Genomic DNA, 111,334 nt, shown 5'->3' with positions numbered 1-111,334 from the left:
CGCTCTGGACGGAGACCGAGGCCGAGCGCCTGCTCTTTGAGGGGCGGCGCGTCACCGGCGCCGCGCTGCGCCGGGGCTCGGAGGCGGTCACGGTGCGCGCGCGGCGGATCGTCGTCAGCGCCGGGGCGCTGCATTCGCCGGCGCTGCTGATGCGCAGCGGCATCGGGCCGGGGCGCGCGCTGGCGGCGCTCGGCATCCCCGTGGTGGCGGCGCGCGAGGGGGTGGGGCGAAACCTGCTGGAGCACCCCTCCATCGGCGTTTCCGCCTTCATCCGCGCCGACGCGCGGCTGCCGCCGGGGGACCGCTACCACATCCAGTCCATCCTGCGCTGGTCCTCCGGGATGGAGGGCGCGCCGCCGGGCGACATGCACACCGCGGTCAACACCCGCTCCGGCTGGCACGCCGTCGGCCACCGCATCGCCACGCTGTTCTCCTGGGTCAACAAATCCTACTCGCATGGCACGGTGGCGCTGGCCTCGCCCGACCCGCACACGCCGCCGCAGGTGGATTTCCGCATGCTCTCCGACGCGCGCGACCTGGAGCGGCTGGCCCAGGCCTTCCGCCTGGCGGCCGGAGTGCTGCAGGCCCCCGCCCTGGCGGGCATGGTGCAGGCGGTCTTTCCCTCCACCTATTCGGCGCGGGTGAAATCGCTGCTGAAACTGTCCACGCGCAACCGGCTGCTGACCGCGCTGGCCGGGCCGGCGATGGACCGCAGCGCCGCCATCCGCGACCGCGTGCTGGCCCTGGCGCAGGACGGCGTCGCGCCGCTCGGCCTGCTCTGCCACGACGAGGATGCGCTGCACCGGCACCTGCGCGAGCATGTCGGCGGCGTCTGGCATCCCTGCGGCACCTGCCGCATGGGGTCGGAGGACGACCCGCGGGCGGTGTGCGACCCCGCGGGGCGGGTGATCGGCGTCGAGGGGCTGGTGGTCTGCGATGCCTCCCTCATGCCGACCATCCCCTGCGCCAACCTGAACCTGCCCGTCATCATGATGGCCGAGAAGGTGGCCGACGGGCTGCGCGCAGCGGGCTGAGCCGCATTCCGCCGGAAGGCGGGGATGACATGGCAGGGCATGCGGGCGTTCCATGCCACGCATGATCCGCGCCCTGTCCCTGGCCAGCCTGGTCGTGACCGCCCTCAGCCTCGGCCTGTCCTTCGCCCATGTGCTGGAGGCGCCGCCCCGCCTGCTCGACTGGCCGCCGGAGCTCTGGCGCGAGGCCACCGTGTTCCACGGCCAGTTCCGGCTCTTCGGCCTGCTCGGTGGCCCGCTGGATGGCGGCGCGGTGCTGGTGACGGCGGCGCTTGCCATCGCGTTGCGCGGGCGGCGGCCGGCTTTCGGTTATGGACTGACCGGCGCGGCGCTCTTCGCCGGCAGCCTCGTTGTCTGGTTCGCCTGGGTGGCGCCCGCCAACGGCATTCTCGCCACCTGGCGGCCTGGCCCCATCCCGGCCGATTTCGAGGCGGTGCGGAGCCGGTGGGAGAGCGGGCACATGGCCGTCGCCGGCCTCAAGCTGCTGGGCTTCGTCGCGGTTGCGCTTGCCGTCCTGCCAGGCCGCGCAGCAAGCCAGACCGGAACGGCGGACTGAATTCCCATGCCTCCTTCCGGACGATTGACACGCCTCCAAAGCTGCGGAACTCTGGTAAAGCGATTTACTAAACCGCTTTATTCTGAGGACGATGCTCCGCAAGCCCTCCAGCCGCCCTGCCCGGGTCAAGGACGTCGCCGCGCTGGCCGAGGTCTCGGTCACCACGGTGTCGCGCTACCTGAACGCGGGTCTCGTCCTGCCGCCGGCCACGGCAGAGCGGATCGACGCGGCCGTGCGCCAGCTCGCCTACCAGCCCAACCGCCTCGCCCGCAGCCTCAGCCTCGGCCGTTCCGACACCATCGGGCTGGTGGTGCCGGAAATCGCCAACCCCTTCTTCGCCCATCTCGCCGCCGCGGTGGAGGAAGCCGCCGAGGCCGCGGGGCTGGGCCTGCTGCTCTGCGCCACGCTGAACCGGCTGGACCGCGAGCTGGACTACCTGGAGCGCCTGCGCAGCCACCAGGTGGACGGCCTGATCTTCCTGACCAACCATCACGACGACGGCCGGCTGGCGGAAGGCATCCGCGCCTCCCGCAACCTCGTGCTGATCGACGAGGACGTGGCCGGCACCAGCGTGCCCAAGCTGTTCTGCGACAATCTCCAGGGGGGCCGGCTGGCCGGCGAGCGGCTGCTGGCCGCCGGGCACCGGCGCCTCGGCTTCGTCGGCGGCCCGGTCGGCCTGATGAGCACGGATGAGCGGCTGGACGGGCTGCGCGCCGCGGCCGGCGCCGTGGCGGGGGCGGCGGTTGCCTGGGCCTGCTCCGGCCCGCACACGCCGGAGCAGGGCCGCGCCGCCGCCGCCGCCTGGCTCGCCCTGCGCGACCGTCCGACCGGCCTGCTGCTCGGCAGCGGCGTGCTGCTGGACGGCTTCCTGGAAGCCGTGCGCGAGGCCGGGATCGCCGTGCCGGACGCGCTTTCCCTGGTGGCCTTCGACGATGTCGGGCCGCTGCACCTCTTCAACCCGCCCGTCACCGCCATCCGCCAGCCGGTCGCCGAGCTTGGCCGGCAGGGCGTCGCGCTGCTACGCGGCCGGCTGCGCGGCGAGCCGGCGGGCCCGCCCCTTCGCCTCCCGGTGGAGCTGGTGGAGCGGCACTCCGTCGCCTCCCCGCCCGCCCGCCCAACACGGAAAGCCATTCACCCATGACCAAGACGAAGGTTCTGCTCGTCGGCGAAAGCTGGGCGACCTCCGCCACCCACTACAAGGGCTTCGACCAGTTCGGCAGCGTCACCTTCCACCTGGGCGCCGAGCCGCTGGTGGCCGCGCTGCGCGACAGCCCCTTCGAGCTGACCTACATGCCCGCGCACGAGGCGGCGCAGGGCTTCCCCTTCGCGGCCGAGGGGCTGGCGCAGTACGACGTCATCCTGCTCTCCGACCTTGGCGCCAACACGCTGCTGCTGCCGCCCGAGGTCTGGCTGCACGGCCGCCCGGTGCCCAACCGGCTGAAGCTGATCCGCGACTGGACGGCGCAGGGCGGCGGGCTGGCCATGATCGGCGGCTATTTCTCCTTCCAGGGCATCGACGGCCGCGCGCGCTGGCGCCGCACCCCGGTGGAAGAGGCGCTGCCGGTCGAGTGCCTGCCCTACGACGACCGCATCGAGGTGCCGGACGGCTTCGTCGCCGAGCTGGCGCCGGAGGCCGCCGCGCACCCAATCTTCCAGGGCCTGCCGCAGCCGATGCCGATGCTGCTCGGCGCCAACGAGGTCGTGGTGAAGCCGGGCGCCGAGGTGCTGGCCCGCCTGCCCGCCAGCGAGGGCGGCCATCCGCTGCTGGTCACCGGCAAGCACGGCAAGGGTCGCACCCTGGCCTGGACCTCCGACATCGGCCCGCACTGGCTGCCGCAGCCCTTCGTGGACTGGGAAGGCTACGCCACGCTGTGGCGCAACACGTTGGGCTGGCTGGCGGGGCGCGACGCCTGATGCCCGCCAAGCCTGTCTTCCGCCCCCGCCCCAACGCCATCGAGACGCTGTTCGGCCGCCGCAAGGCCGTGATCGGCGTCATCCATTCGCTCGCCCTGCCCGGCTCCCCCGGCTATGACGGGCGGCCGATGGCGGAGATCGTCGATTTCGCCGTCGCCGAGGCCGAGCGCTACCGCGCCGGCGGCGTGGACGGGCTGATCGTCGAGAACCACGGCGACATTCCCTTCAGCAAGCCCGAGCATCTCGGCCCCGAGACCGCCGCCGGCATGGCGGTGATGACCGACGCGGTGCGCCGCGCCAGCGGCCTCACCGTCGGCGTCAACGTGCTGGCCAACGGCGCCATCCAGGCGCTGGCCGTCGCCAAGGCCGCCGGCGCCAGCTTCATCCGCGTCAATCAGTGGGCCAACGCCTATGTGGCGAACGAGGGCTTCGTCGAAGGCCCCGCCGCCGCCGCGACGCGCTACCGCGCCTGGCTGCAGGCGCGTGAGGTGAAGATCTTCGCCGACGTGCACGTCAAGCACGGCGCGCACGCCATCACCGGCGACCGCTCGATCCCCGAGCTGGCGCGCGACGTCGAGTTCTTCGACGCCGACGTGGCCATCGCCACCGGCCAGCGCACCGGCGATTCCGCGACAATGGAGGAGCTGTCCACCATCGCCGGGGGCACCGCCCTGCCGGTTGCGGTCGGCTCGGGCGTGACGCCGGACAACGTCGGCGACATCCTCACCGTGGCCGATGCCGTCATTGTCGCCAGCTACCTCAAGCAGGACGGCGTATGGTGGAACCCGGTGGACCCCGAGCGGCTCCGCACCTTCATGGCCGCGGTGGAGCGCGCGCGGGCATGAGCCGCCTCCTCGTCCTCGGCAATGCCGGCATCGACCTGCTCTGTCCGGTGCCGCACTTGCCGCGGCCGGGGGAAACGCTGGTCGCGATGGACCAGGTCCGCGCGCCCGGCGGCAAGGGGCTGAACCAGGCGGTGGTGGCGGCCCGCGCCGGCGCCGCCGTGCGCTTCGTGGCGCCGGTGGGCCAGGACGGCGCGGCGGCGGAACTGGTGGCCGCCCTCGGCGCCGAGCCGCTGGACGGGCTCGCCCTGCTGCCGCAGGACGCACCCACCGACCTTTCGCTGCTGATGGTGGCCGCGGATGCGGAGAACTGCATCCTCAGCCTCGGCGCCGCCGCCGACGCGCTGCCGGCCGCCGCGGCCGAGGCCGAGGCGGCCGCGCTCGGCCCGGACGACATGCTGCTGGTGCAGGGCAACCTCTCGCGGCAGGCCACCGCCGCCGCCATGCGGATGGCGGTGGGGCGCGGCGCCCGCGTGCTGCTGAACGCCGCGCCGCTGCGCTGGGACATGGCGGCGCTGCTGCCGCTCTGCACGCTGGTGGTCGCCAATGCCGGCGAGGCGGAGGCGCTGACCGGGCAGGCGGGCGCCGAGGCCGCCGAGGCGCTGCACCACGCCGGTGCCGGCCTGGCACTGGTGACGCTGGGAGCCGAAGGCTGCGTCGCCGCCGGGAGGGCGGGCACCACGCACCACGCCGCGACGCCGGCCCGCGCGGTGGACACCACCGGGGCCGGCGACACCTTCTGCGGCACCCTGGCCGCGTGCCTGCTGGCGGGCGACGCGCTCGCCCCCGCCATCGCGGCGGCGCAGCGCGCGGCGGCGCTCACCGTGGCGCGGCCCGGCGCCTTCGCCGCTCTGCCCTCCGCCGAGGAACTGCGCGCCCTGCTGGCGGAGCCCCGCGCATGAGCGCCGCCGTGCTGGAGATGGCGGGCTTCAGCGTCGATCTCGGCCCGGCTGGCCGGCGCGTGCGGGTGGTGGAGGACCTCTCCCTCACCCTGCATCCCGGCCGCATCACCTGCCTGGTCGGCGAGAGCGGCTCGGGCAAGAGCGTCACCGCCATGGCGCTGATGCGGCTGCTGGCCCCGGGGCAGTTCGCCATCCGCGCCGACCGGCTGCGCTTCGAGGGGAAGGACATCGCCGGGCTCGACGAGCGCGGCATGGCGCGGCTGCGCGGCAACCGCATGGCGATGATCTTCCAGGAGCCGATGACCTCGCTCAACCCGGTCTTCACGGTGGGCGACCAGGTCGGCGAGGCGCTGCGGGTGCATCGCGGCCTCTCCGCCGCCGCCGCGCGGGAGCGCGCGCTGGAGGCGCTGCGGCAGGTGCAGATCCCGGCGCCGGAGCGGCGGCTGGACGCCTATCCGCACGAGCTTTCCGGCGGCATGCGGCAGCGTGTGATGATCGCCATGGCGCTGGCCTGCGAGCCCGCCCTGCTGATCGCCGACGAGCCGACCACCGCGCTCGACGTCACCATCCAGGCGCAGATCCTGGCGCTGCTGGCGGCGCTGCGCGCGCAACACGGCACCGGCATCCTGTTCATCACGCACAATCTTGGCGTGGTCGCGGAGATCGCCGACGAGGTGGCGGTGATGTATGCCGGGCGCATCGTCGAGCGCGCGCCGGCCGCCGCGCTCTTCGAGGGCGCGCAGCACCCCTATACCCTGGCGCTGCTGGCCGCCATGCCCTCGCTCACCGGCACGCAGGAACGGCTGGAGCCGATTCCCGGCCGCATGCCCCCGGCCGGCGAGGCGCCGCCCGGCTGCCGCTTCGCACCGCGCTGCCCCTTCGCCGCCGCCCAATGCGCCGAGGCGCCGCCGCTCCGTGGTATGGCGCCGGGGCATGACGTCGCCTGCTGGCGCGCCCCTGTGGAGGCCCTGGCATGAATACGCCGCTGCTTCGCGCTGAAGGGTTGCACTGCATCTATCCGCTGCCCGGCGGGCGCACCCTGCGCGCGGTGGACGGCATCGACCTGACGCTGGCCCGCGGCGAGACGCTGGCGGTGGTCGGCGAGAGCGGCTGCGGCAAGAGCACGCTGGGCCGCCTGCTGCTGCGGCTGGAGGAGGCGCAGCAAGGGCGCATCCTGCTCGACGGCATCGACATGCGCGGCCTGCGCGGCGCCGCCCTGCGCGCCATGCGGCGGCGGGTGCAGGTGGTTTTCCAGGACCCCTATGGCTCGCTGAACCCGCGCGAGCGCATCCGCGACGTGCTGGTGCGGCCGATGCTGCTGCACCGCCTCTGCACCCGCGCCGAGGCGGAGCGCCGCGCCGCCGCGCTGATGGAGCGGGTCGGCCTTTCGCCGGCGCAGCTCGACCGGCTGCCGCACCNAGGCGGAGCGCCGCGCCGCCGCGCTGATGGAGCGGGTCGGCCTTTCGCCGGCGCAGCTCGACCGGCTGCCGCACCAGTTCAGCGGCGGGCAGCGGCAGCGCATCGCCATCGCCCGCGCGCTGTCCGTCGGGCCGGACCTGATCGTCTGCGACGAGCCGGTCTCGGCGCTCGACGTCTCCGTGCAGGCGCAGGTGGTGAACCTGTTGCAGGACCTGCAGCGCGAGCGCGGCGTGGCGCTGCTGTTCATCTCGCACGACCTGGCGGTGGTGCGTCACCTCGCCCACCAGGTGGCGGTGATGTATGCCGGGCGGGTGGTCGAGGCGGGACCGGCGGCGCGCATCTTCACCGACCCGCGCCATCCCTATACCCGCGCCCTGCTGGAGGCCGCGCCGCGCACCGAGACCGGCCCGCGCCACCACACGGCGCTGGCCGGCGAGCCGCCGAACCCCGCCGCGCCGCCGCCCGGCTGCCGCTTCGCCCCCCGCTGCCCCGCCGCGCGCGCGGTCTGCCGGCAGGATCCGCAGCCCGCCCTGCGCGAGATCGCGTTGGGCGAGATCGCGTTGGGCGAGATCGCGTTGGGCGAGATCGCCTTGAGCGAGGTCGCCTTGAGCGAGGTCGCCCTTGGGCAGCGCGCCGCCTGCCACTTCGCCGAAACGTTGCCGCCCTTCACCGCGCTCGCCGCCGGCGCCGACGCCCCGCCGGCCCTGGCCGCGCGCATCGCCGCCTACCGCGCCGCGCGCGACCGCGAAGCCGCCGCCGTTCCCGAAAGCCCCGCCCCATGCGCATGATCGCCGGACGGCTGCTCGCCCTCGTGCCCGTGCTGTTCGGGCTCTGCGTGCTGTCCTTCCTGCTGCTGGCCAGCGTGCCGGGCGACCCGGTGACGGCCATGCTCGGCCTGGAGGCCGACCCCGCCGCGATCGCCACGCTGCGCGCCAAGTATGCGCTGGACCAGCCGCTGCCGCTGCGCTTCATCGCCTGGTTCTGGCAGGTGCTGCACGCCGACCTCGGCCGCTCCATCCAGACCGGGCGGCCGGTTCTGGAGATGATCGGCGCGGCGCTGCTGCCGACCCTGCAGCTCGCCCTGGCGGCGCTGCTGGTCTCGCTGGTGATCGCCATCCCCGCCGGCGTGGTGGCGGCGACCCGGCGCAACGGTGCGGCCGACTTCGGCGCCACGCTGCTGGCGCTCTGCGGCCTGTCGCTGCCGAGCTTCTGGCTGGGCATCCTGCTGATCATGGGCTTCTCCATCGCCCTGCCGGTGCTGCCCTCCTCCGGCCATGTGCCCTTCGGGGAAAACCCCTGGGAGGCGCTGCGCCACCTCGCCTTGCCGGCGCTGACGCTGGGCGCCGCCATGGCCGCCGCCACCATGCGCATGACGCGCGCGGCGATGATCGAGATCCTTTCCGCCGACTTCATCCGCACCGCCCGCGCCAAGGGCGTGCCGGCGCGCCGCGTGGTCTGGCGCCACGCGCTGCGCAACGCGCTGATGCCGGTGGTGACGCTGGTCGGGCTGCAGCTCGGCCAGCTCATGGGCGGCGTGGTGGTGACGGAAAGCGTCTTTTCCTGGCCCGGCATCGGCAAGCTGACGGTGGACGCCATCTTCGCGCGCGACTTCCCCGTGGTGCAGGGCGCCATCCTGGTGACGGCGACGCTGTTCGTGCTGATCAACCTCGTCACCGACCTGCTCTACGCCGTGCTCGACCCCCGGCTGAGGAAGCGCGCATGAGCGCCCCCTCCGTGAGCGCCACCATGACCCGCGCGCCGCTGTGGCGCCGCCTGCTGCGCGACCCGCGCGCGGCGCTCGGCCTGCTGCTGGTCGGCCTCGCGGTGCTGGGCGCCGTGCTGGCGCCGCTGCTGCCGCTGCCGGGGCCGGAGACGCCGGACTTCCTGGCCACCCTCGCGCCGCCCGCCGGCGCCCATCCGCTCGGCACCGACGACCTGGGGCGGGACACGCTCGCCCGCATCCTGGCCGGGGCGCGCGTCTCGCTGCTGGTGGGGGTGGCGAGCGTCGGCGCGGCGCTGCTGCTGGGCGGCGCCATCGGGCTGGTCTCGGGTTTTCTGGGCGGCTGGGTGGACACGGTGCTGATGCGACTGATGGACGTGCTGCTGGCCTTTCCCGGCATCCTGCTGGCGCTCGGCATCACCGCCGCCCTCGGCGCCTCGCTGACCAACACCGTGATCGCCATCGCCGTGGTCAACCTGCCGGTGCTGGCGCGCGTGGCGCGCGGGCAGGCGCTGGCGCTGCGCGGGCTGGACTACGTGCGGGCGCAGCAGGCGCTCGGCTTCGGGCCGCTGACCATCCTGTGGCGCGCCGTGCTGCCCAACGCGCTCTCGCCCATCCTGGTGCAGGCCTCGGTGCTGCTGGCCGCCTCGATCATCACGGAATCCTACCTTTCCTTTCTCGGCCTCGGCGTGCAGCCGCCCACCCCGAGCTGGGGCAACATGCTGCGCGACGCCATCGGCTTCCTGGACCAGGCGCCCTGGCTCGCCTGGTTTCCCGGCCTCGCCATCTTTCTCACCGTGCTGGGCTTCAACCTGCTCGGCGACGGGGTGCGCGACCGGCTGGACCCGCGTGACTGATGCCTGCCCGCAATTCAAAAATCCGACGGAGGCTCCGCATGAACGTCCTGAACGACCGCCCCGCTCTCGGCCGCCGCGCCCTGCTGGCCGGCGCCGCCGCCCTGCCCGCCGCGCTGGCGCTGCCCGCCGCGCGCGCCCAGGAAGGGCCGCGCACCCTCGCCATCGGCGTCGTTTCCGACCCCGTGACGCTGGACCCGGCCTTCTCCGGCTCCTTCTTCGAGAACCAGGTGCTCTACAACCTGCACGAGACGCTGCTGGTGGCGGCGCCGGACGGCAGCATCTCCCCCGGCCTCGCCAGCTTCACCCAGCCGGACCCGCAGACCTACGCCTTCACCCTGCGCGAGGGCCTGACCTTCCATGACGGCACCCGGCTCGACGCGGCCGCGGCCAAGGCCAATATCGACCGCTACCTCGACCCCGCCGTGGGCTCGATCCGCCGCGCCGACTTCGGCCCGGTGCGCGAGGTGGCCGTCACCGGTCCGCTGACCTTCGAGCTGCGCCTCTCGGCGCCCTATGCGCCGCTGCCGCTGGTGCTGACCAACCGCGCCGGCATGATGGTCTCGCCAACCGCGGTGAAGGCGCTGGGCGCCGACTTCGCGGCCAAGGCCGTGGGCTGCGGACCGTGGAAGCTGGCGAGCTGGACCAAGAACGCCGAGCTGGTGCTGGAGAAGTTCGACGGCTACTGGCGCGGCCAGGAGCACGGCTTCGACCGCCTGCTCTTCCGCCCGCTGCCGGACGAGACGGTGCGGCTCGCCAACCTGCGCAGCAACACGCTACAGCTGATCGACAGCGTGCCGCCGCAGGCGGTCGCCACGCTGGGGCGGGAGGCGGCGCTGCGCGTCTCGCAGATGCCGAGCCTCGGCTTCAACGCCTTCGCCTTCAACTGCACCCGCGCGCCCTTCGACGACCCGCGCCTGCGGCAGGCCTTCACCGCGGCGGTGGACCCGGCGGTGATCCAGCGCGTGGTGTATTTCGGCACCGGGCGCCCGGCGGCCGGCCCGCTTTCCCCGGCGGTGCCCTGGGCCTTTGACGCCGAGCTGCCGCTGCGCGGCGGCAAGCCGGAGGAGGCCAAGGCGCTGCTGAAGCAGGCGGGCGCCAATGAGCCGGTGCCGGTGGCCATCACCGTCACCAACTCGCCGGCCATGGTGCGCATCGCGCAGATCCTGCAGGCGCAGGCGGGCGCCGCCGGCTTCAAGGTCGAGGTGCGGCAGATCGACCCAACGAGCCTGATCACCGTGCTGCGCCAGCGGGACTTCGACCTCTGCATGGCGCCCTGGTCGGGCCGCTACGACCCGGACGGCAACATGTTCAACTATTTCACCAAGGGCGGCCCGAACAACTTCGCCGGCTACGACAGCGAGGAGGTGACAGGCCTGCTGCAGAAGGCGCGCACGATCGCCGACCAGGCGGAGCGGGCGAAGCTCTACCAGCAGGCGCAGCGCCGGATCGCGGAGGACGCGCCGATGCTGTTCCTGCATTTCGACGCCATCATCCAGGCTTCCTCGGCGAAGCTGACCTGGACGCAGTACCCGGACGCGGTGTTCCGCCTCTACGGCGCGAAGCTGGGCTGAGGCGGCGCGGGCAGCGGCGCGGGATTCACTCCCGCGCCGCTGCCGGTCAGCCTTCGAAGCGGTCGGCCCAGGCCTTGTGCGCGGGCAGGCCGAGGATCTCGGACACCTCGGCGTAGCTCGCCATGGCGTCCTGCCGCGACCGCGTGGTGCCCTCCCGCCGCAACGCCTCCAGCGTGCCGCCGATTGCCCGCACGGCGGAGAACAGCGTGCTCACCGCGTAGAGCACCACGCTGAAGCCGAGCTGTTGAAGCTCCACCGTGGTGAGCGCGGCGGCCTCGTTGCCGTCCACGATGGAGACCACCTTGGGGCCCGGCACCGCCCGCGCCACCGCCTCGACCTCGGCGATTGTCCTGATGCCGTCCACGAAGACGAGGTCCACCCCGGCCTGCTGGTAAAGCCGGGCGCGGCGCACCGCCTCCTCGATGCCCATGGCGGGCAGGGCGTCGGTGCGGCCGATCACGAGCAGGTCGTCCTCCCCGCGCGCCGCCAGGGCGCAGCGCAGCCGCAGCGCGCTTTCCTCCGCCTCCATCAGCCGGATGCCGGCAAGCTGCCCGCAGCGCTTCGGCGCCACCTGGTCCTCCAGGTGGATCGCCGCCACGCCGGCCTGGACGTATTCCCGCACGGTGCGCTGGATGTTGGAGGGACCGCCATAGCCGGTGTCAGCATCGGCGATCACCGGGATCGTCACGGCGCGCGTCATGCTGCGGGCCTGCTCGGTCATCTCGGTCTGCGAGAGCAGGCCGATATCGGGCATGCCGAGCCGGCTGGCGGTGGCGCCGAAGCCGGTCATGTAGACGGCGGGGAAGCCGGCCTGCTCCGCCATCCTCGCCGTCAGGGCGTCGGGCGCGCCCGGCGCGACGATGATCTCCCCGCCCTTCAGCAGGCTTCTCAGCCGCGCCGCTGCGTGCATGTCGTCTCCTCCCGTCGTCGGCCGGAAAGACTGCCATCCCGCGGCTTCCGCCACCATGCCGTTGCCGGGGGCCGCACCTCCGGCCCTCCTCAGCCGCCGGAGCCCGCGGAAGGGCCATGCGTCGCCGGCCTTGCAATTGCTCGGGCCGGACGCCATCTGGCTGATCGGTCCGCAACAACTGAAAGGAGGTGATCCAGTGTCTCATTGTTTCGCGAAGGCGTCCGTCGCCACGGCCTGGATCTCCACGGTGAACACGGTCACCGCGGCCTGATCCAGGCCGAAGTCCGGCTGCGGTGACGCCCGCAGACAATGCGAAGGCCCTGGGGGCAGCCCCGGGGCCTTCTTCATGTCCGGCCCCCCCCGCCCTCAGCGCCCGGCTGTCTGGCCGCTGGCGGAACGCTCCAGATACCTGAGCGTGGTCGGGCGGAGATGCTCGTCGATCCAGCGCGCCATCGCCTCCTCCTCCTGCAGCGACTGCCGCAGCAGGCCCAGCCCATCCTGGTGGCCGACCGTTTCGGCGAGCACCAGCAGGCTCCTGTAGGAGGCGATCTCGAAATGCTCGAAGGCGAAGTTGGCGAAGGTGTTCTTCACCACCTCGTCCGGTGCCGGGGCGTGGGCCAGCGCGGCCATGTTGCCCATGAACTGCAGCCCCATGTCCTTCAGGGTGGAGTTGGTGGACCCAAAGGCCTCCAGCAGCTGCTCGATGCGCTTCGCCTGCTGCTCGGATTCCCCGATGTGCTCGCGCAGCCGCGCTTCCATCTCGGGGTAGTTCTCCAGGCGCCCGACCTGCCGCTCCAGAAGCTGAACGGCCTGCTTCTCGACGGCATGCTGGTTGCGCAGGCCGCTGACATAGATTTCCTGCGCATGTCGCGTGGTTTCGCTCACATTCCGGCTCCCTGGCTGCTGGCGGGCGGCCGCCCGCATGGACAGGAACCCAACCGCGCGCCTGCCGCCGGGTTCCAGCCGTGCCGGAGCCTCGGCAGAGGCGTTGCGAGCGCCTGTCGCTCGCCGCCAATACACTTGGCCGACCTGCGCCGCCTCGCCACGGAGGCGGAGCGGAGGGCGGCCCTGCCTTTCCAGAGGCGCAACCGCCGCCGCAGGGCCGGGTTGGAGCAGCACGTCCGGCGCCTTCGCCGGACTTGGCGACCCGGCGATCGGCCCCACCTCAGGGCTCAGGCCGGGTGGCGGGGAGGACGGCGCTTGCCATTGCTGACGAAGGAGGATCTGCGGCGCCATTCCCGGCTGGGCTGGGCCAGCCTGTTCGCGCTGGCCGCCGCGGCCCTCGCGCTCTGGCTGACGGGCCGCCACGGCGCGGCGCTGGGGACCGGGGGAGGCCTGCTCGGCTGCCTGGCGCTGGTGCTGCCGCCGCGCGAGCGTATGCCCATCCTGCCCTGGCGCCTGCGCGCCCTGCCCCGCCGGCTGGATGCCGCCCCGGTTCTTGGCACGCTGGTCTCCTGCCCGGGCTATGGCCTGGGCTGGTTCTATCTCCCCGGCCCCTATGACGAGATCGTGCACCTGGTGAACGGGATGCTGGCGGGCGCCGTTTTCGCTGCCCTGCTGCAAGCCGACCGGCGGCGGCGCGGCGTGCTGCAGCTTGCCGTCGCCGGCGCCGCCTGCGGCCTCGCGGTCGGCGCCGGCTGGGAAGTGTTCGAGGCGCTGACCGGGTTGATCGGCGACTGGACCGACACCTGGACGGATGTGCTGCTGACCACCCTCGGCGCCACCTTCGCCGCCGCTCTCGCCCGCGCCTTCGACGGGCGCCGGAAGCCGCCGCCACACCCGGCGGCAGCCATGCCTCGCGCCCGCTGGCACCAGCCCTGACCCCGCGTGCTTGTCGCCACCTACAATATCCATCGTGGCCGCCCGCCCGGCGGCCTGTTCCGGCCGGAGCGCATCGAGGGCGTGATCGCCGAGATCCGCCCCGGCCTCATCGCCTTGCAGGAGGCGCAGCACTATCTCCGGCGCGGCACCGGGATGCTGGACGCGCGGCGGCTGGAACGCGAGCTGGGCCTGCGGCTGCTGCACGTCACCAACCGCGCGGGCGAGCAGGGCTGGCGTAGCAACCTGCTGCTCGTGCGCCGCGAGGCCAGGGTGCTGCACGGGCCGGTGGGCCTTCGCCTCGGCGGATGGGAGCCGCGCGGCGCCATCCTCGTGGAGCTGGATCTCGGCACCGGGCCGCTGCGCGTCATCGCCACCCATCTCAGCCTGGGCGCACGACGGAGGGAGCTTCAGGCGGCGGCGCTGCTGGAGGCGATGCGGGCCCGCGCCCGGCACCCGATGCCGACGCTGCTGCTCGGCGACTTCAACGAATGGCGGCGCGGCAGGTCGGCACTCGGCATCCTGGAGCGGGTCTTCGGCGACCCGCCGCATCCGCCGAGCTTCCCCTCCTTCTTCCCGCACCTGGCGCTGGACCGCATCCTGGCCGATCCGCCCGCGCTGGTGACGTGCGTCGAGGCGCATGACACGCCGCTCGCCCGGCGCGCCTCGGACCACCTGCCGCTGAAGGCAGTGCTGGCGGAGAACGGCCCGGGGGAATGAATTCCCCCGCTCGCCTTCACCCCCGCAGCACGCGCCGCGCGATGGCCATGCGATGCACTTCCGTCGGCCCCTCATAGATGCGCATCAGCCGCACCTGCTGCGCGAAGAGCTGCAGCGGAAGCTCCTTGGTCATGCCCATGGCGCCGAAGCTCTGCATCGCCTGGTCCACCACCTCCTGCGCCATCTCGGTGCCGAAGACCTTGATCATCGAGGCCTCGTTGCGCACGTCCCCGCCGGCATCGAGCGTCTCGGCGGCGGCATGCACCATCAGGCGGCAGGCATGGATGCGGATGGCGGCATCGGCGATCCACCACTGGATGGCCTGCCGGTCGGCCAGCTTTACCCCGAAGGTGACGCGCTGCTTCACCTGCTCCGTCATCATGTCCAGCGCCCGCCGGGCGATGCCGACGCAGCGCGCGCCCACCTGCAGCCGCCGGATGTTCAGGCGGAGCTGCATCGGCGCGTAGCCGCGGCCCAGCTCGCCCAGCACCTGCCGCGCGGGCAGCCGGCAATCCTCGAAGACCAGCTCATAGGTGCGCCGGCCGCCGATCATCGGGATCTCGCGCTCGATGGTGAAGCCCGGCGTGCCGCGCTCGACGATGAAGGCCGTCATGCCCTCCTCGCGCTTGCCCTCGCCGGTGCGCGCCATGACGATGATGAAGTCGCAATAGGGTACGCGGCTGACCCAGATCTTGCGGCCGTTCAGCACCCAGTCCTCGCCGTCCCGCATGGCGCGGGTGAGCATCCCCGCCGGGTCGCCGCCGGCGCCCGGCTCGGAAATCGCGATGGCCGACTTCATCCGGCCCTCGGCATAGGGCGTCAGGTAGGCCTCGCGCTGCCAGGAGCTCGCCACCGCCATCAGCATGTGCAGGTTCGGGGAATCGGGCGGGAACTCGAACGGCGCGATGGTGCGGGAAACCTCCTCCTCCACCAGCATCCGCGCCACCGCGGGAAGGTCGGCGCCGCCCATCGCCTCCGGCACGTCGAGGCCCCAGAGGCCAAGCTCCTTGCACTTGGCGAGAAGCGGCGCCTCCTCCTCCTCGGTCAGGCCGTACTTGCCGCCCGACGCCTCGCGCGCCAGCACCGCGGGCTCCAGCGGCATCAGCTCGCGCGCGACGAACTTCGCCACCATGTCCTGCAGCATGCGGTGCTCTTCGGTGATGCTCGTCAGCATCGCGGTTCCTTCCCCTGGATGAAACAAGTTCTGGGGGAAGGAATTCCCCCAGGCCCCCCATCTTTCTTCTGTCAGTTCGGCACGATCAGCCCGTCCACGGCCACGGCACCCTGCCCTTCGGCGCGGATGATCAGCGGGTTGATCTCGGCCTCCGCCACCGCCTCCGGCGGCAGGCAGGCCAACAGGGACAGCGCGCGGATGGCGTGGGCCAGCGCCTCGACATCGCCGCGCGGCAGGTTGCGGAAGCCCTGCAGCATGCGCAACTCCGGCAGGGCGGCGACCATCTCGCGCGCCGTCTCCAGCGAGGCCGGCGCGAGGCGGACACAGAAGCTGCGCTTCAGTTCCGCCAGAACCCCGCCCATGCCCAGCATCACCACCGGGCCAACCTCCGGGTCGCGCCGGAAGCCCAGGATCACCTCGGCCAGCCCACGCTGCATCGGCGCCACCAGCACGCCCTCGACACGCGCCGAAGGATGCTCGCGCGCCGCCTTGTCCAGCAGTTCCGCCACGGCGGCGCGGATGGCGTCCTCGCCCGCCACGTCGAGCCGCACCAGCCCGGCCTCGGTCTTGTGCGGGATGTCGGGCGAAAGCAGCTTCACCGCCGCCGGCCCCTGCATCCCGGCCGCCGCCTCCGGTGTGGCGACGATTCGGCTGCCCGGCCCCTCGATGCCCAGTTCGGCGAAGACGGCGCAGGCCTCCGCCTCGTTCAGCCGCCGTGCGCCGAAGCCGGCGAGGCGCTGCGCGGCGGCGCGCCAGTCGTGTTCCGCCACCGCCGCCAGCGGTCGCGGGCCGCGCCAGGTGAGGAAGGCGTGCAGCGCGTCGGCGCAGGTCTCGGGCGTGCGGAAGCCGGCGACGCCCGCCGCGTCCAGGATGCCGAGCGCCGCATCCGCCTGCGGCGCGCAGAACACGCCGAGCGGCTTGCTGCCGTCATAGACGGAAAGGATGTTCTCGTTCACCTGCGCCGGCCGCAGCCGCGCGGTGGAGCCGAGCACGGCCACCACGGCGTCGCAGTGCTCGGAGGCGACAATCTCCTGCAGCACGCGGGTGTACTGCCCCTTGCCGCCGCCCATCGGCAGGTCGATCAACGGCGAGTCCGACAGCTCGATGCCCTCGGTGGCCAGCGCCGCGCGCATCGCGGGCGGCGGCGGCACCACCTCGACGCCGAGGCTGCCGAGCCGGTCCACCACCATCGCCGCGCCGCCGCCCGTGCCGGTCAGCACCGAGACGCGGCGGCCCTTCGGCGGGGTGCGGCCGAGCACCAGGCGGGGCAGTTCCACCAGCCCCTCCAGCGTGTCCACGCGCAGGATGCCGTTCTCGCGGAAGAAGGTGTCGGCCAGCTCGTCGGCGCCGACCATGGCGCCGGTGTGCGAGACGGCGATGCGGCGGCCGACATCGGAGCGGCCAAGCTTGTAGGCGATCACCGGCTTGCCGAGTTCGTGCGCGCGGCGGGCGGCGCGGGCCAAAGCGGGCGCGTCGCGCAGCGTCTCCAGGAAGAGCAGCACCGCGCGCGTCGCCGCGTCCTCCACCATCAGGCCGGCGATCTCGCCGACGCCGAGGTCGCACTCGTTGCCGACCGAGACGATCTTGGCGAAGCCGAGGCCGCGCGCGCCGGCCCGGGAGAGCAGCGCGCCCATCATGCTGCCGCTCTGCGACACCATCGAGAGCCCGCCCGGCGCCAGCGCCTCGGCCTCGACGGCGGCGTTGTTGGTGATCGGGACGCCGTCCGTCACGTTGACGAGGCCGAGGCAGTTCGGCCCGATCAGCCGCAGCCCACCCTCGCGCGCGATGGCGGTGATGCGCTCCTGCAGGGCACGCCCCTCGCCGCCAAGTTCCGCGAAGCCGGCGCTGTAGATGGTGGCGACGCGCACGCCCTTCTCGACGCAGCCGGCGATGGCCTCCGGCACGGCGGCGGCGGGCACCATCAGGAAGGCGTGGTCCACCGGCTCCGGCACGGCGCGGATATCGGGGAAGGCCGGCAGGCCGAAGATTTCGGCGCGGCCGGGATTCACCGGCAGGATGCGCCCCGTATAGCCCGATGTCTGCAGCACCCGCTGGGCACGGGAGTTGTTCTTCGCCGGATCGGCCGAGGCGCCGATCAGCGCGATGCCGCGCGGGTGGAACAGCGCCTCGGCGAGGCCGGCGCGCGGCGTTTCCCGATCCATCGCCTCAGCGCCCCTCGAAGACCGGCGGGCGGCGCTCGGCCATGGCGCGGCGGCCCTCGGCGAAGTCCGCCATGCGGCGCTGCCAGCTCTGCTGCTCGAACTCGCGCTCGGTGGCGGCGTCGAAGGCTTCGGCCAGGCCGCGCCGCAGCGTGGCGCGCAGCCCCTGCACGGCGAAGGGGGCGGAGGTGGCGATCTCGGCGGCCAGCGCCTGGGCGGCGGCGAGCACCTCCGCCTGCGGCACCAGCTCATCGAGCAGGCCGATCTCCAGCGCCGTGGCGCCGTCGATCCGGCGACCGGTGTAGAACAGCAGCGCCGCCTTCTGCGCGCCAATGAGCCGCGGCAGGGTGGTGGAAAGCCCGAAGCCGGGATGAAAGCCGAGCCGGGTGAAGTTGGCGGAGAACCGCGCCTCGGCGCAGCCCACGCGGAAATCCGCCAGCAAGGCGAGGCCGAGCCCGGCGCCGATCGCCGCCCCCTGCACCGCCGCCACGATCGGCTTGCGCGTGCGAACCAGACGCCCGGCCATGCGGTAGAGCGTGCCGCCGGGGAGGTCGTCCGGCATGTCGAGCCCGCCGGAATCGCCCTGGCTGAAATCGGCGCCGGCGCAGAAATGCCGGCCGGCCCCGGCCAGCACGACGGCGCGGCAGCCGGCATCGCCGTCCAGCCGCTCCAGCGCCTCGGCGAGCCCGATCACCAGCGCGCGGTTGATGTGATTGTTGGGCGGACGGCTGAAGGTCAGGGTGACGACGTGGCCCTCCCGCGTCTCGCCGAGCATGGGCGCGGCTGCCGGCTGCCCAGGTGTTGGCTGTGCTGTCACGCCTGTCTCCTTCCCTTGCATCACCGCCGAAGGCGGCCGGGGCGCTTGTTTCCGCCTGCCCATCCTTATAAAGTTGTCCGTACAAGGATACAACAGGGCGGACCCGCTCGCGCGAGGTCCTGCCCGGGAGAAGCGCCATGGATCTGCCCCTGCCCGCCGCGAGCACCACCGCCGGCCCCACCCGCGCCCTGGCCGGCTTCGTCGCCGGCCTCCGGCTGGAGGCGGTGGACGACTTCGCCCGCCACGCCGCGCGCCGCCACCTGATCGACACGCTGGGCGCCATGATCGCCGGCGCCGGCCAGGAGGCCACCGGCAGCGTGGAGCGGGCGCTGGCCGCCGCCGGCCTGCCGGCCGGGCCGGTGCCGGTGCCCGGCCTGCCGCGCCGCTACGACATGCTTTCCGCCGCGCATCTCGGCGGCACCAGCGCGCATGGCCTGGAGCTGGATGACGGCTACCGGCCCGGCTCGGTGCATCCCGGCGCGGTGGTGGTGCCGCCGGCCATCGCCCTCGGCGCCATGCGCCATGCCTCGGGGGCCGCGGTGCTGCGCGCCGTCGTCGCCGGCTACGAGGCCACCTGCCGCATCGCCGCCGCCTCGCATCCGCGGGCGCGCTGGCGGGGCTTCCACAACACCGGCACCGCGGGCGTGTTCGGCGCCGCCGTCACCGGCGCGGCGCTGATGGGGTGCGATGCCGACGGGGTGGAGAACGCCATCGGCATCGCCGCCTCCTCGGCCGCCGGCCTCTTCACCTTCCTCGCTGGCGGCGACGTCAAGCGCACCCATCCCGGCCACGCGGCGCGCGAGGGGCTGATGGCGGCGCTGCTGACGGAGTCCGGCCTGCCGGCGCCACGCGGCGCGCTGGAGTTCAAGGAAGGCTACTTCAACGCCTATGCCGGCGGCGACACCGGCGCGATGGACGCCGCCGCGCTGGACCTGATGAGTGCCGGCGGCCAGCATCCGCGCTCCCGCTTCGCCATCGCCGGCTGCTACATCAAGCCGCACGCCTGTTGCCGCCACATCCACGCGGCCATCGACGCCGCGCTGGATATCGCCCAGGCCGAGGGCGTGACGGCGGAGCAGGTCGAGCGCGTGGAGATCGGCACCTATGCCGTCGCCGCCGCGCACGCTCAGGTCGGCTGGAGCGAGATGACCACGGCGCAGATGAGCTTCCCCTTCGTCATCGCCACCGCGCTGCATCGCGGCCGCGTCGGGCTGGCGGATTTCGGCGCCGCCCAGCGGGCCGACCCCGCGGTGCTGGGCCTGACGCGGCGTGTCCATGTCGAGATCGACCCGGGCTGCGACGCCGACTATCCCCGCCAGCGCGCCGCCCGCCTGGCGCTGATCACGCGGGAGGGCCGCCGCTTCGAGCGCTACGTGCCTGAGCCCTATGGCGGCGTCAGCAATCCGCTGGACGACGCCGGCATCAGCGGAAAGTTCCTCGGTCTCGCCGCACCCGTTCTCGGCGCGGCGCAGGCGGAAACCGCGCTGGACCAGCTCTGGCGGATCGACACCTTGCCGGACGTTGCGCCGCTGGCGGAAAGCCTCGCGGTGGGCTGAGGCGAAGGTCAGGGGAGAAAGGATTCTCCCCCGGAACCCGCTCTTCTTTTCCCTGCCCGCTTTGCCGCGCCGTCGGAACGCGCGCATGCCGGGGCCGGCGCAGCCCCGGCGAATTATGCCTCCGCCGCCCCGAGCCGCAGCGAATACGCGAAGCGGTCCGCCGCCGCATGGATGTTCCCCGTGCTTTCCAGCAGCCGCCCGTCGGCGGCGTAGAAGCGCCGGCGGATCTGCAACCCGGGCGATCCGGGCGCCGCCCGCAGGGCTGCCGCCTGCGCCTCGTCCAGCGCGATGGCGGTGATCTCCTGCTGCACCTCGGCCACCGCCACCCCGAAGCGCCGGCCGATCAGCCGGTAGGCCGGGGTGGTGACGAGGTCGGGCAGTTCCGTCACGCCGGCGAACTCCGCCGTGACGTGGAGGTCCACGACGGAAATCGGCGGCAGGCCCGGCTCATCCGGCCAGCGCAGCCCATGCACATGCACCCATTCGCTGCCCGGCACGGCGCCGATGCTGGCGGCCAGCGCGGCATCGGCGCGGAGAGCATCGCGGGAAAGGATTTCCAGCCGCGTGCGGGTCGCGTAGCCCATCACGTCCGTCACCGAGCGCACGGCGAGCTGGTAGCTGCTGCGCGGCCGGTCGGCGACGACGCGCGTGCCGACCCCCTGCGCGCCAGCCACCAGCCCCAGCTCGCGCAGCCGGCGCAGCGCCTCGCGCACGGTGGAGCGGCTGACATTGAAAGCCTGGCTGAGTTCCTGCTCGGTCGGCAGCAGTTCGCCGACGGCGCGGCGATGCTCCAGGATGTCGGCGGCCAGGGCGGCAGCCACGCTGGCATAGCGCGGCTGCGCCTCGGCCATGAGCTGCGCCAGCTCCGGGTCGAAGCGGACAGGCACGGCGGGCGCGGGGCGCGCCGGTCGGGCCACGGGGGCGCGTTTCGACATACTCGGTTGACTCCGCTCTTGGCCTACAGATACCGTTGTCCGTACAAGATAACAACATGCGCAAGGCCCATGGCCGGCCCGGCCTTAGGTCGTGCGTGGGAGGATGTCCATGACCATTCCCTTTCGGCGCCGGGCGCTGCTGGCCGGCCTCGCCGGCGCGCCCGCCGCCCCGGCTTATCCGCGGAGCGCCCAGGCCAAGGCTGCCTGGCCGGACCAGGCGATCCGGCTGATCGTCCCCTACACCCCTGGCGGCAGCAACGACGCCATCGCCCGGCCTGTGGCCGATGGGCTCCAGGGGCCGCTGGGCCAACCCGTGGTGGTGGAGAACAAGCCAGGCGCGGCCAGCACGATCGGCGCCGGCTACGTCGCCAACGCGGCGCCGGATGGCTACACGCTGCTGCTGGCCTCCAGCTCCTTCGCCACCAGCTCGATCGTGCACAAGACGCCCTACGACGCGCTGCGCAGCTTCGAGCCGGTGGCGCGCATCTGCACCGCGCCGATGCTGATCGTCACCAAGCCGAAGGGCGGCTTCCCCGACATGAAGGCGCTCGTGGCCGCGGCGAAGGCGCATCCCGGCCGGCTGCAATACGGCACGGCGGGGCTGGGCGGCATCGGCCACTTCACCATGGAGGCCTTCAACGACGCCGCCGGGATCAAGATGGAGGTGGTGCCCTATTCCGGCATCTCGCCCGCCCAGGCGGACCTGCTGGCCGGGCGCATCGACTTCCTGATCACCACCATGGCTTCGGTGAGCAACCTCGTCTCCTCCAACCAGGTGCCCGTCATCGCCTGCATGGGCGAGCAGCGCATGGCCTTCGCGCCGGAGGTGCCGACCGCGCGCGAAGCCACCGGCATCGACTTCGCCGTGGAGGTCTGGTGGGGCATCCTGGCGCCGAAGGGCGTGCCGCAGCCGATCCGGCAACGGCTGAACCGCGAGATCAACGCCTTCATCCGGACGCCGGGCTACCAGCGCTTCCTGGAGATCGAAGGCGCGCGCCCCGCCCCCACCGACCTCGACGATTTCGCCCGCTTCATGCAGCGGGATGTCGATCGCTGGAAGCACGTGGCGGACGTGGCGAACATCGTGGCCGGCTGACATCCCGCGGCGCGGCGGGCGGCACGCCTCAGAGGCCTTCCTTTCTCGCCCAGCCCTGGTCCCGCATACAGGTTTCGATCATGGCGTCGCGCAGCGGCGCATTGAGGTCGCGGTCACGGTAGACCGGCGGCTGGAAGAAGCTGCCACTGGTGCGGCAGCCGCTCCGCCTGGGCCCGCATTCCGTGCGCGACGGAACCCAGTAGCCGGGGCGCTGCACCTCGGTCTGGCGGACCAGCGGGAACTGCGCCTCGGCCCGCGAGCGGCATTGCGCCAGCACCGCGTCGGCCTCGGTGCCGGTAGCGCCGGGCTTCACCCAGCCGGCGCATCCGGCCACCAGCAGCAGCAGCAGCGCGCAACAGGGCCGGCGAAATGATCCGTGGATGCGCATGGGCCGCTCGCCTTTCTCCATGGCTGCTCCGCAGATGGACCCGGCGCGCCTCACCGGCAAGCGGGCAAGGCGGGACAGGGCGCCCCGCGCGCGTCAGCCGGCGGCGGGGGATCCGAACGCCGATCCGGCCGGATGCGGCGCAGCCATGGCGGCGGAGCCGCGCATGAGCAGCCGCCCCCGCAGGCTCGCCGTTTCATCGGGCAGCGAGGGGTTCCCGATCCTGGCCTGCAGCATCCCCAGGGCGCGCCCGATCATGGCCTGGAGCGGCTGCTCCACCGTTGTCAGGTCGTAGCAGGGCCGGGCGGCGGCCGGCAGGCCGTCGAAGCCGACCACCGCGATATCCTGCGGCACGCGGACCCCGCGCAGGCGGAAGCCGTCGAGCACCCCGAAGGCCATGATGTCGCTGACCGCGAAGACCGCCTCCGGCCGTTGGGCGGGAGGCAGGTCGGCGATGCGCTGGGCCATCTCGTATCCGCCCTCATAGGTGGAGCGCCCGTCGAACAGGAGCGGAGGCTCGCGCCCCCACTCGCTCACCCGCTCAAGAAAGCCGCGCTCGCGCTCCTTTCCGGTCGAGCTGGAGGCGGAGGTCCGCACCACGGCCAGCCTGCGCCGCCCCTGCTCCAGCAGCAGCCGCGCGAGTTGGGCGGCGCCGAAGAGGTTGTCGCAGGTCACGGCGCTGGAGTTCATCCTGGCCACGCGGTTGACCATGACGACCGGCACGCCATTGGCGGCGCAAATGGCCGCCGCGTGCGAAGGCAACTCCACCGAGGTCATCAGGCAGCCGTCAACCTGGTACTGCAGCAGGGCGTCGGCGGTGCTGTTCTCGATCGGCCCCGGGCCGGCATGGATGATGAGCAGCCGCATCCCCAGCGGGGCGGCCTGGCGCACCGCCTCGTGCAACAGCTCCGTGTAGAACGGGTTGGACGAGGCGCCGATGACCAGGCCGATCAGGCCACTGCGCCCGGACGACAGCGTGCGCGCCGAAGCGTGCGGCGTGTAGCCCAGCTCCTTGGCGAGGCGGCCGATGCGCGCACGGGTTTCCGGCGAGATCCGCGTGTCGCCCTTCAGCGCGCGGGAGACGGTCGAAGGCGCGACCCCGGCCACACGCGAAAGGGTGACGATGGTGGCACGGCGGGCGCCGGCCGGAAGCGGCGGGTTGTCCATGGGTGAAGCTTATAGCACATGCCATTTCTGCGCAAATGTTTGCGCATTTTCTTGCGCCGCAACATCCTTTGAGGAGGGTGGCGACGTCGAAGATGCCGGGAATTCGTGTTGACTCTCGAAGCGGCAGGGCATTTATACTGCCTCGTGTGCGCAAACGTTCGCGCAAAAGAACCACAAGCAACCATGCGGTCGGCTGCGGCAGCGCCTTCGCGCCTCGCCGCCCCCGGGCATCAACAGCCCGCCGACCGTGCAGGGGAGAGACACGGCCCATGAGCGGCACGCAACGTCAGATGAAGATGGTGGGCTTCCTGCAGGCGCAGAACTGCTCGATCGCGCCCGGCTCCTGGCGCCATCCGGCCGCGGCCACGGATTTCACCACGCCGGAATACTTCCAGCGCCTCGGCCGCGTCATGGAGGACGGCAAGTTCCACATGGCCTTCTTCGACGACCGCCTGGCCATGCCGGACATCTTCGACAACGACTATCGCGAGGCCGTCGCCAACGGCGTGCGCGTCGTGAAGATGGACCCCATGACGATCGTCACCATGATCGGCGCGGCGACCGGCCGGCTTGGCCTCGGCGTCACCTACTCCACCACTTATTACGAGCCCTTCCACGTGGCGCGGCTGTTCGGCACGCTGGACCTGATGACCGGGGGGCGCGCCGCCTGGAACGTCGTCACCTCGCTGAACAACTCCGAGGCCGCCAATTTCGGCCGCACCGAGCACCTGGCGCATGACCTGCGCTACGAACGCGCCGACGAGTTCATGGAGGTGGTGCTCGGCCTCTGGGACAGCTGGGAGGACGGCGCCCTCGTCATCGACAAGGAGAGCGGCCGCTTCGCCGATCCCGACAAGGTCCACGCCCTGCATCACCAGGGCAAGTACTTCACCGCGCGCGGGCCGCTGCCGGTGCCGCGCTCCCCGCAGGGGCATCCGGTGCTCATCCAGGCCGGGCAGAGCGGGCGCGGACGCCAGTTCGCCGGGCGCTGGGGCGAGGTGATCTTTGTTGTCTATCCCAACCTCGCCGCCGGGCAGAAGCAGTATGGCGAGCTGAAGGCCGCTGTCGCCGCCGCCGGGCGCGACCCTGACGAGGTGAATGTCTGCCCGGCCTGCTATGTCTGCGTCGCCGACAGCCAGTCGGCGGCGGAGGAGAAGCGCGAGTACATCCGCGCCCTGGCCAGGCCGGTGGACGCGGTGGTGCTGCTCTCCGAGGCGCTGAACTTCGACTTCGGCTCCAAGGACATGGATTCGGAGTTCACCGACGAGGAGCTGAAGAAGCTCTCCTGGAGCGGCTTCAGGGAGCGCGTCATCGCGCTCAGCGGCAAGCCGAACCCCACGGTGCGCGACTTCGTGCATTTCTCCGGCCGCGGCACCATCGGCGAGTTCCCGATCTTCTGCGGCACCCCCAAGGCGGTTGCCGACCAGATGGAGGAATGGTTCACCGCCCGCGCCTGCGACGGCTTCGTGCTCGCCGCCACCCACTCGCCCGGCGCCTTCGAGGACTTCGCCCGCTACGTGGTGCCCGAGTTGCAGCGGCGCGGCCTCTACCACAAGGACTACGCGGGCGCGACGCTGCGGGAGAACCTCGGCCTGCCGCGGCCGGCGGTTGGCGACTGGCGCAAGACGCAGCTGCGGCAGGCCTCATGAGCGCCGCGGCAGTTCTTCCGGCGGTCGAGGCCGCCGAGTTCCGCCGCTGCATGCGCAGCCTGGCCGGCGCGGTGGCGGTGATCACCTGCGGCGAGGAGGGCGCGCGCACCGGGCTGACCGCCACGGCGGTCTGCTCGCTGACCGACCTGCCGCCGATGCTTCTGGCCTGCGTGAACAACGCGGCCAGCGCGCATCCGGTGATCCGCCGCACCGGCCGCTTCGCCGTCAACATCCTGAGCGAGGCGCAACTGCCGGTGGCGGGCCGCTTCGCCGGACGGGACGGCGCGGAAGGCGAACAGCGCTTCGCAGGCGCGTTCTGGACGCATGACGAGGATGGCACGCCGCTGCTGGCTGACGCCCTCGCCAGCTTCGGCTGCGCGCTCGAGGCCGAGCACCGGCACGGCAGCCATTCGATCTTCGTCGGCCGCGTGACCGCCCTGCGGGCCAGCGCCGGCAGCCCGCCGCTGCTCTACCACGAGGGCCGCTTCGGCACCTTCGCCGCCTCGGCCTGACCGCGGGACGGCGGATGGCCGTCGCTTGCAGGAACAACAGTGAACGGGAGTGAAGCATGAGGATGAACCGTCGCGCCCTGCTGGGCGCCACCGCGGCCGGGCTGGCGCTTCCCGCCCTGCGCAGCGCGCGCGCGCAGGACGAGTGGCCCAGCAAGCCTGTCCGCATCATCGTGCCCTATGCGCCCGGCGGCGGCACCGATGTCACCACGCGTGCGATCGGGGAGGTGCTGGGCGAGAAGCTCGGCCAGGGCTTCGTCATCGACAACCGCGCCGGCGCCAACGGCGTGGTGGGCACCGAGGGCGTGGCGCGCAGCGCGCCGGATGGCTACACCTACGTCGCCGCCACCAGCACGCATGTGATGAACCGGCACATCCTGCCGAGCCTGCCCTACCATCCCCTGAACGACTTCACGCCGATCTCGCTGCTGGCCCGCTACCCGCTGGTGCTGATGACCGGCAAGGGCAGCCCCTACAACACGCTCGCCGACCTGCTGAAGGATGCCAAGGCGAAGAAGGGACAGATCGCGCAGGGCACCTCCGACGCGCAATCCTCCTTCACCGCCAACAACTTCGCCAAGCAGGCCGGCGTGGAGCTGGTGGAGGTGCCATATCGCGGCAGCGGCGCCTATCTCGCCGATCTCACCGGTGGCCACCTGCCGGTCGCCTGGGGCAGCACCGCGACCGCCATGCCGCTGCTGGCGGCGGGAACGGTGCGCGTACTCGGCCTCAGTTCGCCGGAGCGCTCGCGCTTCCTGCCCGACGTGCCGACCCTCGGCGAACAGGGCGTGCCGGGCGCGGATTTCACCGGCTGGTTCGGCCTCTTCGCTCCCGCCGGCCTGAACCCCGCCATCGCCGACCGGCTCAACACCGCGATCACCGAGGCGTTCCAGACCGCCGTGCTGAAGCAGCGCATGGACAGTCTCGCGGTGGACCCCGCGCCCATCACGCGGCCCGATTTCGTCGCCCTGCTGCAGCGGGAGGACAGGCGCTGGGCGGCGGCCGCGCGCGACAACCTGCTGCCGCGGGCGTGAGCCGCCGCAGCCACTGCCATCCCGGCCGAACAGCGAGCAGGAGCGCGCCTTGAACGAATACCGGATGCTCTCGACGAGCGGCATTCTCGGCTACGGGTATGCCGAGGAGTCGCTGAAGATCGGCATGTCGTGGGAGCCGCACCTGATCGGCTGCGACGGCGGCAGCACCGATCCCGGACCCTACTATCTCGGCGCAGGCAAGTCCTTCGTTTCGCGCCTTTCGGCCAAGCGTGACCTGCGGCTGATGCTGCAGGCCGCCGTCGCGGCGAAGATCCCCTGCATCATCGGCACCGCCGGCGGCGCCGGCGGCGCGCCGCACCTGCAGGACACCGCCGCGCTGGTGCGCGAGATCGCGCGCGAGGAGGGCCTTTCCTTTCGCATGGCGCTGATCCACTCCGAGCAGAGCAAGCCCTCGCTGGAAGAGCGCGTGCGTCTCGGCCAGACCCGGCCGCTGGCCAAGATGAATTCGCTCGATGCCGAAACCATCAACCGCGCCGAGCGCATCGTCGGCATGATGGGCCCCGAGCCCTTCAACAAGGCGCTGGATGGGGGGGCGCAGGTTATCCTGGCCGGCCGCTCCAGCGATCCCGCCCAGTGGGCCGGCCCGGCCATCCGCGCCGGCATCCCGCCCGCCGTCGCCTGGTATGCCGGCAAGATGCTGGAATGCGGCGCCGAGCCGAGCGTGCCGAAGGAGCCGGACAACATCTTCATCCGTGCCCGCGAGGACCACCTGGTCTGCGAGCCGCCCAACCCGATCCGCCGCTCGACGCCACTGGCGGTCGCGAACTTCGCGCTGCATGAGAATTCCAGCCCGATCCACCACACCGAGCCGGGCGGGCTGCTCGACACCAGCGCCTGCTTGTTCGAGGCGATCAGCGACCGCGCCGTGAAGGTCAGCGGCATGACCTGGACGCCGGCGGAGCAGTACACGGTGAAGCTGGAGGGCGTGGAGCGCGCCGGCTACCGCGCCATCACCGTCTGCGGCACGCGCGACCCGGTGCTCATCGGCCAGATCGACAGCTACCTGGAGACGCACCGCGAGAAGGTCCGCGTGAAGGCCGCCTCCTTCGGCGTGCCGCCGGAGGACTACACGATGGTGGTGCGGACCTACGGCAAGGACGGCGTCATGGCCGCCTGGGAGCCGGTGAAGGCGATCACCTCGCACGAGCTGGGCTTCGTCATTGAGGTGGTCGGCCGCACGCAGGACATCGCCAATGCCGTGCTGGCGATGGCGCGCACCTCCATGCTGCATGCCGACTTCCCGGGACGCCTCTGCAAGGAGGGCAACATGGCCTTCCCCTTCAGCCCCTCGGATATCGAGCTCGGGCCGATGTTCCGCTTCAGCATCTTCCACGTCGTCGCCCCGCGCGACCCCTACGAGATGTTCCCCATCGAATACGAGACCGTGTGAGGACGCCATGCCCCGCATCCGCGACATCGCGCAGATCTGCAAGAGCAAGAACGCCGGCCCCTTCATGGTCACCATCGACGTGCTGTTCGAGGATCCGGCCCTCTACCGCAAGGTGAAGGAGGCCGGCGTGCTGAGCGCGGCGCTGTTCTCCCGCCTCTACGGCGTGGCGGAGGAGGACGTGCTGTTCACCCCCTACGACACGGCCTCCGCCTTCAAGGCCACGCTGCCGCGCCTGGTGCCCGCCGGCGACATCGGCGACACCGATGTCTACGGCGCGCAGCAGCACGCGCCGCTGCTGGACGTCGAGATCCCCCTCTGAGGGCACGGCGCCGCCTGCCCGGAGGCCGCGCGCTTCCTCAGGCTGCCGGCGGGCGTTCCCGCGTGGAGGCGCGCAGGGTCAGGCGGCCGCGCAGCAGGGTGACTTCGTCGGGCAGGTCCGGCTCCTGGATGCGGGCCAGCAGCAGGTCCAGCCCGCGCCGCACCATCGGCACCAGCGGTTGCGAGACCGTCGTGAGGGCGTAGGTCGGCCGGGCGGATTCAGCGATGTCGTCGAAGCCGGCGACGGACACGTCCTCCGGCACGCGCAGCCCGTGGCGGCGCAGCGCGTCCATCACGCCAAGCGCCATGATGTCGCTGACGGCGAAAACGGCATCCGGCCGCTCGGCGGGCGGCAGCGCGGCCATCCGCTCGCCTGCCGCGTACCCTCCCAGCCAGCTCGAGTTGCCGCCGCTCAGGCGCAGGGGCTGGAGCCCCGCGGCCGCCAGCGCCTGGCTGAAGCCCTGCTCGCGCTCCAGCGCGGTGGAGCTGGCCGTGTCGGCGCCGACCAGGGCGAAGCGGCGATGCCCCTGCCCCAGCAGGAACCGCGCCATCTCGGCCGCGCCGCCGAGATTGTCGCAGGAGACGGAGGAGGCGCGCAGCCGCGTGACCCGGTTCAGCATGACCACCGGCACGCCGCGCCGCCCGCAAAGGTCGGCGATGTCGGATGAGAGCCGCGCGGAGGTGACCAGGCAGCCATCGACCCGGTACTGCTGGAGGGCGCGCATCGTCTCCGCCTCGATGGCCTGGGCGCCGAGGTGCAGGATCAGGGGTCGCAACCCCCGCGCCGCCGCCTGCGCCACGACCTCCTCCAGCATGGCGACGTAGAAGGGGTTCTCGACCGGCCCGAGCACCAGGCCGATCAGCCCGCTGCGGCCTCCCGACAGGGTGCGCGCGAGCGCATCGGGCATGTAGCCGAGCTCCACGGCGATGGCGGCGATGCGCTCCCGCGTCGCCGCCGAGATGCGCGGGTCTCCGTTGAGCGCGCGGGAGACGGTTGAGCTGGCGACGCCAGCCCGGCGGGCGATGGTCACGACGGTGACACGGTCCCGCGCGGGGGCGGCGAGGTCGGAAGAAGGCATGCGGCGACCTTAGGGCCGAGGGCCGGATCTGTGGAAGAGATGCAGACGGATGCATTGAAACACCGCAAAGCATTTCGCGCATGCACAAGTGCGTGGAAAACTCCCGTTGCGGCTGCTGCAAAAACCATTGGCCCTCGTCAGGAAGTTTTGCGCATACGTGTGCACGATTCCGGTGGACAGTGTCGCCGGCAGGCCGTTAGCCTCCGCGCTCACAGGCCCGGCGATCCATGACCGGCCGCATCTGGAGAGACGTTCATGCGCGATACGCTGACGCGCCGCGCCGCCCTTGTGGCCGCCGGCGCCGGACTCCTCGCATCCACCGCCCTGCCCCGCCCCGCCCTCGCGCAGGGCACGAAGCTGCGCGTCGGCGGCACGCCGAACTACGGTCCCGTGCTGCCGGTCCACGCGGCCAATGCGCTCGGCCTGTTCAAGAAGCAGGGGCTTGAGGTGGAGTTCACCGGCTTCGCCGGCGGCTCGGCCGCGATGGAGGCCGTCGCGGCGGGCGAGGCCGACCTCGTCAACTACTTCCCGCCTGGCGTCGCTCTGGCGAAGCAGCGCGGCGTCGCCGCCACCATCATCGCCGCCGGCACGCTGACGCCGCGCGGCTGGAAGATCATGGCGAAGAAGGACAGCCCGCTCGCCGGCATCAAGGACCTCGCGCGCAAGAAGATCGGCGTCACCTCGAACGGCTCCACCACGGATTTCTTCGCGCTCTGGGCCGGGCAGCAGGCGGGCGGCCCGGTCTCGCGCATCCCGCTCGGCGGCGGCGGCCTGATCCCCGGCCTGCTGTCGGGCAACGTGGACGCCATCGTCGCCTATCCCCCGCTCTCCTACCGGCTGGAAAGCTCGGGCGACGGCAAGGTGCTGGTCGATCTCGGCGCCGCCATGCAGCCGAACCTGCCCGACGTCTGGGTGGCGCCCGACAGCGCGCTGCAGCAGCGCGGGGAGACGATCCAGAAGGCGCTCGTCGGCATCTACTCCGCCATCCGCCACATGAAGCAGAACCCGGACTGGACGATCCGCTTCATCGAGGAGCAGAGCAAGTTCCCGCCCGAGGTGGCACGGCTGGAGTTCGAGAACACCATCAGGAACCTTTCCGACGACGGCAGCATCAAGGAGGAGTGGGTGGAGAACTCGCTCGGCCTGGCGCGGCTGGCCGGCCTGCAGGACCTGCCCCCTGCCAAGTCGATGTTCTCCACCCGCTTCCTGCCCGTCACGCCGACCGACGTGTGATGCGGGCGGCACGCGACCGGAGGGTGCTGCTGGCGCAGGCGTCGGCGGTGCTGGGCTTCTTCCTGCTGTGGGAAGGGGCCAGCCGCCTCGGCCTGGCCGACCCGCGCCTGCTGCCGCCGCCCACGCTCGTGCTGCCCAAGGTGGCGGAGCTGCTCGCCGATGCGGGCTTCCGCCGCCATCTCTGGGTGACGGTGCGGGAGCTGCTGCTGGCCGGCGTGATCGCCGCGCCGCTTGGCGTCGGCATCGGGCTCGCGCTGGCCGAAAGCCCCTATCTCGGGCGCGCCTTCAAGCCGTTCTTCCATTTCGTCGCCGCCGTGCCGAAATCGGTCTTCCTGCCGGTCTTCATCCTGCTCTTCGGCATCGGCTTCGGGCAGAAGGTCGCCTTCGGCGTGTTCCAGGCGCTCTTCGTGCTGGTGATCGCCACCGCGGCGGCCGTCGCCGCCGTGCCGGACGAGCTGCTGCGCCTCGCCCGCGCAAACGGCGCCACGCGCTGGCAGATCTGGACCGAGATCCACTGGAACGCGATGCTGCCGCTGATCCTGGAGGGCCTGCGGCTCGGCATGATCTTCAACATCGCCGGCGTCATCTTCGCGGAGATGTACGTCTCCCGCGCCGGGCTGGGGCAGCGCTTCAGCACCTGGGGCGAGAGCTTCCGCATGCCCGAGCTCTTCGCCGGAGTGCTGATCGCCGCCGCCCTCAGCATCATCGTGAACGAGACGCTGCGCGCGCTGGAGCGCCGCGCCGGCGCCTGGAGGACGCCATGAGCCTTGACCTGGCCGAGTCCCGCCAAGCCCCTTCCGCCATGACCCAGGATCAGCCCGCCATCGAGGTGCGCGGCATCACGCACCGCTACCAGACCGGGCGCGGCGAGGTGCTGGCGCTGCGCGACATCAACCTCTCCGTCGCGCCCGGACGCTTTGTCGGGCTGGTCGGTCCCTCCGGCTGCGGCAAGTCGTCGCTGCTGATGATGATGGCCGGGCTGGTGCGGCCGAGCGAGGGCAGCGTCGCCGTCGCCGGCGCGCCGGTGACCAGGCCGGCGCCGGAGCGGCTGGGGGTGGTGTTCCAGGAGGCCAGCCTGCTGCCCTGGCGCACCGCGCTGGAGAACGTCGCCTTTCCGCTGAAGCTGCGCGGCGTGCCACGCGCCGAGCGCGAGGCACGGGCCGGGCAGCTTCTGCATCTCGTCGGCCTCAAGGGCTTCGAGCACCGCCATCCGCACGAGCTTTCCGGTGGCATGAAGCAGCGCGTGGCGATCGCGCGCGGCTTCTGCCAGGACCCGCCGGTGCTGCTGATGGATGAGCCCTTCGCCGCGCTCGACGAGCAGACCCGGATGACGCTCGGCGACGAGCTGCTGCGCATCTGGGACCGGCACCGCAAGACCGTCGTCTTCGTCACGCACGGGCTGACCGAGGCCGTCTATCTCTGCGACGAGGTGGTGGTGCTCAGCGGCCGGCCCGGCGAGGTGCTGGCGCGCATCGAGATCGACCTGCCGCGCCCGCGCACCTGGGAGATGATGGCCACCGAGCATTTCGGCCGGTTGCGCGAGCAGATCTGGAGCCTGATCCGGAGGCAGGCATGAGTGCCACCGCCGCCATCCCGGCGCGGGAGGCACGGCGCTGGCGGCTTTCGCCCGTGGCGCTGCGCTGGCTCTGCCTGGCGGCGCTGCTGGCGCTGTGGGAGGTGGCGCCGCGCGCCGGCTGGGTGCCGCAGGTGATCCTCTCGCCGCCGAGCGCGGCGCTGGCAAGCGGCTTCGCCGAATGGGACTTCTTCGCCAGCGCGCTGGCTTTCACCTTCGGGGAGATCCTGGTCTCCCTCTGCTTCGCCTACGGGCTGGGCGGCCTGCTGGGGCTGGTCATCGGCCTCTCGCCCTTCGGCCGGCGGGCGGCGCTTCCGCTGGTCTCCTCGCTCTATGCCCTGCCGCTGGTGGTGATCTATCCGGTGATGACGGCCTGGTTCGGCATCGGCCCGGCCAGCAAGGTCTGGTTCGCCAGCCTCTACGGCATTTTTCCCGTCATCCTCGCCACCGCCGCCGGCGTGCAGCTGGTGGACCGCAACCTGATCACCATGGCCCGCGCCCAGGGGGCCGGCTTCTGGCCGATGATGGCGGAGGTCATCATCCCCGCCGCGCTGCCCGCGGTGATCTCCGGCCTCAGGGTCGGCGGCGCGCTGGTGACGGTCGGCGTGGTGGTGGCGGAGATGCTCGCCTCCACCGACGGCATCGGCTTCCTCATCACCCAGAACCGGACCATGTTCCGCACCCCGCAGGTGTATTTCGGCATCCTGCTGGTGCTGGTGCTGGCCGGCACCCTGGACACGCTCATCAGCCGCCTCGAGCGCCGTGCGTCGCGCTGGCGGCCCCAGCAGGACAACGCCCATGAATGACCGCCCGGAGACCATCCCGCCGCACCCCTCCGCCGCCCCGGGCACAGGCCCCGCCATGCCCGCGCTCGACGCGCTGCTGCACGGCGCCGTGGACCTGCACCACCACGGCTTCCCCGAGTTCAGCCTGGACCACCCGACCCGGCAGGACGATGCCGAGGAGCTGCGCCAGGCCGATGCCGCCGGCATGGCGGGCATCGTCATGAAGTCGCACTTCTTCCCCACCACGGCGGTCTCCTGGCGGCTGAACCGGATGGGGCTGCGCGCGCAGGCCTTCGCCTCCATCACGATGAACCCCTGCGCCGGCGGCTTCCTGCCGATCGCCGTGGAGGCGGCGGCCAGGCAGGGTGCGCGGGCGCTGTTCATGCCGACCTGGGGCGCGGCGGCCGACCAGCGGCGCGGCGGCTTCAGCCATCACCTGACCGAGTTCCTGGTGCAGGCCCGCAAGCTGGATTCCGAACGCGGCATGACCGTGATGGACGCCAGCGGCCGCATCCGCCCGGAGGTCACCGACTGCCTCGCCATCGCCGCCGAGTTCGGCATGATGGTGGCCACCGGCCATGTCTCGCCCGAGGAAAGCCTGGCGGTGGTGCAGGAGGCGAAGCGCCTCGGCGTGCGGGAGGTGATGTTCCAGCACCCGGACAGCCGCTCGATCGGCGCCACGCGCGAGGACATCCGGCGGATCGCCGCCGCCGGCGGCACCATCGAGTTCTGCGCCATCGGCTTCACGCCCGCCTTCCAGCGCCTGCCGATGCCGGAATGCCTGGAGATCATCCGCGAGGTGGGCGCGGAGCGCGTGGTGCTGACCACCGACTGCTTCTTCGGCTGGATGCCGCCGGCGCCGGAGCTGCTGCGCATGACGCTCGGCAGCATGCTGCACCACGGCCTCTCCCAGGCGGAGGCGGCGATGCTGGTGCGGGACAATCCGCGTCGCCTGATCGGCCTGCCGGCCTGGACGGGCGAGGAAGCCGCGCCTCCGGTCTCCCTGCCGGCCTGAGCCTCCGCCGGCATCCGCGCGGTGCCGGCCTCCCGCCTCCTCGCCGCACAAGCCGGTGGACTCCGGCGCCCTGTGGCGTCAGCGTGAGGGCGAAGCGCCGGGAAAGGCGCCGCACAGGAGGAGAGGTTCATGACGCCCTGGACGAGGCGCGCCACCCTGGCCGCCATGGCTGCCCTGCCGCTCGGCCACGCCCGCGCGAGCACCCCCGGCAGCACGGGAAGCTGGCCCAGCGAGCCCATCCGCATCGTCGTGCCCTTCGCGCCCGGCGGCTCGACCGACGCCGCGGCCCGGCTGATCGCCCCCGGCCTGCAGCAACGGCTCGGCGTGCCCATCATCGTCGAGAACCGCAGCGGCGCGGCAGGCAGCCTCGGCACCGACGTGGTCGCCAAGGCGAAGCCGGACGGCTACACGTGGCTGCTCACCTTCGACTCGCACGCGCTGATGCCCATCCTGGTGCCGAGCCTGCCCTTCGACCTGGAGAAGGACCTGGTTCCCGTCACGCAGATCGCCCGCGCGCCCTATGTCACCGCCTGCCAGCCGGCCAAGCCCTACCAGAGCATGGAGGAGGTCTTCGCCGCCGCGCGCAAGGGCGCCGTGTCCTTCGGCTCGACAGGGAACGGCACGATCGGCCACCTCGTCATGCTGATGATGGCGCGGCGCAAGGGCGTCGAGATGACGCATGTGCCCTACCGCAGCGGCGGGCTGGCGGTGAACGACGCCGTGGCGGGCCATGTGGACTTCATGATCGGCAGCGCCGCGCTGCTGGCGCCGCAGATCTCGGCCGGCACGCTGCGGCCGCTGCTGCAACTCGGCAGCAAGCGGCTGCCGGGCCTTCCCGCGGTGCCGACCGCGATGGAGACGGGCTTCCCCGACCTCACGGCCGAGGCCTGGTGGGGCGCTTTCGCGCCGGCGGGCGTGCCCGCCCCGATCCTCGCCCGCTTCCAGGCCGCCCTGATCGAGGCCTATCGCGAGCCGCGCATCGCCAGGCAGTTCACCGAGGTGAACCAGGCCGAGCTGGTGCTGGACGACGCGCCTGCCTTGGCGAAGTTCGTGCAGAGCCAGGTCCGCGTCTGGGGCGAGGTGGCGCGCGCCAACAACGTCCGGCCGGACTGATCCGATTCCGGCCTCGCACCCCGCCCCGCCCACCAGGAGGAAACGGAAAGCTCCATGAGTCAGGCCGACGAGTTCCACAACCTCGATGACGCGGCCGGAGGCATCTTCCGCGAGCTTGCCCCCGGCCTGACCACGCGCATCTTCGCCGGCGAGCAGGCGATGCTCTCCATCGTCACCATCGCGCCCAACGCCGCCGGCGAGATGCACCACCATCCCGAGGAGCAATGGGGCGTCCTGCTGGAAGGAAGCGCCGTGCGGATCCAGGGCGGCGAGGAGATCCCCGTGCGGAAGGGCGATTTCTGGCGCACGCCGGGCGGGGTTCCCCATACCATGCGCGCCGGGCCGGAGGGGGCGCGGGTGCTCGACATCTTCAGCCCGCCGCGGGCGGAGTACCGCGTCGCGGGAAAGGGCTTCGGCACCACCTGATGGGATGGCACGGCCAGACGGCGACGCCCCGGCCGTGCCGTTCCCCTCGGGGAAAGCAGGCAAGGCGGGTTGCGTTTTTTGTTATGTTATATCATAGCGCATTCGGTGTTCCCGCTTCGCGAATCTCCCACCTTTCCGGCCTCCGACACTCCCACCCCTCGGCTACCATCAGGCGCGCCCGCGGGAGGATGGCCGGTGCGCTTGACCCCTCTGATCCCGACCCTCCATAACAGCGCCACGACGGTTCCCCTCGGGGATCAAAAGGGAACGCGGTGCAAGGCCGCGGCTGCCCCCGCAACTGTTAGCGGCGAGTGCCTGCCCGCAACTTGGCCACTGGTGCCCCGGCACCGGGAAGGCCGGGCCGGCGCCGTGACCCGCGAGCCAGGAGACCTGCCGTCGATCGTGGTCATGCGCGAACAGGCCGGGCGGGGTGTCCTGGCCGGGGCAGGAAGGCCGCGCGGCGTCCGCGCGGCCGGAGCGCCGCGTTCGTGGTGACGGACCACTGTGCCACGAGGTTCCGCATGGCAAGCCTCTCCCGCCGCCGCCTTCTGGCGGCTTCCGCCGCCTCCCTGCTGGCCGCCCCCGCCCTGGTCACCCCCGCTCTGGTCACCCCCGCTTTGGTCACTCCCGCCCTGGCCGGGCCGCTTTCCCTCAACGGCCTGGATGGCAGCACCGTCCGTGTGCGCCTGCCGGCGCGGCGCATCCTGCTCGGCTTCTATTTCGAGGAGTTCCTCGCCGTGGGCGGCGCCGAGGCGCTGGGCCGCGTCGTCGGCCTCTCCCGCGCCGCCTGGAAGGACTGGCGCCCAGCCAACTGGGCGGAATACGTCAAGGTTCTGCCGGGGCTGGAGGCCATCCCCGAGGTGGGCGAGGTCGAGGTCGGCACCTTCTCCGTGGAGAAGGCCATCGCCTTGAAGCCGGATGTCGCCATCCTCGGCGACTGGCAGGTGAAGGGGCTGGGCACGGCGGCGGAGCGCCTCGCCGCCGCCGGCATTCCCGTCGTGGTGATCGACTACCATGCGGAGCAGCCGGCGCGGCACGCCGCCAGCACCCGCCTGCTGGGCCAGGTTCTGGGCGAGGAGGCCCGCGCCGCGCGCCTGGCCGGGGAGTACGAGGCCGCCATCACCGCGCTGCGGGACAGCATCTCCGCCGCCCGCCTGCCCCGCCCGCGCATCTATGTCGAACTGGGCAGCAAGGGGCCGGGCGAGCAAGGCCCGAGCTACGGCGACTACATGTGGGGCGCCCTCGCCGCTCTGGCGGGCGGGAGCAATATCGGCCGTGGCGTGATCGCCACCTGGGGACCAATGGCCGCCGAGACGGTTCTGGCCAGCCGGCCGGAGGTGATCGCCATCGCCGGCTCGGAATGGCGGCGGCATCCGACGGCGCAGCTGATGGGCCAGGGCGTGGCGGCCGAGGAGGCGCGCGCCCGGCTGCGCGGCTTTCTCGCGCGGCCCGGATGGAACGCGTTGCCGGCGGTGCGGGAGGGGCGGGTGCATGCGGTGTACCAGGGCGCCTCGCGCACCCTGGCCGACTTCGCTTCCCTCCAGTACCTCGCCAAGGCGCTCTACCCCGAGCTGTTCGCCGGGCTCGACCCGCAGGCGGAGTACCTGGCCTGGCATGCGCGCTGGCTGCCGATCCGGCCGCAGGGCAGCTTCATGCTGGGGCTGGCCTGAATGAGCCCCGCCATCGCCGCCGCCGTGGCGGCGCACCGCAGGCGCGAGCGGCGGCGGCTGGCGGTGCTCGTGGCCACGGCCGCGACGCTGATTGTCTCGCTGCTGCTGGACCTTGCCACCGGCCCGGCCCTCCTGCCGATGCGCGCGGTGGTGCCGGCGCTGCTCGGCCAGCCGGGCGCCGACGAGACCGTCTCGGTCATCCTCTGGTCGCTGCGGCTGCCGATGGCGCTGATGGCGCTGGTGGTGGGCGTGGCGCTGGGGGTCAGCGGCGCCACCATGCAGACCCTGCTCGATAACCCCCTCGCCAGCCCCTACACGCTGGGGCTGGCGGCGGCGGCGGGGTTCGGCGCCTCGGTGGCCATCCAGCATGGCGGCTGGGGCCTGCCGCCGGTGCTCGCGGTGCCGGGGGCGGCCTTCCTGGCCACCAGCCTCGCCTGCGCCGTGATCCTTGGCGTGGGGCGGCTGCGCGGCATGGCGGCCAACACCGTCGTGCTGGCCGGCATCGCCCTGCTCTTCCTGTTCCACGCGCTGCAGTCGCTGATGCAGTTCCGCGCCGCGCCGGAGGTCGGCCAGCAGATCGTCTTCTGGCTGCTCGGCAGCCTGGCCAAGGCGGACTGGCTCAACCTGGCGATCACCGCCGCCGTCACCGCCGCCGCGCTGCCGCTGCTGCTGCGGCAGTGCTGGGCACTCACCGCGCTGCGCCTGGGCGAGGCCCGCGCCCGCGCCCTCGGCCTGCCGGTCGGCGGGCTGCGCCTTGGCGTGGTGGCGCTGATCTCGCTGATGACCGCGACGGCCATCAGCTTCGTCGGCACCATCGGCTTCGTCGGCCTGGTGGCGCCGCACCTGGCGCGGCTCTGCATCGGCGAGGACCAGCGTTTCCTGCTGCCGCTGTCCGGGCTGATGGGCGCGCTGATGCTTTCCTCCGCCTCCGTGCTGTCGAAGGTGATCATTCCCGGCGCGCTGGTGCCGGTGGGCGTGGTGACGGCGGTGATCGGCGTGCCCTTCTTCTTCTGGCTGATCCTGGCCCGCAGGTTGCCGGGATGACGCTGCGGGCGGAGGCGCTCACCCTGAGCCATGGCGGGCGCCCGATCAGCGAGGCGCTTTCGCTGGACTTCGCGCGCGGCACGCTCACCGCGCTGGTCGGGCCGAACGGCGCCGGCAAGACCACCCTGCTGCGCGCGCTGCATGGCGAGCATCCGCCTTCCGCCGGCCGCATCAGCCTGGACGGCGAGGCGCTCGGCCCCGCCAACCGGCGCCGCTGGCCGGCCCGCATCGGCTACATGCCGCAGGACAGCCGCGCCGCCGCGGGCCTGACGGTGCTGGAGACGGTGCTGCTCGGCCGCGCCGGCACCCTCGCCTTGCGACTGCCCGACGCCGCCCTGCGCGAGGCGGCGGCGCTGCTGGCCGAGTTCGACCTGCTCGACCTCGCCGGGCGCGGGCTGGACACGCTGAGCGGCGGGCAGCGGCAGTTGGTGTTCTTCGCGCAGGCGCTCGCCCGCCGCCCAGAGGTGCTGCTGCTCGACGAGCCGGTCAGCGCGCTCGACCTGCGCCACCAGCAGGCGCTGATGCGCACCCTCCGCCGGCTGACGCGGGCGCGCAACCTGATCAGCGTGGTGGTGCTGCACGACCTGAACCTCGCCGCCCGCCACGCCGACCGCGTGGCGGTGCTGGCCGAGGGCGCGCTGCGGGCGCTGGGGCCGCCGGCCGAGGCGCTCTCGGCGCCGCTGCTCTCGGCCATCTACGGCGTCGGCGTGCGCGTGCTGCGGGACCCGGAGGGCGGCCTCCTGGTGCAGGCGCTGGTGTGAGGCTCCAGCCTGCCCATCGGCTCCCTTCCCGGCCTGCCTTCCGGCATGGCGTGCGGGCCTGCCCGCCAGCCGCGCGGCTCAATAGGATTTCGGCAAACCGAGCACCTTCTCGGCGATGAAGCAGAGGATGAGCTGCGGACTGACCGGCGCGATGCGCGGGATCATCACTTCCCGCAGGTAGCGCTCCACCTGGTATTCACGCGCGTAGCCGAAGCCGCCATGCGTCATCACCGCCTGCTGGCAGGCCTTGAAGCCGGCCTCGGCGGCCAGGTACTTGGCGGCATTGGCGGCGGCGCCGCAGGGCAGGCCCTGATCGTAGCTCCAGGCGGCCTTCATCACCATGAGCTGCGCCGCCTCCAGTTCCATCCAGTTCTCGGCGAGCGGATGCTGGATCGCCTGGTTCTGCCCGATCGGCCGGCCGAAGACCACGCGCTCCTTGGCATAGCCGGTGGCGCGCCGCAGCGCCGCGTAGCCCAGGCCCAGCGCCTCGGCGGCGATCAGGATGCGCTCCGGGTTCAGCCCGTGCAGGATGTAGTCGAAGCCCCTGCCCTCCTCGCCGATGCGGTCCTCCACCGGCACTTCCAGGCTGTCGATGAAGAGCTGGTTCGAGTCCACGGCCTTGCGGCCCATCTTCTCGATCTCGCGCACCTCGACGCGGCTGCGGTCGAGCGTGGTGTAGAACAGGCTGAGCCCCTCGGTGCGCCGACGGACTTCCTCCACCGGCGTGGTGCGCGCCAGGATCAGGATCTTCTCCGCCACCTGCGCGGTGGAGATCCAGACCTTCTGCCCATTGACGAGGTAGCGGTCGCCCCGCCGCTCGGCGCGGGTGCGGAGCTGGGTGGTGTCGAGGCCGGTGTTCGGCTCGGTCACCGCGAAGCAGGCACGCTCGGCACCTGCGATCAGCGGCGGCAGCATGCGCCGCTTCTGCGCCTCCGTGCCGAAGACGACAACCGGGTTGAGGCCGAAGATGTTCATGTGCACGGCCGAGGCGCCCGTCATGCCGGCGCCGGACTCGGAAATGGCCTGCATCATGATCGCCGCCTCGGTGATGCCGAGCCCGGCGCCGCCGTATTCCTCGGGCATGCAGATGCCGAGCCAGCCGTCCCGCGCCAGCGCTCCGTGCAGCTCGGCCGGGAAGCGGCCGTCGCGGTCGCGCTCGGTCCAGTAGGCGTCGTCGAAGCCGGCGCAGATGCGCTCCACCGCGCTGCGCACGGCGTCCTGCTCGGCGGTGTGGCGGAAGTCCATTCGCGGCATTCCCCTCTGGCGGGCCGCATCGCGCCGCCGGGCGGATGCCTGCTGCTTGCTGGCGGCGTGGCCTCCGCGCCGATTGAACCGTCCTCCTGCCCATGCGACAATTGAATTCTTCCGCCGCCATTCATAAGGCGGCTTTATGAGCCGGCGCCACGGCCAGCCTTTTCCCCGCCGAGACCTGGAGCCTCATGACGCCCGTCACGCTGCGGCAGATGCGCGCCTTTCTCGCCATCGTCCGGCTCGGCAGCTTCACGGCCGCCGCGCGGCAGCTGCACCTCACCCAGCCCGCGCTCACCGTGCAGTTGCGCCAGCTCGAGCAGACGCTCGGCGTGCGCCTGCTGGACCGCACCACCCGCACCGCCACCCCCACCCGGACCGGCGCCGAATTCGCCCGCGCCCTGGCGCCGCTGCTGGCCGAGATGGACGCGGTGCTGGAGCGGGTGCAGGACCACGCCGCCCTGCGCACGGGACGGATCGACCTGGCCACCCTGCCCTCCCTCGCCTCCACCGTGCTGCCCGAGGTGATCGCGCGGCTGCGCGCCGCCAGCCCCGGGCTGCGGGTGCGCATGCGCGAGGCGGTCACCGGGCCGGTGGGCGAGATGGTGCGCGCCGGGCTGGTGGATTTCGGCATTGGCGGCAGCGTGGCGGAGGACGGCGAGCTGGTGGTGCAGCACCTTTTCGACGACCCGCTGCTGCTGATCTTCCCGCGCGGGCATGGCTTCGCGGCGCGGCGCGCCGTCGCGCTGCCGGAGCTGTGCGACGTGCCGCTGCTGCTGCCGGAGGCGAACAGCGGCATCCGCCACGCGGTGGATCAGGCCTTCGCCGCTCTCGGCCGGGCGGTGGAGCCGGCGCAGGAGGCGGTGAGCACCGGCACGCTGGTGGGCATGGTGCGGGCCGGGCTCGGCCTGGGGGTGCTGCCTTCCACCGCCGTGGAGATGCAGGTGAGCCCCGACCTGCGGGCGCTGCCGATCGGCGATCCGCCGCTGACGCGCCCGATCGCGCTGGTGCGCCGCGCGGGCCGCTCCCTTTCCCCGGCGGCGGAAGCCTTTCTGGCCATGCTGCGGGAATGCCTGGCGCTGCGCGCCGACCTGCGGAGCCTTGCGGGGCCGTGCCACCCCGTGCGCGGCGGCGATCCATAAGGAAGCACTATCAGCCACGCGGCCTGCCCTTGGCGACCACGCCTGCGGCCTGCTCGGTGCCGGGCTCGCCTGGCGGAACAGGGCGAGACAGAGCGAAGTGGATGCGGATGCCGGCACCGCTCGACAGTCCCGTCGCACCGCTCAACCGACGTGGCGGCGCTGCTGCGGGACCCGCATCTGCGCGCCACCGGCTTCTGGCGGGCGGTTGCGCTGCCTGGGGGCGGCGCGCAGCCCGGCGCCGGTTGGCCGCTGACCGGGACAGGCGGCCGCGCTGCCGCGCTGCCGCGCTAGGCGATGGTGATCTCCGTGGTGCTCTTCACCTCCTCCATCACCGTGTAGGTGTGGGTCTGCCGGATGCCCGGCAAGGCAACGAGGGTTGCGCCGAGAAAGGCGCGGTAGGCCGCCATGTCGCGCACGCGCACCTTGATCAGGTAATCGAAGCCGCCGGCGACCATGTGGCACTCCATGATCTCCGGCGTGCGGCGGACCGCCGCGGCGAAATCCTCGAAGACGCGGGTGCTGGTCCGGTCCAGCGTGACCTCGACGAAGATCAGCAGCGCCCGGTCCAGCCTGGCCGGGTTCAGGCGGACCGTGTAGCCCTCGATGACGCCCTCCTTCTGCAGCCGCCGCACCCGTTCATGGGTGGCGGGCGGACTCAGATGCGCCTGCCGCGACAGCTCCACATTCGTCATGCGGCCGTCCTTCTGCAGCAGGCGCAGCAGGCGCTTGTCGGTGTCGTCCATGCGTGCCGAAGGTCCGTCAAGAATTTCCGTGAAGCGGAAGATGAAATTCGGCGTGGGGCACCAACTATCGAATCAAATTCGCCCGGCCTCCCGCTACACCGTCGATTGAACCGGAGAGCAAGCAGAAACGCAATGCCGTCCGCCGAAGCCCTGGCCGCGCCGCAGGCGGCGCCCGCGCCCTTCAGCCGCCTCACGCCCCTGCCGCCGCGGGACCCGCTGCGGCGGGCCATCACCCGCCATGCCCGCGCCACCGAGGCCGAATGCGTCGCCCGCCTGCTGCCCGCGGCCACCTTGCCGCCCGCCGCCGCCGCGCAGGCCGCGGAAACCGCGCGCCAGCTTGTGGAGGCGCTGCGCCGCAAGGGCGCGCGCGGCGGCGTGGAGGGGCTGATGCAGGAGTTCGCACTCTCCAGCCAGGAGGGTGTGGCGCTGATGTGCCTGGCCGAGGCGCTGCTGCGCATCCCCGACACCGCCACGCGCGACGCGCTGATCCGCGACAAGGTGGGGGATGGCGACTGGCGCGCGCATCTCGGCCATTCGCCCTCGCTTTTCGTCAATGCCGCGGCCTGGGGGCTGCTGGTGACCGGCCGGCTGGTCTCCACCAGCAGCGAGCAGGGGCTTTCGGAGGCGCTGCGCCGCCTCGTCGCCCGCTGCGGCGAGCCGGTGATCCGCCGGGGCGTCGATCTCGCCATGCGCATGATGGGCGAGCAGTTCGTCACCGGCCAGACCATCGGGGAGGCGCTGGCGCGCAGCCGCAGGATGGAAGCCCGGGGCTTCCGCTACTCCTACGACATGCTGGGCGAGGCCGCGCTCACCGCCGCCGACGCGGCGCGCTACCACACGGAGTACGAGCGGGCGATCCACGCCATCGGCGCCGCCGCGGCGGGGCGCGGCATCCATGCCGGGCCGGGCATCTCGATCAAGCTCTCCGCCCTGCACCCACGCTATGCGCGCGCGCAGCAGGAGCGGGTCATGGCGGAGCTGCTGCCGCGCCTCGCCGGCCTCGCCGCGCTGGCCAAACGCTACAACATCGGCCTGAACGTCGATGCCGAGGAGGCCGACCGCCTGGAGTTCTCGCTCGACCTGCTGGAGGCGCTCTGCGCCGACCCGGCGCTCGCCGGCTGGAACGGGCTGGGCTTCGTGGTGCAGGCCTACCAGAAGCGCGCACCCTTCGTGCTGGACTTCGTCATCGATCTCGCGCGGCGCAGCGGCCACCGGCTGATGGTGCGGCTGGTCAAGGGCGCCTACTGGGACAGCGAGATCAAGCGCGCGCAGATCGACGGATTGCCGGACTATCCGGTCTTCACCCGCAAGCCGCACACCGACGTCTCCTACCTGGCCTGCGCCCGCAAGCTGCTCGACGTGCGGGAGGCCGTGTTCCCGCAATTCGCCACGCACAACGCGCAGACGCTGGCCGCCGTGCATGCCATGGCCGGGCCGGACTTCACGCCCGGGGACTACGAGTTCCAGTGCCTGCACGGCATGGGCGAGCCGCTCTACGAGGAGGTGGTCGGCCCGGACCGGCTGAACCGCCCCTGCCGCATCTACGCGCCCGTCGGCACGCATGAGACGCTGCTCGCCTATCTCGTGCGGCGGCTGCTGGAGAACGGCGCCAACTCCTCCTTCGTGAACCGCATCCAGGACCCGGCGGTGCCGGTCGATGCGCTGGTGGCCGACCCGGCGGCGCAGGTGGCGGCCATGGCGCCGGCGGGGGAAAAGCTCGGCGCGCCGCATCCGCGCATCGCCTTGCCCCGCGACCTTTACGGGCCGGTGCGCGCCAATTCGGCGGGCCTGGACCTCAGCAGCGAGGCGGTGCTGGCACCGCTGGACGCCGCCCTGCGGGCGAGCGCGGCGCAGCCCTGGAAGGCGATACCGCTGGTGGGCGGCACCGAAGGGACGGGCGAGGCGCGGGCGGTGCGCAATCCCGCCGAGCGGCGCGACCTCGTCGGCCATGTGGTGGAGGCGGGCGGGGCGGAGGTGGAACGCGGCCTCGCCGCCGCCGAGGCCGCCACGCCGCGCTGGCGCGACACGCCGCCGGCCGAGCGGGCCGCCTGCCTGCTGCGCGCCGCCGACCTGCTGGAAGGGCGGATGCCGGCGCTGCTCGGGCTGGTGGTGCGGGAGGCCGGCAAGTCGCTGGCCAATGCGGTCTCGGAGGTGCGGGAGGCGGTGGACTTCCTGCGCTACTACGGCGCGCAGGTGCGGGACGGCTTCGCCAACGCGACGCATCGTCCGCTCGGCCCGGTGCTCTGCATCAGCCCCTGGAACTTTCCGCTGGCGATCTTCACCGGGCAGGTGGCGGCGGCGCTGGCGGCGGGCAATCCGGTGCTGGCCAAGCCGGCGGAGGAAACGCCGCTGATCGCCGCGCAGGCCGTGGCCATCCTGCACGAGGCCGGTGTGCCGCGCGATGCGCTGCAGTTCCTGCCCGGCGACGGCAGGGTCGGCGCCCTGCTGGTGGCGGATGCGCGGGTGCGCGGCGTCATGTTCACCGGCTCCACCGCGGTGGCGCGGCTGATCCAGGCCGAGCTGGCGAAGCGCCTCAACCCGGACGGCACGCCAGTGCCGCTGGTTGCCGAGACCGGCGGGCAGAACGCGCTGGTGGTGGACTCCTCGGCGCTCGCCGAGCAGGTGGTGGGCGATGCGCTGCTCTCGGCCTTCGACAGCGCCGGGCAGCGCTGCTCGGCGCTGCGCCTGCTCTGCGTGCAGGACGACGTGGCGGACCGCACGCTCGCCATGCTGCTGGCGGCGATGGCCGAGCTTTCGGTGGGCAACCCGGACCGGCTGGCCACCGATGTCGGCCCCGTCATCACGGAGGAGGCGCGGGACGGCATCCTGGCGCATGTCGAGGCCATGCGGCGCGCCGGGCGACGCGTCCATCAGGCACCACTGGCGGAGGAATGCCGCCATGGCAGCTTCGTGCCGCCGACGGTGATCGAGATCGAGAGCATCGTCGAACTGAAGCGCGAAGTCTTCGGCCCCGTGCTGCATGTGCTGCGCTTCCGGCGCGAAGGGCTGGACGCGCTGGTGGATGCGGTGAACGCCACCGGCTACGGCCTCACCTTCGGCGTGCACTCGCGCATCGACGAGCGGATCGCGCAGATGACCGCGCGGGTGCAGGCCGGAAACGTGTATGTGAACCGCAACTTGGTTGGCGCGGTGGTGGGCGTGCAGCCCTTCGGCGGGCACGGCCTTTCCGGCACGGGGCCAAAGGCGGGCGGGCCGCTCTACCTGCGGCGGCTGCTGGCCGCCCATCCGCCGGCGAGCGGCCTGCCGGGGCGGGCGCCGCAGCCCGCGCGCGCCTGGGCGGCCTGGCTTGAGGCGCAGGGCGAGGCCACCCTGGCCGCGGAGGCGCGCAGCCTGCTCGGCGTGACGCCCTTCGGCGTGGCGATCGAGCTGGCCGGCCCGGTGGGCGAGCGCAACCTCTACGCCACCGAGGCGCGTGGCGCCGTGCTCTGCCTGGGCGCCACGCGGCAGGAGGTGCTGCGTGGCGTCGGTGCCGCGCTCGTCACCGGCAACCGTGCGGTGGTCGCGGCGGGCTGCCTCGGCGATCTCGCGGCGCTTCCGGCGGACCTGCGGCCGTGGCTGCGCGAAGGCGCCGAGGCCGGGGTGCAGGCGGTGCTGTGCGCGGACGGGCGGGAGATGCTGCTGGCCCAGGCCCGGCGCCTCGCCGCGGCGGAAGGGCCGATCGTGGCGCTGCACGCCCCGCGCCCGGAGGGCGGCTTCCCGCTCGACATGCTCGTGCAGGAGCGCGCCACCAGCATCAACACCGCCGCGGCAGGCGGCAACGCCAACCTGATGATGATCGGCTGAGGAAAGCCAGGGGCGCCGCCCCTCCCCCTGGAGCCGCGCCCGGAGGGAGCGCGGTGGGGAGCGCGGTGGGGAGCGCGGTGGGGAGCGCGGTGGGGAGCGCGGTGGGGAGCGCGGTGGCTATGGGATGGGCGGAACTTCTACTGGGCGAAGCGGCAGTTCCAGCGCCGAGGCGCTTTCGCCACCGCGCAGCACGGTCAGGCGTGGCGGGCGGCCATGCGGAACCTGCACCGCATGGTCGCTGTCCCCGCCGGCGAGGGAAAGACGGATGCGGCTGCCCTTGCGGAACACCCAGGAGGTCGGCAGCAGCGGGATACGGATGCGCTCCGCCTTTCCCGGAACCAGCGGCGCCGCGTCCTCGCGCCGGAAGCTGCGAAAGGGCCAGGTGGTGCGATAGGCCTCGGGGGCCGGGCTCTCCCTGCGGTGCAAGGCGCGCAGCAGCCCTTCCGTGACGTAGCGCACCGTGCCGTCCGCCTCCACCTCGGAGAGATAGACGAGGAGCGCGGCATCCGGCTCGCTGGCGGCGAGCCAGAGGTCGGCCAGGCCGTGGCCGGTCATTTCCATGTCCCGATCGAGCGGCGCGCTGGTCCAGCCGGCGAGCTTCGCCTCCCGCTCCGCCCAGTCGGCGTAGTAGGTGGTGCTGTTGATGCCGGCGATGCGCTCGTAGCGCGTTCCCTCTCCGCTGCCCCAGGCGAAGTCCGCCTGGGTGCTGTCCTCGCCGGCGGCGCCCGCCTCGGAGCACAGCGCGCCTTCCGCCGCGAGGTGCAGGCGCTGCACCGTTTCGATCGGCGGCCACGAGGGGGCGGCGCGCCATTCCTCGGCGTGCAGGCTGAAGTAGTGCACGGGCGCCTCGGCCTCCAGCCCGGTCGGCCGGCGCATCAGGTAGTGGTCGAAGAAGCGCAGCAGCGCGCCCGGCAGGGCGAACTGCGGGTCCCGTGACTCCCGCCAGGGCGAGACGTTGCAGCGCGCCCCATGGTCCCAGGGGCCAAGGATCAGGTGCACGGGGTTGTCGCGCAGCGTCAGGAAGCGGCTGATGGCGCCGTTGGCGTAGCCCGCGCCGTCCATCCAGCCGGAGACGGCCAGCACCGCCACATCCGGGCGAATGCCCCCGCGCACGGAATAGGGGCTGAAGGAGGCGGAGCTGAAGGACGGGTCGTAGGGCAGCGGCTCCTCGCGGAAGCGGAACTCGCCCATGAAGTCCGGCTGGCGGAAGTTGCCGAGATGCTCGCGCAACGCCGCGGCCAGCAGGGTGCCGTCCGGGTCCTCGTCCACCGGGTGCGGGCCGGCGAGGTCCGGGTTGGCGTAATAGACGTAGTTGCGCAGCAGGTCGCGCCGGTCGTGGTCCATGGCGACCATCAGCGCGTCGTAGCTCGCCGCGAGCTGCTTCAGCAGGATGCCGCCAGGATAATAGTTGTCGGCATAGGTGTCCCAGACGGCGAAGAGCGGCGCGATGGCCTTCACCGCCGGATGCCCGGTGCTGGCCAGGAAATCCGAGGCGGCGCCGGGATAGGAGATGCCGGTGGCGCCGAGCTGCCCGTCGGACCACGGTTGCGCAACCACCCAGTCGGCGATCTCGCGGCTGTCCTCGCGCTCCCGCGGCGAGCGGAAGCTGTCGCGCGTGCCGAAGCTGGCGCCGGTGCCGCGCACATCCGCCACCACCACCGCATAGCCGCGCGGCACGAGGGTGCGGACGAACTTGCCGGCATTCGGGATGGCATCGCCGCTGCCGCCCTCGCGCAGGCGGAAGCGGCGGTAGTAGGGCGTCAGGATCAGAATGGCCGGCAACGGCTCCGTCGCGCCTTCGGGCCGCCAGACATCGATGGCGATGCGGCAGCCGTCGCGCATCGTGAGATAGCGCGATACGGGCGCCTCGGGCAGGCTGAAGGGAACCGCGCGCGCCTCGGCATAGGCAGCGGGAGAGAGCCGCCAGGCGGCTCCGGTCTGGTCACGGTCGGACATTGCAGAACCTTCTGGCCTGGGCGGAGCCGGATGTCACCGGTGCCTTCTCGATGCCGGGGGTGCGCGATGGCGTCAATTGGCTTGTCCGGCGCGGACCATGCGCGTCGCCCGGCAGCTCCGGCGGTGCCGGTGCGGGATGGACGCCTCGAAGGCGCCGCCTGCCGGGGGCGCGGTGCCACCTGGTGGTGCCGGGTGAGGGGATCGAACCCCCGACCTTCGGTTTACAAAACCGCTGCACTACCGCTGTGCTAACCCGGCAAGTGCCTGGAAGGCCGAGGCTTCGCCTGCGCCGAGCCATCCGGGAAGGCGCCATGCCCGCGGCAGCCGTCCGACCGGCCCCGGCCATGGCGTTCCCCCTTCTCCACGGTTTGAGACCGGATTTCAAGCGGTGCGTGAGCGGCGGCCGCATGCCCGCCCGGGCGGAGGGACACAGGCGGGGCAGGGTTCCGCCACGCCCTCAGGCGCTGCGCCGGAGGTTCCAGAACAGCGGGTTGGCGCTTCGGAGGAAGCCGGTGAGATCGGAGCGGAAGGCCGTCGGCTGGGACCATTGGCCGAGGGGGATGTATGGCACGTCCTCGAAGGCCACGGCCTGCATCTCGGCCGCGATGCGCCTCTGCGTCGCGAGGTCGTCGGCCCTGAACCAGGCTTCCCGCAGGCTATCCAGCCTCGGGGCCGTGGGCCAGCCGAACCAGGCACGGTCGCCATTGCCCTTGAGCTGGACGCTGGCGGGGTCCGCGGCGCCCAGCCCGGCCTGGCGGGTGTTGAAGACGTTCCATCCCCCTTCGGCGACCGGCTTCTTCACCGCGCGCCGGGTCAGCACCGAGCCCCAGTCCATGGCCACCAGCTCGGTCTTCAGCCCGATCTTCCGGAAGGTGGAGGAGGTCACCTCGGCCATGGCGTGCATCTGCGGCTGGTCGCCCGGGTCCAAGATGAGGATGGTCTCGCCGCCATAGCCGCTCTCCCGCACCAGGCGGCGCGCCAGCTCCAGGTCGCGCGGGCCGGTGAGCGTGTCCATGCCCGCGTCGCTCGCCATGGGGGAGCCGGCGGTGAAGTAGCCGACGGGGATGGAGGCGTAGTCCACCTGCTCGCCCAGCACGGCCGCCACGTAATCCCGCTGGTCGATGGCCGGCAGCAAGGCACGCCGCAGCTTCGGGTTGTCGAAGGGGGGCAGGAGGTGGTTGAGGGCGATGATGCCGATCAACCCGAACGGATCGAGCTGCTGCACAGTGACGCCGCGGCTGCGCTTCAGCGCGGGGACCAGGTCGAAGAGCGGCTGGTCCACCCAGTCCACCTCGCCCGATTGCAGGGCCGAGGCGGCGGTGCCGGGGTCGGGCTGGATCGACCACTCCACCTGGTCGAAATGCACGACCTTGCCGCCGGCCAGGTAGTCCGGCGGCTCGTCGCGCGGGACATAACGGTCGAAGCGCTCGTAGAGCGAGCGCACGCCGGAGACCCATTCGTCCTGGCGGAAGCGGAAGGGGCCGCTGCCGACGAACTCCTTGATGGCTTCGCTGGAGGGCACGCGGGCCATGCGCTCCGGCATGATGTAGCAGCCCTGCGAGCCGAGGGCGTAGAGCATCCGCGGGAAAGGCGACTTGAGCCGGATCGCGAAGCGGCGGTCGTCCAGGGCCTTCATCTCCTCCGTCGCCGCGGTGAGGAGCTGGCCGAAGCTGTTGCGCTGCGCCCAGCGCGCGATGGAGGCGACGGCGTCGGCCGCGCGCACCTTCTCGCCGTCGTGGAAGAGCAGGCCGTCGCGCAGGGTGAAGGTCCAGGTCAGCTTGTCGGCGGAGAGCTCGTGGCCGGCGCACATCTGCGGATGCGGGGCAAGGCCGATATCCACGCCGTAGAGCGTGTCCCACACCATCAACGCGTGGGTCTGGACGACGATGGCGGTGGTCCAGATCGGGTCGGGCGAGGAATAGGCGGCCATCGGGACGAAACGCAGACGGCTCGCGCCGCCCTGAGCCCGCCCGAGCGACGGCAGGCCGAGGCCCGTGGCGAAGGCGGTTCCGATCAATCCTCGGCGTGACGGCATGGCAGCCTCCGGTCAGGAAAAGAGCGCCTTCGGTCCTGGCATGAAGCGTGCCAGCGCAGCCCGGCCGCCGCGAGATCCGCCGCCAGGGCTGGCCAAGGCCCCGCTTCATCCGGGGTCGGCGAATGCGAGTCGCGAGGCGCTCGTGCCGCGCAGCCTCGCCGGAGTCAGGCGTGCAACGCGGCCCGATGCAAGGGAGCTCAACCTCTGGAGCGGCCCCGTCGCGGAGGCCACCATCCCGGCATCCGGCCGCACGGGAAGATTCGGTAGCGTAACCCAGGCCGATCGGTCACGCTGCGCCTCGCAGACGCACCTGGCCGCGGTATGGTCAGGCCAAAAGCACGACCCGCGCGCCTTGCCAGGGCGCCGCGAAGCCGAACCAGGGAGACGTTCTCGATGCCCACCCGCCGACAGGCCCTTGCCCTTCCTTTCGCCGCCGGCCTCGTGCCTGCGGCCGCGCGCGCGCAGGCCGCGCCGGCCTGGCGGCCCGACCGGCCCATCCGGCTGATCGTCCCCTTTGCTCCCGGCGGATCGAACGACATCGTCGGGCGGATCATCGCGGACGCGGCGAGCCAGAAATTCGGGCAGCCGATCGTCGTCGAGAACCGCGCCGGGGCCGGCAGCATGATCGGCGCCGAGGCGGTCGCGCGCGCCGCCCCGGACGGCTACACGCTGCTGATCAACAGCTCTCATTCGGCGGTGCCGGCGATTGTTGCGCGCATGCCCTACGACACGGTCAAGGACTTCGTGGGCGTCGCGGTGGCCGGTTTCTCGCCGCATGTGCTGGTCGTCAACCCGCAGGTGCCGGCGAAGAGCGTGGCGGAGCTGGTGGCGCTGCTGAAGGCCAATCCGGGCCGGTACAACCTGGCCACGGCCGGCATCGGCAGCAGCGTGCATCTCGGCGGCGAGCTGTTCCGCACCGGCACCCAGGCGCAGGTCGAGGTGGTGCACTACCGCGGTGGCGGCCCAAGCGTTGCCGCCCTGGCGCAGGGCGAGGCGCAGCTGGGCACGCCGACCATGGCCTCCTCGCTCGGCCAGGTGCGTGGCGGCGGGCTGCGCGCCCTGGCGGTGCTCGCGGAGCAGCGCAGCCCGGCGCTGCCGGACGTGCCGAGCGCGCCGGAGGCGGGCCTGCCCAACCTGATCCATGAGGAGTTCTTCCCCATCCTCGCCCCGGCCCGCACGCCAGCGCCCGTGCTGGCCGCGCTGGGCACCGGCTTCCGGGCCGCGATCCAGCAAAGCGCGCCGAAGCTCATCGAACTGGCCGGGGTCGCGCCGCGGCCGGGCTTCGAGACCTCCGACGAGGTGATGGCCCTGGTGCGCGACGGCGTCGAGCGCTACGGCTCGGTGATGCGCGCGGCGGGCGTGCAGCCGGAATAGAGGCGTCGCGGGTGCAGGGGAGCGTGTCCCCTGCCTGAGGGTGAGGGGGCGGAGCCCCCTCACCCTCAGGCGGCGGCCAGTTTCGCGCGGCTCCTCAGCAGCAGCGTCGCCACGATCAGCAGGTTCGCGGCGTTCCAGGCGACGCCGTTCAGGAAGGCGGCGGCGTAGCTGCCTGTGGCGTCGAAGATGACGCCGGAAAGCCATCCCCCCAGCGCCATGCCGACCAGCGTCGCCATCAGCACGATGCCCACCCGCGTGCCCACCTCGGAGGCCGGAAAGCTTTCCCGCACGATCACCGCATAGGAGGGAACGATGCCGCCCTGGAACAGGCCGAACAGGGCCGAAAGGGTGAAAAGCGAGCCGAGGCCGTCGAAGAACAGGAACAGCGACAGCGCCACGCCCTGCAGCACCGAGCCCAGCATCAGCGTGCGGAGCCCGCCGATCCGGTCGGCGATGAAGCCGGAGGCGACCCGCGAGACAATGCCGCAGGCAAGCATGAGGGACAGCATCTCCGCGCCCCGCGCCACGCCGTAGCCGAGGTCGCCGCAATAGGCGACGATATGCACCTGCGGCATCGCCATGGCGACGCAGCACGCCACTCCGGCGCAGGAAAGCATCGCCGTCAGCCCGTTGCGCGAGAGGCCGAGCGGCCGTGCCTGCCCCCGCTCGCCGGCGAGGCCGCCGCCCTTCAGTTCCGGCGCCCGCGCGCGCAGCATCAGCGCCAGCGGCGACATCGCCACCAGGCAGATGCCGCCGACGGCCAGGTGCGCCACGCGCCAGCCATAGGCCCCGATCAGCCAGGTCAGCAGTGGTGGCCAGACCACGCCCGCCAGGTAGTTGCCGGAGGCCGCGAGCGCGACCGCGATGCCGCGCCGCCGGCGGAACCAGAGGGAGGCATCGGCCATCAGCGGCGCCAGGGTGGCCGAGGCCCCGACGCCGATCATCGCCCCTTGCGCCAGGGTGTAGAAGGTCAGGCTTGGCGCCAGGCCGGCCAGCGCATAGCCGCCCGCCAGCACCACCGCCGCGCCGAGCAGCGGCTTCATCGCCCCGAAGCGGTCGGCGAGCCGCCCCATCAGGATGCCGCCCGCGCCGAAGCCGAGCATGGTGAGCGTATAGGGCAGCGAGGCCGCGCCGCGCGTCGCGCCGAACTCCGCCTGCACCGAGGGCAGCGCCACGACGACGGACCACATCCCCGCGCCGCCCAGCGTGGTGAGCGCGACAATGGCGGCAAGGCGCACCCAGGCCGTCCGGGAATCCAGCAGCTGCTCGCCGGTCATGCCTCGGGCCCGAAGCGCACGAAGTCGCTCAGCGGCGCGCGCTCGGTCGCCAGGCGGTTGGCGGGCTCGCCCGGGTCCGCGCGGCCGAGCGCCATGCCGCAGACCACCGCCTCCTCGGCCGGGATGCCGAGATGGGCGCGCAGCACGTCGTGGTGGTCGCAGAACGCCGCCTGCGGGCAGGTGTCCAGCCCGAAGCCGCGGGCCGCGAGCATGACGGATTGCAGGAACATGCCGTAGTCCAGCCAGGAGCCCTGCTCGAGGTCGCGGTCGATGGTGAAGACCAGCCCGACCGGCGCGCCGAAGAAGTCGAAGTTGCGCGCCCGTTGCGCATGGCCGGCGGCATGGTCGCCCTTGGCGACGCCGGCCAGCGCATAGAGATCCCACCCCACCTTGCGGCGCCGCGACAGGTAGGGCTCCCGCCAGTGGCGGGGATAGTACTGGTAGTCGCGCGGCGTCACGGTGCCGGCGTCATGCGCGGCATGCAGCGCGGCGGAAAGGCGCGCCTTCTCGTCCCCCTCGGTGACGCGCACCTTCCAGGGCTGCACGTTGGAGCCGGACGGGGCGCGCGCGGCGATCTCCAGGATCGACACGATGGCGGCGCGCGGGACGGGATCGGGCAGAAAACCGCGCACGCTGCGGCGCGTGGCCATCGCCTCAAACACATCCATGCGCCGCATTCCCCCTCGGAAGACAGGTGCCTGTTCACCGGCACGCCGCCGCAGTCTGGCGCAAGGAGGCGGCGGCCGCCAGGGCGGGGGGTTCACCGGTCCGGCCGGCAGGCACCGGCGCGGCGGCGGGGTCCTGGCTCGCGAAAGCCGCCTCACGGCGCATTTCAACGCGCGCCGCGGGCGGTGCGGGCATGCCTGGCGGCGCCGGGCGTGGCATAAGCGCGCCAGAACCGCCCTCCCCTCGCCTCAGGTAGCCATGATCCGCCTCGACAACATCAGCAAGCAGAACGGCCAGCAGCTTCTCTTCATCGAAGCCTCGGCAGCACTCCAGAAGGGCGAGAAGATCGGCCTCGTCGGCCCGAACGGCGCGGGCAAGACCACGCTGTTCCGCATGATCACCGGGCGGGAGCAACCGGACGAAGGGCTGGTGCTGGTCGAGCGCGGCGTCAGCATCGGCTTCTTCAGCCAGGACGTGGGCGAGATGTCGGGCCGCAGCGCCGTCGCCGAGGTGATGGACGGCGCCGGCGACGTCAGCGCCGTGGCCGCCGAGCTGCAGGCGCTGGAGGCCGCCATGGCGGACCCGGCGCGGACGGACGCGCTGGAGGAAAACATCCAGCGCTTCGGCGAGGTCCAGGCCCGCTTCGAGAGCCTTGGCGGCTATGCGCTGGAAGGCCAGGCGCGCGAGGTGCTCGCCGGCCTCAGCTTCAGCCAGGCCATGATGGACGGCGATGTCGGCGCGCTTTCCGGCGGCTGGAAGATGCGCGTGGCGCTCGCCCGCATCCTGCTCATGCGCCCGGACGTGATGCTGCTGGACGAGCCGAGCAACCACCTCGACCTGGAGAGCCTGATCTGGCTGGAGCAGTTCCTGGGCCAGTATGACGGCGCGCTGCTGATGACCGCGCACGACCGCGAGTTCATGAACCGCATCGTCAACAAGGTGATCGAGATCGATGGCGGCACGCTGACCTCCTACTCCGGCGACTACGCCTTCTACGAGCAGCAGCGCGCGATGAACGAACGGCAGCAGCAGGCGCAGTTCGAGCGGCAGCAGGCGATGCTGGCCAAGGAGATCAAGTTCATCGAGCGCTTCAAGGCGCGCGCCTCGCACGCCGCGCAGGTGCAGAGCCGCGTCAAGAAGCTGGAGAAGATCGACCGCGTGGAGCCGCCGAAGCGCCGGCAGACCGTCGCCTTCGAGTTCCTGCCGGCGCCGCGTTCCGGGGAGGACGTGGTGAACCTGCGCAAGGTGCGCAAGCGCTATGGCGACCGGGTGATCTATGACGGGCTGGACTTCCTGGTGCGCCGCAAGGAGCGCTGCTGCGTGCTCGGCACCAACGGCGCGGGCAAGTCCACGCTGCTGAGGCTCGTGGCCGGCACGGCCGAGCCGGACGAGGGGACGGTCGCGCTCGGCGGCAGCGTGAGGATGGGCTACTTCGCCCAGCACGCCATGGAGCTGCTGGATGGCGAGCGCACGGTCTTCCAGACCTTGGAGGATGCCTTCCCCAAGGCGGCGCAAGGCTCGCTCCGCGCCCTGGCCGGATGCTTCGGCTTCTCCGGCGACGAGGTCGAGAAGAAGTGCGGCGTGCTGTCGGGCGGCGAGAAGGCGCGGCTGGTCATGGCGCGGATGCTGTACGACCCGCCGAACTTCCTGGTGCTGGACGAGCCGACCAACCACCTGGACATGGCGACCAAGGAAATGCTGATCGCCGCCCTGGCGCAGTACGAGGGCACCATGCTCTTCGTCTCGCACGACCGGCACTTCCTGGCCGCGCTGTCCAACCGCGTGCTGGAGCTGACGCCCGAGGGCATCCACCAGTATGGCGGCGGCTACACCGAGTACGTGGCGCGCACGGGGCAGGAGGCGCCGGGGCTGCGCGGCTGACCCGGGCGGCCGGCTGGGACGGCCGGCTGGGGCGGCTCAGCGCCCCGGCATGCCGTCGGCCGGCGGCGTCATGATGCCCTCGGCCTGCAGCCGGCCGACCATGGCGTGCAGATGCGCCAGCACGGCGCGCAGGGCCGGCGTCATGGCGCGCGCGGGGCTGACCGCCACCATCAGCCGCGCCCGCAGCGGCGGCGCGCCGAGGCCGCGCAGGATGTAGCGCCGGTCCGCCTTCTCCCGCGTCAGGGCGGCGCGCGGCAGCACGCTCCAGCCGATGCCGCGCTCCACCAGCGCGCGAATGGCGGAAAGGCTGTCCACCTCCAGCAGAAGCGACGGGTCGGGCTGCGCCCCGGCCCTTTGCAGCGCCCGGCGCAGCCCGTGTTGCCGGTCCGGCAGCACGAGGTCGAGCCGTGCCAGCGCCGGCACCGGCACCGGCACCTCCCCCCGCAGGTCGCGGGCGCGGCGCCGCCGGGCGAAGAGCAGCAGGTCCTCCTCGGCCAGCACCTCCGCCGCGATCGCCCGGCTGCGCTGGCTGTCATAGAGGATGGCGATGTCGAGCCGGCCCTCCGTCAGCCACTGGTTGATGAAGCCGCTGAAGCCATCGACCAGGCGGATCTGCAGCTGCGGATGCCGCCGGCGCAGCTCGCCGAAGATCGACTCCGCCAGGTGCACGGACATGAAGGTCGGCACGCCGAGCACCACCTGGCCGCGCGGCACCGGGTCGTCGAGCGCCGCCGGCAGGTTGGCCAGCCCCGCCAGCAGCGGCCGCGCGGCATCGGCCAGGCGCTGCCCGTCCTCGGTCAGCCGGGCGCCGCGGCCGTGGCGGTAGAGCAGCGGCCGGCCCACCTCCTGCTCCAGCAGCGCGACCTGCCGCGACAGGCTGGGCTGGGCGAGGCCGAGTGCCGCCGCCGCCCGGCCGAAGCCGCCATGATCGGCGATCGCCAGCAGGGAGCGCAGCCGCGTCTGGTCCATAGCCCTGGGCTATAGCTGATACTGCGAGCCGGCGCATGTGCTGGCGCGCTATCCATGCCGCATGGGAAACGCCAAGACCGCCGCCGAGGTGCTCCTCGACACGCTGGCCGCGCGGGGGGCCGACCGCGCCTTCTGCGTGCCGGGGGAATCCTACATCGCGCTGCTCGACGCGCTGCACGCGCACCCCTCCATCGACCTCGTGACCTGCCGGCAGGAAGGCGGCGCGGGCTTCATGGCGGTGGCCGACGCCAGGCTCACGGGGCGGCCGGGCATCGTGCTGGTCTCGCGCGGCCCCGGCGCCTGCAACGCCGCCATCGCGCTGCACACCGCCGAGCAGGACGCGGTGCCGCTGATCCTGCTGATCGGCCAGGTGGAGAAGCGCGACCTGCGCCGCCGCGCCTTCCAGGAGATCGACTATGCCGCGATGTTCGGCGGCATCGCCAAATGGGTCGGCGAGGCCACCCATCCGGACGAGGTGCCGGAGCTGATCGCCCGCGCCTGGAGCATGGCGACCCAGGGCGTGCCAGGGCCGGTGGTGCTCGCCCTGCCGGAGGATGTGCTGTCCGCGCCCTGCGCCGCCCCCGCCCTGCCGCCGACGCGCCTCGCCGGCGCCGGGCTGCCGGGGGAGACCGCGGCGGAACTCGCGGGCCTGCTGCGCCGCGCCGAGCGGCCGATCCTGCTGGCCGGGCATGGGCTGGACGTGCCGGGCGGGCGGGAAGCGCTGCGGGCCTTCGCCGAGGCCTGGCAGCTGCCCGTGGCGGTGTCCTTCCGCCGCCAGGACCTCTTTCCGAACGACCATCCGCTCTATGCCGGCGACCTTGGCCTGCGCAACCCGGACGCCCAGCGGGAGGCCTTCGCCGAGGCGGACCTCGTGCTGGCCCTCGGCACGCGGCTGACCGACATCACCACCCAGGGCTATAGCTGGCCCGCGCCCGGGCAGCGGCTGGTGCATGTCTGCGCCGATCCGCGCTTCCTCGGCTGGCTCTTTCCGGCGGAGCCGGCCATCGCCGCCGAGGCCCCTGCCGTGCTGGCGGCGCTGGCGGCCGAGCGCGCCGCCGCCCCGTCCGGCCGCGCCGCCTGGAACGGCCGCCTGCGCCGGCTGCAGGAGGAGGACAGCCGCGCCATGGCCGGCAGCTTCCCGGACGGGCTGCCGTTTCTCCGCGTGGCGCGGCTGGTCGGCGAATGCGCGCCGGCGGACGCCATCCTCACGCTCGACGCCGGAACCTTCGCCGCGCCCTTCTACCGCAAGCTGGCCTGGCGGCCGCCACAGCGCCTGCTGGCGCCGATCTCGGGCGCCATGGGCTTCGGGGTGCCGGCGGCGGTGGCCGCGGCGCTGCGCCACCCGGAGCGCATGGTGATCTGCGCCGTGGGCGACGGCGGGGCGCTGATGACCGGCAACGAGCTGGCGGTCGGCATGGCGCGCCGCCTGCCCATCAAGCTGCTGCTTTCCGACAACGGCAGCTATGCCTCGATCCGCATCCACCAGGAGCGGCAACATCCCGGGCGCGTCTCGGGCACCGACCTGGTCAATCCCGATCTGGGCGCCTGGTGCGCCGCCTTCGGCGCGCCGCTGCTGCGCGTGCAGGCGGAGGCGGACCTGCCGGCCCTGGCCGCGGCCCTGCGGGCGCCGGGGCCGCTCGTCGCCGTGGTCCGCACCTCGCTGCAGGCGGTGCTGCCGCGTGGCGCGGCACCGCCGGTGGACCTGTTGCAGCCGGCGCCGGACTGAGCGGCGCGGCGCCAGCAGCTCAACAGGCGCATAACCAGGCAAGGCGCAGCGAGTCCGCACGCCCGCCGCGCCGGCCGCGGAAAGGATCACGGCCAGGAGGCGGATGGCAGGGAAGGAAAGCGCGGCCGGCGCAGTCCAGGCCACGCCTGGGTCATGGGCCGCAGGAGCGGCGCCGCATCCCTGGGCGCTCCGGCGCGTTTCGCCAGGGCGGCATGTCGGTAATCCACGAAAAGCAGATCAGCGGGAGGAACAGATGGGCAAGGAGCGCGGCCTGGACGGCCCGATGGGCAACCAGCCTCTCCACGCGGAGACGCTGATGCTCGGCTACGGCTACGACCCGCACCTCTCGGAGGGCGCCGTCAAGCCGCCGGTCTTCCTCACCTCCACCTTCGTGTTCCGCTCCGCGGAGGAGGGCAAGGACTACTTCGACGTCGTCTCGGGCCGGCAGCCGGCGCCGCCCGGCGGGGCCGGCCTCGTCTATTCGCGCTTCAACCACCCGAACGCCGAGATCGTCGAGGACCGCCTGGCGGTCTTCGAAGGGGCGGAGGCCTCGCTGGTGTTCGGCGCGGGCATGGCGGCGATCGCGACGGTGATCCTGACCTATGCCCGCCCGGGCGACGCCATCCTGCACTCCCAGCCTCTCTATGGCGGCACCGAAACTTTGCTGATGCGCACCTTCGCGGCCTACGGCATCCAGGCCCAGGGCTTCCCGGACGGCCTCAGCGAGCAGGCGGTTGGCCGCGCGGCGGAGGCGGCGATGGCCCGGGGGCGGGTCAGCGTCATCATGGTCGAGACACCGTCCAACCCCACCAATTCGCTCGTGGATCTGGCCCTGCTCCGCAGGGTGGCCGATCGCATCGGCCAGGCGCAGGGGCACCGCCCCCTCGTTGTCTGCGACAACACGATGCTCGGGCCACTGTTCCAGAAGCCGCTGGCGCTCGGCGCGGACCTTTCCGTCTACAGCCTGACCAAGTACGTGGGCGGGCACAGCGACCTGGTCGGCGGCGCGGTGACGGGCGCCAGGGCGCATGTGCAGCCGGTCCGCCTTCTCAGGAGCGCCATCGGCACGCAGCTTGACCCGCATTCCTGCTGGATGGTGGGCCGCTCGCTGGAGACGCTTTCGCTGCGGATGCGCGAGGCATCCCGCAATGCCGAGGCGGTCGCCGCCTTTCTCGCCGGGCATCCGCGGGTCGCCCGGGTGCATGCGCTCGGCTTCCTGCCGCAGGGAAGCGAGGCCCGCCGCGTCTACGAGGCGCAGTGCACCGGGCCGGGTTCGACCTTCAGCCTGGAGATCAAGGGCGGCCAGGCGGAAGCCTTCCGCATGCTGAACGCGCTCCGGATCTTCAAGCTGGCGGTGAGCCTGGGCGGAACGGAGTCCCTTGCCAGCCATCCGGCTTCGACCACCCATTCCGGCGTGCCGGCGGAAATCCGCGAGCGCCTTGAGGTGACGGACGGCCTGGTCCGGCTTTCCATCGGGATCGAGCACCACGAGGACCTGATCGCCGACCTGGCGCAGGCGCTCGACGCCATCGGGACGTGACGGCGGCGAAAGGACATTCCTTCCCCCCCGCGCGCGTCCGGCACCGGAGACGGCGCCGGCCGGCAGGATCTGAGGCGCCCTTCCCGGCCTGCCGGACGCGCGAACGCACCTTGCCGCCCGGCGGCATGCCGCTGACAGTGGCGGCAGCGCCCTCCGGCGCCGGGAGCCCGCCCGGGCAGCCGGCAGCCGGTCGGGCCTGGGGGAACGGACATGGAAATCAAGCTCGACGGCCGGGCGGCCGTGGTCACCGGCGGCAGCAAGGGCATCGGCCTCGCGATCGCCACGCGCTTGGCGGCGAGCGGCGCGGATGTCGCGCTGCTGGCACGCCGGCCCGAGGCCCTTGAAGCGGCCCGGGAGGCGGTCGGCAGGACGGCGCGCGGCCGCGTGCTGGCCGTGGCCTGCGACGTCTCAAGGGCCGAGGATGTCACGCGCGCCCATGGCGAGGTCATGGCCGGGCTGGGGCGGGTGGATATCCTGGTGAACAACGCCGGCACCTCGCAGAGGGGCGCCTTCACCGGCATCACCGACGAGGTCTGGCAGGCCGATCTGGACCTCAAGCTGTTCGCCGCCATCCGCCTTGCGCGGCTGGTCTGGCCGCAGATGGCGGAGCGGCGCTGGGGGCGGATCATCAACGTGCTGAACATCGGCGCCAAGGCGCCCAAGGCCGAGGGCGCCCCCACCGCGGTGTCGCGGGCGGCGGGCATGGCCCTCACCAAGGTGCTGGCCGGCGAAGGCGCGCCCCACAACATCCTGGTCAACTCGCTGCATGTCGGCCTGATCGAGAGCGATCAGTGGGTCCGCCGCCATGCCGCGCAGCAGAGCGGCCAATCCTTCGAGGACTTCCTCGCCGGGATGGGCAGGGACATCCCGATGGGGCGGGTCGGCACCGCGGAGGAGTTCGCCAACGTCGCCTGCTTCCTGGCCTCAGACCTGGCCGGCTACGTCACCGGAACGGCGATCAACGTGGACGGCAACCTTTCGCCCGTGATGTAGCACAGCCGCGCTTGCCATGCGCGGGGCGAGGCGGCCCCGCCGCCGGCGCCTTGCGCAGGCCCGGCGCGGCCGACGGAGCCCCGGGGCGGCCCGGTTTTCCCTCCGGGCATGGCGGGTTGGGCCCGGGTCATGCCCGAGGCTACTATTCCCCCACAAGAACCGGAGGCTGGCGCCTGTCGGGCGCCACTCCCGAAGACGAGGAAGGTCCCGCATGCCCATCTATGCCCTGAACGACATCGCGCCCACCCTGCCGGAGGAAGGCCGCTACTGGGTGGCGCCGGACGCGCATGTCATCGGCGACGTCACCCTGGCGGAGGATGTTGGCTTCTGGTTCGGCGCCGTGGCGCGCGGCGACAACACCCCGATCCGCCTCGGCGCGCGCACCAACGTCCAGGAAGGCGCCATGCTGCACGCCGATCCTGGCGCCCCGCTGACCATCGGCGCCGACGTCACGGTCGGGCACCACGCCATCCTGCATGGCTGCACGGTGGGCGACGGCTCGCTGATCGGCATGGGTGCGACGGTTCTGAACCATGCGCGCATCGGCCGGCACTGCATCGTCGGCGCCAACGCGCTGGTGACGGAAGGCAAGGAGTTCCCGGATTTCTCGCTGATCATCGGCGCGCCGGCCAAGGTGGCGCGCACGCTGGAGCCGGAAACCGCCGAGAAGCTGCGCGCCTCGGCGGCGAACTACGTCCGCAACTGGCGCCGCTTCGCCGCCGGGCTGCGCCGCATCGGCTGACACCGCGCTCCGGGAGGCTCCGCCTCCCGGACCCTCATTCCCCGGCTCCCCTCCCGCGGTGCCGGCCGCGGCCTGCCCGCAGCGCGGCCTCAGTCGAGGGTGATGCCCAGCTCCCGGATCAGCGGCACCCAGACGGCACGGTCGGCCGCCAGCATGGCCTGCACCTGCCCGGGCGAGGCCTGCAACGGCTCGACGCCGATCTCACGGAACTTGCGCTGCACGCTCTCCTGCGCCAGCGCCTTCCGCAACTCCTCCGTCAGCCGCGTGGCCACGGCGTCGGGCGTCGCCCGTGGCGCGACAAGGCTCTGCCAGGCATAGGCCTCGAAGCCTTCCAGGCCGAGCGCATCGGAGAGCGTCGGCACCGCCGGGAACCCGGACTGACGGGCGGCGGAGAAGACGGCCAGCGGCCGGGCCATGCCGCTGCGCAGCGCCTCCCCGCCGGCGACCGTGTCCAGCACCGCCGCCTCCACCACCCCGGCCAGCAGGTCGTTCAGCGCCGGGGCGGCGCCGCGGTACGGCACATGGTTGAAGCGTGTGCCGGTGCTGCGCGCCAGCCGCTCCATGGCCAGGTGGTGCGGCGAGCCGATGCCGGGCGAACCGTAGTCGATGCTGCCCGGCTTCGCCTTCGCCGTCGCCATGAAGGCGCCGATGTCGGTGAGGGGCGACTCCTTCTTCACCGCCAGCACCAGGTGGAAGCGGGCGATGCCGCCGAGCGGGCGGAAATCCTTTTCCGGATCGTACGGCAGTTGTTTGAACAAGGCCGGGTTGAAGACCATGGTGCCGTTGTCGGCGCTCATCACCGTGTAGCCGTCAGGCGCGGCGCGCGCCGTCGCCTCGGCGCCGATATTGGTCGCGGCGCCCGGACGGTTGTCGATCACCACCGGCTTGCCCAGGCCCTCGGACATCGGCACGGCCAGCAGCCGCGCCAGCGTGTCCGTGCCGCCGCCCGCCGCATAGGCGACGATCCACTTGACCGGCGCCTCGGGATAGGCCGCGCGGGCGGCAAGGGGGAGCAGGCCGGCGGCGAGCCCGCCCAGGGCGAGCCGGCGGCGGGACAGGGTGAAGCTGCGGGACATGGACGTTTCTTCTTTCCGTTGTGGCGGCCGGCTCGAACCGGCCCTCTCCTGGACGATGAACTTCAGCGTGCGGGCAGGATACAGGCGCGGCACTCCCCGAAGCCGATGCCGACCGTGCCCTCCCGCGCCGCGCGGGCGCGCAGGATGACCTCGTCGCCATCCTCCAGGAAGCGGCGCGTTTCGCCGGAAGGCAGCTCAACCGGTGCGCGGCCACCCTGCGTCATCTCCAGCAGGCTGCCGAGGCCCGCCGGGTCGGGGGCGGAGAGGGTGCCGGAGCCCAGCAGGTCGCCCGGGTTCAGGTCGCAGCCGTTGCTGGTGTGGTGCGCCAGCATCTGCGCCACCGTCCAGTACATGTGCCGGGCGTTGGAACGCGCCAGGCGGTGCGCCGGCAGGCCGCGCTCCCGCATGGCCGGCGTCAGCAGCAGAACCTCCAGCGCGAGGTCCAGGGCGCCTTCCCGCTGGTCGGCCCCGTCGAGCAGGTAGGGCAGCGGCGCCGGGTCGCCCTCCGGCCGGGAAGGCTGCGGGATGCGGAAGGGCGCCAGCGCCTCGGGCGTCACCACCCAGGGCGAGAGCGTGCTGCCGAAGCTCTTGGCCAGGAAAGGGCCGAGCGGCTGGTATTCCCAGGCCTGGATGTCGCGCGCGGACCAGTCGTTCAGCAGGCAGTAGCCGGCGACATGCGCCGCCGCCTCGCCCACCGGAACGGCTTCGCCCAAGGCGTTGCCGGGACCGACCCAGACGCCGAGCTCCAGCTCGAAATCCAGCTTCTCGCAGGGTGCGAAGCGCGGCGCCTCGGCCTCCGGGGCCTTGAGCTGCCCCTGGGGCCGCCGGACATCCGTGCCCGAGACGCGGAGGGAGGAAGCGCGGCCGTGATAGCCGATGGGCACGTACTTGTAGTTCGGCAGCAGCGGATTGTCGGGGCGGAAGACCCGGCCGACATTGGTGGCATGGTGGATGCCGACATAGAAGTCGGTGTAGTCGCCGACGCGCGCCGGCAGGTGCAGGGCGCATCCGGCGGCGGAATGCAGGCAGGCGGCGGCCCTGCCCTGCTCCGCGCTTCCCGCGGCGAGGATCGCGGCAAGCCGTTGCCGCAAGGCCCGCCGTGGCGCGGCGCCGAGCGCCATGAAACCGTTCAGCGTCTCGGCCGCGGCAGCCTCGGCCGCCTCCGCCGCCGCGCCGGCGAAGAGCCCCGCCGCCAGCCCCGCGCGCAGGTCGAGGATGTGGCCGCCGATGGCCACGCCGCCGCGCGGGGCATCGCCGCCCGGCGGGGTGAAGATGCCGAAGGGCAGGTTCTGGATGGGGAAATCGGCATGCCCATCCGCACCCGGAACCCAGGAGCGGCGCGCGGGGTCATGCGTGGCGTCGAGGCCGCTCATGGGCGCGAGGGGTCGAAATGCCGGCGCAGGGCCCGGCCGTAGCTCGGGTAGTCCTGCTGGAGCTGCGGCGCCTCGGCGGCGAAGCGGGTGACGCGCTGCGCAAAGCGCGTCTCGAACATGAAGGCCAGCGTGCCTTCCAGCTTGTGCGGCTTCAGCTCGGCGGCGCTGGCGGCCTCGAAGGAGGCCATGTCCGGCCCGTGCGGCAGCATGCAGTTGTGCAGGCTGAAGCCGCCGGGCGTGAAGCCGCCGCCGGTCTTGGCGTCATAGACGCCCTCGATCAGGCCCATGAACTCGCTCATGATGTTCATGTGGTACCAGGGCGGCCGGAAGGTGTTCTCCGCCACCATCCAGCGCTCGGGAAAGATGACGAAGTCGATGTTCGCGGTGCCCGGCGTCTCGGAAGGCGAGGTCAGCACCGTGAAGATCGAGGGGTCGGCATGGTCGAACAGCACCGGCCCGACCGGCGAGTAGCGGCGCAGGTCGTACTTGTAGGGCGCGTAGTTGCCGTGCCAGGCCACCACGTCGAGCGGCGATTGCGCGAGCTGCGTGCGCCAGAGGTTGCCGCCCCACTTCACCACCAGGGTGGAGGGCGCCTCGCGGTCCTCGTAGGCGGCGAAGGGGGTGAGGAAGTCGCGCGGATTGGCCAGGCAGTTGGCGCCGATCGGCCCGCGCTCGGGCAGGGTGAAGGCGCCGCCATAGTTCTCGCAGAGATAGCCGCGCGCCGGGGCCTCGCCCTGCAGCTCGACGCGCAGCTTCACCCCGCGCGGGATGACCGCGATCTCGCCCGGCGCGATGTCGATGATGCCGAACTCGGTCCAGAGGCGCAGCGCGCCCTGCTGCGGCACGAACAGCATCTCGGCATCGGCGTTGTAGAAATACTCGTCCCGCATCGAGCGGGTGGCGAGATAGATGTGCGCACCCATGCCGGACTGCGCGGCGGCGTCGCCCGCCGTGGTGACAGTGCGGATGCCCTCGATGAAGGAAAGCGCCTCGCCCTCCGGGATCGACAGCGGATCCCAGCGCAGCGGCGCCAGCGGCATGTCCAGCTCGGCGCAGGGCGCGGTGCGCCAGAGCCCGGCTCCGATCTTCTCGAAGCTTCCCCAATGCGCGACGGTCGGGCGGATGCGGTAGAGCCAGCTCCGCTCGTTGCTGGCGCGCGGCGCGGTGAAGGGCGAGCCGCTGAGTTGCTCGGCGTAAAGGCCGTAGGCGCAACGTTGCGGCGAGTTGCGGCCGATGGGCAGCGCGCCCGGCAGCGCCTCCGTCTCGAAGCCGTTGCCGAACCCCGAGAGATAGGCCGGGTTGCCCGGCGCCGTGCCCTGCGCGACCGCCGTGCCGGGCCGTACGGACTGGTTCATGCGCTTCGCTCCCTTTCCTGCCGCTGGCGGCCATCGACCGGCACGGGGTTCTTCTCTATATCGTCTCAGATGAGATGAAAAGCCGGACGCATGGCCCAACAGAAGCGTGATGCGGCCGAGGATGCGCCGCTAATCCTGCAGGACTTCCTGCCCTACCGCCTCTCCGTCGTCACCGAGGCGGTGAGCGGCCTCTTCGCCTCGCGCTACCAGGAGCGCTTCGGCCTCGGCATCCCGGAATGGCGCGTGGTGGCGGTGGTGGGCCAGCACGGCAGCGCCACCACGCAGGAGGTGATCGGGCACACCGGCATGGACCGCGTGCGGGTCAGCCGCGCCGTCACCCGGCTGGCCGACAAGGGCCTGCTGGACCGCCGCGCCCACCCGCAGGACCAGCGGGCGCAGGTGCTGCGGCTCAGCCGCAAGGGCCGCACGGTCTATGGCGAGATCGTGCCGCTGGCGCGGGCGTTGCAGGCGTCCCTCGCCAGTGCCTTGAGCGCGGCCGAGCACCGGCAGCTCCGCGCCATCCTCGACAAGGTCGCCGCGCGCACGCGGCAGCTCGCGGCGGATGGGGCGGAGGACTGAGCCCTACTTCGCCGGCGCCGCCGCGCGCTTCGACGCCGCGCTGAGCACGCCGCGGCGGAGCTGGTCCTCCTCGATGCTCTCGAACAGCGCGCGGAAATTGCCCTCGCCGAAGCCGTCGTCGCCCTTGCGCTCGATGAACTCGAAGAAGACGGGGCCGATGACGTTGGCGGAGAAGATCTGCAGCAGCAGCCGCGCCTTCCTGTGCTCCACCACGCCCTCGCCATCCACCAGGATGCCGTTGCGCTTCAGCCGCGCCAGGTCCTCGCCATGGCCGGGCAGGCGCGCGTCCACGCGCTCGTAATAGGTGTCGGGCGGCGCGGGCATGAAGGCGAGGCCGGCGGTGCGCAGGCCCTCGATGGTGCCGTAGATGTCGTTGCAGCCGCAGGCGATGTGCTGGATGCCCTCGCCCTTGTATTCCCGCAGGTACTCCTCGATCTGGCTCTCGTCGTCCGCGCTCTCGTTGAGCGGGATGCGGATGCGGCCGTCCGGGCTGGTCAGCGCGCGGGAGAACAGGCCGGTGTATTCGCCCTTGATGTCGAAGTAGCGGATCTGCCGGAAGTTGAAGAGCTTGCTGTAGAAGGCGTACCAGACGTCCATCCGGCCGCGATGGACGTTGTGCGTCAGGTGGTCGATGTAGAAGAGGCCGGCGCCCTGCGGGAAGGGCTCGCGCTCGCCGAGCCATTCGAAGTCCGCGTCATAGACCGAGCCGGTCTCACCATAGCGGTCCACGAAATAGATCAGGCTGCCGCCGATGCCCTTGATCGCCGGCACGTCGAGCGTCAGGCCGCCCGCCGCCGGGTCGGCCGGCTCGGCGCCGAGCTCCAGCGCGCGGCGATAGGCGTGCTGCGCGTCCACCACGCGAAAGCCCATGGAGGGCACGCTCGGGCCATGCGCCTCGGTGAAGCGCACGGCGTGGCTGCCGGGCTCCTCGTTCAGCAGGTAGTTGATGTCGCCCTGGCGGAAGAGGGTGACCGCCCTGCTGCGGTGCCGCGCCACCGCGGTGAAGCCCATCTGCCGGAACAGCGCGTGCAGCTTCGCCGGTTCCGGATGGGCGAACTCGACAAAGGCGAAGCCGTCCGTTCCCATCGGGTTGTGGTCGTCGACGACCGGGCGGGGAGCGTCATGCGGGAACGGGCCCATGGGATGCGGTCCTTCTCTTCGGTCCCTGGAGGATAGGCGGGGTGGCGTGCAACAGGTGTGCAAAGCGGTCGCGGGACGCTAGAGTGATGCACATAACCCGCATGAAACGCCTTTATGCCGCACGGAACCGTCACACTGGACGCGCTCGACCTCCGCCTGATGGCGGCCCTGCAGGAGGACGGGCGGCTGACCAACCAGCAACTCGGCGAGCGCATCGGGCTGTCCGCCTCGCAATGCTCGCGCCGGCGCGCGGCGCTGGAAGCGGCCGGGCTGATCTGCGGCTACCACGCCGAGCTGGCGGCGGAGGCGCTGGGCCTGCGGGTGCTGGCCTTCATCCAGGTCACGCTCACCGCGCATAGCGGCGAGAACGCCCGCCGCTTCCGCGACCTTCTGGCGCGCGCCGGCGAGATCCAGGAAGCCTATGCCATGACCGGCGACACGGACTACCTGCTGAAGGCCGTGGTGCCGGACCTGAAGGGCCTTTCGCGGCTGGTGAACGAAACGCTGCTGGCGCATGACAGCGTCGCGCGCGTCCGCTCCTCCATCGTGCTGGAACGGCTGAAGGAATCCGGGCGCCTCCCCCTGGCGGCGCTGCCGCCGGGCTGAGCGCGTACCCCTCGGGGCGGCTTTTTCCGGCCAAGGCTGCCCTCACGCCCGGAAAGCGCCTCGCCACGAGGGCGTCTCGTGTAGAATATCAATGCCCCGTGCTCAGGACGGCCTGTTCCGGAGATCGCGGGGCGGCGGCAACGGGAAACAGGAACGGATGGCGCCCAGAAGCGGCCAGCAGCCCATCGCCCGGCAGGAGGGCACGGATGGCCCCGCGCCCGGCCCGGCGCGGCAGAACGCGCCCCAGGCCGGCCCCCCGCCGGGCAACCCGGCGCGAAAGGTCCTTGCCGGCGCAGCCCCTCTCTCCCGGCGCCTCATGCTGCTGGTTGCGGCGGTGGCGCTGCCCCTCACCCTGCTCGGCGCCGGCTCGCTCTGGATGCAGTACCGCTCGGAGCGCGCGCGGGCGGAGGCGCAGCTCGTGGCGCAGGCGCGCACCCTCGCCCGGCTGGTGGACCGCGAGTTCGACCAGGCGACGGCCGTGGCGCGAACCCTGGCCCGCTCCACCGCTTTCGCGCAGGGCAACCTGCGTGCCTTTGGCGAAGAGTTGCGCGCCGCGGCGGGTCTCCTCTCGTCGGACCTGCCGACGGGCGCGGAACCGGCGATCCTGCGTCTCGTGCGTGCCGACCGCACCCGGCTGTTCGACACCAGCCTCACCGCCACAGCGCCTTCCGCCGACACCGTGCCGATGCAGCCGCACGTGGCGAGGGCGCTCGCCTCCGGCCGGCCGCAGATCTCCAACCTCTTCTTCGCGCAGGAGCTCAACCGGCCGCTCATCGCCGTTGCGGTTCCCGTGCAGGCGCCGGGCGCGCCGGCCGCGTCCGAGCCCTGGGGCGTCATCGGCGTCAGCGTGCCGCGCGAGCGGCTGGCCCTGCTCATCGGCACCGTGAGCCTGCCGTCGGGCGGCTTCGCCTCCGTGCAGGACCGGGGCGGCAAGACCATCGTGCGTTCCCTGCGCGATGCGGAAACCGTCGGCAAGCTGCCCATGCCGGCCGTGCTGAAAGCCATCATGTCGGCCGATTCCGGCATGGCACCGCCGGGCACGCGGACGCTGGAAGGCGTTCCCTCCGCCATCGCCTTCGCCCATGCCCCGGCCAGCGGCTTCATCGTCAAGCTGGACGTGCCGGAGCAGGTCTTCCTCGCGCCGCTGCAGGCCGCGCTGCTGCGTTCGGCGGTGACCGGCGCGCTCGTGCTCGCGGGCGGCCTTCTGGTGGCTTCCCTGCTGGCGCGCCGGGTGGTCACCGCCTTCCGGCGCGTTCCGCTGCTGGCGGCGGGCGGCACCCTCCACGGCAGCGCCGGCCTGCGCGAGGCGGACGACCTCGCCGCCTCCCTGGCCGCCATCCTGGCGGAGCGCCGGGAGGCCGAGCAGGCGCTGAAGGCCAGCGAGGCGCGGTTCCGCACACTCGCCGACACCATGCCGCAGATGGTTTGGTCCGCCACGCCCGACGGCCAGTACGAGTACTTCAACGCCCGCTGGCACGACTTCACCGGCCACCCCCGCGGGAAGCGCAACGAGAACCCCTGGCGGCCTCTGGTTCATCCGCAGGATTGGGAGGCCATCAGCGAGCGCTGGCGTTGTTGCCTGCGCACCGGCACGCCCTTCGAGGCGGAGTATCGCCTGCGGCGGCATGACGGCGCCTGGCGCTGGGTGCTCGCCCGCGCCCTGCCCATGCGTGACGAGCAGGGACGCCTGCTTCGCTGGTTCGGCGGCATCATGGAGATCCAGGAGATCGTCGAGGCGCGCGACGTGCTGGCGCGCAGCCGAGCGGAGCTGGAGCAGCTGGTCGCCGCGCGGACGCTGGACCTGGAGGCCACGCAGCTCCAGCTCGCGCAGGCGCAGCGCATGGAGGCGCTGGGGCAGTTGGCCGGCGGCATCGCCCATGATTTCAACAACGTTCTGCAGGCCGTGATCGGCAGCGCCGGGCTGCTGGAGCGGCAGGCCGGCGGCAATGACGGCGTCCGCCAGCTTGCCCGCATGCTCACCCAGGCGGCCGAGCGCGGCGCCGCCATCACGCGGCGCCTGCTGGCCTTCGCGCGCCGCAGCGACCTGCGCGCCGAGCCGGTGGACGCCGCCGGCCTCCTGAGCAACATGCGCGAGCTTCTGGCCCATACGCTCGGCGGCGGCGTTGAAGTCCGGGTGGACGCATCGCCGCGGTTGCCGCCGCTGCTGGCCGACAAGGGCCAGTTGGAGACCGTGCTGGTCAACCTGGCCACCAATGCCCGCGATGCGATGGAGGGAACCGGCACGCTGACCCTTGCCGCGGACATCGAAGTCGTGCCGCAGGGCGAAAGGCGCGGTGGCGTGGCGCTTCCGGCGGGCCGCTACCTGCGCCTTGCCGTCGCCGATACCGGCAGCGGCATGGACAGCGCGACGCTGGAGCGCGCGACCGAGCCCTTCTTCACCACCAAGCCGGTCGGGCAGGGCACCGGCCTGGGCCTTTCCATGGCCAAAGGCTTCGCGGAGCAGAGCGGCGGCGCCCTGCGGGTGGAAAGCAGGCCGGCGCAGGGTACGACGATCAGCCTGTGGTTTCCGCTGGCCGACGAACACCGGGGCGCTGTCCCGGCGCCGGTGGCCAGCCTCCTCGGGCCGCCCTCCGGCCGCGCCCGGCTGCTGCTGGTGGACGATGAGCCGGCCGTCCGCACCGTGCTTGCCACGCAGCTCGAAGCGGCCGGGCATTCCGTGCTGCCCGTGGCTTCCGCCGCGGCGGCGCTGGATCTGCTGGATGGCGGCGAAGCGGTGGACCTGCTGGTGTCCGATCTTTCCATGCCGGGCATGAGCGGCCTCGAACTGATCCGCGAGGCGCAACGGCGCCGCCCCGGCCTGCCGGCGATCCTGCTGACCGGCTTCGTCACCGATGCCGCGGAAAGCGCCCTGGCGGATGCGCCGAGCGGCACCTTCTCGTTGCTGAACAAGCCGGTCGAGGTGGAGCGGCTGCTGGAGCGCATCGCGGCGCGGCTGGAATACGCTCCGCTGGAGGGCTGAAGGGCGTCAGCCGCCCCCGTTCTCCGGATGCCCCACGGTCTGGATGACCTCGAAGCCCTCGAACTGCGGCGGGCCGAGATAGAGCGGCTTGCTCGGCCTGGCGCCCGCATGCGCCAGGCGGAAGGCGTCCGACCGCGTCCAGGCCTCGAAATCCGCCTTGTCGCGCCAGATCGTGTGGGACGCGTAGAGCACGTGGTCCTCTCGCGCCGGGCCGCGCAGCAGATGGAACTCCACGAAGCCCGGCACCTTGTGCAGGTGCGATTCGCGGCTGGTCCAGACCGTCTCGAAATCGGCCTCCGCACCCAGGGCCACCTGGAACCGGTTCATGGCGATGAACATCGGGCATTCCTCCTTTAAGTGAAGCGATGGCCGGGACAGGAACTTCCCAGGCCCCCTGGCTTGCTTCCGCTGGCTTGGAAGCGCGAAGAAAGAAGATGGGTGTTCGGGGGCACTCATTTCCCCGGCCTGCTTCAGAAGATGGCCGTGAAGGGCAGCACCGCCACCCTCTCGCCCGGCGCAATCGCGGTGCAATCCTCCGGCAGTTCGGCGAAGGCATCGCTGCCGGTCAGGGAAGAGAGCAGCCCCGCACCTTCCCGCGGGTCCTTCCGCGCCAGCGGCAGGCCCCCCCCGGCCGTCAGCGTGACGCGCAGATATTCCCGCCGGCCCGCCTTCTTGCGATGCGCGAAGGCGGCTTCCGCCACGAAGCGCGGCAGCGGCTCCGGCGCGGCGCCGCAAAGCTGCAGCGCCAGCGGTCGCGCCAGGTGCAGGAAGGTGACGATGGCGGCCACCGGGTTTCCCGGCAGGCCCAGCACCGGCGTGCCCCGGACAATGCCCATTGCCGCCGGCCGCCCCGGCTTCAGCGCCAGGCGCCAGAAGACCAGGCGCCCCTGGCCCTCGATGGCGGCGCGCACATGGTCTTCCTCCCCGGCGCTGACACCGCCGGAGGTCAGCAGCATGTCGTGCGCCGTGGCGGCCTCGCGTAGCGCGGCGGCGGTGGCCTCGGCGCGGTCAGGAAGGATGCCGAGATCCACCGGCTCCACGGGCAGCCCGGCCAGCAGGGCAAGCAGCGAGAAGCGATTGCTGTCAAAGGTTTGCGCCGGGCCGAGCCTGCCGCCGGGCGGCGCCAGCTCGTCGCCGGTGCTGAACACGCCGATGCGCGGGCGCCGCCGCACCGCCAGCGCCGGCTGCCCCAGCGCCGCCGCCAGCCCGACATGGGCCGGGTTCAGCCGGGTGCCGGCGGCCAGCGCAAGGGCACCCTGCGGCACGTCCTCCCCGGCGGGGCGGCAATTGGCGCCGCGCTTCAGGCCGGCGGGCAGATGCAGCACGCTGCCCTCCAGCCGGATGTCCTCCTGCATCATCACCGTGTCGGCGCCAGGCGGCATCGGTGCCCCGGTCAGGATGCGGCAGGCGGTGCCCGGCGCCAGCGGCGCTCCGGCCGCCTGCCCCGCCGCCAGCCGTCCGGCCAGCGCCAGACAACTCTCGCCGCCGGGCGGCAGGTCCGCGTGGCGGAAGGCGTAGCCGTCCACCGCGCTGTTGAAGAAGGGCGGCAGGGGATGCGGCGCATGCAGGTCCTGCGCCAGCACGCGGCCGCGCGCGGCGGCCAGCGGCGCCAGCTCCTGCCCCGGCAGCGGCGGCACGCGCCCGGTGATCAGCGCCGCCGCGGCCTCCACCGAGAGCAGCGTGCCGCCGAAGGCGAAGCAGTCGTCGCTCAGCTGCGCCATGGCACGGCATACCGCAGCGCGAGGTCGGCCACGGCCTCCACATCGTCCAGCCCGGCCCGCGGCAGCCCGCCCGGCGGCGGCGCGTCGCTGGCGACGGCGCGGATGGCCGGGTCCTCCGGGTGCAGCCAGGGCTTCTCGTTGGCGACGCGGAACACCTCGATCTTGGGATGGGCATCGCGCTTGAAGCCCTCCACCAGCACAAGGTCCACCGGGGAGAGATGGCCGAGCAGTTCCTCCAGCCGGGGCTCCGGGGCGCCCCGCAACTCGGTGATCAGCGCCCAGCGCAGCGACGAGGCGACCAGAACCTGCTCCGCGCCGGCCTGACGGTGGACGTGGCTGTCCTTGCCCGGCTGGTCCACGTCGAAGCGGTGGTGGGCGTGCTTGATGGTGGAGACGCGGATGCCGCGCCCGGTCAGGCAGGGGATGAGCTTGGCGAGGAGGGTGGTCTTGCCGGCGCCGCTCCAGCCGGCCAGTCCGATCAGGCGCATGGCGCCGGCTTACGGCGGCCCATGCCCTGTCGGCAAGGGCAATCCTTGGTGCGCGCCCCGGGAGGTGCAGCCTCCCGGGGCGCAGCGGTCAGTCTGCCCCGGCGGGGCGCGCGGCGGCCTCCGGCTGCACCGCCTCATGCGCGCGCTTCAGTTCGTCGTCCACCCACAGGCCGTGGTGCTCGCGCGCCCAGTTGTAGTCCACCCGGCCGCTGCCCATGGCGCTGAAGCCGCCCTCCATCCCCAGCGAGCCGATATAGATATGCGCCAGCATGACCGCGATCAGCAGCATGGACAGGGTGCCATGCACCATGTGGCCCCATTGCTGCCCGGCGATGTCGAGCAGGAAGAAGGGGAACATCAGCAGGAAGCCGGAGACCGCCACCACGCCGCCGCCGAGCACGGTGATCCAGAAGATGCCCTTCTGCCCGGCGTTGAAGCGCCCGGCCTGCGGATGCGCCCCGCCGATGAAGCCGCCGCCGTTCTTCAGCCAGACCCAGTCCAGCTTGTTGGGCAGGTTGTCCCTCGCCCAAATCAGCAGCATCACCAGCAGGCCCACCGTGAAGGGGAAGGCCAGGAAGTTGTGCGCGATCTTGCCCCAGTCGGCCAGGGCGGTGAAGGCTTCCGGCCCGATCAGCGGGCGGATCAGCGAGCGGCCGAAGGTCAGGTTGAGCCCGGAGAGCGCCAGCACGATGAAGCTGCTCGCCGTCATCCAGTGGTTCATGCGCTCGAAGAAGTTGAAGCGCACCATGGTGCGGCCGGACCAGCCGTTGTGGATGCGGATGCGCCCGCGCACCAGGAAGAACAGCGCCAGCAGCGCCAGCATGCCGAGCACCGCGATGGCGCCGACCCAGTGCAGCGTGTCGTTGCGGAAGGCGCGCCAGTCGCGTCCCTCGGGCTGCACCAGGGTGGCGGCCTTCTCGTCGGGGATGGACACGCGGCCCGCGATGCGGCCGCCCTTCAGCGCGTTCTGCAACTCCAGCTCCGCCGCCGGCAACGTGCCGCGGTCGCCCATCGGCGCTGGCGCCGGGACAGGCTGCACGGGCTGCGGCGGCTGCGCGGGAATCGCCGGGGCAGGCGTCCCGGTGGGCTGGGCGGGCGCCGTGGTGGTCGGCGCCTGCTTCTGCTCGTTGGTGCCGGCGGCGGTGCCCTCCGGCACGCGGCCCTGGACTTCCGGCGCGCCGGGCGGCGGGCCGGCACTGTCGGTCTTCTGCTGCTCCTGCTGCGTCACGGAGGCCGGCGGCAGCGCCTGCTTGACCTGCGGGTCGCTGGCGGCACGCTCGGCGGCGCCCGCCTGCGGCTCGGCGGAGGGAGATTGCGCCGAGGGCGGCTGCGCCGGGCTTTCCGCAGCGGGAGCCTGGCCTGTGGGAGCCTGGCCTGTGGGAGCCTGGCCTGTGGGAGCCTGGCCTGTGGGAGCCTGGCCTGCGGGAGCCTGGCCTGCGGGAGCCTGGCCTGCGGGAGCCTGGCCTGCGGGAGCCTGGCCTGCGGGAGCCTGGCCTGCGGGAGCCTGGCCTGCGGGAGCCTGGCCTGCGGGAGCCTGGCCTGCGGGAGCCTGGCCTGCGGGAGCCTGGCCTGCGGGAGCCTGGCCTGCGGGAGCCTGGCCTGCGGGAGCCTGGCCTGCGGGAGCCTGGCCTGCGGGAGCCTGGCCTGCGGGAGCCTGGCCTGCGGGAGCCTGGCCTGCGGGAGCCTGGCCTGCGGGAGCCTGGCCTGCGGGAGCCTGGCCTGCGGGAGCCTGGCCTGCGGGAGCCTGGCCTGCGGGAGCCTGGCCTGCGGGAGCCTGGCCTGCGGGAGCCTGGCCTGCGGGAGCCTGGCCTGCGGGAGCCTGGCCTGCGGGAGCCTGGCCTGCGGGAGCCTGGCCTGCGGGAGCCTGGCCTGCGGGAGCCTGGCCTGCGGGAGCCTGGCCTGCGGGAGCCTGGCCTGCGGGAGCCTGGCCTGCGGGAGCCTGGCCTGCGGGAGCCTGGCCTGCGGGAGCCTGGCCTGCGGGAGCCTGGCCTGCGGGAGCCTGGCCTGCGGGAGCCTGGCCTGCGGGAGCCTGGCCTGCGGGAGTCTGGCCTGCGGGAGCCTGGCCTGCGGGAGCCTGGCCTGCGGGCGCTTGGGCGGCGGCGAGCCCGGGGGCGACCAGCAGCGGGACTGCCGCGGCCAGCGCCAGGAGGTTGTTGCGAAGCACCGGCATCACACCTCCACCGTCTCGCGATAGGCGGTGCGCCAGCCCCAGGCGCCGGAGCCGTAGCCGCGCCGCTGCACCCGCTCCTTGTAGATGGAGGCGATGATCTCGCCATCGCCGGCGAGCAGCGCCTTGGTCGAGCACATCTCGGCGCAGAGCGGCAGCTTGCCCTCGGCGATCCGGTTGGCGCCGTACTGCACGTATTCCGCCATGGTGTTGTCCTGCTGCGGGCCACCGGCGCAGTAGGTGCACTTGTCCATCTTGCCGCGGCCGCCGAAGTTGCCGACGCGCGGGTATTGCGGCGCGCCGAAGGGGCAGGCGTAGAAGCAGTAGCCGCAGCCGATGCACAGGTCCTTGTCGTGCAGCACGATGGCGTCTTCCGTCGTGTAGAAGCACGAGACCGGGCAGACCGCCGCGCAGGGCGCGTCGGAGCAGTGCATGCAGGCCATGGAGATCGAGCGCTCGCCGGGCTTGCCGTCGTTCAGCGTGACGACGCGGCGGCGGTTGATGCCCCAGGGCACCTCGTGCTCGTTCTTGCAGGCGGTGACGCAGGCGTTGCACTCGATGCAACGGTCGCTGTCACAGAGGAACTTCATGCGGGCCATCTGCTGTTCCTCCCCTCAGGCCGCGCGGATCTGGCAGAGCGTGACCTTGGTTTCCTGCATCGCCGTCACCGGGTCGTAACCATAGGTCGTCACGGTGTTGGCGCTCTCGCCGAGCACGATCGGGTCGGTGCCCGGCGGGTAGTATTTCCGGCGGTCCTCGCCCTGGAACCAGCCGCTGAAGTGGAAGGGCATGAAGGCGACACCCCGGCCGACGCGGTCGGTCACCAGGGCTTTCACCCGCACGCGGGCGTTGTTCTCCGGCCCGGAAACCCAGACCCACTGCCCCTCGCGGATGCCGCGGTCGGCCGCGTCCTGCGTGTTGACCTCGACGAACATGTCCTGCTGCAGCTCGGCCAGCCAGGGGTTGGAGCGCGTCTCCTCGCCGCCGCCCTCGTACTCGACCAGGCGGCCGGAGGTGAGGATGATCGGGAAGTCGCGCGCCACCGTGTGGGAGCGCGCCTGCACGGACCGGTTGATGAGCGGCAGGCGGAAGGCGCGGCGGTCCTCGATCGTCGGGTACTCGGCGATCAGGTCGGTGCGCGGGGTATAGACCGGCTCGCGGTGCTGCGGGATGGCGTCCGGCAGGTTCCAGGCATTGGCGCGCGCCTTGCCGTTGCCGTAGGGCAGGCAGCCATGCTCCATCGCCACGCGGATGATGCCGCAGGACAGGTCGGTGGACCAGGAGACCTTGTCCACATTCTCCCCGCCGACGCGGGCGATGGTCGCCTTCTCCGCCTCGGTCAGCTCGTCGTACCAGCCGAGCCGCTTCAGCACGGCCACGGTGAATTCCGGATAGCCGTCGGTCAGCTCAGAGCCCTGGGAATAAGAGCCCTCGGCCAGCAGTGTCTGTCCGTTGCGCTCCACGCCCCAGCGGGCGCGGAAGGTGCCACCGCCCTGCTTCACGTGCAGGTTGGTGTTGTAGAGGATGTGGGTGCCGGGATGCTTCATCTCCGGCGTGCCCCAGCACGGCCAGGGCAGGCCGTAGAACTCGCCGGCCACCGGCGTGCCCTCGCGGCCGCGCAGGGTGACGAGATCGAAGTCGGCCTGCCGCTCCATGTGCAGCTTCAGCCGCTCAGGCGACTGGCCGGAATAGCCCGTCGAGAGCGAGCCGCGGTTGATCTCCCGCAGGATTCCCTCCGCGGTCGGCCTGGTGCCGTCCTTCACCTCGATGCCCTTGAACATCGGCTCGTGGAAGCCGAGCTTGCGGGCCAGCAGGTACATCAGCTCGAAGTCGTTCTTGCTCTCGAAGATCGGCTCGACGACCTTGGTGCCCCACTGCATCGAGCGGTTGGAGGCGGTGCGGCTGCCGTCCACCTCGAACTGCGTGCAGATCGGCAGCAGATAGGTGCCATTCTTGCGGTTGGAGAGGGCGGCGAAGGTGGTGGGATGCGGGTCGGCGACGACCAGCAGGTCCAGCGCCTCCATGCCCTTCACCGCGTCCGGCATGCGGGTGACGGTGTTGCCGCCATGCCCGACCACCACCATGGCCTTGATGTTGTCCTGCTGCGCCACCTGCTCCTTCGGCAGCAGCACGGCATCGAACCAGCGCGTGGTCGGGATGCCCGGCGTCTGCATCATGTCCTTGCTGGCGAAGCGCGCGAGCATGTCCTCGTAGGGCACGTCCCAGACGCGGCACCAGTGGCGCCAGGCGGTCTCGTCCAGCCCGTAATAGGCGGGCAGAGAGGTGACATCGAGGCCGAAGTCGGTGGCGCCCTGCACGTTGCAGTGGCCGCGGAAGATGTTGGCGCCGGTGCCGGGCTTGCCGACATTGCCCGTGGCCAGCAGCAGGATCGAATAGGCGCGGACATTGGCGGTGCCGACCGTCTTTTGCGTCGCGCCCATGCACCAGATCAGGGTCGAGGGCTTCTGGGTGGCGAAAATCTGCGCCACCTTCTTGAGCTGCTCGCCCGGCACGCCGGAGACGCGCTCCACCTCCTGCGGGTTCCACTTGGCGACCTCCTTGCGGATGTCGTCCATGCCGTAGACCCGCTGGGCGATGAACTCCTTGTCCTCCCAGCCATTCTCGAAGATGTGCCAGAGCATGCCCCAGATCACCGGGATGTCGGTGCCCGGGCGCAGCCGGACGTATTCGGTGGCGTGGGCGGCGGTGCGGGTGAAGCGCGGATCGATGACGATCAGGTTGGCGCGGTTCAGCTCCTTGCCCGAGAGCACGTGCTGAATCGAGATCGGGTGCGCCTCCGCCGGGTTGCCGCCCATGATGATCATGGTGCGGGCGTTGCGGATGTCGTTGTAGCTGTTGGTCATCGCCCCATACCCCCAGGTATTGGCGACGCCGGCGACGGTGGTGGAGTGGCAGATGCGCGCCTGGTGGTCCACCGAGTTGGTGCCCCAGAAGGCCGCGAACTTGCGCATGAGGTAGGCGCCCTCGTTGCTGAACTTGGCGCTGCCCAGCCAGAACACCGCATCGGGTCCGGACTTCCGGCGCACCTCCATCAGCTTGTCGCCGATCTCGTCGATCGCCTGCTCCCAGGAGAGGCGCTTCCACGCGCCGTCGACCAGCTTCAGCGGATACTTCAGGCGGCGGTCGCCATGCACCAGCTCCCGCACCGAGGCGCCCTTGGCGCAATGCGTGCCGCGGTTGATCGGGCTTTCCCAGGCCGGCTCCTGCCCGACCCAGACGCCGTTCTGCACCTCGGCGATGACGGTGCAGCCGACCGAGCAATGCGTGCAGACGTTCTTGACGCGCCTGATCGGCTTGCCGAAGTCGGTGGGCCCGGCCTCGGCCTTGCGCGCCGTGCTCAGCCCGAGGCCGCCGAGAGCCGCCAGCCCGGCACCGCCAAGCCCGGCCTGGCGCAGGAAGCCGCGCCGGTCCAGCCCCCCGCCGGAGAGCCCCTGGTAGGCAGAGGCGAGCCGCTGCCGGGCGGCCTTCCCCTCGCTGCGCTTGATCAGCATCGGGCGTCCCTTCCCTGTCGCGTGCTCAGTAACGGTTGGTGCGGTAGTAGGCCTTGACGTGCTCGGTCTCGCGGTAGCGCGCGGCGACCTTCTGCGTCTCGGATTCCTTGCGCTGCTCGGGCGCGCGCTCCTGGATGGCGAGCGCCGGCTTGGCTGCCACCGCGGCTCCGCCGGCCAGGCCCAGCGTTTTCAGGAAGCCGCGCCGCTCCGCCACCTTCGCATCCTCACGGTCGCTCATCGCTGCCTCCCTCTTGTGGTGGTCATGCTCACCGCGGCAGTTCCGCGGCGGCGATCTCAATTTCCAGCGCGGCGCGGCCCAGCGCGCCGACGGCCCGGTAGAAGCGGGCCGCCTCCGCCGCCTCCAGGTCGGCGAAGCAGCGCATCGCCCAGGGCTGGACATGCCGGGTGAAGAACTCGGCCGCGGCGTCGGGCGTTGCGGGAAACACCCCGGCGATCAGCCCCGCCATGGTTTCGCACAGGAAGCCGAGGTGGTCCTCCGGCTCGCTCACCCCCGGCGCGCGCTCCACCCCGAGCCTGCCCAGGGTGGAACGCAGCTCGGCCAGCGGCCGTTCGTTCAGGAAGCCGGTGAGGTAGTAGGACGCGAAGGGCAGCAGCTCGCCGCGCCCGACGCCGATGAACAGCGCGTGGAACTCGCGCTCCGCCCGCGCGGGCGTGGCCTGCCGTGCCGCCTCGGCCAGCCCCTCATAGGCGGCGCCCAGCATCGTGCCGGGCTCGCCCCGCAGGCCGCGCAGGCTGGCCAGCAGCGCGCCATCCGGCGCCGCCACCAGCAACCGTCCCAGAAGCGCGAACAGCCGCGCGCGCTCAAGCTCCAACAGGTCAAGGGCCTGCGGGTCGTCGGAAGCGGCCGGCGGGACCGTGGAGCTCATTTGCAGCAAAGCCTGTCTCTGGCGTTTCCTAGAGGTCGGCCATCCCCGCATGCAAGGATGGCCAATACTTCATAGTGCCTCAGCGGGCCGCCCCGCGGCAAGTCAAGCGGGACGCATCCAAGAATTTGCGAAGTATTCTCATTTTCAACTTGGCACCGCCCCACCATGCCGCCTGCGGGGAGGCGGCGCGGCCTCCTCAGGCGCCCCGACCGACGCCTCAACCGAAGGCTCGGGCAGCGCGGGCTCGGATGGCTCGGCCGCGCTGAGCCGCAGCGAGGACTCCGGCGGAGGCGGCACCTCCGCCATCGCGGCCTCCGCCGGCTCCGCAGGAGCAGCGGGCGCTTCCCGCGGCGGCGCCTCGGCCTCCTCCCCGCCCGGCGGCGGCAGCCCGCCGAGCGCCTGCGCCAGCCGCCGCCCCACCTCCTCGCTCAGCTCCGTCGCGAAGCCCGGCACCCCGTCCGGCGCGTTGAAGTCCCACGCGTACTCCGCAGGCCCCGTGAAATCGCGGATGGCAGGGTCGAGCGACCACATCCGCCGCAGCGCCGCCTGCCGCAGCAGCACCGGCACCCGCGGCCGCAGAAACACCGTGATGTCGCTCCCCGGTCCCAGGCTTTCCACCGGCGGCAGGCTGGCGAGGTCGAATTCAGGCTCGGCCGGCGGCGCTTCAGCCTCCAGGGCGGGCGGCGCGGCAGGCTCCGGCGCCACGGGCTCAAGCCCACGCTTGCGGCGCGACCAGCGCGAAAGGAAGCCGCCTTCACCCATCACTCGTCCTCCGGGCGATGCCGCGCCATCGCCTCCGGGTCGGCGCGGTCGCGGCGGCGCTTGTGAAAGCCGCGCTCCCGGTGATGGCGGGCCACGAAGCCCTCCAGCGGGGCACGCAGGAACGCCGGCATCGGCAGGCTCTCCAGCACGTCGCTGCCGACATCGGCATAGAGATGCGCCTCGCCAGGGTCCAGCGTCACCAGGTGCAGCGCCATGCCCGGCTCGCCCGGCGCGGCGCGCAACACCACCCAGAGGCGCGGCTCGGCGGCCGTCAGGTTCTGGCGGTAGTTGTCGGTATCGGTCGGGTGCAGCGCGATCTCGGCATGGCCGGCGAGATACAGGGCGCGCCCGGCCTCCTGCCGCAGCAGCGTCCAGGGCGGCGCCTCCGGAGCCTCGGCGAGCACCTCGACCACGCGCCAGGACCACTCGGCCCAGGGACTCGCCGAAGGCCGGCGCTCGGCGATGACGGCGACCGCGATGCGCACCGTCTGCGGCGTGTCGGCGGGCTTCATGGCACGCGCCGCGAGGGCGCCGCCCCCACGCCCCCGCCGGAAAGGCAACCGCCTCCCCGGATCCCGAAATTCCGCCGCGCCCTCACAGCGCCGCCTCCGCGGCTATCAGCGGCAGGCCCGTGGCCAGGTTCTGCGGCTTCATCCGCACCCGCTGCGCGGCATCCATCGCCAGCACCAGATAGACCGGCCGGCCCGCCACGCGCGGCAGCACCCGCGTTCCATCCATGAACTCCAGCACGCCCAGCCAGAGAATGCGCGCCAGCCTTGCCTGCTCCACCGACGTGCCATGCCAGAGATCGTTGGCAATCGACGTTGCCTCGCCGTCCAACCCGACATGCCAGCTCCAGGCGGCGTCCTCGATCACCGGCACCGGGCGGATCGTCACCCCCTCTCCCAGCACATGCCCGATGAACCGCTCCAGCGCCCGCGCCATCCCATGCTGGCCCGGCCGCCCCTCGGCGATGTCGAGCACGAAGTCATGCGCGTCGGAACGGGCGGCATAGGGGGCGGGATCCGCCTCGCCCAGCACGTCCAGCTCCACCTCGCGCGCCGGCGCGCCCGCTTCGGAAAGCAGCCGGCCCAGCGGCCCGAGATCCGCCGCCTGCGCACGTAACGCCACCACCTCCTCGTCGGCCAGCAGCAGCGCGCCGTGGTGGATGGCGGCGCGCTGCGGACGGAACAGGCACTCGGCGGCGCGCAGGGCGAAGGCGTCCCCAACCCCCTCCAGCGCGGCACGGGCGACAAGCTGCGTCAGCATCTGCAGGAACAGCGGCGGCACCCCGCCGACGCCGCCGCGATAAAGCGCGAGCCAGGCGGCCTCCAGCGTCGGCTGCGCCGTCACGCGGTCGCGGAAGGCCAAGAAGACCTGCCAGTTCTCCCGCGCATCGGGGTCGGTGAGCGCCGCCAGCGCCATGGGCGGCACGGGCTGCACCGGATCCTCCAGCAGGCTAAGGTGAAGGGCGCGCTCGGCGTCGCAGGCCTCCTCCGGCGGCACCAGCTCGGGACGGGCGAGAAAGGCGCGCCAAAGGTCGGGCGTCGCCAGCAGGCGGCCCGCGGCGTCCCGCTCGCAGAGCTGATGGCCGGAGGCCACCCAGAAATCCGGCATCATCATTCCTTCCCCATCTGCGTCAGATCGGGGCGCTCGGGCGCTTCGTCACCCTCCCCCTCCACCTCCACCAGGCCAAAAACCGGCAGGCCGGGATAGTCTCGGTCTGGTCCCTGGCGCCGCCGCAGGGTGCGGAAGCGCTCGCGCACCGCGCCCGCCTCGACGCTGCGCGCCATCGCCAGCACCGTGCCCGGCGGATGGTCGCAGAGCGATTCCGCGAAGCCGACCTCCTCCTCAGCGGCGGCGCGGGCGGCGGCCTCGTCGGGCGCGCCGTAGCGGGCGCGGATATGCGCCGCCAGCGCCGCCACCGCCGCCGCGCGCTCCTCGGCGCTGGCCTCCGCCACCTCCACCAGCGTGGCGAAGCCGAAGCTGCCGAGCCCCAGGAAGCCGGCGCGGAATTCCTGCCGCCGCTGGCCGGTGAGCGCGGCGGGGTCCTCGTCCCAGAAGGCGAAGCCCCCGGGCACCGCCCATTCGCCCGGCGCGGCGGGGTGGGCGAAGATCACCGTGTCGGAAGGGTCGAGCCGCAGCGTGCGCGGCAGCCGGTGCGTCATGCCGCCGCCTCCGCCAGGGCCTGTGCGAGGCCATGCCGGGTCTCGCGACCCTCGCCTTGCAGGATCAGGTCGCCGCTGGCCGGATCAAGCCCGCGCCGGGCGCCCTGCATCCAGTCCTCCACTTCCAGCCGCGCCAGCACCTTCTCGGCCATGGCGGGAAAGCCGCGCCGCTGCCACTCCGCGAAACCGGCCATCAGGTGCCGCGCCCAGCCGGCCACCAGTTCCTCCGGCGGCACCTCCAGGAAGCCCTCCTCCGCCAGGACGGTGCGGCCCGGGTCCAGGCCGGGCTGGTAGCCGGGCGGATGCCGCCAGCGCGCGCGGAAGCCGACCACCAGCCAGTCGGGCACGGCCGTGCCGGGCAGGCCGGGCGGGGCGCCCAGCACCGCCTCCCCGACCTCCGCGCCGTTCAGCACCACGCGGGCGGGCCAGCGCAGCGTCACCGGGATCTCGGGCGGGCCGAGCACCACCAGCGCGTCGGCGAAGGCGGAGGCGGCGGCCAGAACGGCGGCGCGCGCGGCGGCCAGCGGCTCCTCGGGCTCCAGCACCAGCGCGGCCTCGACGCGATCGGACGTCGCCAGCCAGGTCAGCGTGCCGCCGCCGCGCTCCGGCGCCAGGGCCATGGCACCCGCCTGCGCATCCTCGCCGGCGCCGAGCGGCACCGGGTCGAACAGGCTGGGCAGTGGGGGCAGTCCTCCGCGCATCCGGGCGGCATTCCTTTGGAAATGGCGTTGGTGGGACGATATATGCGCATCGGCCCGCGCCAGCACAGCGGGCAGGAGACTGCATGACCGATTCCGCGAACCAGCCCGCCCGCACCGTCTTCGCCTGCAGCTGCGAGGACAGCATGGCGCTGGACGACAAGGCCCTGGCGCGCGGCTGCGGCGGCCGGCTGCGCAGCGCCGAGCAGCTCTGCCGCAGCCAGCTCGACCGCTTCCTCGCGGCGTTGGGGCAAGGCGACATCACCGTCGGCTGCACCCAGGAGGCGCCGCTGTTCCGCCAGGAGGCGGAAGCCGCCGGGCACGCCGGAGCGCTCGACTTCGTCAACATCCGCGAGCAGGCGGGCTGGTCCGATGAAGGTTCCAAGGCCGGGCCGAAGATGGCCGCGCTGCTGGCTGCCGCGGCCGTGCCGATGCCGCCCGTGCCGCTGGTGTCGCTGGAGAGTCAGGGCGTCGCGCTGATCCTCGGACGCGACGCGGCGGCCCTGGAACTGGCCGAGCAGCTGAAGGAGAAGCTCGACCTCACCGTGCTGCTGACCGGCGAGGAGGAGGTCTCCCCCCGCCTGCAGGCCGAGTACCCTGTGCTGCGCGGCCGCGCGCGCAACGCCACCGGCTGGCTCGGCCACTTCGCCGTCACCGTGGACGGCTTCGCCGCCGCCGCCCCCTCCTCCCGCGCCGCCTATCGCTGGGGAGCGTCGCGGGATGGCGCCACCAGCCAGTGCGACCTGATCATCGACCTTGCCGGCCAGCCGCCGCTCTTTCCCGCGCACGAGGTGCGGCAGGGCTACCTGCGGGCGGCGCCGGATGATGCGGCAGCCGTCGCCCGTCTCGCCGCGCAGGCGGGGGAGCTGGTCGGCAGCTTCGACAAGCCGCGCTTCATCCGTTTCGAGGCCGGGCTCTGCGCCCATGCGCGCAACAAGCGCACCGGCTGCACCCGCTGCCTCGACCTCTGCCCGACCGGCGCCATCACGCCCGGCGCCCAGGGCCACCGGGACAGCGTGGCGATCAGCGCCGAGATCTGCGCCGGCTGCGGCGCCTGCGCCGCCGTCTGCCCGACCGGCGCGGCGCAATACGCCCTGCCGCCCACCGACGCCCTGCTGCGCCGTGTCCGCACCCTGCTGTTGGCCTATCGCGCGGCGGGTGGCGCGGCGCCAACCCTGCTGCTGCATGGCGAGGCCGGCGATGCGATGCTCGACGCGCTCGCCCGCCAGGGTCCCGGCCTGCCGGCGCATGTGCTGCCGGTTCGGGTGAACGAGCCCACCGCCGCCGACCTCGCCCTGCTGGTGGCGCCCTTCGCCTGGGGCGCCAGCAGCGTCCAGGTGCTGCTGCCGGCCCATCGCCCGCATGGCGCCGAGGGCGTGCTGCGCAACCTCGGCTATGCCGGGGCGCTGCTCGCCGGGCTCGGCATGCCGCATGCGCCCGGCGCCATCGAGACCGACGATCCCTTCACCCTGCGCGAGGCGCTGGAGGCCGCCCCCCGCTCCGCTCCGGCCGAATCTGCCGAGTTCCTGCCGATGGGCGCGCCGCGCGAGATCCTGAAGGCGGCGCTTGGCGCGCTGCGCGACGCAGCCGGCAGCCCTGCCGACGCCATTGCGCTGCCGGTCGGCGCACCCTTCGGCGAGGCTCGGGTGGCGGTGGAGGGCTGCACCCTTTGCCTCGCCTGCACCATGGTCTGCCCGACCGGCGCCTTCGCGGCGAACCCCGACCGGCCGGAGCTTTCCTTTCTGGAGGAGGCCTGCGTGCAGTGCGGCCTCTGCGCCAGCACCTGCCCGGAGAAGGTCATCGCCCTTGTTCCGCGCCTGAACCTGGCACCCGAGGCGGCGGCGCGCCGCGTGGTGAAGCAGGAGGAGCCGGCCATCTGCCCGAGCTGCGCCAAGGCCTTCGGCACCCGCGCCTCGATCGAACGGGTGAAGGCGCGGCTGCGCGCCAACGGCCATTGGATGTTCCAGGATCCGGCGCGGCTGGCGCTGCTCGACCTCTGCGAGGACTGCCGCGTCGGCGTTGCCACGGGCGGGCAGCTCGACCCCTATGCTGGTCCCGCCCGGCCGCGCCCCAGGACCAGCGAGGACTACCTGCGCGAGCGGGAATAGGCCCGCCCGCCCGGGTTCTCAGTGGCCGCCCGCCATATGCTCCATGCCGGGGATGCTGGCGGGGTCCACCGGGATGGCCGCCGCCTCCCGCGCATGCTCCGCCAGCACCCGGTCCATGATGGCGATTTCCTGCGTCTGGTCCGTGACGATGTTCACGTTCATCAGCCGCAGGAAGTTGTTCCGGGAGTCAGGGCCGGAATTGTAGTCCCGCGCCATTTTCCGGCCGCCACGTGGTGGATGCGCATTTCCTTGGCAAAGCGCAGGTCCACCTTCGTGGCGGGCGCGGCGCCGCTCAGCAGCGCCAGCAGGCTGGGGCCAGGCGTTCGCAGGATCTGCAGCTTCTGGCCGAGTCCCTCCACCGCCACCGGCCGAAGCACGAGGCCGCCCAAGAACGGCACCGGCGGCTTGCGGATCTGCTCGCCAACCGTGTCGAGCAGCATGATTTCGAAGGCCTGGTTGCGCAGGATAGAGGTGGCGAGGCGGCGCAACACCAGGTTCTGCGCCTGCGGATCGGCCAGATAGGTCTTCGCCAGCGTCAGCGCCCCGGCATGGTGCGGACGCATGCCCTCGATGTAGTGGCGATCGGCGGCAATGGCGGAGGCGGCCTCGCCACGGGGCAGGATGTCCCACCAGGTGGTGGTGATCGGCGCCGTGTCGTCCTCGCGCCCTGGGTCGTAGTAGCGGCCCACATCGGCATGGTCCGCCCAAGCCGCTCCTGCCCGGAGGGCGGCCGCCAGTGCCACCATCAACCTCACGCTTGCCATCCGCTGCATTCCGCTGCTGTCTCTCCGGTTGCCGCCATCACTGGCTGGCCAAGCGACCAGTTGTGGGAGGAGTTCCATCACATGGCAGAAAACAACCTGCGTGTCCTTCTGAGGGAACGGCCGAAAGACCGGCCGGGCCCCGAGCATTTCGAGCTTTCCGAAGGACCCCGCCCGACAGCGGCGAAGGGCGAGGTGCTGGTGCGCCACCGGTTCCTCTCGCTCGATCCCTACATGCGCGGCCGGATGGACGATGCCGCTTCCTACGCCAGGCCGGTGCCGCTGGGCGGCGTCATGGAGGGCGAATGCGTGGGCGAGGTGGTGGAGAGCCAGCATCCCGGCTTCGCGCCCGGGGACTGGGTCGGCGGCGCGCGCGGCTGGCAGCGCTACTCGGTGGCACCGGGGGGGACGCTGCTGAAGCTGCCGAAGGAAGGCGGCGTTCCGCCCACCGCCTGGCTTGGCGTGCTGGGCATGCCCGGCGTCACCGCCTGGGTGGGCGTCACCGAGATCGGCCAGCCGCGGCCGGGCGAGACCTTTGTTGTCTCGGCCGCATCGGGCGCGGTGGGAGGTGTCGCCGGGCAGGTGGCGAAGCAGATGGGCGCACGTGTCATCGGTATCGCCGGGGGCGCCGAGAAGTGCCGCTACGTCACCGAGACGCTGGGATTTGACGCCTGCCTCGACCATCGCGGCGACCTGGAGGCGGCGCTGGACGCGGCCTGCCCGGAGGGGATCGACGTTTATTTCGAGAATGTCGGCGGCGCGGTGCAGGAAGCGGTTTTCCCGCGCATGCGGGAGTTCGGCCGCATGGCCTTCTGCGGCACGGTGGCGACCTACAACGTCCGCCCGCCACCACCAGGCCCCAACCTTTCCAGCATCAACCGCAAGCGGCTGAGGCTACAGGGCTTCATCGTCTCCGATCACCCGCGCGCATGGCCGGTCTGGCGCCAGCGCGGCGCCGCCTGGATCCGCGATGGCAGGCTGAAGTGGAAGGAGGACGTGGTGCAGGGGCTGGAAAACGCTCCGGAAGCGTTCATCGGCCTGCTGGAAGGCCGCAACTTCGGCAAGCTGGTGGTGGCGTTGTGAGCTAGGGCGGACAAGGGACACCCCAGCCTTCCACCCTTCTCCTGCCGATCCGGCGCCGCGCGCGCCGCATGTGCGGCGAACCCGAAGGAAGGAGGGGGGCTGGGGGGAATTCATCCACCCAGCCCTCGTGTCCATCCTCAGCTATGCGCCGAGCGCCCGCGGACCATCCGGTAGATCGCAAGCACGATGACGGCGCCGACGATCGCGCCGATGAACCCCGCGCCTTCATCGGCGCGGTACCAGCCGACGGCCTGCCCGAGATAGGTGGCAACCACCGCGCCGACGATGCCCAGCAGGGTGGTGATGATGAAGCCGCCCGGGTCGCGGCCCGGCATCAGGAACTTTGCGATGATTCCGGCGACGAAGCCGATGATGATGGTCCAGATGATGGACATGCGAGGATCTCCGCCGAGCACGGCCGCGCCGCGTCGGCGGCCCGGCTCCGGTTGAAGGACGCGGGAAGGACCATCCTTCGCCGCAGCCAAGGCCGCCCTTCCGGCCGGCTCCGGAGCAACGTGGCTGGCCTGGGCAGGTTTCGGAATGTTTCGGCGGAAATCAGCCCCCGCGCTCGGCGGCCAGCATGCCGGCCACATATGTGGCGCGGACGACACGCTCGTCGCCCAGGGTCATCAGCACAAAGAGGCGCTCGGCGAGGTCGCGGCAGAAACCCAGGCGGAAGTCGAGCAGTGGCGTGGCCTTGAGGTCCAGCACCACCAGGTCGGCCTCATGGCCCGGCGCGATCCGGCCGATCCGGTCGTCTAGGTAGAGGGCCTCGGCGCCTCCGAGGGTGGCCAGATAGAAGGCGTGCAGGGCGGAAAGGCGGGTGTCGTTGAGCTGCGCCACCTTGTAGGCCTCCCCCATCGTCCGCAAAGGGGAGAAGCTGGTGCCGGCGCCGAGGTCGCTGCCCAGGCCGAGCCGCACCGGCCGGTCCGCCCGCTTGGCGTCGAAGGCGCGGAACAGCCCGCTGCCCAGGAAGAGGTTTGAGGTCGGGCAATGCGCCAGCGCCGAGCCGGTGCGGTGGCATTGGCAGAACTCGCCTTCCGAGAGATGGATGCCGTGGCCGAAGACGGCACGTGGCCCGGTCAGTCCGGCGCGGCGATAGACGTCAAGGTAGCTCTCCGCCGTGGGGAAGAGTTCGCGCACCCAGGCGATTTCGGCCGGGCTTTCCGACAGGTGGGTCTGCAGATAGGTGCCGGGGTGCTCGCGCCAGAGGCAACCGGCGGCCTCGAGCTGGGCTTGGCTGGAGGTGGGGGCGAAGCGGGGCGTGACGGCGTAGAGCTGCCGCCCCCGGCCGTGCCAGCGTCCGATCAGCGCGCGGGACTCGGCGATGCCGCCGCCTGGCGGGTCCAGCAGGTTTCCGGGGGCGTGGCGATCCATCAGCACCTTGCCGGCGATCATGCGGGTGTTGAGCCGGGCGGACTCGGCGAAGAAGGCCTCGACCGAGGCCGCATGGCTTGTGCAGTAGACCGCCGCGGTGGTGGTGCCGGCCGCCAGCAGCTCGCGCAGGAAGAGCCGCGCCACGGCAGCGGCATGCGCCGGATCGGCGAAGGCCGCCTCGGCGGGAAAGGTGTACCGCTCCAGCCATTCCAGCAGGTGCTCGCCATAGGCGCCGATCATCGGCGTCTGCGGGTAGTGCACGTGGGTGTCCACGAAGCCGGGGCAGAGCAGCGCGTCGGGGTAGTGGGTGACGGTGAGGCCGGCCGCCGCCTCGGCCGACCATGGGCCGACCGAGGCGATGTGCCCCGCCTCGATCACCACCAGCGCATCGGGCCAGTGCTCCAGGGCGTCGGCCGGATCAGTGAGGAAGGGGTCCGCCCGGAAGCTGATCGTCGCGCCGCGCAGCGCGTGCCGGGAGGAGGCGTGCCTGTTCTGTTCCATTCCCGCGATCATGCCCCGCCAGCGCCACCGAAGCGATATGTCACATGGTATTGGCGCCCCGCGCCCTATATCCGCCGCAGAGCCGGGCCAGAACGGCCTTCATTGCCCAGCCGCCGCCACCTCCCGCCGCGGCGCAAGACGAGTGGACCGATGCTGACGACCCTGCCCAACACCCTCCTCGTCATTGCCCTGCTGCTGATCGTCGTCAGTGCCATCCAGCCCCTCGCGCGGCGGCTGATGCTCTCCAGCACCGTGCTGCTGGCGGTGGTCGGCGTGCTGCTGGGAGGCGGCGCGACGTTTCTGATCAACACGCCGCGCCCCACTCCGCTCGACGAGGCCGCCAGCACCCTGCTGCGCTTCCCGGTGAACGCCGAGGCCTTCCTGTTCATCTTCCTGCCCCTGCTGGTGTTCCACGGCTCGCTGTCGATCGACGTGCGCCGCCTGGCGCGGGACTGGGCGCCGGTGCTGGTGATGGCGGTGGTGGCGGTGGTGGTGACCACGGCCGCCATCGGCTTCGCGCTGGCGCCGCTCGCGGGCGTCTCGCTCACCGCCTGCCTGATGCTGGGCGCCATCGTGGCCACGACGGATCCCTCGGCGGTGGTCAGCATCTTCCGCGAGATCGGCGCCAACAGCCGCCTGACCCGACTGGTCGAGGGCGAGAGCCTGCTGAACGACGCGGCGGCCATCTCGATCTTCACCATCTTCCTCGGCCAGCTCACCGGGCAGCACACCGCCCCGCTGCTGTCGGTGGTGCTGACCTTCGTCACCGCCTTCGCCGGCGGGCTGGCGGTCGGTTTCGTGCTGGCACGCCTGGTGATGCTGGTGCTGCCCTGGCTCGGCGGCAACCGCACCGCCGAAGTCACGCTCACCCTTGCCCTGCCCTATCTCAGCTACATCCTCTGCGACGAGGTGCTGGGCTTCTCCGGCGTGGTCGCGGCGGCGGCGGCGGGGCTGACGGTGAGCGCCGTCGGGCCCTCCACCCTCCGCCCGCGCTCCTGGCAGTTCCTGCACGACATCTGGGACCAGCTCTCCTTCTGGGCCAGTTCCATGGTCTTCGTGCTGGCCTCGATGCTGGTGCCGCGGCTCCTGCTCGGCATGGACCAGCACGACCTGGTGCTGATCGGGGTGGTGATCGTGGCGGCCATGGCCGCGCGCGCCGCCGTGCTGTTCGGCGTGATGCCGCTGCTGCGGCTGGCGCGGCTTTCGCAGCGGGTGCCGATCCCCTTCAAGGTGACGATGCTCTGGGGCGGCATGCGCGGCGCCATCACCCTGGCCCTGGCGCTGGCCGTCACCGAGAACCCTGCCGTGCCGCGCCAGGTGCAGCAGTTCGTCGCCATTGTCGCCACCGGCTATGTGCTTTCCACCCTGCTGGTGAACGGCACCACGCTGCGCTTCCTGGTCCGTGCCCTGAAGCTCGACCGCCTTTCCCCCGCCGACCAGGCGCTGCGCACGCAGGTCGTGGCCATCGGCCTCGGCGAGGTGCGCGACAAGCTGCGCCGCACCGCCGCCGAGTTCGGCTTCTCCCCGCCGGCCGCGGCGCATGTGGTGGACATGTACGAGCGCCGGGTGAAGGTGGAGACCGCCGCCAACACCTTCGACACCGCCATCAGCGACCGTGAGCGCGTCACCCTCGGCCTGATCACCTTTGCCTCGCAGGAGCGCTCCCTGCTGCTGGAGATGTTCCAGGACCAGGGGCTCTCCCGCCGGGTGATGGAGAACCTGCTCTGGACCGCCGAGAGCATGATCGACGGCGCCCGCAGCGAGGGCCGGCTCGGCTATATCCAAGCGGCGCGGCGGCGGCTGCAGCCGGGGATGCGCTTCCACCTGGCGCAGTGGCTGCACCGCAAGTTCCGCATCGACAAGCCGCTGATGCACTGCATGGCGGAGCGCTTCGAGATGCTGCTGCTGGCGCATCTCATCGCCCTCTCCATGCAGCGCTTCATGCGCCGGCGGATGGAGCCGGTGCTCGGGGCGCGCGTGACGGAGGTGGTCTCCGAGATCGTCGGCCGCCGCGAGGACCTGCTGGCGGACGCCATGGAGACGCTGCGCCTGCAGTATCCCGGCTATGCCGAGGCGCTGGAGACGCGGATCCTGCGGCAGATCGGCCTGCGCCTGGAGCTGGAGGAATATGCCCTGCTGAAGCAGGAATCGCTGGTCGGCGAGGAGCTCTACGAGGAGCTGATACGCGGCCTGGAGGCGCTGCGCCGGCAGGTGGCGCGGCCCCTGCAGTTCAACATCCAGTCCGGGCTGGACAAGCGGATCGAGGAGTTCCCGATCTTCTCCGGCCTGCAGGACGCGCTGCTGCACGATCTGGCGATGAGCGTGACCATCCGCTTCGCCGCGCCGGGCGAATGGATCTACCGCCGCCGCCAGCGCCCCCGCTCGGTCTTCTTCATCAGCCGCGGCGACGTGCTGCTGCAGAATGAGGGCGCCGAGATCCCGCTGACGCACGGCGACTTCTTCGGCGAGGCGGAGCTGCTGACGCCCTCGCGCCGCCGCGGGCGCGTCCGCGCCACCAGCTTCTGCCATCTCCTGGAGCTGGACGCGGCCGACTTCCAACGCCTAGTGGCCGAGGCGCCGGAACTCGGGCGGCGGATGGAGCGCATCTCCGAAGGGCGCCAGCCGCCCGCGCTGGAGGAGCCGGCCGCGCCCGCGCCGGCGGAGGCCGCGAAGGCGGCGGGACTGGAGAAGCTGGAGGTGTCCTCCGAGGCCTGAGGGCGGCCACCGCCTCGCTGCAACAGGCGGCGCGGAGCGGCATTCTTGCAGGACTGCCCGCTTTCCCGCTGGAGAAACCGCCTTGTCCCACCCTGCCCTCACCCCCGGCGCCGTGGCCGTCGTCACCGGCGGCGGCGCCGGCATCGGCCTCGCCGCCGCCCTGCGCTTCGCGCAGCACGGCCTGAAGATCTGCATCGCCGATCTCGCGGAGAACAGCCTCGCCCGCGCCGCCGAGGCGCTCGCCACGGCGGCGCCCGGCGGCGCGGCGGACGTCATGACGATGCGCGTGGATGTCAGCCGTGCCGACGAGCTGGCGCAGCTGGAGGCCGCGGTGCGCGAGCGCTTCGGCGGCACCGACGTGCTGATGAACAATGCCGGCGTGCAGCCGGGCAGCACCATCCTGGGTCCGCCCGGCCATTGGGAGCGCATCCTGGGCGTCAACCTCTGGGGCATCATCCATGGCACCCGGGCCTTCCTGCCCGGCATGATCGCGCGCGGCCGCCCGGGTCTGGTGATCAACACCGGCTCCAAGCAGGGCATTACCACCCCGCCGGGCGATCCCGCCTACAACGTCTCCAAGGCGGGGGTGAAGGCCTTCACCGAAGCTCTGCAGCACGAGCTGCGCAGCACGCCGGGCTGCCGGCTGAGCGCGCATCTGCTGATTCCGGGCTTCGTCTTCACCGGCCTGACCGCCAATGGCCGCACGGAGAAGCCGGCCGGCGCCTGGACGCCGGAGCAGACCGCCGACTTCATGCTGGAGCGGCTGGAAGCTGGCGACTTCTACATCCTCTGCCCGGACAACGACGTGCCGCGCGCGCTGGACGAGCGGCGCATCCTCTGGGCGGCTGGCGACATCGTCGAGAACCGCCCGCCCCTTTCGCGCTGGCATCCCGATTACGGCGAAGCCTTCGCCGAGTTCACCAAGCGCGGCTGAGGGCGCCAGGCCGGCGGATTGAAACCCGCCGTGCCTCCGGATCCTTTACCCGGGCGAGCGGAGGGCCATCGCACCCTCCTGTCCTTTCCCGGAAAGATCATGCCCGACACACCGAAGCTCTTGTTCCAGCCCTTCACGCTGGGCGCCCTCCCGCTGCGCAACCGCATCGTCATGGCGCCGCTCACGCGCAGCCGCTCCAGCGAGGACGGCGTCGTGCCCGACTACGCCGCCGACTACTATGCACAGCGCGCGAGCGCCGGGCTGGTCGTCTCCGAGGCGACCAACATCTCCGCCCAGGCGCGCGGCTACGCGATGACCCCGGGCATCTGGACCCCGGCGCAGGTCGAGGCCTGGCGGCGCGTCACGCGCGCGGTGCACGCGCAGGGCGGCCGGATGATGCTGCAGCTCTGGCATACCGGCCGCATCTCCCACCCCGACCTGCACGGCGGCGCGCTGCCGGTGGCACCCTCGGCCATCAAGCCCGGAGGCCAGGCCTTCACGCAGGGCGGCCTGAAGGACCACGTCACGCCGCGAGCGCTGGAGACGGACGAGATCCCGCCCATTGTTGAGGACTACCGCCACGCCGCGCAATGCGCGAAGGATGCGGGCTTCGACGGCGTCGAGATCCACTCCGCCAACAACTACCTGCTGGAGCAGTTCATCCGCGACAGCACCAACCAGCGCACCGACCGCTATGGCGGCGCGCTGGAGAACCGGCTGCGCTTCCCGCTGGACGTGGTGCGCGCGGTGACGGAGGTCTGGGGCGGCGGCGAGCGGGTCGGCATCCGCATCTCGCCCGGCACCACGCAGCCCGGCGAGACCCCGCTCGACAACGACCCGATGGCGACCTATGCCGCCTATCTCGACGCGCTTTCTGGCTTCGGGCTGATGTATGTGCATGACATCGAGGGCGTCACGCAGATGAGCCGCGACGCCAACGGCATTGACTATCCCGCGCTGCGCCGGCGCTTCTCCGGCGCCTACATCGCCAACAACAACTACACGGCCGAACTGGCGGAAAAGACGCTGGCAGAGGGAAATGCCGACCTGGTCAGCTTCGGCCGCCCCTTCATCGCCAATCCCGACCTCGTGGAGCGGCTGCGCACGGGTGCGCCGCTGGCCGAGGCGCCCAAGCAGTATTGGTACGGCGGCGACAGCACCGGCTACTCCGACTGGCCGGGCCTGCGGGGGCCGGTCCGGCTGGCGGGCTGAAAGCGCCTCGCGGGGGCGATGGCCGCCCCCGCTTACCCGGCCAGCAGGGCTTCGCTGCGCAGAAAACGCACCCCGCGCTCGCGCAGGCGCTGGGTGCCGGCCGCCGTGGCTTCCGGCGTGATGCCGCGGCAGGCATCTTCGACCAGCACCACCTCGTAGCCCAGCTCGGCGGCGTCTTCGGCCGTGTAGTCCGTGCAGTAGCCGCGCGCGAGCCCCGCGACGAAGAGCCGCCGGAAGCCGCGCTCGCGCAGATAGGCATGCAGGCCGGTCGGCGTCTGGCGGTCGTTCTCGCGGAAGCCGGAATAGCTGTCGATCGCCGCCCGGAAACCCTTGCGCAGCACCAGCTCGAAGCGCCGCGCATCAAGGGCGGGATGCAGCTCGGCGCCGGGCGTGCCCTGCACGCAATGGTCCGGCCAGAGGGTCTGCGCGCCATAGGCCAGGGTCACACTGGCGAAGGGCCGCTGGCCCGGGTGCTGGCTGGCGAAGGAGGCATGGGCGGCCGGGTGCCAGTCCTGCGTCGCCACGGCATGGGCGAAGCGGCCGAGCAGGCGGTTGATCACCGGCACCACCGCGTCCCCTTCCGGCACCGGCAGGGCGCCGCCGGGCATGAAGTCGGGCTGGACGTCCACCGCCAGCAGCAGGTCGGTCTCGGGCCGGAGCGGCATCGCCTCGGGCATGGCGAACTCCTTTCGCGGTTCGGCGGGAGAAAGCAGCGGGCCATGGGGGTCCCCTCCCCCCATGGCCCTGCATACTGCGCTCCTTCAGCGCCGTGAACCGGTTCAACGGAAGGGCGGCGACCACATCAGGCCGCCGTCGCGCACCAGCGCGTTGCGGCCGCGGTCCACCCCAACGGGGGTCATGTTGCGCTCCCACACCTCGCCGTAGTTGCCAACCGTGCTGATGGCGTGCCGCGCCCAGCCATTGTCGAGTCCGAGCTTCTCGCCAAAGCCGCCGGTGGTGCCGAGCAGGCGCTGCACCTCGGGGTTGGCGTCCTGCCGGCGGCTCTCCGCATTGGCGGCGGTGACACCGTATTCCTCGGCGGCGATCAGCGCGTTGCGCACCCATTTCACGATATCCGCCCAGCGGGCGTCGTCCTTGCGGACGAAGGGGCCGAGCGGCTCGCTGCTGATCGTCTCGGGCAGGATGACGAACCGGTCGGCATTGGAACCCTGCGTCGCGCGGATGGCGGCGAGGCCGGTCCGGTCGGTGGTGTAGACGTCACAGCGGCCGGCCAGGAAGGCGCTGGTGGCCTCCTGGAAGTTCTCGATCAGCACGGGCTGGAAGTTCACCGCGTTGGTGCGCGCCCAGTCCGTGAGGTTCAGCTCGGTGGTGGTGCCGGGCTGCAGGCAAACCGTCGCCCCATCCAGTTCCTTGGCGGATCTGACGCCCAGCTCGCGCTTCACCAGGAAGCCCTGGCCGTCATGCACCAGCACGTCGGTGAAGCTGAGGCCGATGCCGGTGTCGCGGGTGAAGCTGTAGGTGGTGCCGCGCGAGAGCAGGTCGATCTCGCCCGACTGGAGCGCCGTGAAGCGGTTCTGCGGCGTGGTCGGCACGAAGCGGACCTTTCCCGCGTCGCCAAACACGGCGGCGGCAACGGCGCGGCAGAAGTCAACGTCGATGCCGCGCCACTCGCCGCGTGAATCCGCCTGCGACAGGCCGGCAACGCCGGTGGAGACGCCGCAGGCCAGTGTGCCGCGGCCTTTCACGGCGGCCAGGACATCGGTGGCGGGCTGTTGCGCCAGGGCCGGAACGGTGAGCAGGCCGGCCAGGGCCAACCCGGCCAGGCTGAAGCTGAATCGCATGCGGCGGAACTCCCGGAACAGGTTCACTGCGGGCGCAACCGGCAGCCAGGGCTTGGGTTGCCGTGGCGGATAACGGCCGGGGAAGGAGTTCCCCCAACCCTCCTTCCTTTCCCTTCTGCCGGCTGGCGCAGCCCGGCCACACCGCAGAGACCTGAAAGAAGCAGGAAAAAAGGGAGGGGCCAGGGGAAGCGCTTTCCCCTGGCCCCTCCCTGCCCCTTCTCCACCGGAGCCGCTGCATGGGAGGATCGCCGAGAGCCAGCGGCATGATTGTGAAATCATCACCAGACATGATGATAAGTCTCACGCGGAACTTACGAACGACAGGATATCCAGGACGTCTGCGCGATCAACGGGGGCGGTACGGGCGTCGCCGACATCGCGATCGGTGATGACGGCCAGATAGCGGGAGCATTGCCGAAAAAGCTGCAAAACCCCTGTTGACGGAGTTCGCCGCTGCCCATAAAAGCCCGTCCACGCCGTTCGGCGGTTCGCCCCCTTGCCCAGGTGGTGGAATTGGTAGACGCGCTGGCTTCAGGTGCCAGTGACCGCAAGGTCGTGAAGGTTCGAGTCCTTTCCTGGGCATTTCCCCTTCCCCCGCCGGCGAGGCTGGCCAGCGGAAGCGGTGATCAGAAAGGCAGGGGTTGGCGAAGATGGGAAGCACCCTGTTCGCGCCAAACGCCATGATCAAGCTCCACAAGCATGACCTGCCCGCCGGGCTCGACTTCGGCCCGGTGGTTGCCATCGACACCGAAACCATGGGGCTTGACCCGCGGCGCGACCGGCTTTGCCTGGTGCAGCTTTCCGCCGGGGATGGCAACGCCCATTGCGTGCAGATCATTCCGCCCCGTCTCGGCGGGCGCGGCGCGGACTGCCCCAACCTCAAGGCCCTGCTGGCCGATCCGGGCGTGGTGAAGCTGTTTCACTTCGCCCGCTTCGACGTCGCCATCCTGCGCGCGGCGCTCGGCGTGGAATGCGCCCCGGTGCGCTGCACCAAGGTGGCCTCCAAGCTGGTGCGCACCTTCACCGACCGGCACGGGCTGAAGGAGCTGTGCCGCGAGCTGCTGGGCGTGGACATCTCCAAGCAGCAGCAGTCCTCCGACTGGGGCGCGGCGGAACTGACTTCCGAGCAGCTGGCCTATGCCGCCTCCGACGTGCTCCACCTGCACGCGCTCTGGGCGAGGCTGGAAGCCCTCCTGCGGCGTGAGGGCAGGTTCGAGCTGGCCGAGGCCTGCTTCCGCTTCCTTCCCGCGCGCGGCACGCTGGATCTGCTGGGCTATGACGATCCCGATATCTTTGCCCATTAGCCTCCCGCGAAGCGAGATTTTGGCAAAAGCTTGGCACGGATTTTGTTAGAGAACTGACGTGCTGCTGCGTTGACCCCGCCGGGTGCCAGCCCCATACAAGCCGGGTGAGGCCGTTCCTGTTCCAATCCTGCCCCTTTTCGCTCCCCCCGCGCCCGCTGCGCGGACAAACCGCGGGAATGGTGCGGGCCAACGAAGCCAACACATGACCTTGCCGCTTCCTCCGCGCGACATTCCGGCCGCCCCGCGGACCGACCGCTCCTCCGCCCCCGGCCTCAGCCGCGTGCTGCTGCCCTCGCGCGCGCGGGTGAAGGTCAGCGCCGGCGCGCTGGCCCGTCGCCGCCTGCTGGTGCGTGTGGCCAGGTGGCTGCTGCCGGTGGGGGCGCTCGCGCTGCTGGCGCTGATCGCGCTCTGGCCGGAATTCGACCGCGCCGAGGACCGGGGCCGCCTCGCCTTTCGCCGCGTCACCCAGGTCAGCAGCGACGCGATGCGGATCTCGAGCGCCCGCTACCAGGGCGTGGACGAGCAGAACCGCCCCTTCACCATCACCGCCAACTCGGCCGTGCAGCAGGAGCAGCGCAACCTCGTGGACCTCGACCATCCGCGCGCCGACATGGTGATGAGCAACGGCGCCTGGGTGCTGCTGGAGGCGGATGAGGGGCAGTATGCGCGCGACAGCAGCCTGCTCGACCTCGACGGCGACGTGACGCTCTGGCACGACAACGGCAGCACGCTGCGCACCGAGGCGGCGAAGATCGACCTGGTGGCCGGCGGCGCCACCGGCGACCGCCCGGTGGCCGCGCAGGGCCCCTTCGGAACCATCGTCAGCGAAGGCTTCCGGCTGGAGAACCGCGGCCAGGTGGTGGTGTTCACCGGCAAGGCCAAGGCCGTGCTGGAGGGTGGCCGATGAGCCGGCGCCACGTCCTTCCCGCCCTGGCGCTGCTGGCGGCGCTCGCGCTTCCGGTGGCGGCGCAGGCCCAGGCGCTCGACCTCACCGGGGGTGGCCCGATCGAGGTGACGGCCAGCAACGGCATCGAATGGCGCCAGCAGGAGCAGGTGGTGATCGCCCGCGGCGATGCCCGCGCCGTGCGGGAAGGCGTGACCCTGACCGCCGACCGCCTGATCGCCCGCTACCGCCCGCGCGCCGGCGAGCCCGCCGCCACGGCCGCCCCGGCCGAGAGCCCGATGTCCGGCGGCGAGATCTGGCGGCTCGAGGCCGAGGGCCATGTGAAGATCGACAGCGCCACCGAGCATGCCGAGGGCGACCGCGCGATCTATGACATGGACCAGGCGGTGCTGGTGATGACCGGCCGCGCGCTGAAGCTGACCACGCCGCAGGACGTGCTGACCGCCCGCGACAGCATGGAATACTGGCCGCAGAAGCGCATGGCCGTGGCGCGGGGCGCCGCCCATGTGGTGACGCAGGACCAGCGGCAGATCTTCGCCGACACGCTGGTCGGCTATTTCCAGGACCGCGACGGGGCGCCGCAGGCGGCGCGCGGTGGCGCGAAGGAGGGCAGCCAGCTCGAGCGGGTGGAATCCTTCGGCAATGTCGAGATCCGCACGCCCACCGAGGTGGTGCGCGGCGACCGCGGCGTCTATTCGGAGGTGACCGGCATGGCCCGGCTGCTCGGCGGCGTCCGCATCACGCGGGGCGACAACCAGTTGAACGGCCAGGAGGCCATCGTGAACATGCGCAGCGGCGTGGCCCGGCTGGTCTCGACGCCGGGGCAGCGGGTGCAGGGCCTGATCATCCCGCAGCAGGGCCAGCAGGCGCTGCAGCCCGAGCAGGGCCGTTCGCGGTGAGCGCGTCGCTGAAGGTCATCCCCGGCGAGGGCGGGCTGATCGCCCAGGGGCTCGGCAAGCGCTACAAGAAGCGCCCCGTGGTGCGCAACGTCTCGTTGCGGGTGCAGCGCGGCGAGGCGGTCGGGCTGTTCGGGCCGAACGGCGCCGGCAAGACCACGACCTTCTACATGATGACCGGCCTGGTCCGCCCCGACCAGGGGCAGGTCTTCATGGACGGGCAGGACGTCACCACCCTGCCGATGTACCGCCGCGCCCGCATGGGCCTGGGCTACCTGCCGCAGGAGGCCTCGATCTTCCGCGGCCTCAGCCTGGAGGACAACATCCGTGCCGCGCTGGAGGTGGTCGAGCCCGACCGCGAGCGGCGCGAGCAGATGCTGGACGGGCTGCTGGCCGAGTTCGGGCTGACGCGGCTGCGCCGCTCCCCTTCCCTCGCCCTTTCCGGCGGCGAGCGGCGGCGCTGCGAGATCGCCCGGGCGCTCGCCACCCATCCCGCCTATGTCCTGCTCGACGAGCCGCTGGCGGGCATCGACCCCATCGCGGTGGGCGAGATCCGCGAGCTGGTGCGGCACCTGAAGAACCGCGGCATCGGCGTGCTGATCACCGACCACAACGTCCGCGAGACGCTGGAGATCATCGACCGCGCCTACATCCTGCATGACGGGCAGGTGCTGATGGAGGGCACGCCGGCCGACATCGTGGCGCATGAGGGCGTGCGGCGGGTCTATCTCGGCGAGAGCTTCAGCCTGTAGCATGTGCGCGCCAGGGCGGCCGTACGCGGCGGGAGCGAGCTAGGCCATGGCCATCGGGCCCCGGCTCGACCTGCGCTTCACCCAGTCCCTGGTGATGACGCCGCAGCTGCGGCAGGCCATCCAGCTCCTGCAATCCTCCAACCTGGAGGTCAGCGCCTTCGTCGAGGAGGAGCTGGAGCGCAATCCCCTGCTGGAGCGGGACGAACGGCCCGACGGAGCGGAGCCCGAGCCGCCGGCCGGTGCCGAGCCGCCGCCCGCCGCCATGCCCGACAGCTACGAGGGCGCGAACGCCGCCTGCCTGCCGGCCGCGGCCGACGCGCCGCTCGACATCGGCGACTGGTCGAACGTCTATGACGGCGACAGCGCCGGGCGCGGCGGCCGACCGGACTTCGAGGACCTGCCGGGCATCGAGGACACGGTGGCCGGGCGTCCGCGCAGCCTGCGCGAGGAGCTGGCCGAGCAGGTTCGCCTCACCTTTCCCGACCCCTCCGACCGGCTGATCGCGGCGCAGCTCATTGCGCTGCTCGACCCCTCCGGCCGGCTGCTGGCGGAGGATGCGGCGATTGCCGCCGCGCTCGGCTGCGCCGGGGGCCGGGTGACGGCCATCCGCCTCCGCATGCAGCGCTTCGAGCCGGCGGGCATGTTCTGCCGCTCGCTCAGCGAGTGCCTGGCCGTGCAGCTCGCCGAGCGCGACCGGCTGGACCCCGCCATGGCGGCGCTGTTGGACAATCTCGACCTGCTGGCGCGGCGCGACCTGCGCGGGCTGATGCGGCTCTGCGGGGTGGATGCGGAGGATCTCGCCGACATGGCCGCCGAGCTGCGGCGCCTCGACCCCAAGCCGGGCGCCGGACAGGACAGCGGACCCGCTCCCTGGCTGGTGCCGGACGTGCTGATGCGCCGCGCCCCGGCGGGAGCCCCGGAAGGCGAGTGGATCCTGGAGCTGAACCCGGACACCCTCCCCCGCGTGCTGGTGAACCGCGGCTTCCATGCCCAGGCCCAGCGCCGTGCCACCCGCGAGGAGCGCGCCTTCCTCTCGGAGAAGTACCAGGCGGCCAACTGGCTGCTGAAGAGCCTGGAACAGCGGGCCAGCACCATCCTGCGGGTGGCGGGCGAGATCGTGCGGCGGCAGGAGGGCTTCTTCCGCCAGGGCGTGAGCCATCTGCGGCCACTGATCCTGCGCGACGTGGCCGAGGCGGTGGAGATGCATGAATCCACCGTCAGCCGCGTCACCGCCAACAAGTCCATCGCCACGCCGCGCGGCAATTTCGAGCTGAAGTATTTCTTCACCACCGCCATCGGAGGTACTTCCGGCGAGACGTTCAGCGCGGAGGCCATCCGCCACCGGATCCGTAGCATGGTGGCCGCCGAGGCGCCGGAGAACATCCTGAGCGACGATGCGATTGTTTCCGCTCTGCGGCAGGAAGGGGTGGACATCGCCCGGCGGACGGTGGCCAAATACAGGGAAGCGCTGCGCATTCCATCATCCGTGCAGCGCAAACGGGAGAAGGCCGTCCCGGCCTGACCCGGAGCGGGCAAGACCCGCCCGCCCCGCCGTCCCTCCGGGGCGGCCCCTCCCAAAAATCAAAGGAGGGGTTAGCCCGCCATGCATATCGTCGTCTCAGGGAAGCAGGTCGAAACGGGGGAAGCCCTCAGGACCCATGTGGCCGAGGGGCTGAACACCGTCACCAAGAAGTACTTCGACCACGCCCTGGAAGCGTATGTCACGTTCTTCCGGAACCGCGCCTTCTTTGCCTGCACCATCGACATCCATGCGGGGCGCGGGCTCAGCCTGCGCGGCGAAGGCGAGGGTTCCGAGGCGCAGCGCGCCTTCGACGAGGCCGCCGCGCATATCGCAAAGCGGCTGCGCCGCTACCGGCGCCGGATGAACGAGCACTCCCGCAACCTGGCCGAAGCGCGGCTGCCGAGCAGCGCCGAGACGGCACGCGAGGTGGTGCTGGCGCGACCGGCCGAGGAGCCGGAGGAGCCGATCGACCGCGCGATCCTGCTGGATGGGCTGACCGAGGAAACCCCGGCGGCGGAAGAGATGATGGCGGAGGAGACGATGGCCGACGGGCATGATGGGGAGCATCACGGCGCCATCGTGGCCGAGACGCCGACGGAGATTGCCCGGCTGACGGTCGGCGAGGCCGTGATGCGGCTGGATCTCAGCCAGGCGCCCGTGATGATGTTCCGCAACCAGGCCAGCGGCCAGTTGAACGTCGTCTACCGGCGACCGGATGGGCATGTGGGCTGGATCGACCCGGCCGGCTGAAGCAGCTTGGGCGGAGCCTTCGGTTCCGCCCCGACCTTCCCGGGGCCCGGCACAGGCCGCCCCGGGATTTTTATTGGCCGCGCAGGGCCGGCGCGTCAGGCGCGGAACACGTCCTTCTCGGGTGTGATGTTCCCACTGTCCGGGAAGGCGGCCGCGACCGCCGCCGCGGGCAATCGCAGATGGTCGCGCAACAGGGCCTTGGCAATGGCGCGCAGGTCCCGCGTCGGCTGCAGGTCGCGCTTCTCGAAAAGCTGGCCTTCCGCCAGGCCGGGCCAATCGGCGAGCACCCGTCCCCCCGCGACCGCGCCGCCGAGCAGGAAGGCCACCCCCCCGGTGCCGTGATCCGTCCCGTTCGCGCCGTTGATCCGCACGGTGCGGCCGAACTCGGTCATCACCAGCACGGCGGTCTTGCTCCAGGCCGCGCCCAGCTGGTCCTGCATGGCGCCGATCCCGGCGTCGAGCTGCCCCAGCACCGGCCCGAGGCGGCGCGACTGGTCAGCATGGGTGTCCCAGCCGCCAAGCTCCATCGCCGCCACCCTTGGCCCCGCCGGCGCGGCCAGCAGCTTGCCGGCCGCGCTCGCCAGCGCCACGAAGCCGTTGCGCGCGCCCCGCTCCTCGCCCAGCACCGTGGCGGCATAGCCTCGTGCCCGCATCCCGTCGGCCACCGCCGGCCCGAGCAGGGGGTCCGCATGCAGCAGGTCCGCCATGCGGGCGTAGAGGTCGGGCGCCGGACGCACCGGCCGCGGCGGCGCCCACATGCCGACGTGCTGCGGGCCACGCATCAGCAGCGGCAGGTCGAATCCCACCGCGAGGCCGGCTTCCGGCTTGCCGGGCGGCGGCGCCGGCAGGCCGGCGAGCGCCCGGTTCAGCCAGCCCGAGCCGAGGCGCTCCGCCGCGCCACTCTCCAGCAGGTCCTGCGCCTCGAAATGGCTGCGATTGCGGTAGGGGCCGGCAACGGCGTGGATCGGCAGCAGCGTTCCCTCAAGGAAGAAGCGGTGCAGCGTGCTCAGCTGCGGGTTCAGGCCGAAGAAGCCGCCGCAATCCAGCAGCCCCCCCTCCTGCCCCGGCTCGGGCAATGCGAGGCCGCCCCGCACCTCACGGTAGGCGGGGTCCCCATAGGGCGCGAGGGCCGCGAGGCCATCCATGGCGCCACGCAGGATGATCACCACCAGCCGGCTCTCCTCGGCGCCGGCGGAGGCGGCTCCGGCGAAGGCGAGGCGCGCCTGCGCCGTTGCGGCCGTCGCGGTGAGGCCGAGCAGCAGGCCCCGGCGGCCGATCTTCGGAAGGTGGCTCATCGGCGCTGGAACTCCGGGCTGGCGAAGATCAGGGCGAGCGCCTCGCGCATGGACCCCGCTCGGCGGACGGCGTCATGGGTTTCCTGCGGCGCCAGCGGGCCGAGGCTGGCTTCCAGCACCTGCCCCGGGTCCAGCCGGCCAAGGCGGCCCGCCGCATCGTAGATCCAGTCGAGCCGCTGCATCGCGGCCTCGGGCCCCAGCCATCCGCTCGCCTCGTCCGGCCAGCCGTTCGGCTGGGGCGCGGCCCAGAAAGGCTGGTTCAGCAGCGCACAGGCACTGTAGGCGGCCGTGCCGGCATCGGCTCCCGAGGCCCCTCCGGCCCGGAAGGTGGCGGTGACCAGATCAACCGGGCTGCGCAGCTTGCCGAGAGGCGGCTCCCAGGCGCCGGGCAGGCGCGGCAGGGCCATCGCCACGGCCCGCAGGTCGCCGCCTGTGTCGCGCAGCACCGCGGCAATGCGCGACACCGCCTCCGGTGGCGGATCGTCGGCCACGAAGTGCCGCACCAGCTTGGTTGCGAGATGCTGCTGGGTGGCGGGATGATCGGCCAGGAAGCGGAGCAGGGCCTCGGCGGCCTCCGGCCCCTCCTCGAACTGGCGGCCCAGCACGGTTTTCGGGCCGGGCTCATGGTTGGCCGGGCGAAAAACGGCTCCCACCGGCTCCTTGCTGCGCTCGATACCCCAGCCGGTCAGCAGCCGGGCGCATTGCACCACATCCGCCTGGGTATAGCCGGCGGCCGGCGAAAGGGTGTGCAGTTCCAGCAGCTCTCGCGCGAGGTTCTCGTTCAGGCCACGGCCGCGCTTGCGGCCGGCCGGGCTGTTGGGTCCGATCGAGCTGGCCTGGTCGAGATAGCTGAGCATCGCCGGATGCTTGATCACCGCCACCAGCATGTCCGCGAAGCGCCCGGTCACATGCGGGCGGATGGCCTCGCGGACATAGGCACCCTGCACGCTGGCGACCGCATGGCCGGCGCGGCGGCTGACCGTGAAATGGTTGGACCAGAAATCCACCAGCCGCTCCCGGAACGGCGCGGGCGTGTCGATGCGCCAGCCCAGCGCGCTGGCGGCCTCGGCGCGGTAGAGGGCCAGGACGGCGTCCCGCGGCGCGCGCATGGCGCGGCTCGCTTCCGAATGCTCACGCCAGATCCGGTAGCCCTCCGCGACGTCGGGTGCCTTTTCGAACCCCTCGGGCGGCGGCGGCGCGATGTCGTCGCCCGCGAGCTGGGCATCAAGCCAGGCCAGCGGGTCGGACGGCAGGGGCTGGTCAGGCCGCGGCCCCAGCCCGAAGCGAATGGCTGCCTGCAAAAGGCGTGTGTCCATGGCGGCTCGACGGCCTCTTCCGCGGAAACTCGTTGCAACGGCGCCGGCGGCCTCCCGGCCCGGCCTGCGGGGGCGCGCTGGCGATGCCCGGCGCCGCGATCAAAGCACGCAAAGCGGGAGGAAAGCCTCCACGCTACAACCGTATCAGCTTCCCGCCCCTGCCGCAAAGCCGGGACGTCCCGGCTGATCAGGCCACGCCCGCGCGCAGCAGGTCGTGGATGTTGAGGACGCCGACGGGACGGCTGTCCTCCACCACGAAAATCGCCGTGATGGCGGAGCGGTTCAGCTCGGCGAGGATCTGCGGCGCCAGGACCTCGGGGGCGATGGTGCGCGGGTTGCGGGTCATGATCTGGCCGACCGGCTGCTCGACGAAGCCGCCGCCCTCGAAGGCGCGGCGGAGGTCGCCATCGGTGATCACGCCGGCGAGCCGCTCCTCGCCATCCACCACCGCGGTGATGCCGAACCGCTTGCCGGTCATTTCCATGATCGCCTGCGAGAGGGTGGCGCCCTCCGGCACCTTCGGCACGGCGGCGCCGTGATGCATCAGGTCGCGCGCGGTGCGGAGCTGCGAGCCCAGCTTGCCGCCGGGGTGGAACTGCCGGAAGTCCTGCGCCGAGAAGCCGCGCAGCGAGAGCAGCGCCACCGCCAGCGCATCGCCCATGGCCATCTGCATGGTGGTCGAGGTGGTGGGCGCCAGGCCGTTCGGGCAGGCCTCGGGCATGGTGGGCAGGATCAGCGGAACGTCGGCCGCCTTGCCGAGCGCGCTGCCGGGCCGCGCGGTGACGGCGATCAACGGCACCTTGAAGCGGCGGGTATAGGCGACGATGTCGGACAGCTCCGGCGCCTCGCCCGACCAGGAGAGCGCGATCACCACGTCCTGCTCCTGGATCATGCCGAGGTCGCCATGGCTGGCCTCGGCCGGATGGACGAAATAGGCCGGCGTGCCGGTGGAGGCCAAGGTCGCCGCGATCTTGCGGCCGACATGGCCCGACTTGCCCATGCCGGTGACGATGACACGGCCGGTGGCGGCGCGCAGCGCAGCGATGGCGCGGCCGAGAGCCTCGCCCAGCGCGCCGTCCAGCGCCTGGCGCAAGGCGGCCAGGCCCTGGGTCTCCAGTTCCAGGGTCTGGCGCGCCGTGGCCAGCGCCACATCCTCGGGCATCAGGGCTGCCTGCATGCTGCTACTGTCCTCGCCGCTCATGGTTCTCAGGCGCCGCGCCCGCGCAGCAGCGCCCGCGCCCGCTCCAGGTCCTCCGGCGTATCCACCCCGAGCGGCACCTCGGCGACCTGCAAGGCGTCGATCCGCATGCCCGCCTCCAAGGCACGCAACTGCTCCAGCTTCTCGCGCCGCTCCAGCGGCGAAGGCGGCAGGGCGACGAAGCGGGCCAGCGCCGCACGACGCCAGGCATAAAGGCCGATATGGTGGTAGAGCGGCCCCTCGCCCCAGGGAGCGGCGGCACGGGTGAAGTAGAGCGCGCGAAAGCGCCCCCCGCCGAGCGGCGAGCCAACCATCTTCACCACGGAGGAGGCGGCGCGCTCCTCCTCCCGCACGATCTCGGCCACCGCCGTGCCGAGCGCCACCTCGGCATCGGCCAGCGGCAGCAACGCGGCGCGCAGGGTGGCGGGCGTGACGGTCGGCAGGTCGCCCTGCACGTTGAGCACGGTGTCGAACCGGCCTTCCGGATCAATGCGCCCAAGCGCCTCGAAGATGCGGTCGGAGCCGGAGGGATGGGCCGCCCCGGTCAGCACCGCCTGGCCGCCGGCGGCCCGCACCGCCTCGGCGATGGCCGGGCTGTCGGTCGCGATCCAGACCGGGGCGGCATCGGCCTCGATGGCGCGGCGCCAGACATGCACGATCATCGGCTCGCCATGGATGTCGGCGAGCGGCTTGTCCGGCAGGCGCGTGGCGGCCAGCCGGGCGGGGATCAGAACAACCGGGTTCATGCCGCAAGCTGCGCCTTGGCCAGCCGGTCCAGCGCCACGAGGTCGCGCAGCAGCGCCTCGAACCGGCCGAGCGGCACCATGTTCGGGCCGTCGGAGGGTGCCGTGTCGGGGTCCTGGTGAGTTTCGATAAACAGGCCGGCCACGCCCACCGCCACCGCCGCGCGGGCCAGCACGGGCACGAACTCGCGCTGGCCGCCAGAGCTGCCGCCCAGCCCGCCCGGCTGCTGCACGGAATGCGTCGCGTCGAAGATGACGGGTGCACCGGTGCGGGCCATGATCGGCAGGCCGCGGAAGTCGGACACCAGCGTGTTGTAGCCGAAGCTGGTGCCGCGCTCGGTCAGCAGCACCTGCGGATTGCCGGCGCCGGTGAGCTTGTCCACCACATTCGCCATGTCCCAGGGCGCCAGGAACTGGCCCTTCTTGACGTTGACCGCCCGCCCGGTGGCGGCGGCCGCGAGCAACAGGTCGGTCTGGCGGCAGAGGAAGGCGGGGATCTGCAGGATGTCAGCGGCCTGGGCCACCGGCCCGCATTGCTCGGGCAGGTGCACGTCCGTCAGCACGGGAAGGCCGAGGCTCTCGCGGATCTCGGCGAAAATGGGAAGCGATGCCTCCAGGCCGAGCCCGCGGGCAGCCTTGCCGCTGGTGCGGTTGGCCTTGTCGAAGCTGGTCTTGTAGACGAGGCCGACGCCCAGCCGGGCGGCGATTTCCTTCAGCGCCGCGGCCATCTCCAAGGCGTGCTGGCGGCTTTCGAGCTGGCAAGGTCCGGCGATCACCGAAAACGGCAGAGCATTTCCGAAGCGGACAGCGCCAACAGTCACTTCCGACAAGGGCAATGCCATCGATCCTTCGCTTCCTTCGAAATCGCGCGCCTTGTGGCATGCAGGGCCGGGCGGCGCAACATGGGGATGGAGACCGGCCGGAGCGAGGGAGGCGGCCTGCAGGAACAGCCTCCTCGCCCGCTCCGACGCGCATGTATGGCCGAGCACCGCGCGCGCAAAGGCAGGAGGCGCCGGGAACCCCCGCAAAACCACCTGCGCCGCCTCGCACGCGCAAGGGCGAGGCTGCCGCGCTCCCGCCCGGCCAACGATCCGCCCCGTGCCAGACCGGCTAGAGCGGCGCTCCGTCCGCGCGCGGCGGCGCCGGAGCCAGGGCCTTGAGGGCGGCGGCGAAGTCCGCCTCGATCTCGTGCCAGCCGGTACGGGTATCGTCCGCCGCGAGGGTCAGCGCCTCGGGTGAAAAGGCATGGCGCAGATGGCCTTCGCCCCACTCGCGCGGCCGGCCGCGCTTGGAAAGGGAATGGGTCAGCGCACGCGCCACCCGGCTGACCATCGCCCGCTCGGCCGTGAGCCGGGCCGCCGCCTGCACCCCCTCGATGTCCAGCTCCTGCGGCGCCGTGGCCAGAAGGGACCGCGCGACTTCGGCAACCGCCGCGTATTGCAGGTTCACATGCAGCTGGTGCGTCTCGGGATAATAGGCTGCGGCACGGTGCGCCAGGCCGCGTTCGGCGATGTCCGGCGGGTCGCGCAACAGGATGATGGCCGGGGGCGTTTCGAGGTTGAAGGGCGGCAACTCGCCCGGTGGGTTCCCGCCCGGTGGGTACTCGCCTGGTGGCTTCCCGCCCGGTGGGTTCTCGCCCGGCGTCGCGGGGCGGGCCAGCGGCCTGGGCCGGAAGTCCGGCGCCTGATTCGGGCGGCGCATCGCGACACCCAGCCGCTCCAGCAGTTCCCGCATCTCGGCCATGATGTCATCAACATAGTCGGCGCGCGGCACGGCCTCGGCGAGCAGGCGGGTCAGCCAAAGCGGCTGCAGGCGCGCCACCAGGGCGGCGTAGTCGTGCACCCGCACCTGCTCCTGCCGCTCGCTGCGGTAACGGAGGAACTCGCGATAGGCTTCCGGCAGCACGGGGTAGTCGCCCGGCAATTCGACCAGCACGGTGATCGCCCGCGCCAGAAAGGGAATGCCGAAGCTCGGCGCCTCCCTCAGCCAGGCCGGGCCGCGCAGGATGCTGTAGATCTCGTCCTGATAGACCAGCGCGCCCATGCTCTCGCCGGCTTCCCAGGGATCGGCGCCGCCGCCCGCGGGGGCTGCCAGCAGGGTGGGGTTGTAGGCATAATGGATGGTGGCGCCGTCCGGCAGCCGCACCGCCTCGTAGTGCTGCAACCTCGCCAGCCGGGCGGCGAGGCTGAACAGGCGGCGGTCCTGCTTCAGGTTCGCCACGCCTTGGCGGAAGACGATCTCGACATCCTCGGGAAAGCGGAAGAAGCGGCTGCGGACGGCTTCCACCAGCCACTGCCTGGAACTGCGCGGATTGCCGCCATAAGGGTCGGCGACGGTGTTCTGGTCAGGCCGGTTGCCGAACAGCACCACCTCCGTCCAGTCCGCGGCGGGGTCGCGGCCTTCCGCGCGGGCCGCCTCCGTCACCCTGAGGACCTCGGAGGGGGCCCCGTCAGGGCCGGGACGCAGCAGCCGGCCATAGACGCCGCCGAACTTGCCGATCACCACCTCCTGCACGCTGCCCTCATGCGCCGACCGGTAGCGCATGCCAGCCTGGTTCGAGGGCAGCGACGCCACCTTGGCGCCCATGCCGAAGTTGCGGTCGAGCGCGTTCTCCTTGCGGATGGAGGCGGCGATGTCGCACATCCGGTAAAGCTCCGGGCCGGTCAGCCCCTGCCCGGAGTTCCAGAGGGCCAGCTTGGGCACGCCTTCCACAGCCAGGGCGGAGAAGGCGACGCGGCGGGCTCCTTCCGGCGCGGTCGCGGCAGCTTCCAGCGCGTTCTTGAGCAGCTCCCGGATCATCATCGTCTTCGGGCAGCGCTCGATCATCGCCGCGACAAGGAAATCCTCGTCCTGCACCCGCAGACGCGTAGCGGTTGTTTTCACGATCTGTGCCTCCCCCGACGCGTGCAAGCCAGAAGAGCACATGGCCGGGGCGGCCAGGGGATGTTTTCGTCGAAGATCGGCGGGCCGGCCGCGGAAGCGGGCCTTCATCCATCGGATGCCATGCCCGCGGCGGAGCAGCATTCTGCCGTCGTATTCGAAGCGCAGGTCTGCGTTCGTGCCGCCACCCCTGCCGAGGCCTGTGACGTTCTCCGGCTTCCCGCAGCAGTTCAGGCTGATGTCGGGCCTGGTGCGAGCCGTGTCGATGGAGCCGATGCCAGCTTCGCCCGTGTACACCCTGAGCCTGATCCCGAGCTTCGCCAGCATCTCGGCCTCCGATGCGCTGACGGCGCTCGCTTCGCAGGGGACGAATTCAGGCCAGCAGAACCGAGAAATGTCTTCGGGCGGAAGGTCGGGTGGCTCTGCGGATTGGCTCCCGCTCATGTTGAGGGTCGCCACCAGAACGGGCGGGCCTGAAACCGGATCCCGGCGGAACGCGGCCTTCGGCCGGGCCGGGTGCGCTGCGAGCCACCGGCGGCACGCTGTCCCCTCGGCCCGGAAGCACGCCCGGGCTACTGCGCTGCGAAGTGGAAATCCTCCTGAACAGGCGTTCCCCGGCCCGCGAGAGCGCCGCCGCTCCGCACCTTTTCAAACACGCTCATATCGGTCGCCGGGTTGATCTTGCCGATCTCATCCTGCCCGAGGGACCGATAGAAGCTGTAGAATTCCGTGATCACCTCATCCAGCGTGAGAAGCTTGCCGCCGGAGATCCGTGGCTGCTTGAAGGTGCCGCTGTCCCGGTATGCCAACCCGTGACGCTCGCTGACCTCGTCGTAGATCGGCCACCAGGCGCCGACCGACAGGCTGCAAGGGGCGAGATCGGCGCTGAGGCGGCGGGGCGAGACCGAAAGCGCCTCCGCGATGCCGGAGGTGAGTTCCTGCACCACATGCGAGGTCGGGTGGTTGTTGCAGTAGAGCGGGATGCGCTGCTTCGAGAGTTCGAAGAAACGCTCGGCGAACTTGATGTCGCAGACCTCGTCGCGGACGAGCAGCTCCTTGCGGGAGGAGGCGTAGACATCATAGAAGCCCAGCTTCTCGTAGACTTCTCCGTTGAACATCTCACGGCATTCGGCCTCGCCAAGGCCGGCGAGGAAAGAGGAAGCGACAATCCTGCTGTGGTACACGCCCATGGGACCGGAAAGCTTGTTCTGGAAGCCTCCCACCCAGAAGATGTCGGGATGGAACCCGGCGAAGGAAATGTTCGTGTAAACAAGCGTTCGCGGATAAGCACGCCGCAGGTGCTCGGTGGCGATGTCAGGGAACTTGTCCGACAGCTTCTGCGTCAGAACAACCAGCCCCTCGGGAGGATCAGCCAGAACCTTCTTCAGGTTCTCCACTTTCTGGTTGTACGACTGGGATCCGAACGTGTTCACGTCCAGGGTGTCCAGCATCTCGAACTCGGGATAGTTCGAAAGAGCGGTGTTCAACGGCCCTGTCTGGCAGTTCCCGATCAGGACCAGCTTGATCGTTTCCATGGGTTCAGTCCCATTCGCTTCGCGGGGAGCCGCCCTGGCGGACGGGCAAGGCTTCCTCAGGAGCGGGCGTCCGCCTTCTTCTGGTAATGGGTGATCACTTCCTTGAAGCGGAAGTCACCCTCGATGGTCTTGAGGCCAGCGAAGTGCAGCATGAGCGCCTGCTTGCCGCCGGCGGAGATCTGCGGCTCCCCCTTCTCCCAGGTCACCTTCATCCGGCTGCCGGCATAGAAATTCTCGCCGGTGTACCTGTCGCTCAACGAGTCCAGGTTGCGGCACTTCAGCCCCTTCTTGTCGACGTAGTAGTTCAGCAAGGGCTGGTCGTGCACGTACTGGTTCCGGAAAGTCTTGTATTCGGCGATGTTCCCGATCGTGTGCTGCATGATCGACGCCACCGGATGCTTCTTCGCATCGAAGAAAAGAAAGCCGGTGGAGAAGAGCTCGGATTCCGGGAAATGAGCAAGCCCCGCCTGGCTATAGACGTATTGCGAGGTGCGCTCGCCATACAGGAAATCCAGCTGGTTGCTGCGGAAGATGTCAAAGACCGGCTTGAAGTCGCAAGCCACGACCACATCCACGTCGATCATCATCGTGCAGTCGGACTCGACGTAGAATGCCTCCAGCTTCCTGAAGTGCCCATGGAACTTCCCATAGATCGCCTCGGAAAGCCCGGAGATCTCCGGATGGCTGACCGAACTGTCGATCACGCGGACGTTGTAGGTCTGCGCCAGCGCCCTCGCCTGGGCATCGTTGCCGTCATAGGAGATCATGACGGCTTCCTGCGACGGCATATGCGCCCTGAAGCTTTCCAGAAACGGCCGGAGGTAGTGGAGCACCTTGTCGTTCGCCACGAACGTCACCACGTTGCGCATCAAATTCTCCACTCTCTCTTCCACAAGCCGCCAGTTGCCTCAAAGCGCGCGCGAAGGAAGTAAAAGACTACCGGCCGATCGAGGTGTAGTTGAACCCGCA

99 protein-coding genes, 2 tRNA genes, 1 pseudogene and 1 riboswitch (1 of these 103 cut by a window edge) are annotated in these 111,334 nt (G+C 71.9%); of the genes and pseudogenes, 54 read left to right on the top strand and 48 right to left on the bottom strand.

The annotated features are described in order from the left end of the window. From E0493_RS16825 to E0493_RS16775, 12 genes and pseudogenes are all read left to right on the top strand, one after another. The coding region annotated (locus E0493_RS16825) for a GMC family oxidoreductase (protein WP_160938403.1) crosses the window boundary (this coding region is incomplete at its 5' end): on the top strand, positions 1–1,034 show 1,034 of its 1,563 nt. 529 nt of the annotated region lie to the left of the window's left edge. A gap of 52 nt (positions 1,035–1,086) precedes the next feature. Beyond that, positions 1,087–1,587 (top strand): hypothetical protein, encoded by a 501-nt coding sequence (locus tag E0493_RS16820; protein ID WP_202397171.1) that lies wholly within the window; start codon positions 1,087–1,089, stop codon positions 1,585–1,587. A 91-nt stretch (positions 1,588–1,678) separates the two neighbouring features. Next, positions 1,679–2,728, top strand: a complete 1,050-nt coding sequence (locus E0493_RS16815) for a LacI family DNA-binding transcriptional regulator (RefSeq protein ID WP_160938402.1) — start codon at positions 1,679–1,681, stop codon at positions 2,726–2,728. Further along, positions 2,725–3,501, top strand: a complete 777-nt coding sequence (locus E0493_RS16810; protein ID WP_160938401.1) for a glutamine amidotransferase — start codon at positions 2,725–2,727, stop codon at positions 3,499–3,501. Before E0493_RS16815 ends, E0493_RS16810 begins: the two co-directional genes overlap by 4 nt. Continuing rightward, positions 3,501–4,346, top strand: a complete 846-nt coding sequence (locus tag E0493_RS16805; protein ID WP_160938400.1) for a BtpA/SgcQ family protein — start codon at positions 3,501–3,503, stop codon at positions 4,344–4,346. Before E0493_RS16810 ends, E0493_RS16805 begins: the two co-directional genes overlap by 1 nt. After that, positions 4,343–5,245 carry a PfkB family carbohydrate kinase gene (locus E0493_RS16800; protein ID WP_160938399.1) on the top strand — a complete coding sequence of 301 codons (903 nt, stop codon included), beginning with the start codon at positions 4,343–4,345 and terminating at the stop codon, positions 5,243–5,245. The genes E0493_RS16805 and E0493_RS16800 overlap by 4 nt, the downstream gene beginning before the upstream one ends. Beyond that, complete coding sequence (locus E0493_RS16795; RefSeq protein WP_160938398.1) at positions 5,242–6,222, top strand: ABC transporter ATP-binding protein; 981 nt, start codon at positions 5,242–5,244, stop codon at positions 6,220–6,222. The genes E0493_RS16800 and E0493_RS16795 overlap by 4 nt, the downstream gene beginning before the upstream one ends. After that, positions 6,219–6,587 (top strand): annotated as a pseudogene (locus E0493_RS23490) (ATP-binding cassette domain-containing protein); the annotation flags it as partial. The gene E0493_RS16795 and the pseudogene E0493_RS23490, both read left to right, overlap by 4 nt. A gap of 103 nt (positions 6,588–6,690) precedes the next feature. Further along, on the top strand, positions 6,691–7,452 hold the full coding sequence (locus E0493_RS23485) for an oligopeptide/dipeptide ABC transporter ATP-binding protein (RefSeq protein WP_235913840.1): 762 nt from the start codon (positions 6,691–6,693) through the stop codon (positions 7,450–7,452). After that, the gene (locus E0493_RS16785; RefSeq protein WP_160938397.1) at positions 7,443–8,387 is read left to right on the top strand and encodes an ABC transporter permease; all 945 of its coding nucleotides are present in this window, start codon (positions 7,443–7,445) and stop codon (positions 8,385–8,387) included. The genes E0493_RS23485 and E0493_RS16785 overlap by 10 nt, the downstream gene beginning before the upstream one ends. Next, positions 8,384–9,241 (top strand): ABC transporter permease, encoded by an 858-nt coding sequence (locus E0493_RS16780; RefSeq protein ID WP_160938396.1) that lies wholly within the window; start codon positions 8,384–8,386, stop codon positions 9,239–9,241. Before E0493_RS16785 ends, E0493_RS16780 begins: the two co-directional genes overlap by 4 nt. 38 nt (positions 9,242–9,279) lie before the next feature. Next, positions 9,280–10,812 (top strand): ABC transporter substrate-binding protein, encoded by a 1,533-nt coding sequence (locus E0493_RS16775; RefSeq protein ID WP_160938395.1) that lies wholly within the window; start codon positions 9,280–9,282, stop codon positions 10,810–10,812. A 46-nt stretch (positions 10,813–10,858) separates the two neighbouring features. On the opposite strand, the gene E0493_RS16770 is transcribed toward E0493_RS16775, so the two are convergent. After that, positions 10,859–11,722: an isocitrate lyase/PEP mutase family protein gene (locus E0493_RS16770; protein WP_160938394.1), complete on the bottom strand. Its 864-nt coding sequence runs from the start codon at positions 11,720–11,722 to the stop codon at positions 10,859–10,861. 366 nt (positions 11,723–12,088) lie between these two features. Further along, positions 12,089–12,607: a ferritin-like domain-containing protein gene (locus tag E0493_RS16765; protein WP_367614532.1), complete on the bottom strand. Its 519-nt coding sequence runs from the start codon at positions 12,605–12,607 to the stop codon at positions 12,089–12,091. 315 nt (positions 12,608–12,922) lie between these two features. On the opposite strand from E0493_RS16765, the gene E0493_RS16760 reads away from it, so the two are divergent. Both E0493_RS16760 and E0493_RS16755 read left to right on the top strand, forming a co-directional pair. Next, the gene (locus E0493_RS16760) at positions 12,923–13,543 is read left to right on the top strand and encodes a hypothetical protein (protein WP_160938392.1); all 621 of its coding nucleotides are present in this window, start codon (positions 12,923–12,925) and stop codon (positions 13,541–13,543) included. 6 nt (positions 13,544–13,549) lie between these two features. After that, complete coding sequence (locus tag E0493_RS16755) at positions 13,550–14,260, top strand: endonuclease/exonuclease/phosphatase family protein (RefSeq protein WP_160938391.1); 711 nt, start codon at positions 13,550–13,552, stop codon at positions 14,258–14,260. A 16-nt stretch (positions 14,261–14,276) separates the two neighbouring features. On the opposite strand, the gene E0493_RS16750 is transcribed toward E0493_RS16755, so the two are convergent. The 3 genes from E0493_RS16750 to E0493_RS16740 all read right to left on the bottom strand — a co-directional run bounded on the left by E0493_RS16750 (position 14,277) and on the right by E0493_RS16740 (position 18,410). Beyond that, on the bottom strand, positions 14,277–15,434 hold the full coding sequence (locus tag E0493_RS16750) for an acyl-CoA dehydrogenase family protein (protein WP_160938390.1): 1,158 nt from the start codon (positions 15,432–15,434) through the stop codon (positions 14,277–14,279). Positions 15,435–15,505: 71 nt separating this feature from the next. Beyond that, positions 15,506–17,596: an acetate--CoA ligase family protein gene (locus E0493_RS16745; protein WP_160938389.1), complete on the bottom strand. Its 2,091-nt coding sequence runs from the start codon at positions 17,594–17,596 to the stop codon at positions 15,506–15,508. 4 nt (positions 17,597–17,600) lie between these two features. Then, positions 17,601–18,410 (bottom strand): enoyl-CoA hydratase/isomerase family protein, encoded by an 810-nt coding sequence (locus E0493_RS16740; RefSeq protein ID WP_367614531.1) that lies wholly within the window; start codon positions 18,408–18,410, stop codon positions 17,601–17,603. 137 nt (positions 18,411–18,547) lie between these two features. Here E0493_RS16740 and E0493_RS16735 point away from each other — a divergent pair, with 137 nt between their 5' ends. Further along, entirely contained in the window at positions 18,548–19,966 is a 1,419-nt protein-coding gene (locus E0493_RS16735; RefSeq protein WP_160938388.1) for an MmgE/PrpD family protein, read from the top strand. A gap of 113 nt (positions 19,967–20,079) precedes the next feature. Here E0493_RS16735 and E0493_RS16730 read toward each other — a convergent pair whose 3' ends face one another. Then, on the bottom strand, positions 20,080–20,901 hold the full coding sequence (locus tag E0493_RS16730; protein WP_160938387.1) for a GntR family transcriptional regulator: 822 nt from the start codon (positions 20,899–20,901) through the stop codon (positions 20,080–20,082). Between the two features lie 109 nt (positions 20,902–21,010). Between E0493_RS16730 and E0493_RS16725 the strand changes: the two genes are divergently transcribed. Beyond that, entirely contained in the window at positions 21,011–21,997 is a 987-nt protein-coding gene (locus E0493_RS16725) for a Bug family tripartite tricarboxylate transporter substrate binding protein (protein WP_160938386.1), read from the top strand. Between the two features lie 28 nt (positions 21,998–22,025). Here E0493_RS16725 and E0493_RS16720 read toward each other — a convergent pair whose 3' ends face one another. After that, positions 22,026–22,385, bottom strand: coding sequence for a hypothetical protein (locus E0493_RS16720; RefSeq protein WP_160938385.1), 360 nt, complete (start codon positions 22,383–22,385; stop codon positions 22,026–22,028). A gap of 93 nt (positions 22,386–22,478) precedes the next feature. Continuing rightward, positions 22,479–23,549, bottom strand: coding sequence for a LacI family DNA-binding transcriptional regulator (locus tag E0493_RS16715; RefSeq protein ID WP_160938384.1), 1,071 nt, complete (start codon positions 23,547–23,549; stop codon positions 22,479–22,481). Between the two features lie 269 nt (positions 23,550–23,818). Here E0493_RS16715 and E0493_RS16710 point away from each other — a divergent pair, with 269 nt between their 5' ends. From E0493_RS16710 to E0493_RS16690, 5 genes are read left to right on the top strand one after another with little or no spacing between them, the layout of a single operon-like run. Further along, positions 23,819–25,198, top strand: a complete 1,380-nt coding sequence (locus E0493_RS16710) for an LLM class flavin-dependent oxidoreductase (protein WP_160938383.1) — start codon at positions 23,819–23,821, stop codon at positions 25,196–25,198. Next, positions 25,195–25,710 (top strand): flavin reductase family protein, encoded by a 516-nt coding sequence (locus E0493_RS16705; protein WP_160938382.1) that lies wholly within the window; start codon positions 25,195–25,197, stop codon positions 25,708–25,710. The genes E0493_RS16710 and E0493_RS16705 overlap by 4 nt, the downstream gene beginning before the upstream one ends. 56 nt (positions 25,711–25,766) lie before the next feature. Next, the gene (locus E0493_RS16700; RefSeq protein WP_160938381.1) at positions 25,767–26,741 is read left to right on the top strand and encodes a Bug family tripartite tricarboxylate transporter substrate binding protein; all 975 of its coding nucleotides are present in this window, start codon (positions 25,767–25,769) and stop codon (positions 26,739–26,741) included. A 49-nt stretch (positions 26,742–26,790) separates the two neighbouring features. Next, positions 26,791–28,152: an acyclic terpene utilization AtuA family protein gene (locus E0493_RS16695; protein ID WP_235913836.1), complete on the top strand. Its 1,362-nt coding sequence runs from the start codon at positions 26,791–26,793 to the stop codon at positions 28,150–28,152. A gap of 7 nt (positions 28,153–28,159) precedes the next feature. Beyond that, complete coding sequence (locus E0493_RS16690; RefSeq protein ID WP_160938380.1) at positions 28,160–28,471, top strand: DUF4387 domain-containing protein; 312 nt, start codon at positions 28,160–28,162, stop codon at positions 28,469–28,471. Between the two features lie 37 nt (positions 28,472–28,508). Here the strand turns inward: E0493_RS16690 and E0493_RS16685 are convergent, their stop codons facing one another. Further along, entirely contained in the window at positions 28,509–29,549 is a 1,041-nt protein-coding gene (locus E0493_RS16685; protein WP_160938379.1) for a LacI family DNA-binding transcriptional regulator, read from the bottom strand. Between the two features lie 255 nt (positions 29,550–29,804). Between E0493_RS16685 and E0493_RS16680 the strand changes: the two genes are divergently transcribed. The 10 genes from E0493_RS16680 to E0493_RS16635 all read left to right on the top strand — a co-directional run bounded on the left by E0493_RS16680 (position 29,805) and on the right by E0493_RS16635 (position 39,169). Continuing rightward, positions 29,805–30,782, top strand: coding sequence for an ABC transporter substrate-binding protein (locus tag E0493_RS16680; protein ID WP_160938378.1), 978 nt, complete (start codon positions 29,805–29,807; stop codon positions 30,780–30,782). Continuing rightward, positions 30,782–31,546: an ABC transporter permease gene (locus E0493_RS16675; RefSeq protein WP_160938377.1), complete on the top strand. Its 765-nt coding sequence runs from the start codon at positions 30,782–30,784 to the stop codon at positions 31,544–31,546. The genes E0493_RS16680 and E0493_RS16675 overlap by 1 nt, the downstream gene beginning before the upstream one ends. Continuing rightward, entirely contained in the window at positions 31,543–32,358 is an 816-nt protein-coding gene (locus E0493_RS16670) for an ABC transporter ATP-binding protein (protein WP_160938376.1), read from the top strand. The genes E0493_RS16675 and E0493_RS16670 overlap by 4 nt, the downstream gene beginning before the upstream one ends. Further along, positions 32,355–33,161 carry an ABC transporter permease gene (locus E0493_RS16665; protein ID WP_160938375.1) on the top strand — a complete coding sequence of 269 codons (807 nt, stop codon included), beginning with the start codon at positions 32,355–32,357 and terminating at the stop codon, positions 33,159–33,161. The genes E0493_RS16670 and E0493_RS16665 overlap by 4 nt, the downstream gene beginning before the upstream one ends. After that, a complete protein-coding gene (locus E0493_RS16660) occupies positions 33,154–34,155 on the top strand; it encodes a DUF6282 family protein (RefSeq protein WP_160938374.1) in 1,002 nt (333 codons plus the stop codon). The genes E0493_RS16665 and E0493_RS16660 overlap by 8 nt, the downstream gene beginning before the upstream one ends. A gap of 129 nt (positions 34,156–34,284) precedes the next feature. Beyond that, on the top strand, positions 34,285–35,268 hold the full coding sequence (locus E0493_RS16655; RefSeq protein WP_160938373.1) for a Bug family tripartite tricarboxylate transporter substrate binding protein: 984 nt from the start codon (positions 34,285–34,287) through the stop codon (positions 35,266–35,268). 54 nt (positions 35,269–35,322) lie between these two features. Further along, complete coding sequence (locus E0493_RS16650) at positions 35,323–35,694, top strand: cupin domain-containing protein (protein WP_160938372.1); 372 nt, start codon at positions 35,323–35,325, stop codon at positions 35,692–35,694. Between the two features lie 225 nt (positions 35,695–35,919). Continuing rightward, positions 35,920–36,106: riboswitch (cobalamin riboswitch) on the top strand. 109 nt (positions 36,107–36,215) lie between these two features. Further along, the gene (locus tag E0493_RS16645; RefSeq protein WP_202397170.1) at positions 36,216–37,364 is read left to right on the top strand and encodes an ABC transporter substrate-binding protein; all 1,149 of its coding nucleotides are present in this window, start codon (positions 36,216–36,218) and stop codon (positions 37,362–37,364) included. Beyond that, the gene (locus E0493_RS16640) at positions 37,365–38,408 is read left to right on the top strand and encodes a FecCD family ABC transporter permease (RefSeq protein ID WP_160938371.1); all 1,044 of its coding nucleotides are present in this window, start codon (positions 37,365–37,367) and stop codon (positions 38,406–38,408) included. Beyond that, positions 38,405–39,169 (top strand): ABC transporter ATP-binding protein, encoded by a 765-nt coding sequence (locus E0493_RS16635; RefSeq protein WP_202397169.1) that lies wholly within the window; start codon positions 38,405–38,407, stop codon positions 39,167–39,169. Before E0493_RS16640 ends, E0493_RS16635 begins: the two co-directional genes overlap by 4 nt. A 78-nt stretch (positions 39,170–39,247) precedes the next feature. Here the strand turns inward: E0493_RS16635 and E0493_RS16630 are convergent, their stop codons facing one another. Then, a complete protein-coding gene (locus E0493_RS16630; RefSeq protein WP_160938370.1) occupies positions 39,248–40,414 on the bottom strand; it encodes an acyl-CoA dehydrogenase family protein in 1,167 nt (388 codons plus the stop codon). 194 nt (positions 40,415–40,608) lie between these two features. Between E0493_RS16630 and E0493_RS16625 the strand changes: the two genes are divergently transcribed. Then, positions 40,609–41,559, top strand: a complete 951-nt coding sequence (locus E0493_RS16625; protein ID WP_160938369.1) for a LysR family transcriptional regulator — start codon at positions 40,609–40,611, stop codon at positions 41,557–41,559. 287 nt (positions 41,560–41,846) lie between these two features. Here E0493_RS16625 and E0493_RS16620 read toward each other — a convergent pair whose 3' ends face one another. Next, complete coding sequence (locus tag E0493_RS16620; protein WP_160938368.1) at positions 41,847–42,302, bottom strand: Lrp/AsnC ligand binding domain-containing protein; 456 nt, start codon at positions 42,300–42,302, stop codon at positions 41,847–41,849. Positions 42,303–42,434: 132 nt separating this feature from the next. Here E0493_RS16620 and putA point away from each other — a divergent pair, with 132 nt between their 5' ends. Further along, positions 42,435–46,106 (top strand): trifunctional transcriptional regulator/proline dehydrogenase/L-glutamate gamma-semialdehyde dehydrogenase, encoded by a 3,672-nt coding sequence (gene putA, locus E0493_RS16615; protein ID WP_160938367.1) that lies wholly within the window; start codon positions 42,435–42,437, stop codon positions 46,104–46,106. Between the two features lie 117 nt (positions 46,107–46,223). On the opposite strand, the gene E0493_RS16610 is transcribed toward putA, so the two are convergent. The 3 genes from E0493_RS16610 to E0493_RS16600 all read right to left on the bottom strand — a co-directional run bounded on the left by E0493_RS16610 (position 46,224) and on the right by E0493_RS16600 (position 50,097). Next, positions 46,224–48,062 (bottom strand): CocE/NonD family hydrolase, encoded by a 1,839-nt coding sequence (locus E0493_RS16610; protein ID WP_160938366.1) that lies wholly within the window; start codon positions 48,060–48,062, stop codon positions 46,224–46,226. Between the two features lie 183 nt (positions 48,063–48,245). Next, positions 48,246–48,320: transfer RNA gene (locus E0493_RS16605), tRNA-Thr, on the bottom strand. A 199-nt stretch (positions 48,321–48,519) separates the two neighbouring features. After that, positions 48,520–50,097 carry an ABC transporter substrate-binding protein gene (locus tag E0493_RS16600; RefSeq protein WP_160938365.1) on the bottom strand — a complete coding sequence of 526 codons (1,578 nt, stop codon included), beginning with the start codon at positions 50,095–50,097 and terminating at the stop codon, positions 48,520–48,522. Between the two features lie 393 nt (positions 50,098–50,490). On the opposite strand from E0493_RS16600, the gene E0493_RS16595 reads away from it, so the two are divergent. Continuing rightward, on the top strand, positions 50,491–51,471 hold the full coding sequence (locus tag E0493_RS16595) for a Bug family tripartite tricarboxylate transporter substrate binding protein (RefSeq protein ID WP_160938364.1): 981 nt from the start codon (positions 50,491–50,493) through the stop codon (positions 51,469–51,471). Between the two features lie 65 nt (positions 51,472–51,536). Here the strand turns inward: E0493_RS16595 and E0493_RS16590 are convergent, their stop codons facing one another. Continuing rightward, positions 51,537–52,748, bottom strand: a complete 1,212-nt coding sequence (locus E0493_RS16590; RefSeq protein WP_160938363.1) for an MFS transporter — start codon at positions 52,746–52,748, stop codon at positions 51,537–51,539. Further along, positions 52,745–53,416, bottom strand: coding sequence for a nitroreductase (locus E0493_RS16585; protein WP_235913835.1), 672 nt, complete (start codon positions 53,414–53,416; stop codon positions 52,745–52,747). The genes E0493_RS16590 and E0493_RS16585 overlap by 4 nt, the downstream gene beginning before the upstream one ends. 256 nt (positions 53,417–53,672) lie before the next feature. Here E0493_RS16585 and E0493_RS16580 point away from each other — a divergent pair, with 256 nt between their 5' ends. Then, positions 53,673–55,295, top strand: a complete 1,623-nt coding sequence (locus tag E0493_RS16580; protein WP_160938361.1) for an ABC-F family ATP-binding cassette domain-containing protein — start codon at positions 53,673–53,675, stop codon at positions 55,293–55,295. A 36-nt stretch (positions 55,296–55,331) separates the two neighbouring features. On the opposite strand, the gene E0493_RS16575 is transcribed toward E0493_RS16580, so the two are convergent. Next, positions 55,332–56,264: a LysR substrate-binding domain-containing protein gene (locus tag E0493_RS16575; RefSeq protein WP_160938360.1), complete on the bottom strand. Its 933-nt coding sequence runs from the start codon at positions 56,262–56,264 to the stop codon at positions 55,332–55,334. 61 nt (positions 56,265–56,325) lie between these two features. Between E0493_RS16575 and E0493_RS16570 the strand changes: the two genes are divergently transcribed. The 4 genes from E0493_RS16570 to E0493_RS16555 all read left to right on the top strand — a co-directional run bounded on the left by E0493_RS16570 (position 56,326) and on the right by E0493_RS16555 (position 61,265). Then, on the top strand, positions 56,326–57,990 hold the full coding sequence (locus tag E0493_RS16570) for a thiamine pyrophosphate-binding protein (protein ID WP_160938359.1): 1,665 nt from the start codon (positions 56,326–56,328) through the stop codon (positions 57,988–57,990). Between the two features lie 253 nt (positions 57,991–58,243). Then, positions 58,244–59,530 (top strand): cystathionine gamma-synthase family protein, encoded by a 1,287-nt coding sequence (locus tag E0493_RS16565; RefSeq protein WP_160938358.1) that lies wholly within the window; start codon positions 58,244–58,246, stop codon positions 59,528–59,530. 210 nt (positions 59,531–59,740) lie between these two features. Further along, the gene (locus E0493_RS16560) at positions 59,741–60,523 is read left to right on the top strand and encodes an SDR family oxidoreductase (protein ID WP_160938357.1); all 783 of its coding nucleotides are present in this window, start codon (positions 59,741–59,743) and stop codon (positions 60,521–60,523) included. 211 nt (positions 60,524–60,734) lie between these two features. Further along, positions 60,735–61,265 carry a gamma carbonic anhydrase family protein gene (locus tag E0493_RS16555; RefSeq protein ID WP_160938356.1) on the top strand — a complete coding sequence of 177 codons (531 nt, stop codon included), beginning with the start codon at positions 60,735–60,737 and terminating at the stop codon, positions 61,263–61,265. 89 nt (positions 61,266–61,354) lie between these two features. On the opposite strand, the gene E0493_RS16550 is transcribed toward E0493_RS16555, so the two are convergent. The 3 genes from E0493_RS16550 to hmgA form a co-directional block, all read right to left on the bottom strand. Continuing rightward, a complete protein-coding gene (locus E0493_RS16550; protein ID WP_160938355.1) occupies positions 61,355–62,341 on the bottom strand; it encodes a Bug family tripartite tricarboxylate transporter substrate binding protein in 987 nt (328 codons plus the stop codon). Positions 62,342–62,403: 62 nt separating this feature from the next. Then, entirely contained in the window at positions 62,404–63,714 is a 1,311-nt protein-coding gene (fahA, locus tag E0493_RS16545; protein ID WP_160938354.1) for a fumarylacetoacetase, read from the bottom strand. Beyond that, positions 63,711–65,069: a homogentisate 1,2-dioxygenase gene (gene hmgA / locus E0493_RS16540; protein WP_160938353.1), complete on the bottom strand. Its 1,359-nt coding sequence runs from the start codon at positions 65,067–65,069 to the stop codon at positions 63,711–63,713. Before hmgA ends, fahA begins: the two co-directional genes overlap by 4 nt. A gap of 90 nt (positions 65,070–65,159) precedes the next feature. On the opposite strand from hmgA, the gene E0493_RS16535 reads away from it, so the two are divergent. Next, positions 65,160–65,648 (top strand): MarR family winged helix-turn-helix transcriptional regulator, encoded by a 489-nt coding sequence (locus E0493_RS16535; protein WP_160938352.1) that lies wholly within the window; start codon positions 65,160–65,162, stop codon positions 65,646–65,648. A 3-nt stretch (positions 65,649–65,651) separates the two neighbouring features. Here E0493_RS16535 and hppD read toward each other — a convergent pair whose 3' ends face one another. Next, a complete protein-coding gene (gene hppD, locus E0493_RS16530) occupies positions 65,652–66,788 on the bottom strand; it encodes a 4-hydroxyphenylpyruvate dioxygenase (protein WP_160938351.1) in 1,137 nt (378 codons plus the stop codon). Between the two features lie 114 nt (positions 66,789–66,902). Between hppD and E0493_RS16525 the strand changes: the two genes are divergently transcribed. Beyond that, complete coding sequence (locus E0493_RS16525; RefSeq protein ID WP_160938350.1) at positions 66,903–67,394, top strand: Lrp/AsnC family transcriptional regulator; 492 nt, start codon at positions 66,903–66,905, stop codon at positions 67,392–67,394. A gap of 157 nt (positions 67,395–67,551) precedes the next feature. Beyond that, complete coding sequence (locus E0493_RS16520) at positions 67,552–70,374, top strand: ATP-binding protein (protein WP_160938349.1); 2,823 nt, start codon at positions 67,552–67,554, stop codon at positions 70,372–70,374. 6 nt (positions 70,375–70,380) lie between these two features. On the opposite strand, the gene E0493_RS16515 is transcribed toward E0493_RS16520, so the two are convergent. The 13 genes from E0493_RS16515 to E0493_RS16455 form a co-directional block, all read right to left on the bottom strand. Continuing rightward, positions 70,381–70,713 (bottom strand): antibiotic biosynthesis monooxygenase family protein, encoded by a 333-nt coding sequence (locus E0493_RS16515; RefSeq protein WP_160938348.1) that lies wholly within the window; start codon positions 70,711–70,713, stop codon positions 70,381–70,383. 131 nt (positions 70,714–70,844) lie between these two features. Continuing rightward, positions 70,845–72,095, bottom strand: coding sequence for a molybdopterin molybdotransferase MoeA (locus tag E0493_RS16510; RefSeq protein WP_160938347.1), 1,251 nt, complete (start codon positions 72,093–72,095; stop codon positions 70,845–70,847). Then, the gene (gene mobB, locus E0493_RS16505) at positions 72,083–72,583 is read right to left on the bottom strand and encodes a molybdopterin-guanine dinucleotide biosynthesis protein B (RefSeq protein ID WP_160938346.1); all 501 of its coding nucleotides are present in this window, start codon (positions 72,581–72,583) and stop codon (positions 72,083–72,085) included. Before mobB ends, E0493_RS16510 begins: the two co-directional genes overlap by 13 nt. Positions 72,584–72,671: 88 nt before the next feature. After that, a complete protein-coding gene (locus tag E0493_RS23935) occupies positions 72,672–73,811 on the bottom strand; it encodes a formate dehydrogenase subunit gamma (RefSeq protein ID WP_367614530.1) in 1,140 nt (379 codons plus the stop codon). Positions 73,812–74,752: 941 nt separating this feature from the next. Further along, positions 74,753–75,349, bottom strand: a complete 597-nt coding sequence (fdh3B, locus tag E0493_RS16495; RefSeq protein ID WP_160938345.1) for a formate dehydrogenase FDH3 subunit beta — start codon at positions 75,347–75,349, stop codon at positions 74,753–74,755. A gap of 15 nt (positions 75,350–75,364) precedes the next feature. Next, positions 75,365–78,262, bottom strand: a complete 2,898-nt coding sequence (locus E0493_RS16490; RefSeq protein WP_160938344.1) for a formate dehydrogenase subunit alpha — start codon at positions 78,260–78,262, stop codon at positions 75,365–75,367. Between the two features lie 25 nt (positions 78,263–78,287). Next, complete coding sequence (locus tag E0493_RS16485) at positions 78,288–78,500, bottom strand: twin-arginine translocation signal domain-containing protein (RefSeq protein ID WP_160938343.1); 213 nt, start codon at positions 78,498–78,500, stop codon at positions 78,288–78,290. A gap of 28 nt (positions 78,501–78,528) precedes the next feature. Then, complete coding sequence (locus E0493_RS16480; protein ID WP_160938342.1) at positions 78,529–79,149, bottom strand: TorD/DmsD family molecular chaperone; 621 nt, start codon at positions 79,147–79,149, stop codon at positions 78,529–78,531. 144 nt (positions 79,150–79,293) lie between these two features. Then, positions 79,294–79,911, bottom strand: a complete 618-nt coding sequence (locus E0493_RS16475; protein ID WP_160938341.1) for a DUF3306 domain-containing protein — start codon at positions 79,909–79,911, stop codon at positions 79,294–79,296. Continuing rightward, complete coding sequence (locus tag E0493_RS16470) at positions 79,911–80,423, bottom strand: DUF3305 domain-containing protein (RefSeq protein WP_160938340.1); 513 nt, start codon at positions 80,421–80,423, stop codon at positions 79,911–79,913. The genes E0493_RS16475 and E0493_RS16470 overlap by 1 nt, the downstream gene beginning before the upstream one ends. 82 nt (positions 80,424–80,505) lie before the next feature. Beyond that, positions 80,506–81,528 (bottom strand): DUF6352 family protein, encoded by a 1,023-nt coding sequence (locus tag E0493_RS16465; RefSeq protein ID WP_160938339.1) that lies wholly within the window; start codon positions 81,526–81,528, stop codon positions 80,506–80,508. Positions 81,529–81,530: 2 nt separating this feature from the next. Beyond that, positions 81,531–82,079: a DUF6505 family protein gene (locus E0493_RS16460; RefSeq protein ID WP_160938338.1), complete on the bottom strand. Its 549-nt coding sequence runs from the start codon at positions 82,077–82,079 to the stop codon at positions 81,531–81,533. Then, complete coding sequence (locus E0493_RS16455; RefSeq protein WP_160938337.1) at positions 82,076–82,780, bottom strand: biotin/lipoate--protein ligase family protein; 705 nt, start codon at positions 82,778–82,780, stop codon at positions 82,076–82,078. The genes E0493_RS16460 and E0493_RS16455 overlap by 4 nt, the downstream gene beginning before the upstream one ends. Positions 82,781–82,863: 83 nt before the next feature. Between E0493_RS16455 and E0493_RS16450 the strand changes: the two genes are divergently transcribed. Then, the gene (locus E0493_RS16450) at positions 82,864–84,885 is read left to right on the top strand and encodes a 4Fe-4S dicluster domain-containing protein (RefSeq protein ID WP_160938336.1); all 2,022 of its coding nucleotides are present in this window, start codon (positions 82,864–82,866) and stop codon (positions 84,883–84,885) included. Between the two features lie 18 nt (positions 84,886–84,903). Here E0493_RS16450 and E0493_RS16445 read toward each other — a convergent pair whose 3' ends face one another. Further along, on the bottom strand, positions 84,904–85,041 hold the full coding sequence (locus E0493_RS16445; RefSeq protein WP_160938335.1) for a hypothetical protein: 138 nt from the start codon (positions 85,039–85,041) through the stop codon (positions 84,904–84,906). A 5-nt stretch (positions 85,042–85,046) separates the two neighbouring features. Next, on the bottom strand, positions 85,047–85,631 hold the full coding sequence (locus tag E0493_RS16440) for a DUF305 domain-containing protein (RefSeq protein ID WP_235913838.1): 585 nt from the start codon (positions 85,629–85,631) through the stop codon (positions 85,047–85,049). Positions 85,632–85,730: 99 nt separating this feature from the next. On the opposite strand from E0493_RS16440, the gene E0493_RS16435 reads away from it, so the two are divergent. Continuing rightward, positions 85,731–86,729: an NADP-dependent oxidoreductase gene (locus E0493_RS16435; protein WP_160938333.1), complete on the top strand. Its 999-nt coding sequence runs from the start codon at positions 85,731–85,733 to the stop codon at positions 86,727–86,729. Between the two features lie 137 nt (positions 86,730–86,866). Here E0493_RS16435 and E0493_RS16430 read toward each other — a convergent pair whose 3' ends face one another. Both E0493_RS16430 and guaD read right to left on the bottom strand, forming a co-directional pair. After that, on the bottom strand, positions 86,867–87,124 hold the full coding sequence (locus E0493_RS16430) for a GlsB/YeaQ/YmgE family stress response membrane protein (RefSeq protein WP_160938332.1): 258 nt from the start codon (positions 87,122–87,124) through the stop codon (positions 86,867–86,869). Positions 87,125–87,284: 160 nt separating this feature from the next. After that, positions 87,285–88,607, bottom strand: a complete 1,323-nt coding sequence (guaD, locus tag E0493_RS16425; protein WP_160938331.1) for a guanine deaminase — start codon at positions 88,605–88,607, stop codon at positions 87,285–87,287. 150 nt (positions 88,608–88,757) lie between these two features. Between guaD and E0493_RS16420 the strand changes: the two genes are divergently transcribed. From E0493_RS16420 to E0493_RS16410, 3 genes are all read left to right on the top strand, one after another. Then, positions 88,758–91,322: a cation:proton antiporter gene (locus E0493_RS16420; protein ID WP_160938330.1), complete on the top strand. Its 2,565-nt coding sequence runs from the start codon at positions 88,758–88,760 to the stop codon at positions 91,320–91,322. Positions 91,323–91,404: 82 nt separating this feature from the next. After that, on the top strand, positions 91,405–92,256 hold the full coding sequence (locus E0493_RS16415) for an SDR family NAD(P)-dependent oxidoreductase (protein ID WP_160938329.1): 852 nt from the start codon (positions 91,405–91,407) through the stop codon (positions 92,254–92,256). A gap of 99 nt (positions 92,257–92,355) precedes the next feature. Beyond that, positions 92,356–93,468, top strand: a complete 1,113-nt coding sequence (locus tag E0493_RS16410; RefSeq protein ID WP_160938328.1) for an alkene reductase — start codon at positions 92,356–92,358, stop codon at positions 93,466–93,468. A gap of 32 nt (positions 93,469–93,500) precedes the next feature. On the opposite strand, the gene pncA is transcribed toward E0493_RS16410, so the two are convergent. Both pncA and E0493_RS16400 read right to left on the bottom strand, forming a co-directional pair. Then, positions 93,501–94,145, bottom strand: a complete 645-nt coding sequence (gene pncA, locus E0493_RS16405; RefSeq protein ID WP_235913834.1) for a bifunctional nicotinamidase/pyrazinamidase — start codon at positions 94,143–94,145, stop codon at positions 93,501–93,503. A gap of 102 nt (positions 94,146–94,247) precedes the next feature. Then, positions 94,248–95,270, bottom strand: a complete 1,023-nt coding sequence (locus E0493_RS16400) for an amino acid ABC transporter substrate-binding protein (RefSeq protein WP_160938327.1) — start codon at positions 95,268–95,270, stop codon at positions 94,248–94,250. A 498-nt stretch (positions 95,271–95,768) separates the two neighbouring features. On the opposite strand from E0493_RS16400, the gene E0493_RS16395 reads away from it, so the two are divergent. The 7 genes from E0493_RS16395 (at position 95,769) to hpf (ending at position 101,398) form a co-directional block, all read left to right on the top strand. Continuing rightward, positions 95,769–95,852: transfer RNA gene (locus tag E0493_RS16395), tRNA-Leu, on the top strand. 68 nt (positions 95,853–95,920) lie between these two features. Further along, complete coding sequence (locus E0493_RS16390) at positions 95,921–96,574, top strand: ribonuclease D (RefSeq protein WP_160938326.1); 654 nt, start codon at positions 95,921–95,923, stop codon at positions 96,572–96,574. A 202-nt stretch (positions 96,575–96,776) separates the two neighbouring features. Then, positions 96,777–97,481, top strand: a complete 705-nt coding sequence (lptC, locus tag E0493_RS16385; protein WP_160938325.1) for an LPS export ABC transporter periplasmic protein LptC — start codon at positions 96,777–96,779, stop codon at positions 97,479–97,481. Then, positions 97,478–98,377: an LptA/OstA family protein gene (locus tag E0493_RS16380; protein ID WP_160938324.1), complete on the top strand. Its 900-nt coding sequence runs from the start codon at positions 97,478–97,480 to the stop codon at positions 98,375–98,377. The genes lptC and E0493_RS16380 overlap by 4 nt, the downstream gene beginning before the upstream one ends. Next, positions 98,374–99,126, top strand: a complete 753-nt coding sequence (gene lptB, locus E0493_RS16375; RefSeq protein ID WP_160938323.1) for an LPS export ABC transporter ATP-binding protein — start codon at positions 98,374–98,376, stop codon at positions 99,124–99,126. The genes E0493_RS16380 and lptB overlap by 4 nt, the downstream gene beginning before the upstream one ends. Positions 99,127–99,172: 46 nt before the next feature. Further along, entirely contained in the window at positions 99,173–100,648 is a 1,476-nt protein-coding gene (rpoN, locus tag E0493_RS16370; RefSeq protein ID WP_160938322.1) for an RNA polymerase factor sigma-54, read from the top strand. 81 nt (positions 100,649–100,729) lie between these two features. Then, positions 100,730–101,398: a ribosome hibernation-promoting factor, HPF/YfiA family gene (gene hpf / locus E0493_RS16365; protein WP_160938321.1), complete on the top strand. Its 669-nt coding sequence runs from the start codon at positions 100,730–100,732 to the stop codon at positions 101,396–101,398. 95 nt (positions 101,399–101,493) lie between these two features. Here the strand turns inward: hpf and E0493_RS16360 are convergent, their stop codons facing one another. From E0493_RS16360 to E0493_RS16325, 8 genes are all read right to left on the bottom strand, one after another. Then, a complete protein-coding gene (locus E0493_RS16360) occupies positions 101,494–102,693 on the bottom strand; it encodes a DUF1501 domain-containing protein (RefSeq protein ID WP_160938320.1) in 1,200 nt (399 codons plus the stop codon). Continuing rightward, on the bottom strand, positions 102,690–104,009 hold the full coding sequence (locus E0493_RS16355) for a DUF1800 domain-containing protein (RefSeq protein ID WP_160938319.1): 1,320 nt from the start codon (positions 104,007–104,009) through the stop codon (positions 102,690–102,692). Before E0493_RS16355 ends, E0493_RS16360 begins: the two co-directional genes overlap by 4 nt. 187 nt (positions 104,010–104,196) lie before the next feature. Further along, positions 104,197–105,186, bottom strand: coding sequence for a KpsF/GutQ family sugar-phosphate isomerase (locus tag E0493_RS16350; protein WP_160938318.1), 990 nt, complete (start codon positions 105,184–105,186; stop codon positions 104,197–104,199). A 29-nt stretch (positions 105,187–105,215) separates the two neighbouring features. Then, entirely contained in the window at positions 105,216–105,953 is a 738-nt protein-coding gene (locus E0493_RS16345; RefSeq protein WP_160938317.1) for a 3-deoxy-manno-octulosonate cytidylyltransferase, read from the bottom strand. After that, positions 105,950–106,792 (bottom strand): 3-deoxy-8-phosphooctulonate synthase, encoded by an 843-nt coding sequence (gene kdsA / locus E0493_RS16340; RefSeq protein ID WP_160938316.1) that lies wholly within the window; start codon positions 106,790–106,792, stop codon positions 105,950–105,952. The genes E0493_RS16345 and kdsA overlap by 4 nt, the downstream gene beginning before the upstream one ends. 268 nt (positions 106,793–107,060) lie before the next feature. Next, positions 107,061–108,833, bottom strand: coding sequence for an ATP-binding protein (locus E0493_RS16335; RefSeq protein ID WP_202397167.1), 1,773 nt, complete (start codon positions 108,831–108,833; stop codon positions 107,061–107,063). Between the two features lie 569 nt (positions 108,834–109,402). After that, positions 109,403–110,365: a WcbI family polysaccharide biosynthesis putative acetyltransferase gene (locus E0493_RS16330; protein ID WP_160938315.1), complete on the bottom strand. Its 963-nt coding sequence runs from the start codon at positions 110,363–110,365 to the stop codon at positions 109,403–109,405. Between the two features lie 56 nt (positions 110,366–110,421). Beyond that, on the bottom strand, positions 110,422–111,234 hold the full coding sequence (locus E0493_RS16325) for a glycosyltransferase (protein ID WP_160938314.1): 813 nt from the start codon (positions 111,232–111,234) through the stop codon (positions 110,422–110,424). Positions 111,235–111,334 lie beyond the last annotated feature (100 nt).

The organism is Teichococcus coralli (assembly GCF_009829925.1).
Lineage (GTDB): Bacteria > Pseudomonadota > Alphaproteobacteria > Acetobacterales > Acetobacteraceae > Pseudoroseomonas > Pseudoroseomonas coralli.
This window is presented reverse-complemented; position numbering and strand designations above follow the sequence as displayed.

Excerpts from the sequence above, each read along its gene's own strand:
- fdh3B (WP_160938345.1), bottom strand. The coding sequence starts at position 75,349 with ATGGCCCGCATGAAGTTCCTCTGTGACAGCGACCGTTGCATCGAGTGC.
- E0493_RS16420 (WP_160938330.1), top strand. The coding sequence starts at position 88,758 with ATGCTGACGACCCTGCCCAACACCCTCCTCGTCATTGCCCTGCTGCTG.
- E0493_RS16490 (WP_160938344.1), bottom strand. The coding sequence starts at position 78,262 with ATGCTGATCAAGCGCAGCGAGGGGAAGGCCGCCCGGCAGCGGCTCGCC.
- E0493_RS23485 (WP_235913840.1), top strand. The coding sequence starts at position 6,691 with ATGGAGCGGGTCGGCCTTTCGCCGGCGCAGCTCGACCGGCTGCCGCAC.
- hpf (WP_160938321.1), top strand. The coding sequence starts at position 100,730 with ATGCATATCGTCGTCTCAGGGAAGCAGGTCGAAACGGGGGAAGCCCTC.
- E0493_RS16350 (WP_160938318.1), bottom strand. The coding sequence starts at position 105,186 with ATGCAGGCAGCCCTGATGCCCGAGGATGTGGCGCTGGCCACGGCGCGC.
- lptC (WP_160938325.1), top strand. The coding sequence starts at position 96,777 with ATGACCTTGCCGCTTCCTCCGCGCGACATTCCGGCCGCCCCGCGGACC.
- E0493_RS16480 (WP_160938342.1), bottom strand. The coding sequence starts at position 79,149 with ATGAGCTCCACGGTCCCGCCGGCCGCTTCCGACGACCCGCAGGCCCTT.
- E0493_RS16635 (WP_202397169.1), top strand. The coding sequence starts at position 38,405 with ATGACGCTGCGGGCGGAGGCGCTCACCCTGAGCCATGGCGGGCGCCCG.
- E0493_RS16810 (WP_160938401.1), top strand. The coding sequence starts at position 2,725 with ATGACCAAGACGAAGGTTCTGCTCGTCGGCGAAAGCTGGGCGACCTCC.
- E0493_RS16475 (WP_160938341.1), bottom strand. The coding sequence starts at position 79,911 with ATGGGTGAAGGCGGCTTCCTTTCGCGCTGGTCGCGCCGCAAGCGTGGG.
- E0493_RS16690 (WP_160938380.1), top strand. The coding sequence starts at position 28,160 with ATGCCCCGCATCCGCGACATCGCGCAGATCTGCAAGAGCAAGAACGCC.
- E0493_RS16410 (WP_160938328.1), top strand. The coding sequence starts at position 92,356 with ATGCCCGACACACCGAAGCTCTTGTTCCAGCCCTTCACGCTGGGCGCC.
- E0493_RS16745 (WP_160938389.1), bottom strand. The coding sequence starts at position 17,596 with ATGGATCGGGAAACGCCGCGCGCCGGCCTCGCCGAGGCGCTGTTCCAC.
- E0493_RS16610 (WP_160938366.1), bottom strand. The coding sequence starts at position 48,062 with ATGTCCGACCGTGACCAGACCGGAGCCGCCTGGCGGCTCTCTCCCGCT.
- E0493_RS16550 (WP_160938355.1), bottom strand. The coding sequence starts at position 62,341 with ATGTCCCGCAGCTTCACCCTGTCCCGCCGCCGGCTCGCCCTGGGCGGG.
- E0493_RS16470 (WP_160938340.1), bottom strand. The coding sequence starts at position 80,423 with ATGAAGCCCGCCGACACGCCGCAGACGGTGCGCATCGCGGTCGCCGTC.
- E0493_RS16655 (WP_160938373.1), top strand. The coding sequence starts at position 34,285 with ATGACGCCCTGGACGAGGCGCGCCACCCTGGCCGCCATGGCTGCCCTG.
- E0493_RS16355 (WP_160938319.1), bottom strand. The coding sequence starts at position 104,009 with ATGGACACACGCCTTTTGCAGGCAGCCATTCGCTTCGGGCTGGGGCCG.
- E0493_RS16780 (WP_160938396.1), top strand. The coding sequence starts at position 8,384 with ATGAGCGCCCCCTCCGTGAGCGCCACCATGACCCGCGCGCCGCTGTGG.
- E0493_RS16600 (WP_160938365.1), bottom strand. The coding sequence starts at position 50,097 with ATGCCGTCACGCCGAGGATTGATCGGAACCGCCTTCGCCACGGGCCTC.
- E0493_RS16430 (WP_160938332.1), bottom strand. The coding sequence starts at position 87,124 with ATGTCCATCATCTGGACCATCATCATCGGCTTCGTCGCCGGAATCATC.
- kdsA (WP_160938316.1), bottom strand. The coding sequence starts at position 106,792 with ATGGCATTGCCCTTGTCGGAAGTGACTGTTGGCGCTGTCCGCTTCGGA.
- E0493_RS16715 (WP_160938384.1), bottom strand. The coding sequence starts at position 23,549 with ATGGACAACCCGCCGCTTCCGGCCGGCGCCCGCCGTGCCACCATCGTC.
- E0493_RS16775 (WP_160938395.1), top strand. The coding sequence starts at position 9,280 with ATGAACGTCCTGAACGACCGCCCCGCTCTCGGCCGCCGCGCCCTGCTG.
- E0493_RS16705 (WP_160938382.1), top strand. The coding sequence starts at position 25,195 with ATGAGCGCCGCGGCAGTTCTTCCGGCGGTCGAGGCCGCCGAGTTCCGC.
- E0493_RS16330 (WP_160938315.1), bottom strand. The coding sequence starts at position 110,365 with ATGGAAACGATCAAGCTGGTCCTGATCGGGAACTGCCAGACAGGGCCG.
- E0493_RS16535 (WP_160938352.1), top strand. The coding sequence starts at position 65,160 with ATGGCCCAACAGAAGCGTGATGCGGCCGAGGATGCGCCGCTAATCCTG.
- E0493_RS16585 (WP_235913835.1), bottom strand. The coding sequence starts at position 53,416 with ATGGATGTGTTTGAGGCGATGGCCACGCGCCGCAGCGTGCGCGGTTTT.
- E0493_RS16795 (WP_160938398.1), top strand. The coding sequence starts at position 5,242 with ATGAGCGCCGCCGTGCTGGAGATGGCGGGCTTCAGCGTCGATCTCGGC.
- E0493_RS16400 (WP_160938327.1), bottom strand. The coding sequence starts at position 95,270 with ATGCGATTCAGCTTCAGCCTGGCCGGGTTGGCCCTGGCCGGCCTGCTC.
- E0493_RS16670 (WP_160938376.1), top strand. The coding sequence starts at position 31,543 with ATGAGCCTTGACCTGGCCGAGTCCCGCCAAGCCCCTTCCGCCATGACC.
- E0493_RS16820 (WP_202397171.1), top strand. The coding sequence starts at position 1,087 with ATGCCACGCATGATCCGCGCCCTGTCCCTGGCCAGCCTGGTCGTGACC.
- E0493_RS16650 (WP_160938372.1), top strand. The coding sequence starts at position 35,323 with ATGAGTCAGGCCGACGAGTTCCACAACCTCGATGACGCGGCCGGAGGC.
- E0493_RS16575 (WP_160938360.1), bottom strand. The coding sequence starts at position 56,264 with ATGGACCAGACGCGGCTGCGCTCCCTGCTGGCGATCGCCGATCATGGC.
- E0493_RS16700 (WP_160938381.1), top strand. The coding sequence starts at position 25,767 with ATGAGGATGAACCGTCGCGCCCTGCTGGGCGCCACCGCGGCCGGGCTG.
- E0493_RS16800 (WP_160938399.1), top strand. The coding sequence starts at position 4,343 with ATGAGCCGCCTCCTCGTCCTCGGCAATGCCGGCATCGACCTGCTCTGT.
- E0493_RS16735 (WP_160938388.1), top strand. The coding sequence starts at position 18,548 with ATGGATCTGCCCCTGCCCGCCGCGAGCACCACCGCCGGCCCCACCCGC.
- E0493_RS16555 (WP_160938356.1), top strand. The coding sequence starts at position 60,735 with ATGCCCATCTATGCCCTGAACGACATCGCGCCCACCCTGCCGGAGGAA.
- E0493_RS16675 (WP_160938377.1), top strand. The coding sequence starts at position 30,782 with ATGCGGGCGGCACGCGACCGGAGGGTGCTGCTGGCGCAGGCGTCGGCG.
- E0493_RS16520 (WP_160938349.1), top strand. The coding sequence starts at position 67,552 with ATGGCGCCCAGAAGCGGCCAGCAGCCCATCGCCCGGCAGGAGGGCACG.
- E0493_RS16590 (WP_160938363.1), bottom strand. The coding sequence starts at position 52,748 with ATGACCGGCGAGCAGCTGCTGGATTCCCGGACGGCCTGGGTGCGCCTT.
- E0493_RS16710 (WP_160938383.1), top strand. The coding sequence starts at position 23,819 with ATGAGCGGCACGCAACGTCAGATGAAGATGGTGGGCTTCCTGCAGGCG.
- E0493_RS16815 (WP_160938402.1), top strand. The coding sequence starts at position 1,679 with ATGCTCCGCAAGCCCTCCAGCCGCCCTGCCCGGGTCAAGGACGTCGCC.
- E0493_RS16685 (WP_160938379.1), bottom strand. The coding sequence starts at position 29,549 with ATGCCTTCTTCCGACCTCGCCGCCCCCGCGCGGGACCGTGTCACCGTC.
- putA (WP_160938367.1), top strand. The coding sequence starts at position 42,435 with ATGCCGTCCGCCGAAGCCCTGGCCGCGCCGCAGGCGGCGCCCGCGCCC.
- E0493_RS16435 (WP_160938333.1), top strand. The coding sequence starts at position 85,731 with ATGGCAGAAAACAACCTGCGTGTCCTTCTGAGGGAACGGCCGAAAGAC.
- E0493_RS16665 (WP_160938375.1), top strand. The coding sequence starts at position 32,355 with ATGAGTGCCACCGCCGCCATCCCGGCGCGGGAGGCACGGCGCTGGCGG.
- E0493_RS16625 (WP_160938369.1), top strand. The coding sequence starts at position 40,609 with ATGACGCCCGTCACGCTGCGGCAGATGCGCGCCTTTCTCGCCATCGTC.
- E0493_RS16450 (WP_160938336.1), top strand. The coding sequence starts at position 82,864 with ATGACCGATTCCGCGAACCAGCCCGCCCGCACCGTCTTCGCCTGCAGC.
- E0493_RS16630 (WP_160938370.1), bottom strand. The coding sequence starts at position 40,414 with ATGGACTTCCGCCACACCGCCGAGCAGGACGCCGTGCGCAGCGCGGTG.
- E0493_RS16525 (WP_160938350.1), top strand. The coding sequence starts at position 66,903 with ATGCCGCACGGAACCGTCACACTGGACGCGCTCGACCTCCGCCTGATG.
- E0493_RS16460 (WP_160938338.1), bottom strand. The coding sequence starts at position 82,079 with ATGACGCACCGGCTGCCGCGCACGCTGCGGCTCGACCCTTCCGACACG.
- E0493_RS16770 (WP_160938394.1), bottom strand. The coding sequence starts at position 11,722 with ATGCACGCAGCGGCGCGGCTGAGAAGCCTGCTGAAGGGCGGGGAGATC.
- E0493_RS16560 (WP_160938357.1), top strand. The coding sequence starts at position 59,741 with ATGGAAATCAAGCTCGACGGCCGGGCGGCCGTGGTCACCGGCGGCAGC.
- E0493_RS16325 (WP_160938314.1), bottom strand. The coding sequence starts at position 111,234 with ATGCGCAACGTGGTGACGTTCGTGGCGAACGACAAGGTGCTCCACTAC.
- E0493_RS16485 (WP_160938343.1), bottom strand. The coding sequence starts at position 78,500 with ATGAGCGACCGTGAGGATGCGAAGGTGGCGGAGCGGCGCGGCTTCCTG.
- E0493_RS16515 (WP_160938348.1), bottom strand. The coding sequence starts at position 70,713 with ATGTTCATCGCCATGAACCGGTTCCAGGTGGCCCTGGGTGCGGAGGCC.
- E0493_RS16620 (WP_160938368.1), bottom strand. The coding sequence starts at position 42,302 with ATGGACGACACCGACAAGCGCCTGCTGCGCCTGCTGCAGAAGGACGGC.
- mobB (WP_160938346.1), bottom strand. The coding sequence starts at position 72,583 with ATGCGCCTGATCGGACTGGCCGGCTGGAGCGGCGCCGGCAAGACCACC.
- E0493_RS16640 (WP_160938371.1), top strand. The coding sequence starts at position 37,365 with ATGAGCCCCGCCATCGCCGCCGCCGTGGCGGCGCACCGCAGGCGCGAG.
- E0493_RS16390 (WP_160938326.1), top strand. The coding sequence starts at position 95,921 with ATGGGAAGCACCCTGTTCGCGCCAAACGCCATGATCAAGCTCCACAAG.
- E0493_RS16440 (WP_235913838.1), bottom strand. The coding sequence starts at position 85,631 with ATGGTGGCACTGGCGGCCGCCCTCCGGGCAGGAGCGGCTTGGGCGGAC.
- E0493_RS16570 (WP_160938359.1), top strand. The coding sequence starts at position 56,326 with ATGGGAAACGCCAAGACCGCCGCCGAGGTGCTCCTCGACACGCTGGCC.
- E0493_RS16660 (WP_160938374.1), top strand. The coding sequence starts at position 33,154 with ATGAATGACCGCCCGGAGACCATCCCGCCGCACCCCTCCGCCGCCCCG.
- rpoN (WP_160938322.1), top strand. The coding sequence starts at position 99,173 with ATGGCCATCGGGCCCCGGCTCGACCTGCGCTTCACCCAGTCCCTGGTG.
- E0493_RS16510 (WP_160938347.1), bottom strand. The coding sequence starts at position 72,095 with ATGGCGCAGCTGAGCGACGACTGCTTCGCCTTCGGCGGCACGCTGCTC.
- E0493_RS16750 (WP_160938390.1), bottom strand. The coding sequence starts at position 15,434 with ATGCTGACGAGCATCACCGAAGAGCACCGCATGCTGCAGGACATGGTG.
- hmgA (WP_160938353.1), bottom strand. The coding sequence starts at position 65,069 with ATGAACCAGTCCGTACGGCCCGGCACGGCGGTCGCGCAGGGCACGGCG.
- E0493_RS16580 (WP_160938361.1), top strand. The coding sequence starts at position 53,673 with ATGATCCGCCTCGACAACATCAGCAAGCAGAACGGCCAGCAGCTTCTC.
- guaD (WP_160938331.1), bottom strand. The coding sequence starts at position 88,607 with ATGGAACAGAACAGGCACGCCTCCTCCCGGCACGCGCTGCGCGGCGCG.
- E0493_RS16565 (WP_160938358.1), top strand. The coding sequence starts at position 58,244 with ATGGGCAAGGAGCGCGGCCTGGACGGCCCGATGGGCAACCAGCCTCTC.
- E0493_RS16720 (WP_160938385.1), bottom strand. The coding sequence starts at position 22,385 with ATGCGCATCCACGGATCATTTCGCCGGCCCTGTTGCGCGCTGCTGCTG.
- E0493_RS16785 (WP_160938397.1), top strand. The coding sequence starts at position 7,443 with ATGCGCATGATCGCCGGACGGCTGCTCGCCCTCGTGCCCGTGCTGTTC.
- E0493_RS16645 (WP_202397170.1), top strand. The coding sequence starts at position 36,216 with ATGGCAAGCCTCTCCCGCCGCCGCCTTCTGGCGGCTTCCGCCGCCTCC.
- fahA (WP_160938354.1), bottom strand. The coding sequence starts at position 63,714 with ATGAGCGGCCTCGACGCCACGCATGACCCCGCGCGCCGCTCCTGGGTT.
- E0493_RS16680 (WP_160938378.1), top strand. The coding sequence starts at position 29,805 with ATGCGCGATACGCTGACGCGCCGCGCCGCCCTTGTGGCCGCCGGCGCC.
- E0493_RS16595 (WP_160938364.1), top strand. The coding sequence starts at position 50,491 with ATGCCCACCCGCCGACAGGCCCTTGCCCTTCCTTTCGCCGCCGGCCTC.
- E0493_RS16455 (WP_160938337.1), bottom strand. The coding sequence starts at position 82,780 with ATGCGCGGAGGACTGCCCCCACTGCCCAGCCTGTTCGACCCGGTGCCG.
- hppD (WP_160938351.1), bottom strand. The coding sequence starts at position 66,788 with ATGGGCCCGTTCCCGCATGACGCTCCCCGCCCGGTCGTCGACGACCAC.
- E0493_RS16725 (WP_160938386.1), top strand. The coding sequence starts at position 21,011 with ATGACCATTCCCTTTCGGCGCCGGGCGCTGCTGGCCGGCCTCGCCGGC.
- E0493_RS16465 (WP_160938339.1), bottom strand. The coding sequence starts at position 81,528 with ATGCCGGATTTCTGGGTGGCCTCCGGCCATCAGCTCTGCGAGCGGGAC.
- pncA (WP_235913834.1), bottom strand. The coding sequence starts at position 94,145 with ATGCCCGAGGCGATGCCGCTCCGGCCCGAGACCGACCTGCTGCTGGCG.
- E0493_RS16345 (WP_160938317.1), bottom strand. The coding sequence starts at position 105,953 with ATGAACCCGGTTGTTCTGATCCCCGCCCGGCTGGCCGCCACGCGCCTG.
- E0493_RS16380 (WP_160938324.1), top strand. The coding sequence starts at position 97,478 with ATGAGCCGGCGCCACGTCCTTCCCGCCCTGGCGCTGCTGGCGGCGCTC.
- E0493_RS16360 (WP_160938320.1), bottom strand. The coding sequence starts at position 102,693 with ATGAGCCACCTTCCGAAGATCGGCCGCCGGGGCCTGCTGCTCGGCCTC.
- E0493_RS16805 (WP_160938400.1), top strand. The coding sequence starts at position 3,501 with ATGCCCGCCAAGCCTGTCTTCCGCCCCCGCCCCAACGCCATCGAGACG.
- E0493_RS16730 (WP_160938387.1), bottom strand. The coding sequence starts at position 20,901 with ATGTCGAAACGCGCCCCCGTGGCCCGACCGGCGCGCCCCGCGCCCGCC.